This window comes from Streptomyces sp. NPDC001507 (assembly GCF_042894765.1).
In the GTDB taxonomy this organism is placed as follows: domain Bacteria; phylum Actinomycetota; class Actinomycetes; order Streptomycetales; family Streptomycetaceae; genus Streptomyces.
The window spans coordinates 482,305-594,066 of record NZ_JBIAVV010000001.1; the positions used below are offsets into that span (position 1 = coordinate 482,305).

The 111,762-nt window shown below is 72.9% G+C and carries 102 protein-coding genes and 1 pseudogene (2 of these 103 cut by a window edge); 58 read left to right on the forward strand and 45 right to left on the reverse strand.

The features are described 5' to 3' along the window. From sigJ (ACFY0K_RS02270) to ACFY0K_RS02285, 4 genes are all read left to right on the forward strand, one after another. A protein-coding gene (gene sigJ, locus ACFY0K_RS02270) for an RNA polymerase sigma factor SigJ (protein WP_390638194.1) crosses the window boundary here: on the forward strand, nt 1-686 show its 3' portion. The gene continues 211 nt to the left of window position 1, outside the view; the window shows 686 of its 897 coding nt (coding positions 212-897); its start codon lies beyond the left edge, outside the window; its stop codon occupies nt 684-686. A gap of 189 nt (nt 687-875) precedes the next feature. Next, nucleotides 876-1,574, forward strand: coding sequence for an NAD(P)-dependent oxidoreductase (locus ACFY0K_RS02275; protein ID WP_390638195.1), 699 nt, complete (start codon nt 876-878; stop codon nt 1,572-1,574). Between the two features lie 43 nt (nt 1,575-1,617). Beyond that, on the forward strand, nt 1,618-2,592 hold the full coding sequence (sigJ, locus tag ACFY0K_RS02280; protein WP_390638196.1) for an RNA polymerase sigma factor SigJ: 975 nt from the start codon (nt 1,618-1,620) through the stop codon (nt 2,590-2,592). A gap of 9 nt (nt 2,593-2,601) precedes the next feature. After that, on the forward strand, nt 2,602-3,438 hold the full coding sequence (locus ACFY0K_RS02285) for a pentapeptide repeat-containing protein (protein ID WP_390638197.1): 837 nt from the start codon (nt 2,602-2,604) through the stop codon (nt 3,436-3,438). Here ACFY0K_RS02285 and ACFY0K_RS02290 read toward each other — a convergent pair. Then, on the reverse strand, nt 3,394-4,941 hold the full coding sequence (locus ACFY0K_RS02290; RefSeq protein ID WP_390638198.1) for a cytochrome P450: 1,548 nt from the start codon (nt 4,939-4,941) through the stop codon (nt 3,394-3,396). The two genes, ACFY0K_RS02285 and ACFY0K_RS02290, sit on opposite strands and share 45 nt — an antisense overlap. Before the next feature lie 108 nt (nt 4,942-5,049). Between ACFY0K_RS02290 and ACFY0K_RS02295 the strand changes: the two genes are divergently transcribed. Then, nucleotides 5,050-5,655 carry a TetR/AcrR family transcriptional regulator gene (locus ACFY0K_RS02295; protein ID WP_382721599.1) on the forward strand — a complete coding sequence of 202 codons (606 nt, stop codon included), beginning with the start codon at nt 5,050-5,052 and terminating at the stop codon, nt 5,653-5,655. A 112-nt stretch (nt 5,656-5,767) separates the two neighbouring features. Further along, nucleotides 5,768-6,499: a DUF2470 domain-containing protein gene (locus ACFY0K_RS02300; RefSeq protein WP_390638199.1), complete on the forward strand. Its 732-nt coding sequence runs from the start codon at nt 5,768-5,770 to the stop codon at nt 6,497-6,499. Here ACFY0K_RS02300 and ACFY0K_RS02305 read toward each other — a convergent pair. The 3 genes from ACFY0K_RS02305 to ACFY0K_RS02315 form a co-directional block, all read right to left on the reverse strand. Further along, on the reverse strand, nt 6,467-7,669 hold the full coding sequence (locus ACFY0K_RS02305) for a lactonase family protein (protein WP_390638200.1): 1,203 nt from the start codon (nt 7,667-7,669) through the stop codon (nt 6,467-6,469). The two genes, ACFY0K_RS02300 and ACFY0K_RS02305, sit on opposite strands and share 33 nt — an antisense overlap. A 105-nt stretch (nt 7,670-7,774) precedes the next feature. After that, a complete protein-coding gene (locus ACFY0K_RS02310; protein WP_390638201.1) occupies nt 7,775-8,827 on the reverse strand; it encodes a hypothetical protein in 1,053 nt (350 codons plus the stop codon). Beyond that, complete coding sequence (locus ACFY0K_RS02315; protein ID WP_390638202.1) at nt 8,824-10,104, reverse strand: aromatic acid exporter family protein; 1,281 nt, start codon at nt 10,102-10,104, stop codon at nt 8,824-8,826. Before ACFY0K_RS02315 ends, ACFY0K_RS02310 begins: the two co-directional genes overlap by 4 nt. A gap of 198 nt (nt 10,105-10,302) precedes the next feature. Between ACFY0K_RS02315 and ACFY0K_RS02320 the strand changes: the two genes are divergently transcribed. Further along, entirely contained in the window at nt 10,303-10,701 is a 399-nt protein-coding gene (locus ACFY0K_RS02320; RefSeq protein ID WP_390638203.1) for a DUF3592 domain-containing protein, read from the forward strand. A 78-nt stretch (nt 10,702-10,779) separates the two neighbouring features. After that, nucleotides 10,780-11,688: a DUF3626 domain-containing protein gene (locus tag ACFY0K_RS02325; RefSeq protein WP_390638204.1), complete on the forward strand. Its 909-nt coding sequence runs from the start codon at nt 10,780-10,782 to the stop codon at nt 11,686-11,688. Here ACFY0K_RS02325 and ACFY0K_RS02330 read toward each other — a convergent pair. Next, complete coding sequence (locus ACFY0K_RS02330) at nt 11,634-12,263, reverse strand: PAS domain S-box protein (protein ID WP_390638837.1); 630 nt, start codon at nt 12,261-12,263, stop codon at nt 11,634-11,636. The genes ACFY0K_RS02325 and ACFY0K_RS02330 overlap by 55 nt on opposite strands. Before the next feature lie 191 nt (nt 12,264-12,454). On the opposite strand from ACFY0K_RS02330, the gene ACFY0K_RS02335 reads away from it, so the two are divergent. The 6 genes from ACFY0K_RS02335 to nrfD all read left to right on the forward strand — a co-directional run bounded on the left by ACFY0K_RS02335 (nt 12,455) and on the right by nrfD (nt 22,533). Then, nucleotides 12,455-15,604, forward strand: coding sequence for a bifunctional cytochrome P450/NADPH--P450 reductase (locus ACFY0K_RS02335; RefSeq protein WP_390638205.1), 3,150 nt, complete (start codon nt 12,455-12,457; stop codon nt 15,602-15,604). 221 nt (nt 15,605-15,825) lie between these two features. Beyond that, complete coding sequence (locus ACFY0K_RS02340; RefSeq protein ID WP_390638206.1) at nt 15,826-17,115, forward strand: ROK family protein; 1,290 nt, start codon at nt 15,826-15,828, stop codon at nt 17,113-17,115. Between the two features lie 96 nt (nt 17,116-17,211). After that, a complete protein-coding gene (locus ACFY0K_RS02345) occupies nt 17,212-17,442 on the forward strand; it encodes a hypothetical protein (RefSeq protein WP_390638207.1) in 231 nt (76 codons plus the stop codon). A 26-nt stretch (nt 17,443-17,468) separates the two neighbouring features. Beyond that, on the forward strand, nt 17,469-20,714 hold the full coding sequence (fdh, locus tag ACFY0K_RS02350; RefSeq protein ID WP_390638208.1) for a formate dehydrogenase: 3,246 nt from the start codon (nt 17,469-17,471) through the stop codon (nt 20,712-20,714). Beyond that, nucleotides 20,711-21,583, forward strand: coding sequence for a 4Fe-4S dicluster domain-containing protein (locus tag ACFY0K_RS02355; RefSeq protein ID WP_390638209.1), 873 nt, complete (start codon nt 20,711-20,713; stop codon nt 21,581-21,583). Before fdh ends, ACFY0K_RS02355 begins: the two co-directional genes overlap by 4 nt. After that, complete coding sequence (nrfD, locus tag ACFY0K_RS02360; RefSeq protein WP_388599007.1) at nt 21,580-22,533, forward strand: NrfD/PsrC family molybdoenzyme membrane anchor subunit; 954 nt, start codon at nt 21,580-21,582, stop codon at nt 22,531-22,533. Before ACFY0K_RS02355 ends, nrfD begins: the two co-directional genes overlap by 4 nt. Nucleotides 22,534-22,545: 12 nt before the next feature. Here the strand turns inward: nrfD and ACFY0K_RS02365 are convergent, their stop codons facing one another. The 3 genes from ACFY0K_RS02365 to ACFY0K_RS02375 all read right to left on the reverse strand — a co-directional run bounded on the left by ACFY0K_RS02365 (nt 22,546) and on the right by ACFY0K_RS02375 (nt 25,561). After that, nucleotides 22,546-23,508, reverse strand: coding sequence for an SDR family NAD(P)-dependent oxidoreductase (locus tag ACFY0K_RS02365; protein ID WP_390638210.1), 963 nt, complete (start codon nt 23,506-23,508; stop codon nt 22,546-22,548). Between the two features lie 303 nt (nt 23,509-23,811). Next, a complete protein-coding gene (locus ACFY0K_RS02370) occupies nt 23,812-24,474 on the reverse strand; it encodes an HAD family hydrolase (RefSeq protein WP_390638211.1) in 663 nt (220 codons plus the stop codon). Nucleotides 24,475-24,523: 49 nt separating this feature from the next. Then, entirely contained in the window at nt 24,524-25,561 is a 1,038-nt protein-coding gene (locus tag ACFY0K_RS02375; protein WP_390638212.1) for a PHP domain-containing protein, read from the reverse strand. A gap of 67 nt (nt 25,562-25,628) precedes the next feature. Here ACFY0K_RS02375 and ACFY0K_RS02380 point away from each other — a divergent pair, with 67 nt between their 5' ends. Further along, nucleotides 25,629-25,886: a hypothetical protein gene (locus ACFY0K_RS02380; protein WP_351955198.1), complete on the forward strand. Its 258-nt coding sequence runs from the start codon at nt 25,629-25,631 to the stop codon at nt 25,884-25,886. A gap of 16 nt (nt 25,887-25,902) precedes the next feature. Here the strand turns inward: ACFY0K_RS02380 and ACFY0K_RS02385 are convergent, their stop codons facing one another. Beyond that, nucleotides 25,903-27,147: a ricin-type beta-trefoil lectin domain protein gene (locus ACFY0K_RS02385; protein ID WP_390638213.1), complete on the reverse strand. Its 1,245-nt coding sequence runs from the start codon at nt 27,145-27,147 to the stop codon at nt 25,903-25,905. Nucleotides 27,148-27,313: 166 nt separating this feature from the next. Then, the gene (locus ACFY0K_RS02390) at nt 27,314-27,874 is read right to left on the reverse strand and encodes a VanZ family protein (RefSeq protein WP_390638838.1); all 561 of its coding nucleotides are present in this window, start codon (nt 27,872-27,874) and stop codon (nt 27,314-27,316) included. Nucleotides 27,875-28,339: 465 nt separating this feature from the next. On the opposite strand from ACFY0K_RS02390, the gene ACFY0K_RS02395 reads away from it, so the two are divergent. From ACFY0K_RS02395 to ACFY0K_RS02420, 6 genes are read left to right on the forward strand one after another with little or no spacing between them, the layout of a single operon-like run. Then, complete coding sequence (locus tag ACFY0K_RS02395) at nt 28,340-28,522, forward strand: hypothetical protein (protein WP_390638214.1); 183 nt, start codon at nt 28,340-28,342, stop codon at nt 28,520-28,522. Then, the gene (locus ACFY0K_RS02400) at nt 28,519-28,971 is read left to right on the forward strand and encodes an MrpF/PhaF family protein (protein WP_382721567.1); all 453 of its coding nucleotides are present in this window, start codon (nt 28,519-28,521) and stop codon (nt 28,969-28,971) included. The genes ACFY0K_RS02395 and ACFY0K_RS02400 overlap by 4 nt, the downstream gene beginning before the upstream one ends. After that, nucleotides 28,964-29,218 carry a hydrogenase subunit MbhD domain-containing protein gene (locus ACFY0K_RS02405; protein WP_351955194.1) on the forward strand — a complete coding sequence of 85 codons (255 nt, stop codon included), beginning with the start codon at nt 28,964-28,966 and terminating at the stop codon, nt 29,216-29,218. The genes ACFY0K_RS02400 and ACFY0K_RS02405 overlap by 8 nt, the downstream gene beginning before the upstream one ends. Further along, nucleotides 29,215-29,955, forward strand: a complete 741-nt coding sequence (locus tag ACFY0K_RS02410) for an MnhB domain-containing protein (RefSeq protein ID WP_390638215.1) — start codon at nt 29,215-29,217, stop codon at nt 29,953-29,955. The genes ACFY0K_RS02405 and ACFY0K_RS02410 overlap by 4 nt, the downstream gene beginning before the upstream one ends. An 8-nt stretch (nt 29,956-29,963) precedes the next feature. Next, nucleotides 29,964-30,314: a sodium:proton antiporter gene (locus ACFY0K_RS02415; protein ID WP_351955753.1), complete on the forward strand. Its 351-nt coding sequence runs from the start codon at nt 29,964-29,966 to the stop codon at nt 30,312-30,314. Next, on the forward strand, nt 30,314-32,077 hold the full coding sequence (locus tag ACFY0K_RS02420; protein ID WP_390638216.1) for a complex I subunit 5 family protein: 1,764 nt from the start codon (nt 30,314-30,316) through the stop codon (nt 32,075-32,077). The genes ACFY0K_RS02415 and ACFY0K_RS02420 overlap by 1 nt, the downstream gene beginning before the upstream one ends. 62 nt (nt 32,078-32,139) lie before the next feature. Here the strand turns inward: ACFY0K_RS02420 and ACFY0K_RS02425 are convergent, their stop codons facing one another. Both ACFY0K_RS02425 and ACFY0K_RS02430 read right to left on the reverse strand, forming a co-directional pair. Further along, entirely contained in the window at nt 32,140-32,844 is a 705-nt protein-coding gene (locus ACFY0K_RS02425; RefSeq protein ID WP_388599019.1) for a DUF4230 domain-containing protein, read from the reverse strand. Nucleotides 32,845-32,996: 152 nt separating this feature from the next. Beyond that, nucleotides 32,997-33,809 carry a helix-turn-helix transcriptional regulator gene (locus ACFY0K_RS02430; RefSeq protein WP_390638217.1) on the reverse strand — a complete coding sequence of 271 codons (813 nt, stop codon included), beginning with the start codon at nt 33,807-33,809 and terminating at the stop codon, nt 32,997-32,999. Between the two features lie 77 nt (nt 33,810-33,886). Between ACFY0K_RS02430 and ACFY0K_RS02435 the strand changes: the two genes are divergently transcribed. From ACFY0K_RS02435 to tuf, 3 genes are all read left to right on the forward strand, one after another. Continuing rightward, a complete protein-coding gene (locus ACFY0K_RS02435) occupies nt 33,887-34,603 on the forward strand; it encodes an SDR family oxidoreductase (protein WP_390638218.1) in 717 nt (238 codons plus the stop codon). 57 nt (nt 34,604-34,660) lie between these two features. Continuing rightward, complete coding sequence (locus ACFY0K_RS02440; RefSeq protein ID WP_390638219.1) at nt 34,661-35,617, forward strand: ribose-phosphate diphosphokinase; 957 nt, start codon at nt 34,661-34,663, stop codon at nt 35,615-35,617. A 65-nt stretch (nt 35,618-35,682) separates the two neighbouring features. Further along, nucleotides 35,683-36,876 carry an elongation factor Tu gene (tuf, locus tag ACFY0K_RS02445; protein WP_390638220.1) on the forward strand — a complete coding sequence of 398 codons (1,194 nt, stop codon included), beginning with the start codon at nt 35,683-35,685 and terminating at the stop codon, nt 36,874-36,876. Between the two features lie 71 nt (nt 36,877-36,947). On the opposite strand, the gene ACFY0K_RS02450 is transcribed toward tuf, so the two are convergent. Both ACFY0K_RS02450 and ACFY0K_RS02455 read right to left on the reverse strand, forming a co-directional pair. Further along, nucleotides 36,948-37,388: an anti-sigma factor antagonist gene (locus ACFY0K_RS02450; RefSeq protein WP_390638221.1), complete on the reverse strand. Its 441-nt coding sequence runs from the start codon at nt 37,386-37,388 to the stop codon at nt 36,948-36,950. A 126-nt stretch (nt 37,389-37,514) separates the two neighbouring features. Further along, nucleotides 37,515-37,943 carry a MarR family winged helix-turn-helix transcriptional regulator gene (locus ACFY0K_RS02455; RefSeq protein ID WP_390638222.1) on the reverse strand — a complete coding sequence of 143 codons (429 nt, stop codon included), beginning with the start codon at nt 37,941-37,943 and terminating at the stop codon, nt 37,515-37,517. Nucleotides 37,944-38,059: 116 nt separating this feature from the next. Here ACFY0K_RS02455 and ACFY0K_RS02460 point away from each other — a divergent pair, with 116 nt between their 5' ends. Next, nucleotides 38,060-39,517 carry an aldehyde dehydrogenase family protein gene (locus ACFY0K_RS02460; protein ID WP_390638223.1) on the forward strand — a complete coding sequence of 486 codons (1,458 nt, stop codon included), beginning with the start codon at nt 38,060-38,062 and terminating at the stop codon, nt 39,515-39,517. Nucleotides 39,518-39,542: 25 nt separating this feature from the next. Next, nucleotides 39,543-40,649, forward strand: a complete 1,107-nt coding sequence (locus ACFY0K_RS02465) for an NAD(P)-dependent alcohol dehydrogenase (protein WP_390638224.1) — start codon at nt 39,543-39,545, stop codon at nt 40,647-40,649. Nucleotides 40,650-40,658: 9 nt separating this feature from the next. Here the strand turns inward: ACFY0K_RS02465 and ACFY0K_RS02470 are convergent, their stop codons facing one another. From ACFY0K_RS02470 to ACFY0K_RS02480, 3 genes are all read right to left on the reverse strand, one after another. Then, nucleotides 40,659-41,609, reverse strand: coding sequence for an NADP-dependent oxidoreductase (locus ACFY0K_RS02470; RefSeq protein WP_390638225.1), 951 nt, complete (start codon nt 41,607-41,609; stop codon nt 40,659-40,661). 149 nt (nt 41,610-41,758) lie between these two features. Next, the gene (locus ACFY0K_RS02475; RefSeq protein ID WP_390638226.1) at nt 41,759-42,325 is read right to left on the reverse strand and encodes a TetR/AcrR family transcriptional regulator; all 567 of its coding nucleotides are present in this window, start codon (nt 42,323-42,325) and stop codon (nt 41,759-41,761) included. After that, nucleotides 42,322-42,684: a DUF1304 domain-containing protein gene (locus ACFY0K_RS02480; RefSeq protein ID WP_390638227.1), complete on the reverse strand. Its 363-nt coding sequence runs from the start codon at nt 42,682-42,684 to the stop codon at nt 42,322-42,324. Before ACFY0K_RS02480 ends, ACFY0K_RS02475 begins: the two co-directional genes overlap by 4 nt. Before the next feature lie 348 nt (nt 42,685-43,032). Between ACFY0K_RS02480 and ACFY0K_RS02485 the strand changes: the two genes are divergently transcribed. Genes ACFY0K_RS02485 through ACFY0K_RS02505 form a run of 5 tightly spaced genes read left to right on the forward strand, consistent with a single transcriptional unit; the run spans nt 43,033 to nt 47,479 of the window. Beyond that, on the forward strand, nt 43,033-44,862 hold the full coding sequence (locus ACFY0K_RS02485; RefSeq protein ID WP_390638839.1) for an ATP-binding protein: 1,830 nt from the start codon (nt 43,033-43,035) through the stop codon (nt 44,860-44,862). Nucleotides 44,863-44,867: 5 nt separating this feature from the next. Beyond that, nucleotides 44,868-45,278, forward strand: a complete 411-nt coding sequence (locus ACFY0K_RS02490; RefSeq protein WP_046733906.1) for a roadblock/LC7 domain-containing protein — start codon at nt 44,868-44,870, stop codon at nt 45,276-45,278. Continuing rightward, nucleotides 45,275-45,646, forward strand: coding sequence for a DUF742 domain-containing protein (locus ACFY0K_RS02495; protein WP_093506599.1), 372 nt, complete (start codon nt 45,275-45,277; stop codon nt 45,644-45,646). The genes ACFY0K_RS02490 and ACFY0K_RS02495 overlap by 4 nt, the downstream gene beginning before the upstream one ends. Continuing rightward, nucleotides 45,627-46,232, forward strand: coding sequence for an ATP/GTP-binding protein (locus ACFY0K_RS02500; RefSeq protein ID WP_351955181.1), 606 nt, complete (start codon nt 45,627-45,629; stop codon nt 46,230-46,232). Before ACFY0K_RS02495 ends, ACFY0K_RS02500 begins: the two co-directional genes overlap by 20 nt. Next, entirely contained in the window at nt 46,229-47,479 is a 1,251-nt protein-coding gene (locus tag ACFY0K_RS02505; protein WP_390638228.1) for a cytochrome P450, read from the forward strand. Before ACFY0K_RS02500 ends, ACFY0K_RS02505 begins: the two co-directional genes overlap by 4 nt. A gap of 57 nt (nt 47,480-47,536) precedes the next feature. On the opposite strand, the gene ACFY0K_RS02510 is transcribed toward ACFY0K_RS02505, so the two are convergent. The 3 genes from ACFY0K_RS02510 to ACFY0K_RS02520 all read right to left on the reverse strand — a co-directional run bounded on the left by ACFY0K_RS02510 (nt 47,537) and on the right by ACFY0K_RS02520 (nt 53,023). Then, nucleotides 47,537-49,267 (reverse strand): hypothetical protein, encoded by a 1,731-nt coding sequence (locus tag ACFY0K_RS02510; RefSeq protein WP_390638229.1) that lies wholly within the window; start codon nt 49,265-49,267, stop codon nt 47,537-47,539. Nucleotides 49,268-49,882: 615 nt separating this feature from the next. Next, nucleotides 49,883-51,517, reverse strand: a complete 1,635-nt coding sequence (locus tag ACFY0K_RS02515; RefSeq protein ID WP_390638230.1) for an amidohydrolase — start codon at nt 51,515-51,517, stop codon at nt 49,883-49,885. Between the two features lie 12 nt (nt 51,518-51,529). Continuing rightward, nucleotides 51,530-53,023: an APC family permease gene (locus tag ACFY0K_RS02520; protein WP_390638231.1), complete on the reverse strand. Its 1,494-nt coding sequence runs from the start codon at nt 53,021-53,023 to the stop codon at nt 51,530-51,532. A 142-nt stretch (nt 53,024-53,165) separates the two neighbouring features. Between ACFY0K_RS02520 and ACFY0K_RS02525 the strand changes: the two genes are divergently transcribed. Both ACFY0K_RS02525 and ACFY0K_RS02530 read left to right on the forward strand, forming a co-directional pair. Continuing rightward, nucleotides 53,166-53,894 (forward strand): TetR/AcrR family transcriptional regulator, encoded by a 729-nt coding sequence (locus tag ACFY0K_RS02525; protein WP_390638232.1) that lies wholly within the window; start codon nt 53,166-53,168, stop codon nt 53,892-53,894. Between the two features lie 53 nt (nt 53,895-53,947). Next, on the forward strand, nt 53,948-54,340 hold the full coding sequence (locus ACFY0K_RS02530; RefSeq protein ID WP_390638233.1) for a VOC family protein: 393 nt from the start codon (nt 53,948-53,950) through the stop codon (nt 54,338-54,340). A gap of 6 nt (nt 54,341-54,346) precedes the next feature. Here ACFY0K_RS02530 and ACFY0K_RS02535 read toward each other — a convergent pair whose 3' ends face one another. Further along, nucleotides 54,347-54,652 carry a DUF4235 domain-containing protein gene (locus tag ACFY0K_RS02535; RefSeq protein WP_351955174.1) on the reverse strand — a complete coding sequence of 102 codons (306 nt, stop codon included), beginning with the start codon at nt 54,650-54,652 and terminating at the stop codon, nt 54,347-54,349. 16 nt (nt 54,653-54,668) lie between these two features. Beyond that, complete coding sequence (locus ACFY0K_RS02540) at nt 54,669-55,685, reverse strand: glutathione S-transferase family protein (protein WP_390638234.1); 1,017 nt, start codon at nt 55,683-55,685, stop codon at nt 54,669-54,671. Here ACFY0K_RS02540 and ACFY0K_RS02545 point away from each other — a divergent pair. Next, nucleotides 55,684-56,778 carry a cation diffusion facilitator family transporter gene (locus ACFY0K_RS02545; RefSeq protein ID WP_390638235.1) on the forward strand — a complete coding sequence of 365 codons (1,095 nt, stop codon included), beginning with the start codon at nt 55,684-55,686 and terminating at the stop codon, nt 56,776-56,778. The two genes, ACFY0K_RS02540 and ACFY0K_RS02545, sit on opposite strands and share 2 nt — an antisense overlap. 164 nt (nt 56,779-56,942) lie before the next feature. Here ACFY0K_RS02545 and ACFY0K_RS02550 read toward each other — a convergent pair whose 3' ends face one another. After that, nucleotides 56,943-57,383, reverse strand: a complete 441-nt coding sequence (locus ACFY0K_RS02550) for a nitroreductase family deazaflavin-dependent oxidoreductase (protein WP_390638236.1) — start codon at nt 57,381-57,383, stop codon at nt 56,943-56,945. 123 nt (nt 57,384-57,506) lie between these two features. Continuing rightward, complete coding sequence (locus tag ACFY0K_RS02555; RefSeq protein ID WP_390638237.1) at nt 57,507-58,139, reverse strand: LysE family transporter; 633 nt, start codon at nt 58,137-58,139, stop codon at nt 57,507-57,509. Between the two features lie 293 nt (nt 58,140-58,432). On the opposite strand from ACFY0K_RS02555, the gene ACFY0K_RS02560 reads away from it, so the two are divergent. The 3 genes from ACFY0K_RS02560 (at nt 58,433) to ACFY0K_RS02570 (ending at nt 60,324) form a co-directional block, all read left to right on the forward strand. Further along, nucleotides 58,433-59,674, forward strand: a complete 1,242-nt coding sequence (locus tag ACFY0K_RS02560) for a cytochrome P450 (protein ID WP_388599036.1) — start codon at nt 58,433-58,435, stop codon at nt 59,672-59,674. A 12-nt stretch (nt 59,675-59,686) separates the two neighbouring features. Next, nucleotides 59,687-59,887, forward strand: coding sequence for a ferredoxin (locus ACFY0K_RS02565; protein ID WP_390638238.1), 201 nt, complete (start codon nt 59,687-59,689; stop codon nt 59,885-59,887). A 110-nt stretch (nt 59,888-59,997) separates the two neighbouring features. Next, the gene (locus ACFY0K_RS02570) at nt 59,998-60,324 is read left to right on the forward strand and encodes a hypothetical protein (protein WP_390638239.1); all 327 of its coding nucleotides are present in this window, start codon (nt 59,998-60,000) and stop codon (nt 60,322-60,324) included. A 2-nt stretch (nt 60,325-60,326) separates the two neighbouring features. On the opposite strand, the gene ACFY0K_RS02575 is transcribed toward ACFY0K_RS02570, so the two are convergent. Beyond that, on the reverse strand, nt 60,327-60,878 hold the full coding sequence (locus ACFY0K_RS02575; RefSeq protein WP_351955167.1) for a TetR/AcrR family transcriptional regulator: 552 nt from the start codon (nt 60,876-60,878) through the stop codon (nt 60,327-60,329). A gap of 91 nt (nt 60,879-60,969) precedes the next feature. Between ACFY0K_RS02575 and ACFY0K_RS02580 the strand changes: the two genes are divergently transcribed. The 3 genes from ACFY0K_RS02580 to ACFY0K_RS02590 all read left to right on the forward strand — a co-directional run bounded on the left by ACFY0K_RS02580 (nt 60,970) and on the right by ACFY0K_RS02590 (nt 63,056). Beyond that, the gene (locus tag ACFY0K_RS02580) at nt 60,970-61,428 is read left to right on the forward strand and encodes a DUF1348 family protein (RefSeq protein WP_388599042.1); all 459 of its coding nucleotides are present in this window, start codon (nt 60,970-60,972) and stop codon (nt 61,426-61,428) included. Nucleotides 61,429-61,448: 20 nt separating this feature from the next. Further along, nucleotides 61,449-61,982, forward strand: a complete 534-nt coding sequence (locus tag ACFY0K_RS02585; protein WP_390638240.1) for a flavoprotein — start codon at nt 61,449-61,451, stop codon at nt 61,980-61,982. Between the two features lie 105 nt (nt 61,983-62,087). Then, complete coding sequence (locus tag ACFY0K_RS02590) at nt 62,088-63,056, forward strand: aldo/keto reductase (RefSeq protein ID WP_390638241.1); 969 nt, start codon at nt 62,088-62,090, stop codon at nt 63,054-63,056. Between the two features lie 22 nt (nt 63,057-63,078). On the opposite strand, the gene ACFY0K_RS02595 is transcribed toward ACFY0K_RS02590, so the two are convergent. Next, nucleotides 63,079-63,861 (reverse strand): phytanoyl-CoA dioxygenase family protein, encoded by a 783-nt coding sequence (locus ACFY0K_RS02595; RefSeq protein ID WP_390638242.1) that lies wholly within the window; start codon nt 63,859-63,861, stop codon nt 63,079-63,081. Nucleotides 63,862-63,930: 69 nt separating this feature from the next. Here ACFY0K_RS02595 and ACFY0K_RS02600 point away from each other — a divergent pair, with 69 nt between their 5' ends. Both ACFY0K_RS02600 and ACFY0K_RS02605 read left to right on the forward strand, forming a co-directional pair. Further along, nucleotides 63,931-64,827 (forward strand): helix-turn-helix domain-containing protein, encoded by an 897-nt coding sequence (locus tag ACFY0K_RS02600; protein WP_390638243.1) that lies wholly within the window; start codon nt 63,931-63,933, stop codon nt 64,825-64,827. Nucleotides 64,828-65,242: 415 nt separating this feature from the next. Next, nucleotides 65,243-67,114 carry a ricin-type beta-trefoil lectin domain protein gene (locus ACFY0K_RS02605; RefSeq protein ID WP_390638244.1) on the forward strand — a complete coding sequence of 624 codons (1,872 nt, stop codon included), beginning with the start codon at nt 65,243-65,245 and terminating at the stop codon, nt 67,112-67,114. 12 nt (nt 67,115-67,126) lie between these two features. Here the strand turns inward: ACFY0K_RS02605 and ACFY0K_RS02610 are convergent, their stop codons facing one another. The 5 genes from ACFY0K_RS02610 to ACFY0K_RS02630 form a co-directional block, all read right to left on the reverse strand. Next, nucleotides 67,127-67,615: a universal stress protein gene (locus ACFY0K_RS02610; RefSeq protein ID WP_390638840.1), complete on the reverse strand. Its 489-nt coding sequence runs from the start codon at nt 67,613-67,615 to the stop codon at nt 67,127-67,129. Between the two features lie 158 nt (nt 67,616-67,773). Beyond that, nucleotides 67,774-69,033, reverse strand: coding sequence for an arsenic transporter (locus tag ACFY0K_RS02615; protein ID WP_390638841.1), 1,260 nt, complete (start codon nt 69,031-69,033; stop codon nt 67,774-67,776). Between the two features lie 70 nt (nt 69,034-69,103). After that, on the reverse strand, nt 69,104-70,360 hold the full coding sequence (locus tag ACFY0K_RS02620; RefSeq protein WP_390638245.1) for a hypothetical protein: 1,257 nt from the start codon (nt 70,358-70,360) through the stop codon (nt 69,104-69,106). A 191-nt stretch (nt 70,361-70,551) separates the two neighbouring features. Then, on the reverse strand, nt 70,552-71,253 hold the full coding sequence (locus ACFY0K_RS02625) for a DUF4232 domain-containing protein (RefSeq protein ID WP_390638246.1): 702 nt from the start codon (nt 71,251-71,253) through the stop codon (nt 70,552-70,554). Between the two features lie 128 nt (nt 71,254-71,381). Beyond that, nucleotides 71,382-72,788, reverse strand: coding sequence for a serine/threonine-protein kinase (locus ACFY0K_RS02630; RefSeq protein ID WP_390638247.1), 1,407 nt, complete (start codon nt 72,786-72,788; stop codon nt 71,382-71,384). A gap of 46 nt (nt 72,789-72,834) precedes the next feature. Here ACFY0K_RS02630 and ACFY0K_RS02635 point away from each other — a divergent pair, with 46 nt between their 5' ends. From ACFY0K_RS02635 to helR, 3 genes are all read left to right on the forward strand, one after another. Beyond that, complete coding sequence (locus tag ACFY0K_RS02635; RefSeq protein ID WP_390638248.1) at nt 72,835-73,383, forward strand: RNA polymerase sigma factor; 549 nt, start codon at nt 72,835-72,837, stop codon at nt 73,381-73,383. 168 nt (nt 73,384-73,551) lie between these two features. Next, on the forward strand, nt 73,552-74,751 hold the full coding sequence (locus tag ACFY0K_RS02640) for a glycosyltransferase (RefSeq protein WP_390638249.1): 1,200 nt from the start codon (nt 73,552-73,554) through the stop codon (nt 74,749-74,751). A gap of 376 nt (nt 74,752-75,127) precedes the next feature. Next, entirely contained in the window at nt 75,128-77,302 is a 2,175-nt protein-coding gene (gene helR / locus ACFY0K_RS02645) for an RNA polymerase recycling motor ATPase HelR (protein WP_390638250.1), read from the forward strand. Between the two features lie 63 nt (nt 77,303-77,365). On the opposite strand, the gene ACFY0K_RS02650 is transcribed toward helR, so the two are convergent. Both ACFY0K_RS02650 and ACFY0K_RS02655 read right to left on the reverse strand, forming a co-directional pair. Beyond that, complete coding sequence (locus ACFY0K_RS02650; RefSeq protein WP_390638251.1) at nt 77,366-77,818, reverse strand: cupin domain-containing protein; 453 nt, start codon at nt 77,816-77,818, stop codon at nt 77,366-77,368. A gap of 108 nt (nt 77,819-77,926) precedes the next feature. Beyond that, entirely contained in the window at nt 77,927-79,414 is a 1,488-nt protein-coding gene (locus ACFY0K_RS02655) for a PucR family transcriptional regulator (RefSeq protein ID WP_390638252.1), read from the reverse strand. Between the two features lie 153 nt (nt 79,415-79,567). Between ACFY0K_RS02655 and speB the strand changes: the two genes are divergently transcribed. From speB to ACFY0K_RS02675, 4 genes are read left to right on the forward strand one after another with little or no spacing between them, the layout of a single operon-like run. Beyond that, nucleotides 79,568-80,536 carry an agmatinase gene (speB, locus tag ACFY0K_RS02660; protein WP_351955151.1) on the forward strand — a complete coding sequence of 323 codons (969 nt, stop codon included), beginning with the start codon at nt 79,568-79,570 and terminating at the stop codon, nt 80,534-80,536. After that, complete coding sequence (locus tag ACFY0K_RS02665; RefSeq protein ID WP_390638253.1) at nt 80,533-82,101, forward strand: purine-cytosine permease family protein; 1,569 nt, start codon at nt 80,533-80,535, stop codon at nt 82,099-82,101. The genes speB and ACFY0K_RS02665 overlap by 4 nt, the downstream gene beginning before the upstream one ends. 5 nt (nt 82,102-82,106) lie before the next feature. Next, entirely contained in the window at nt 82,107-82,760 is a 654-nt protein-coding gene (locus ACFY0K_RS02670) for a cyclase family protein (RefSeq protein ID WP_390638254.1), read from the forward strand. Next, complete coding sequence (locus ACFY0K_RS02675) at nt 82,757-83,152, forward strand: YybH family protein (RefSeq protein WP_390638255.1); 396 nt, start codon at nt 82,757-82,759, stop codon at nt 83,150-83,152. The genes ACFY0K_RS02670 and ACFY0K_RS02675 overlap by 4 nt, the downstream gene beginning before the upstream one ends. 209 nt (nt 83,153-83,361) lie before the next feature. On the opposite strand, the gene ACFY0K_RS02680 is transcribed toward ACFY0K_RS02675, so the two are convergent. Next, a complete protein-coding gene (locus ACFY0K_RS02680; protein ID WP_390638256.1) occupies nt 83,362-85,746 on the reverse strand; it encodes a SpoIIE family protein phosphatase in 2,385 nt (794 codons plus the stop codon). A gap of 272 nt (nt 85,747-86,018) precedes the next feature. Between ACFY0K_RS02680 and ACFY0K_RS02685 the strand changes: the two genes are divergently transcribed. Next, complete coding sequence (locus ACFY0K_RS02685; RefSeq protein WP_390638258.1) at nt 86,019-89,114, forward strand: glycoside hydrolase family 2 TIM barrel-domain containing protein; 3,096 nt, start codon at nt 86,019-86,021, stop codon at nt 89,112-89,114. A gap of 18 nt (nt 89,115-89,132) precedes the next feature. On the opposite strand, the pseudogene ACFY0K_RS02690 reads toward ACFY0K_RS02685, so the two are convergent. Further along, nucleotides 89,133-89,411 (reverse strand): annotated as a pseudogene (locus tag ACFY0K_RS02690) (methylated-DNA--[protein]-cysteine S-methyltransferase); the annotation flags it as partial. A gap of 265 nt (nt 89,412-89,676) precedes the next feature. Here ACFY0K_RS02690 and ACFY0K_RS02695 point away from each other — a divergent pair. The 3 genes from ACFY0K_RS02695 to ACFY0K_RS02705 all read left to right on the forward strand — a co-directional run bounded on the left by ACFY0K_RS02695 (nt 89,677) and on the right by ACFY0K_RS02705 (nt 92,411). Next, nucleotides 89,677-89,919 (forward strand): hypothetical protein, encoded by a 243-nt coding sequence (locus ACFY0K_RS02695; protein ID WP_351486516.1) that lies wholly within the window; start codon nt 89,677-89,679, stop codon nt 89,917-89,919. 3 nt (nt 89,920-89,922) lie between these two features. Continuing rightward, nucleotides 89,923-90,300: a toxin Doc gene (locus ACFY0K_RS02700; RefSeq protein ID WP_293991433.1), complete on the forward strand. Its 378-nt coding sequence runs from the start codon at nt 89,923-89,925 to the stop codon at nt 90,298-90,300. A gap of 476 nt (nt 90,301-90,776) precedes the next feature. Continuing rightward, the gene (locus ACFY0K_RS02705; protein WP_390638259.1) at nt 90,777-92,411 is read left to right on the forward strand and encodes an RICIN domain-containing protein; all 1,635 of its coding nucleotides are present in this window, start codon (nt 90,777-90,779) and stop codon (nt 92,409-92,411) included. 136 nt (nt 92,412-92,547) lie between these two features. Here the strand turns inward: ACFY0K_RS02705 and ACFY0K_RS02710 are convergent, their stop codons facing one another. Further along, nucleotides 92,548-93,084 carry a hypothetical protein gene (locus tag ACFY0K_RS02710; protein ID WP_390638260.1) on the reverse strand — a complete coding sequence of 179 codons (537 nt, stop codon included), beginning with the start codon at nt 93,082-93,084 and terminating at the stop codon, nt 92,548-92,550. Between the two features lie 323 nt (nt 93,085-93,407). Between ACFY0K_RS02710 and ACFY0K_RS02715 the strand changes: the two genes are divergently transcribed. After that, the gene (locus tag ACFY0K_RS02715) at nt 93,408-93,830 is read left to right on the forward strand and encodes a subtilase-type protease inhibitor (protein WP_382721469.1); all 423 of its coding nucleotides are present in this window, start codon (nt 93,408-93,410) and stop codon (nt 93,828-93,830) included. A gap of 346 nt (nt 93,831-94,176) precedes the next feature. On the opposite strand, the gene ACFY0K_RS02720 is transcribed toward ACFY0K_RS02715, so the two are convergent. Then, nucleotides 94,177-95,679 (reverse strand): MFS transporter, encoded by a 1,503-nt coding sequence (locus tag ACFY0K_RS02720; protein WP_390638261.1) that lies wholly within the window; start codon nt 95,677-95,679, stop codon nt 94,177-94,179. 213 nt (nt 95,680-95,892) lie between these two features. Between ACFY0K_RS02720 and ACFY0K_RS02725 the strand changes: the two genes are divergently transcribed. Together ACFY0K_RS02725 and ACFY0K_RS02730 are read left to right on the forward strand one after the other, a co-directional pair. Beyond that, nucleotides 95,893-96,234 carry an ArsR/SmtB family transcription factor gene (locus ACFY0K_RS02725; RefSeq protein WP_388712829.1) on the forward strand — a complete coding sequence of 114 codons (342 nt, stop codon included), beginning with the start codon at nt 95,893-95,895 and terminating at the stop codon, nt 96,232-96,234. Between the two features lie 5 nt (nt 96,235-96,239). Continuing rightward, nucleotides 96,240-96,770, forward strand: a complete 531-nt coding sequence (locus ACFY0K_RS02730) for an SRPBCC family protein (protein ID WP_390638262.1) — start codon at nt 96,240-96,242, stop codon at nt 96,768-96,770. A 4-nt stretch (nt 96,771-96,774) separates the two neighbouring features. Here ACFY0K_RS02730 and ACFY0K_RS02735 read toward each other — a convergent pair whose 3' ends face one another. The 5 genes from ACFY0K_RS02735 to ACFY0K_RS02755 form a co-directional block, all read right to left on the reverse strand. Continuing rightward, complete coding sequence (locus ACFY0K_RS02735; protein ID WP_390638263.1) at nt 96,775-99,591, reverse strand: NHLP bacteriocin export ABC transporter permease/ATPase subunit; 2,817 nt, start codon at nt 99,589-99,591, stop codon at nt 96,775-96,777. Between the two features lies 1 nt (nt 99,592). Next, nucleotides 99,593-101,815: an NHLP family bacteriocin export ABC transporter peptidase/permease/ATPase subunit gene (locus ACFY0K_RS02740; protein WP_390638264.1), complete on the reverse strand. Its 2,223-nt coding sequence runs from the start codon at nt 101,813-101,815 to the stop codon at nt 99,593-99,595. Then, complete coding sequence (locus tag ACFY0K_RS02745; protein ID WP_390638265.1) at nt 101,812-102,618, reverse strand: HlyD family efflux transporter periplasmic adaptor subunit; 807 nt, start codon at nt 102,616-102,618, stop codon at nt 101,812-101,814. Before ACFY0K_RS02745 ends, ACFY0K_RS02740 begins: the two co-directional genes overlap by 4 nt. A 100-nt stretch (nt 102,619-102,718) precedes the next feature. Continuing rightward, nucleotides 102,719-102,934: a type A2 lantipeptide gene (locus ACFY0K_RS02750; RefSeq protein WP_093506685.1), complete on the reverse strand. Its 216-nt coding sequence runs from the start codon at nt 102,932-102,934 to the stop codon at nt 102,719-102,721. 510 nt (nt 102,935-103,444) lie between these two features. Next, on the reverse strand, nt 103,445-103,858 hold the full coding sequence (locus tag ACFY0K_RS02755; RefSeq protein WP_351955135.1) for a PaaI family thioesterase: 414 nt from the start codon (nt 103,856-103,858) through the stop codon (nt 103,445-103,447). A 207-nt stretch (nt 103,859-104,065) separates the two neighbouring features. Between ACFY0K_RS02755 and ACFY0K_RS02760 the strand changes: the two genes are divergently transcribed. Beyond that, nucleotides 104,066-105,484, forward strand: coding sequence for a S1 family peptidase (locus ACFY0K_RS02760; protein ID WP_390638266.1), 1,419 nt, complete (start codon nt 104,066-104,068; stop codon nt 105,482-105,484). 94 nt (nt 105,485-105,578) lie between these two features. Here the strand turns inward: ACFY0K_RS02760 and ACFY0K_RS02765 are convergent, their stop codons facing one another. Then, nucleotides 105,579-107,735 carry a SpoIIE family protein phosphatase gene (locus tag ACFY0K_RS02765; RefSeq protein ID WP_390638842.1) on the reverse strand — a complete coding sequence of 719 codons (2,157 nt, stop codon included), beginning with the start codon at nt 107,733-107,735 and terminating at the stop codon, nt 105,579-105,581. Between the two features lie 318 nt (nt 107,736-108,053). Here ACFY0K_RS02765 and ACFY0K_RS02770 point away from each other — a divergent pair, with 318 nt between their 5' ends. Beyond that, nucleotides 108,054-108,662 carry a LuxR C-terminal-related transcriptional regulator gene (locus tag ACFY0K_RS02770; protein ID WP_390638267.1) on the forward strand — a complete coding sequence of 203 codons (609 nt, stop codon included), beginning with the start codon at nt 108,054-108,056 and terminating at the stop codon, nt 108,660-108,662. Here ACFY0K_RS02770 and ACFY0K_RS02775 read toward each other — a convergent pair. Then, nucleotides 108,639-110,321, reverse strand: a complete 1,683-nt coding sequence (locus ACFY0K_RS02775; RefSeq protein ID WP_390638268.1) for an ATP-binding cassette domain-containing protein — start codon at nt 110,319-110,321, stop codon at nt 108,639-108,641. The genes ACFY0K_RS02770 and ACFY0K_RS02775 overlap by 24 nt on opposite strands. Further along, a protein-coding gene (locus tag ACFY0K_RS02780; protein ID WP_390638269.1) for an ABC transporter ATP-binding protein crosses the window boundary here: on the reverse strand, nt 110,318-111,762 show its 3' portion. 262 nt of this gene lie beyond the right edge of the window; only the last 1,445 of its 1,707 coding nucleotides appear in the window; its start codon lies off the right edge, out of view; it ends in the stop codon at nt 110,318-110,320. Before ACFY0K_RS02780 ends, ACFY0K_RS02775 begins: the two co-directional genes overlap by 4 nt.

Below are 111,762 nucleotides of genomic sequence, written 5' to 3' on the forward strand. Positions count from 1 at the left end.
TGCGCTCCCGTGCCGCGCGCCGCGAGCAGCCCATCGACGAGACGTTCGTCCCCGACCCGGTGATCAGGCCGCTGCCGGGCATCGACCCGGAACAGGAGGTGCTGGAGGCGGACTCCGTCGGGCTCGCCCTCCTCATCGTCCTGGAGACGCTGGAGCCCGCCGAGCGGCTGGCGTTCGTCCTGCACGACCTGTTCGCGGTGCCCTTCGACGACATCGCGCCGATCGTGGAACGCAGTTCGGCGGCCACCCGCCAGCTGGCCAGCCGGGCCCGCCGCCGGGTCCAGGGGGCCGCACCCTCGGCCGACCCGGACCTCGGCAGGCAGCGCCGGGTTCTCGACGCCTTCCTTGCAGCCTCCCGGGACGGCGACTTCGAGGCGCTGGTCGCGCTGCTCCACCCGGACGTGGTGCTGCGCGTCGACGCGGGCGCCCTGGTGCGCGGCGCCGCCGCGTCCAAGGTGCTGCGCGGGGCGCGGCCGGTGGCCGAACAGGCGCTCACCTTCAGGCAGTTCGCCGAGGCGGCACACCTCGCCCTGGTCAACGGCACCGTCGGCATGGTCACCGCGCCCGAGGGCCGCCCGCTCTCCGTCATGGCGGTCACCGTCGCCGACGGCCGGATCACCGAGATGTACATCCTCGCCGACCCCGGGCGGCTGGACCGCCTGGACTTCACCGCCGGGAACGACTGACGGCCGTTCAGACGGCGCCGGCCGGGGGCGGTCGGCCGCCCGAGCGCCTCCTGGTCCGAGAGCGGGATGCGTGTGCCGCTCGTCGTATCGCACGTCCTGGACGGTCGACCGGCATGTGGCGGCGGGATGCCACATTCCCTGGCGTCGGGCCCCTCCCATAGGGCAGGACCACCTTGAGAGGGGAAACGCGTGAAACTCGTCGTATTCGGGGCGAACGGGCCGACCGGCCGGCAGGTCACCGCGCAGGCGGTCGCCGAAGGACACACGGTCACCGCCGTCACCCGCCGCCCCGCGGAGTTCCCGCTGAGCGACCCACGACTGCGGGTGGCCGGAGCGGACGTGCTCGACCCGGGCGCCGTGGCACGCGCCGTGGCCGGGCAGGATGCGGTGATCTCGACGCTCGGAGTGCCGTACAGCCGGCAGCCCGTCACCGTGTACTCCGAGGGCATCACCCACATCACCCGGGCCATGACGGAGCACGGCGTCCGTCGCCTCGTCTGCGTGTCCTCCACCGTGCTCTTCGGGGTGCCGGCCCCCGGCGAGACCTACTTCTTCCGCAAGGTGCTCGAACCGCTCATCGCGCGCACCATGGGGCGCACCGTGTACGAGGACATGCGGCGCATGGAGGAGATCGTGCGCGACGGCGATCACCGGTGGACCGTCGTCCGCCCCGCCGGTCTCTTCGACGCGGATACCGTCAGCGACTACCAGGTCGCCACCTCGCGCCTGCCCGGCCGCTTCACCTCGCGCGCGGATCTGGGGAACGCGCTGCTGACGGAGGCGGTCGGTGATCTGCATGTGGGCTCCTTCGTCGACGTCCGCACCACGGAAGGCGTCCCGGGCATCCTCGACGTCATCCGGAACGAGGCGTTCGGAGGCAGCAAGTGAGCCCGGAACCGACCGAGCCCTGCTACCAGGATCAGGGGTGACCATGTCCGCGCCCCGCCGACCGGACGCCGGCAGCCCGCAGGACGGCCCGGCACACGCGCCGACACGCGTCTTCGTCGACCACCGCGAACTGCTGTTCTCCGTCGTCTACAACATGCTCGGCAGTGTCGCCGACACCGAGGACGTGCTCCAGGAGACCTGGCTGTCCTGGTCCGGCAAGAACCGCCGGGCGCCGCTGGCGGAGATCGGCAACCCGCGCGCCTATCTCGTCCGCGTCGCCGTGAACCACGCCCTTGCCCGGCAGACCGCCATCGCCTCGCGCCGTGAGACGTACGTCGGTCCCTGGCTGCCCGAACCACTGGTGACCGACGCCACCACCGGCCTCGCCCCGGACACCGCCGACCACACGGTCCGCGGCGACTCGGTCTCCCTGGCGATGCTGGTGGTCCTGGAGACCCTCACCCCGCTGGAACGCGCCGTGTTCGTCCTCCACGAGGTGTTCGGCTATGCCCACACCGAGATCGCCGGCATGCTCGACCGCAGCCCCGCCGCCGTCCGTCAGGTCGCCCACCGGGCCCGCGCCCACGTGCAGGCCCGTCGCCCCCGCTACCGCGCCCGTCCCCGGGTGCGGCGGGAGGCGACCGAGCGGTTCGTCGCGGCCGCCCTCGGCGGCGATCTCCAGGCGCTCCTGGAGATCCTCGCCCCTGACGTGACGGTGTGGATCGACGGCGGCGGCGCCCGGCAGGCGGCAGGGCTGCGCCCCGTCCAGGGCCGGGAGAAGGCCGCCCGCATGCTCGCCGGTTACGCCTCACGGCGCGCCGGGGACCTGGACGTCCACTACCGCAGCGTCAACGGCGACGACGCGGCGGTGCTGTTCTCGGACGACTCCCCGTACGCCGTGATGGTCATGGATCTCACCCCGGACGGCGACCAGGTCTGCGGCGTCTACGTCGTCACCAACCCGGCCAAGCTCACCCATGTACGACCGGACGCGGACGAGGTCGGCACCGATCAGTAGGCTGGCCGGATGTCAGAACACATATCCGAACCGGCTCGGTTGCGTGGGGACTGTGCCCGCTGTTTCGGGCTGTGCTGTGTCGCCCTGCCGTTCGCCGCGTCGGCGGACTTCGCGGTCGGCAAGCCCGCCGGAAAGCCCTGCGCGAACCTGGGCGGCGACCACCGCTGCGGCATCCACGCCGAACTGCGGCAGCGCGGGTTCGCCGGCTGTACGGTCTACGACTGCCTCGGCGCGGGGCAGAAGGTCTCGCAGGTCACCTTCGGCGGCCGGGACTGGCGGCGCGGGTCCGGGGAGGACGCCCGCCGGATGTTCGAGGCGTTCCCGGTCGTACGCCAACTGCACGAACTGCTCTGGTATCTGACGGAGGCCCTGGGGCTGGCCGCGGCCCGGCCCGTCCACGCCGATCTGCGTGCCGCGCTGCGGAAGACCGAGGAGCTGAGTCTCGGTACGCCCGAGGAGCTGGCCGCCCTGGACGCGGCCGCGCACCGGCAGGAGGTCAACGTGCTGCTGCTGCGGACCAGCGAGCTGGCCCGGGCGGGGGTGCGCGGGAAGAGGAAGGACCGGCGGGGTGCCGATCTGATGGGTGCCCGGCTCCGGGGCGCCGACCTGCGCGGGGCGAGCCTGCGTGGGGCTTACCTCATCGCCGCCGACCTCACCGGGGCCGACCTGCGGGACGCGGACCTGATCGGCGCCGACCTGCGCGACGCCGACCTGCGCGACGCGGACCTCACGGGTGCCTTCTTCCTGACCCAGCCCCAGCTCGACGCGGCCCGGGGCAACGCGCGGACGCGTCTGCCGGACTCAGTCACCCGTCCGGTGCACTGGACAGCCGTCGCCGTGCTCTGACGCGGCCGCGTCCGGCACGGTCACCGGCGCCGGGGCGGGGTCGGGGGTGCGCCGCTCAAGGCGCAGCCGCAGGCCCTCCGGCATCAGCGTCAGCCGTTCGGTCACCCGCAGCCGGTAGTCCGGGTCGGCCCCGAGGCCGTAGCGGCGCAGCAGCAGGCCGAGGACCAGGGTGGCCTCGTGCAGGGCGAACTGGCGGCCGATGCAGGCGCGCGCCCCCGTGCCGAAGGGCTTGAAGGTGTGCGGCGCCCGGCCCCGTGCCGCCTTGGCCTCGAACCGGTCCGGGTCGAAGCTCTCGGCGTCCGGACCCCAGACCTCGGGGTCCCGGTGCAGCATCGGCGTCAGCACCAGCGCCCAGGCACCCCGGCGCATGGGGTGCCGGCCCGCCAGCACGGTGTCCTGGCGGGCCTCGCGGGCGAAGGCGGGGGCGGTGGGCCACAGCCGCAGCGACTCGTCCAACACCCGGCGCACGTACCGGAGTTTCGCCACCTGGTCGTAGCCCGGCGCGGGCGTGTCGCCCCACACGCGGTCCACCTCGGCGGCGGCCCTGGCGGCGATCTCCGGGTGCCGGGCGAGGTAATGCAGGGCGAAGGAGAGCGCGCCCGAGGTGGTCTCGTGGCCGGCCACCAGGAAGGTGATCACCTGCCGTCGTACGTTCTCGGCGGACAGCCGCTCACCGGTTTCCGGATGGGCCGTCTCCAGCATCCGGTCGAGCAGGTCGCCCTCGCCGCGGCCGGTCCGGCGCCGCTCGGTGACGAGGTCGTCGACGGTGCGGTTGAGGTACTCGATGTCGGCCGCGTTGCGCCGGGCGGCCTGCCGCAGCATCAGCGGGGCCAGCGGACCGGGCACGCTGTTCAGGCGCTGCGCATAGGTGAGCGTGCCGATCATCGCGGTCACGAAGGGATGCGGCCGGTCCCGCTCGAACGAGCCGAAGTCGTGCCCGAACCCGGTGCGGGCGATCGTCTCCAGGGTCAGCTTGGTCATGTCACCGGGCACGTCCACCCAGCGGCCGGCCGCCAGCTCCCGGTCCCAGTGGCCGGTCAGCCGTCCGGCCACCGCCACCATCATCGCGTGGTAGCCCTCCATGGCCTCCCGGCTGAACCCGGGGGCCAGCACGTCGTGCGCCAGCTGCCAGTTCGGCTCGTGGTTGTACGCCGTGAACAGGCCGTCCCCGGCGACCGGACGGAGATTGGCCACCCCGAGCCCCACGTGCTTGGCGAACCGCGACTCGTCGGCCATGTCGGCGGCCAGCTCGGCGCCCCACACGAACACGAACTCGTTGCCGAACGCCCTGCGCCGGAAGATCGGGCCCAGCTGTCCGCCGATCCGCATGGAGTCCTGCAGCGGGGTGCGCCGGTCGACGCCCAGGACGTCGCCGAGGAGCGGCAGCCGGCGCGGCGGGTGCGGGATGCGGTGCAGCTCGGGCCAGCCCTGCTCGGCGCCCCGGAACCCCTTCGGCAGGGGGCCGTCCGTCCCCGTCCCCGGCTGCGTGGCCGTCTCCGCCATGACGCGATCTCCCTCGATGCTGCGGCAGGTTGAGCTAGTTGTACGTGGGTTCAATAGGCGGATTCAGTCTCGTCCCGTTGTTGAACCCACGTCAAGTAAAGTGCGGGCATGGTCCCGAACCAGGGCGAGCGCAGCCGCCGCAGACTCAGCACCGCGGCCCGTCGTGAGCAGCTCCTCTCGGTCGGGGCCCGGCTCTTCTCGGAGAGCCCGTACGACGACGTGTGGATCGAGCAGGTGGCCGAGATCGCGGGCGTCTCCCGGGGGCTGCTGTACCACTATTTTCCGACGAAACGTGACTTCTTCGCGGCGGTCGTGGAGCGGGAGAGTGAGCGGATGCTGCGGATGACGGCCGCCGAACCCGGCGTGCCCGCCCGCGAGCAGCTCACCGCGGCCCTGGACGTCTACCTCGACTACGTCCACACGCACGCGCACGGCTTCCGCGCCTTCCACCGTGCGGAGGCCTCCGGTGACCAGGCCGTGCGCCGCGTCTACCGGCAGGCCCAGTCCGCCCAGGAGCGCCAGATCCTCGCGGCCCTCGCGGCCGACCCCGAGTTCGGCCCCGCCCTGGAGCAGCGCCCCGACACCCGCCTGGCGGTACGCGGCTGGCTCGCCTTCACCACGCACGTCTGCCTGGAGTGGCTGCGTACCGAGGAGCTGACGCGGGAACAGGTGCGGGACCTGTGCGCGCGAGCCCTGCTGGGCGTCATCTCCTGACCGTCCCGGTTCCTGTCCTCACCCGGTCCTCCATGTGGGTGACGCGCTCCGTGCTTGGCGTACCCCCCGATCTTCGGTAGGTTAGGTGAGGCTTACCTAAGGAGGTTTCGGGATGGGTGACGAACAGGCAGCCTGGGCGGCCGGACCCGGTGCGGCGGAGCAGGCCCGGTCCCTGCTGGCCGTCGCGTGGTCGTGCACGGTGACGGCGGACGGCGGCCGCGAGGAGTACGTCGGCGCGCACGCCGTCGCCGACGACGGCCGGGTGCTGCTGCACGTGCCCGAGGACGGCGCCCTGCTCACGGCCGCGATCTGCGCCCCGCGCGGCGAGCCGTCCGCCGTGCTGGAGTTCGCCGACGTCGCGCCCGTCCCGGTGCGCAGCCGCATCCGGGCCCGGCTCTGGATGGCCGGCTGGTTCACCCCGAGCGGCGAGCACCTCGTCTTCCGGCCCACCCGCGTGGTGCTGCACCGGCCCTCCGGCGCGGTGGTCGTCGACCTCGACGAGTTCGCCGCCGCCCGGCCCGACCCGCTGGCCGGCGCCGAGGCCGAACTGCTCACGCATCTCGCCGACTCCCACCCGGACGCCGTCGAACGGCTCACCCGGCTCGTAGAGTCCGAGAGCCTGCACGCCGCGACCCGCGTCCAGCCCCTGGCCGTGGACCGGCACGGACTGACCCTGCGCATCGAACGCACCCGTGCCCACGGCGACGTGCGGCTCGCCTTCCACACGCCCGCCGACGACGTCTCCCAGCTCACCGAGCGCATGCACGCCCTGCTGGCCCAGGCGAGCGCGGCCGCCTCCTGCCCGCGGACGCTACAGCGGCAGCGCGCAGACGGCGACCGGTGACGCGAACGGCTCGCCCGCGAGCCGGAGTTCACCGCTGCCCCGGTCGACGGTGAAGACGCTCACGGTGCCGGACCGCTGGTTGGCCGCGAACAGCAGCCCGCCGTCGGGGGAGAAGGCGATCTGGCGCGGGAAGTCCCCGTGCACCGGCACCGTGTCCAGCAGCCGCAGCCGGGCCCCGGCGGCCTCGACCGCGTACCTCGCGAGCGTGTTGTCGCCCCGGTTGGCCAGAAAGGCGTAGGCGCCGTCCGCGGTGACCAGGAACTCGGCCGGGTAGTTGGTGGTGCCGGCGGCGCTGCCGGTGGACTGCGGGTCGCCGACCGTCACCCGGCCGGTCGCCGGGTCGTAACCGCAGACCGCGACCGTGTTGCCCACCTCGTCGGCCAGGTACGCGTACCGTCCGCCCGGATGGAAGGTCAGGTGACGCGGGCCCGCGCCCGGCCCGGTGTGCGCCTGGGCGGCCTCGGTGAGCGTGCCCCGCGCGGGATCGAGGCGGTAGCTGTAGACGGTGTCGGTGCCGAGGTCGACGGCGAGGACGTGCCCGCCGTCCGGACTGGTGACGAACTGGTGGGCGTGCGGCCCCTGCTGACCGGGTCCGGGCGCCGGGCTCGAGTGCGTGACCAGGGCCGTGCGCTCGCCCAGGGCGCCCGTGGCGTCGATCGGGTGCACGGCCACACTGCCCGAGGTGTAGTTGGCGCTCAGCAGCCAGCGGCCGGTCGGATGCACCGAGACGTGACACGGGCCCGCCCCGCCCGTGCTCCGGCTGCCCAGGATCCTGCGGTCCGACAGGCGTACGGCGGTCACGCTCCCGGCCGCGCGCTCGTTCACCGCGTACAGCGTCCGGCCGTCCGGGTGGACCGCCATGTACGACGGGTCGGCGACCCCCGTGAGCGTGCCGGTGCCGGTGATCGCGCCGGTCGCCGGATCGTAGGTGGCGAGGCCGATGCCGGTGCCGCCGCCGTCCACGGAGGTGTAGGTGCCGAGGTAGAGCGGGCGGGGTGCCACGGGCGTCCGCGTGGTGGCGGCGGCCGCCGGGCGCGCTGCCCGGCGTGACCGCTCCGCGGGCGGGGCCGCCGGCGCCGGTACCGCGACCACCGCGGCAACGCCCCCCAGTGCGCCGACGAACCGGCGCCTGCTCCAGCCGCCGCGCGTCCCTGCCGTACCACTGCCCATGCCACGCACCTCAGGTCGTGAGTCACCCCGGACGTGACACACCCTGGCGTGGACCACGGGGGCAGCGCAAGAAAGGCAACGTCCGTTGCATCAGGCGCAACGGCCTCACCAGTCGCCGCCCGTCACCGGCTTGCCCTGCGCGTCCTTCAGCGGGACCACCTGCCCCGGGTCCGGCTGCTGCCAGGGCTCCAGGTCGTCGCCGAGCCAGTCGCCGACCGGCTTGACGGCCTCCAGGATGTCAGGGGCGGCGAGGTCCTGGGCGTCCTGGTCGTAGTAGTCGTACCAGGGCAGTCCCGCCCGGGTGTACGCCGCCCGGTCCACCGGCGACGGCGGGGGTGCCTCGCCCGTGATGCGCCGCCACTGCGGCGGCGTGACCAGGTGCACGAAGACGCGCCCGGCCGGGGTCTCGGCCCAGTCGCCCGGCGGCCGGTCGTCCTCGTACACCTCCTGGCGCATCGAGCCGCCGACGCCCAGGCCCATCCCGGCCGGCCCGGCCGCCGGAGCCGCGCCGGGGGCCGGTGCGGGGAGAGCGGACATCATCGGCAGGGCCGCGCCGTAGCCGCCGGCCGCTCCGGGCCCGCGCATGCGCTCCCGCCGCAGCCGCTCCTGCCGCAACCGCTCCGCGCGCCGCCACTCGGCGAGCGGGCCGTCCCGGAGGGTGAAGGACTGCAGCTGCACCCCGCCCCACACCTCCTCGCCGGTGACCTGGCCCTCCACCGTGGCGCCCAGCCCGAGCGGCACCGCCACGAACTGGCGGACCGTGCCCTTCCCGGAGTTGATCCCGTCCAGCCACGGCTGGCGCGGCAGCACCAGGTAGTTCTGCGGATTCCGGGACAGCCGGTCACGCCACGGCTCGCCGGACACCGCGCACACCTTGCCGACGCCGACCTGGAGCGCGGCCGGTTCCGCCGTACCCGCGAAGCTCAGCCACATCGCCTCACGCAGGTACACCGGCAGCATCACCCCGCCCCGGGCCCGCCACTCCTGCGGAACCGTGTCCGGGTAGTCGCTCACCCGCCGCACGGGGAACTCGCCGAGCCCCGGCGGCAGCAGATGCGTGCCCGTCTCCGGCAGCCGCAGCGTGCGCACGAACCGCACCGCCACCCCGCCCGGCAGCCGCAGTGTGTTCCCGTCGATCCGCACCGCCGTGTCCGTCATCGGCGTACCCCCTTCCCCGCCCGTGACGGAGAACGTCCGGGACCACCGCCCTGGTTCCGCCGCAGCCGCTCCGGTACGCCCACCCGCTCCCGCAGCCAGGTCAGCCACGGCCGCTTGGCCCGCTGCTCCCCTGAAACCCGGTCCAGCTCCTCCAGCAGGCGGCGCGTGCGGTGCTCGGTGTCCAGCTCGTCGAGGAGCCGGTTGACCTCGGTCAGCACGGCGCCGAGCAGCTGCCAGTTCCGGTCGTCGTTGCGGACCTCGTCCTGGAGCAGCTCGGCGAGCTTGTCACGGGTGCCGGACGCGGCGTGCAGTTCGGCGGCGAGCCGGGCCTCGGCCGACTCGGCGTTCTCGCTGATACTCGTGGTCACCAGCACCGCGAAGCTGACCACGGCGTCGGCGATCTGGGACAGCAGCTGTTCCACGGCCGCACCCGCGTCCGACGCGAACAGCGGCTCGGGCTCGCGGGCCTTTGCCAGGTCGGTGAAGGTGCGGGCCAGCACACGCAGCACGACCGTGCAGATCTCCAGCGTGTCCAGGCCGGTCCGCAGCACCACCCGGTGCAGCAGGCCCTCCCGGACCCGCGGGTTGAGCCGCAGGCTGTCCTCCGCCTGCCGCAGCGCCGCGTCCACCTCGACGATGGCGTGGTCCAGCCGGCGGGCCTCGTGCAGCCGCGCGGCGGCCTGCTGCCAGGGCATGATCTCCGCCGCCTCCTCACCCATCCGCAGCATCAGCTGCCGCAGCCGGCGCGCCAGGCCCTCGATCGACTCCCCGGCCTCGTCCACCCACACCGGCGGCGGGAGCAGCAGGTTGCAGCCCATGCCGACGACCGCGCCGATCAGGGTCTCCACGATCCGCGCCCACGCGGTACTGCTGATGGTGGTGACCCCCAGCACCAGCATGGCGCTGATCGCCACCTCCGGGATGTACTCGTCGACGCGCACCAGGTGCCCCACCGCGAGCGAGGCCACGATCAGCAGGGCCAGGCTCCACCAGGTCAGCCCCACCAGCTGACTGAAGGCGATGGCGACCAGCACCCCGGCCACCACCGCGTTGACCCGGCGGAAGCCGTTGGTCAGGGTGGCGTACAGGGTCACCTGGACGACCAGCAGCGCGGTCAGCGGGGCGGTGAGCGGTGCCGGCTCAGGGCTCAGGTGGAGGGCGAGGACGTAGGCGATCGTGGCCGCGGTGGCCGACCGCAGCGTCTGCACGACCACCGGGTCCCGGTGCCGCCGCAGGAGTCGCGACAGCCCCTCGGTCCACTTCCGTACGTTTTGCATCCCTTGGCCTGTTCCCACTCGGGCGTCACGGCGAACGTGTTTTCCACAGATCACTCACGCGCCGGTGGCCGCTTGACCAGAGTCGATTACGGAGGGTCCCCGGTGCGCCGCCCGCCCGTCGGCAACCGAACGCCAGACCGACGCGTCTTCTGTATCCGAGGTGCTGAACGGTCTGGTGGGGCGGAAGGGTTGGGGGCGATGAACTTCGGCGCGGTGCTGTGCACGGTGGCCGGCCTGGGGCTGCTCGTGGCCGCGGTGCACGAGGCCTCGGTGGTGCACCGGCTGCGGCGGCACGGGGTGCGCACCTGGGGACTCGTCGTGGACAACGTGCGCACCACGGACCGGAACGGGCCGAAGTGGGTCCCGGTCGTCGCCTTCACGGACCGCCTCGGGTACCGGGTGGAGTTCTCGCCGAGGATCCAGGGGGCCGGCCTGGGGCTGGCCAGGGGACGCCAGGTGGAGGTCGTCTACCTGGCGCAGAATCCGCAGATCGCCCGGGTGCGCATGTGGCGGCACGTCGTGGGGCCGGTGGTGCTCCTGACGTTCGGCGCCGTGGTCTTCCTGGGGTTCGGAGTGCTCATCGCCGTGACGGGCTGAGACCGGAAAACACCGCGACCGGGCCGGCCGTGATCGGCTAGGGTCGGCCGGCATCGGACCGGTCACAGGGGGAACCCGATGGAACTCACGGACCCCGCCACGGCGCGGGGCGCGGCCGCGCTGCGCCATGTCGCCGCGCTGTCCTCGGGACCGCCCCTCGACCCCGGTCTGCGCATCACCCTGAACTTCCACCCCGACCGGCTCTCGTCCGGCCTGCCGGTCCTGGAGGCGCTCGCCCGGGACGGCGCCTACCACTCCCAGTTCGTCACCGGCACCAGCAACGGCGGGCTCACCGCGCACCCCGGCGGCGACCGCCGGCGCTGGGAGAGCCGGATCTTCGGCGGGACCTACGACGACGCACACCCGGCCGAGCGGCCGGTGTACGGGGCGCTGGACTTCCGCCGCCAGGCGGTAGGCGCGGCCCCCCGGTTCGGTTCCTCGTATCTCCGCCTGACCGGACGCGCCCTTCAGCGAGCCACCTTCTGCTACCCCGACAGCGCGGCCGAGCCCACGGACTTCGGCGTGGCCGCCGGCACCCACCTGCTCGCCCTGGCCGAGGCCGGCCGGCGGGACGCCCTCGACGACTACGTCGAGGCCCAGGTGCACGGCGGGGTACGGCTCGACCGGGACGTCGAGGCCCTGGTCCTGGACGCCTGCTACCGCGACACGCCCGTGGCGGCCGCCGCCCGCCGGCTGCCCTTCCCGGTCGAATGGCACCCCGGCTACCGGCTCACCGTGCCCGAACTGCGCCGGCACGCCGGCTACCGGGGCCCCGAGTACGCCGAACTCGGCGCCGCGATCGCGGAGAAGGGCGTGGTCGACCCCCGGATCATCGGCACCGCGGCCCGCACCGGCCGGTACGCCGTCCAGGACCTGAAGATGGTCTGGCACACGCTGGCCCGCTTCGGTGCCCCGCCAGGCGCGGGTACGGCCTACTCGGCCGGGGCGGGCGGCCAGACACCCGGCCTGAGCACGCCCAAGGCGTAGGCGCGGGCGACCAGTTCGGTGCGGTTGGCCGCGTCCCAGCGGGCCGAAACACGGCGCAGGTGGTAGGTGACGCCGTCCCTGGTCAGGCCCAGCTCACGGGCGGCCCGCTCGGTGGTCGCGCCCCCGGCCAGCAGCGCCAGCACCCGCCCCTCGACCGGCGTGACCCGTGGAGGCTCGGCCCGCGCCATCTCGCGCTCACCGTCCACCCGCAACATCACCAGCAGCGACGGCGTCTCGCCCACCGCCTCGCTCACCGGGTCGGCCGTCAGCTCCCCGTACCGCTCGGCCCCGCCGGACGACCGCCACCGTACCGACACCTGGTACCGCGAGCGGTGCCGCAGCCGCAGCGCCTCGGCGATCCGTTCCACCTGGGCCTCCTCCTGCGGACGGAACAGCTCCAGCTCGTCCCGGCCGCGCAGCCGCCCCGGTGTCGTGCCGCACTCGGCGGCCATCGCCGGGTTGGCCAGCACGACCAGCCCGTACACGTCGCACACCGCGACCGGCACCGCCACCCGGTCGAACAGCGTCAGGGCGCGATTGCGCCACACCACGCCGTCGAGCCCGCCCGCCTTCACGCCCACGTCAGCTCCCTTCGGCTTCATCCAAGGCGACCACCGAGGCCAGAGGCAACTTCACCGGTCCCGCGCAAGAGCCGACGGACACGTTCCACTGCACGATCGTGTAGTACGACGGCGCCGGGTCCCACCCGGGCGGGACCACGCTGGATCACAGGACTTTCCGTACCGCGAAAGGCAGTTGTCGCGCCATGCCCCCCACCGCGCCGCACCCCGACCCCGCACCCGCCCTGCCCGGCGTCCCCGTCGTCGACATCACCGCCACCGGCCCCGGCCGCACCCCGATCCAGCAGGTCATGAACCTGATGCGGGAGCACGGACCGGTCCTCGTACGACGGCTGCACGGGCGGGACACCCTGTTCGTCGCCGACGCCGACCTGGTCGCCGAACTCGCCAACGAGCAGCGCTTCGCCAAGCACGTCGGACCCGCCCTGGAGAACGTCCGCGCCTTCGCCGCCGACGGGCTGTTCACCGCGTACAACGACGAGCCCAACTGGGCCAAGGCGCACGACATCCTGATGCCCGCCTTCGCCCTCGGCTCGATGCGCACCTACCACCCGGTGATGGTGAAGGTCGCCCGCCGGCTCATCGAGTCCTGGGACCGGGCCGCCCGCGACGGCCGCCCCGTCGACGTGCCGGACGACATGACCCGGATGACCCTCGACACCATCGGCCTGGCCGGCTTCGGCTACGACTTCGGCTCCTTCGGGCGTGCCGAACCCCACCCGTTCGTCGAGTCCATGGTCCGCTGCCTGGAGTGGAGCATGACCCGGCTGGCCCGCCGGCCCGGCACCGACCACTCGGCGGCCGACGCGGCCTTCCGCGACGACGCCGGCTACCTCGCCCGGGTCGTCGACGACGTCATCGCCGCCCGCACCGGCGCCGACCAGAGCACGGCCGAGGACCTGCTGGGCCTCATGCTCTCCGCCCGGCACCCCGAGGACGGCACCACCCTGGACCGCGCCAACATCCGCAACCAGGTCATCACCTTCCTCATCGCGGGCCACGAGACCACCTCCGGCGCGATGTCCTTCGCCCTGTACTACCTGGCCAAGCACCCCACCGCGCTGCAGCTGGTGCAGCGCGAGGCCGACGCCCTGTGGGGCGACACCGCCGACCCGGAGCCGACCTACGACGAGGTCGGCCGCCTGGCGTACACCCGGCAGGTCCTCAACGAGGCGCTGCGGCTGTGGCCGACCGCCGCCGCGTTCGGCCGGCACGCCCTGGAGGACACCCTCCTCGGCGGCCGGATCCCGCTGCGGGCCGGACAGGCCGTCACCGTGCTGGCCCCGATGCTGCACCGCCAGCCGGTCTGGGGCGACAACCCCGAGCTGTTCGACCCCTCCCGGTTCACCCCGGAGGCCGAGGCGGCCCGCCCGGTGCACGCCTTCAAGCCGTTCGGTACCGGTGAACGTGCCTGCATCGGGCGGCAGTTCGCCCTCCACGAGGCGACCATGCTGCTGGCCATGCTGGTGCACCGCTACCGGCCGCACGATCACGCGGACTACTCGCTCAGCGTCAAGGAGACCCTCACCCTCAAGCCCGAGGGCTTCACCCTGACCCTCACCCCGCGCACCCCCGCCGACCGCGTCCACCAGCCCCTGCCGGGGGCCCGGGCGACGGCCGGGCACGCCCCGCACACGACGGCCGCCCTCCCGCCCCGGGTCCGCTCCGGCACCGGTGCCCTCCTCCTGCACGGCAGCAACTACGGCACCTGCCGCGGATTCGCCGCCCGGCTCGCCGACGAGGCGGGCGAGATCGGCTGCGCCACCGAGGTGGCGCCCCTGGACGCATACGCCACCGGACTCCCCGCCGACCGCCCCGTCGTCATCACCGCCGCCTCCTACAACGGCCGCCCCACCGACGACGCGACCGCCTTCGCCGCCTGGCTCGACGGCGCCCCCGACCTCACCGGAGTGACCTACGCCGTCCTCGGCGTCGGCGACCGCAACTGGGCCGCGACCTACCAGCACTTCCCGACCCGCGTCGACGCCCGGCTCGCCGAACTCGGCGCCACCCGCCTGCTCGACCGCGCCGCCGCCGACGCCTCGGGCGACCTCGGCGGCACGGTCCGCGAGTTCACCGCCCGGCTGCGCACCGCCCTGCTGGAGCACTACGGCGACCCCGATGCCGTTCCCACGCCGGAGCCCACCGCCGCGTACGAGGTCCGCACCCTGACCGGCGGCCCCCTCGACACCCTCGCCGAGCGTCACGGACTGTCCCCCATGACCGTCACCGAGGCGTACGACCTCACCGCTCCGGGCTACAGCCGCACCAAGCGCTTTTTGCGGATCGCCCTGCCCGAGGACGTCACCTACCGCACCGCCGACCACCTCACCGTTCTCCCCGCCAACGATCCGGCGCTGGTCGACCGCGCGCTCACCGCCCTCGGCGCCGACCCCGACACCGTCCTCGACATCCGCGCCACCCGCCCGCGCCGCGACGGCCTCGCCGTCGACCGCCCGCTCACCGCCCGCCAACTCCTCACCCACCACGTCGAGTTGCAGGAGCGGCCGAACTCCCGCCAGCTGTCCCTCCTGGCCGCGGCGAACCCCTGCCCGCCGGAGCGGGCCGCCCTCGCCGCCCTGCGCGACGACCCGCGCACCCTTGTCGAGATCATCGAGGACCACCCCGCCCTGCGCGGTGCCCTCGACTGGGCCGGCCTCCTGGACCTCCTCACCCCCCTGCAGCCCCGGCACTACTCGATCTCCTCGTCCCCGGCCGCCGACCCCCGCCACGCCGACCTGATGATCTCCCTCCTGGAGGGCCCCGCGCGCTCCGGCAAGGGCACCTACCGCGGCACCGGCTCCGGCCACCTGACCACCCTGCGTCCCGGCGACACGGTGTACGCCCGCGTCCAGCCCTGCCGTGAGGCCTTCCGCATCGACGACACCGCGCCGGTCGTCATGATCGCGGCCGGTACCGGCCTGGCCCCCTTCCGCGGCGCCATCGCCGACCGCACCGCGGCCCTCGCGGAGGGCACCCGGCTCCGGCCCGCCCTCTGCTACTTCGGCTGCGACGCGGCCGAGGCCGACTACCTGCACGCCGAGGAGCTGCACGCCGCGCAGGCGGCCGGCGCCGTCTCCCTGCGCCCGGCCTTCAGTACGGCGGGCACCTTCGTCCAGCACCGCATCGCCGCCGAGGCGGACGAGGTGTGGGCGCTGCTGGCGGAGGGCGCCCGGGTGTACGTCTGCGGCGACGGCAGCCGAATGGCCCCGGGGGTCCGGGAGGCGTTCCGCACGATGTTCCGGGACCGCGTCCCCGGGGAAAATCCCGACGAATGGCTCAACTCCCTGGTGGCGGACGGCCGCTTTGTGGAGGATGTATACGCGTCGAGCTGATCGGCGCCGCCGCCCGCAGCGCCCCGTGAGGGGTGCGGGGAACTGCGCGAGCGACCACGACGAACCTCCCGCCCGCGTACGATCTCCCCCAGCACGGTGCGACCCGGCATCAACCCCTCCTTAGCTCACAGCGTGAACTAAGGGTTGGGAAAATATCGCTTCCGGCCCCCCGAAGGAGTATGTTGCAGGTCGGGCAGGGTTCGTGAAGGGAGCGGAGCCACATGGCGGGGCGGAACGGGCGCACGGTACGCGACCTCAGACGGGCCAACCGCACGGCCGTACTGCAGCGGCTCTACTTCGACGGCCCCCTCAGCCGCTTCGAGCTGGGCCCGGCCACGGGCCTGAGCTCCGGCTCGGTGAGCAACGTGGTCGCCGACCTGGTCGCCGACGGCCTGGTCGAGGAGGCCGGCAGCGTCGACTCCGACGGCGGCCGCCCCCGCACCCTGCTGCGCGTCGCCCCGCGCAGCGGTCACATGATCGGCGTGGACGTGGGCGAGACCCGGGTCCGGGTCGAGCTGTTCGACCTCAACCTCACCGAACTGGCCCGTGTCGAGCGCCCCCTGGAGCAGCAGGGCTACGACGTCGGGGTGATCGTCGGCCACATCCGGGACGGTATCGACGAGGTCCTCGCCACCGAGGGCGCCTCGCCCGAACTGCTCCTCGGTGTCGGCGTCGGCGTCCCCGGCATCATCGAGCACACCGAGGACCGGGGCGCCGTCGTGCACGGCCAGACCATCGGCTGGGACGCCGTCCCGCTGGAGGAACTGCTCCGCTCCGGCTGCCGGCTCCCGGACTCCGTGCGGTACTTCATCGACAACGGCGCGAAGACCCTGGGCCAGGCCGAGATGTGGTTCGGCGCCGGGCGCGGCGCGGACAACGCGGTCGTGGTGCTCTTCGGCTCCGGTGTCGGCGCCTGCCTGGTCACCGCCGACGTGGAGAACGGCCGGGCGGTCGAATGGGGACACCTGACCGTACGGGTGCGGGGCCGCCGCTGCCGCTGTGGCGCGCTCGGCTGCCTGGAGGCGTACGCCGGCGCCGAGTCGTTGCTCGCCCGCTGGCGCGAGGAGGGCGGCCGGCCCGACGAGGGCATCGACGAGGAGAGCGCGCTCACCGCGATGCTCGCCGCGGCCTACCCCTCCGAGGGCACCGAGGCCGACCCGGTCGCGCTCGCCGTCCTCGAGGAGACCGCCGAGTACCTGGGCGCCGGTCTCTCCGACCTGATCAACCTCTTCCAGCCCGAGCGCATCCTGATCGGCGGCTGGGCTGGCCTCCAGCTCGGTGCCCGCTTCCTGCCCGCCGTACGCCGGTACGCGACCACATACGCGCTGCGCCACCCCGCCGAGCAGGTCACCATCGACCTCGGCCGGCTGGGCCCGGACGCGGTCACCGTCGGCGCCGCGATCCTCCCCCTCGCCGACTTCTTCAGCCGCGGCGGCCGCCGCGCGGAACCGGCGACCGAGGACCGCCTCCCCGCCTGGCGCGCGGCCCTGGAGGAACGCAGCCCCCGCTGACCTCACGCGCCCCGCCGGTCCCACGTTTCGCCCGGCTCCGCCGCGGTACTCGCCCGTCGCCAGGAAGGTGGCGGAACGACGCGAGGGGAGTACGCCGTGGGCGAGAAGCAGGACGGCAAGCCGGTGCCCCGGGACCTGCCGGACCAGCAGGCCGGTTCCGGCCAGGACCCGTGGGAGGCGGCGGACAGCACACGGCCCGAGGACCGCGGCGACCGTCCCGAGCCCGACCTCCCCGACCCCGACGAGGCCGGCGCCGGCCCCGACGGCACCCCGCGCTCGGGTTCGGTGCACCCCGAGAGCCCGGTCCCCGACGAGCCGTCGGCCTGAGGCCGAGGCAACTGGGAGGAACGCACATGACCCTCGCCGACCGACTCCGCTCCTGGCCCGTCTACCGCCAGCTCACCGGCCCCGACCGCACCGGCCGGGGCGCGGCCGCCAAGTCGCCGCACACCGGGAACCTGCGCCCCCGCACCGAGACCGCCGAACGAGTCGTGCAGTCGGTGTGCCCGTACTGCGCGGTCGGCTGCGGCCAGCAGATCTACGTCCGGGACGAGAAGGTCGTCCAGATCGAGGGTGACCCGGCCTCCCCGGTCAGCCGCGGCCGCCTGTGCCCCAAGGGCTCGGCCACCCTCCAGCTCACCACCGGACCCGCCCGCGAGCACCAGGTCCTGTACCGGCGCCCGCACGGCACCGACTGGGAGCCCCTCGACTTGGACACGGCCATGGACATGGTCGCCGACCGCGTGATCCGCACCCGGCGCGAGACCTGGGAGTGGGAGTACGAGGGCATGCGCACCGCCCGCACCATGGGCATCGCCAGTCTCGGCGGCGCGACCCTCGACAACGAGGAGAACTACCTCATCAAGAAGCTGCTGACCGGCCTCGGCGTGGTCCAGGTGGAGAACCAGGCCCGGGTCTGCCACAGCTCCACCGTCGCCGGGCTCGGCACCTCCTTCGGCCGCGGCGGCGCCACCACCTTCATGCAGGACCTCCAGCACGCCGACTGCATCGTCATCGAGGGCTCCAACTTCGCCGAGTGCCACCCGGTCGGCTTCCAGTGGGTGATGGAGGCCAAGCTGCGCGGCGCCACGATCATCGACGTCGACCCCCGCTTCAACCGCACCAGCGCCCTCGCCGACCTGTACGTCCCGATCCGCGCCGGCACCGACATCGCCTTCCTCGGCGGGATCATCAACCACGTCCTGACCGAGGAGAAGGACTTCCGCGAGTACGTCCTGAAGTACACCAACGCGGCCACCCTGGTCGGCGAGGACTTCCGGGACACCGAGGACCTCGACGGCGTCTTCTCCGGCCTCGACGAGGAGAAGGCCCACTACGACCCGCGCAGCTGGCAGTACGAGGGCGTCGAGGTGCAGCAGCCGACGGGCGAGGCCGACGAGCAGTACGAGGACCGCACCCGCAAGTCCGCGGGCGCCGAGGCACACGGCTCCGGCGGCGCCCGCACCGGTCACCGGGCTCCCACCGACGAGACGCTCCAGCACCCGCGCTGCGTCTACCAGGTCCTCAAGCGCCACTACGCCCGCTACACCCCCGAGATGGTGGAGAACGTCTGCGGGATCCCGCGCGAGACCTTCCGGCAGGTCTGCGACGCCCTGACCGAGAACTCGGGCCCCGACCGCACCAGCGCCTTCTGCTACGCCGTCGGCTGGACCCAGCACTCCACCGGCAGCCAGTTCATCCGCGCCGCGTGCGTCCTGCAGCTGCTGCTCGGCAATATCGGCCGCCCCGGCGGCGGCATCCAGGCGCTGCGCGGCCACGCCTCCATCCAGGGCTCCAGCGACATCCCCACCCTCTTCAACCTGCTGCCCGGCTACATCCCGATGCCGCACGCCCACGAGGACATGAACCTGGACAACTTCATCGAGGCGAGCCGCACGGGGAAGGGCTTCTGGTCGAACATGCGGGCCTACGCCGTGAGTCTCCTCAAGGCGTACTACGGCGACGCGGCCACCCCCGAGAACGACTTCTGCTTCGACCACCTCCCCAGGCTGACCGGCTCGCACTCCACCTACGACACGGTCATGGCCCAGCTCGACGGCGTGTGCAAGGGCTACTTCCTCATGGGCGAGAACCCGGCCGTCGGCTCCGCCAACACCCGCCTCCAGCGGCTCGGCATGGCCAACCTGGAGTGGCTGGTGGTCCGGGACTTCTCCCTCATCGAGTCGGCGACCTGGTGGAAGGACGGCCCGGAGATCGAGACCGGCGAGCTGCGCAGCGAGGACATCGGCACCGAGGTGTTCTTCTTCCCGGCGGCCGCCCACACCGAGAAGTCCGGCTCCTTCACCAACACCAACCGGTGGGTGCAGTGGCACCACACGGCGGTCGAACCCGAGGGCGACGCCCGCAGCGACCTGTGGTTCATGTACCACCTGGGCCGCCGCATCCGGGAGAAGCTGGCCGGCTCCACCGACCCCATGGACCGGCCGATCCTCGACCTGGCCTGGGACTACCCGGTCAGCGGCGAGCTGGACGAGCCGGTCGCCGACGCCGTGCTCGCCGAGATCAACGGCCACGGTCCGGACGGTGCGCCGCTGAGCGCCTACACCCAGCTGAAGGACGACGGCTCCACCCGCTGCGGCTGCTGGATCTACTGCGGTGTCTACGCGGACGGCGTCAACCAGGCCGCCCGCAGGAAGCCCGAGTGGGAGCAGGACTGGGTGGCCGCCGAATGGGCCTGGGCCTGGCCGGCCAACCGTCGCATCCTCTACAACCGCGCCTCCGCCGCCCCCGACGGCACCCCGTGGAGCGAACGCAAGAAGTACCTCTGGTGGGACCCGGAGGAGGGGAAGTGGACCGGCCGGGACGTCCCGGACTTCGTCCCCGACCGGCCGCCCGGCTACGAGCCCGGCGAGGACGCCGAGGGCGTGGCCGCACTGCGCGGCGACGACCCGTTCATCATGCAGGCCGACGGCAAGGGGTGGCTCTACACGCCGGCCGGTCTGGAGGACGGCCCGCTGCCCACCCACTACGAACCCCAGGACTCCCCGTTCCCCAACGCCCTCTACCCCTCCACCCCGCGCAGCCCGGTGCGTCAGCTGCTGCCCCGCGAGGGCAACCGCTACCACCCGAGCGGGGACGAGAAGGGCGCCGAGGTCTTCCCGTACGTCGTGACCACGCACCGGCTCACCGAGCACTTCACGGCGGGCGGCATGAGCCGCTGGTCGGAGTACCTCTCCGAACTGCAGCCGGAGTTCTTCTGCGAGGTCTCGCCCGCCCTGGCCCGCGAACGCGGCCTGGAGAACGGCGGCTGGGCCACGATCGTCACCGCCCGCAACGCCGTCGAGGCCCGGGTCCTGGTCACGGACCGCATCCGGCCGCTGCGCGTCCAGGGCCGCACCGTCCACCAGATCGGCCTGCCCTTCCACTGGGGGCCGAACGGCGTCGCGCGGGGCGACGCGGCCAACGAGCTGGTGTCCATCGCCCTCGACCCCAACGCCCACATCCAGGAGGACAAGGCGCTCTCCGCCGACATCATGGCCGGCCGCCGCCCTCGCGGGCCCGACCTGCCGAAGCTGGTCGCCGAGTACCGCAGGCGGGCCGGCATCACCGCGGCCACCGGAACGGAGGTGCGCAAGTGACCGAGGACCGCGTCGGGTTCTTCACCGACACCTCCGTCTGCATCGGCTGCAAGGCCTGCGAGGTCGCCTGCAAGGAGTGGAACGCCATCCCCGAGGACGGCCTCTCCCTGACGGGCATGTCGTACGACAACACCGGGGCGCTCGGCGCCTCCACCTGGCGGCACGTGGCCTTCATCGAACAGCCACGCCCGGACGGCCGTACCCAACTCCCGCTGGTGGACGGCGGACCGGACAACGGTGGCGGTGACGGCGGCGGCGGTGACGGCGGCGGCGACCTGCGCTGGCTGATGTCCTCCGACGTGTGCAAGCACTGCACCCACGCCGCCTGCCTCGACGTGTGCCCCACCGGTGCGCTGTTCCGCACCGAGTTCGGCACGGTCGTCGTCCAGGAGGACATCTGCAACGGCTGCGGCTACTGCGTGTCCGCCTGCCCCTACGGCGTCATCGAGCAACGCCCCTCCGACGGGCGGGTGTTCAAGTGCACCCTGTGCTACGACCGGCTCGGCGCGGGACAGGAACCGGCCTGCGCCAAAGCCTGCCCGACCGAGTCCATCCAGTTCGGCCCCCTCGACGAACTCCGCGAGCGGGCCGCCCTGCGCGTCGACCAGCTGCACGAACAGGGCGTCACCGACGCCCGGCTGTACGGCCACGACCCGGACGACGGGGTCGGCGGCGACGGCGCGTTCTTCCTGCTGCTGGACGAACCCGAGGTGTACGGACTGCCCCCGGCCCCCGTGGTCACCACCCGTGACCTGCCCGCCATGTGGAAGCACGCGGGCGTCGCCGCCCTGTCCCTGCTGGGCGGTGCGGCCGCCTGCTTCGCGGCCGTGGCCGCGGCAGGAAAGTCGGCAGGAAGGGGCGGGCGATGAGCGAGCCGGAGCGCGGCGGCCGCAGGCGGCGTGGCCGGGGCGGCCGGGGTGAGCAACCGGTCGTGCCACGGGCCGAGTTCGGCTCCTACTACGGCCGCCCCATCATCAAGCCGCCGTCCTGGGCCGCCCCCGACATCGCCGGGTACTTCTTCCTCGGCGGGCTGGCCGGCGCCGGGTCGGTCCTCGCGGCCGGCGCGCACCTGACCGGCCGTACCACGACCGCCAGGGCGCTGAAGGTGTCGTCGCTCGCCGCCGTGTCGCTGTCGGCCGCCGCGCTCATCCATGACCTGGGCAGGCCGGGCCGGTTCGCGAACATGCTGCGGGTGTTCAAGCCCACCTCGCCGATGAGCATGGGTTCCTGGCTGCTCGGGGCCTACGGGCCCGCGGCGGGTGCGGCCGCCGCCAGCGCCGTCAGCGGCCGGCTGCCGCGGCTCGGGGGCGCGGCGACCGGCGCGGCGGGGCTGCTGGGACCGGCGGTCGCCACGTACACCGCGGTGCTGGCCGCCGACACCGCCGTACCCGCCTGGCACGGTGCCCACCGTGAACTGCCGTACCTGTTCGCCGCGTCGGCCACGGCCGCGGCGGCCGGCATGGCCCTGGTGACGGGGCCCGCCCGGGAGAACGCGCCGGCGCGCTGTGCCGCCGGGCTGGCGGCGCTGGCCGACGCGGCGGTGGAGCGGGCGGCCGAGCGGCGGCTGGGCCTGGTCGCCGAGACCTGGCAGGAAGGGCGCGCCGGGACCCTGCTGCGGGCCGCGCGGTACCTCACCGTGGGCGGTGCGCTCGGAGCCGTCCTGCTCGGCGGCCGGCGGGTGCCCGCGGCCGCCTCGGGGCTCGCGCTGCTGGCCGGTTCTGCATGCACGCGGTTCGGCGTGTTCGCGGCGGGCGTGGCGTCGGCGGAGGACCCGAAGTACACGGTGGTCCCGCAGCGGGAGCGCGCCGGAGCCGCCTGACCCGGCAGGTGCTCAGGCGAACGCGTTCACGCCCGTCAGCTCGGCCGACAGGTCCCACAGCCGGGCGGCCTGCTCCGGGTCGACGGCCCAGGCCTTCACGCCGGTCGGCTCGCCCTCGACGGCGGGTTCGGCGACGTCGCAGTCCTCCAGGTACACCCCGCCCAGGTCCGCCAGCTGCGCGGAGGTGGCCGCCCAGGTCTGGGTGGCCGCACCCTGCTCGGGTGTCTTCAGGCCCGCGACCTCCAGCACGTTGCCCTGCTCGTCCGTCCAGCCGCGCTCGATCTTCTCCGCGAGGGGGATGTGCCGCTGGAGCGGGGTCATGATGCCGCCCGGGTGCAGGGCGAAGGCGCGTACGCCCGAGTCCCGGCCCAGCCGGTCGAGGTGCACGGCGAACAGCACGTTCGCGGTCTTGGCCTGGCCGTACGCCTCCCACTTGTCGTAGCCGCGGCGCCACTGGACGTCGTCCCAGCGCATCCCGGAGAAGTGGTGGGCGCGCGAGGAGACCGACACGACCCGGGCGCCGCCGGGCGCGAGGGCCGGCCAGAGCCGGTTGACGAGGGCGAAGTGCCCGAGGTGGTTGGTGGCGAACTGGGCCTCCCAGCCGGGTCCGACCCGGGTCTCCGGGCAGGCCATGATCCCGGCGCTGCCGATCATGAAGTCGACGGTCCGCCCGGAGGCCAGGAACCGCTCCGCGAAGCCGCGCACGCTCTCCAGGTCACCGAGGTCGAGTTCGTCCACCTCGACCCCGTCGAGCCCGGTCAGCGCCTCCCGCGCGGTCTCGGCGCGCCGTGCGGGGACGACGACGTGGGCGCCGGCCCTGGTGAGGGCCCGGGTGGTCTCCAGCCCGATCCCGGAGTAGCCGCCGGTGACGATCGCGAGCCGGCCGCCGAGGTCGAGCCCGGCCAGGACCTCGTCGGCCGTGCTGTCCGCGCCGAAGCCGGAACCGATCTTGTGCTGAGGTGTCGTAGCGCTCATGACCCGAACGCTACGAATTGGAGTGCGCTCGAAGTCAAGCGCGTGTTCCCGGGGCGGCCGGAGCGGTCCCGAGCGGTCCCGAACAGGGGAAAGCCCCGGTCGCGACGGGGGATTCGCGGCCGGGGCGGTCAGGTGGTGGGCACGGATGGCGGTCGCCTCTCGGCGAAACGCTCCACAGGGCTTCAGCCGAACGATCGTCCCTGTGGGCAAAAGGTGAGGCCCGGGGACACTGTCCCATCCGCACCCACGGCTGGTTCAACGGACAACCACCCCTGGGTGTTCCGGAGCCGCACGTGACGCGTGTCACTCCGTGGCCAGCGGGCTGTCCGCCAGCGAACCGAGCAGGTCGGCGGGGTCGGCGTAGATCTCCTCCGCCCCGGCGGCCACCAGGTCCGAGCGCGGTATCCCGCCGCACAGCACCCCCACACAGCGCACCCCGGCCTTGGTGCCCGCCCGCATGTCCCACACCGTGTCCCCGACGAACACCGCCCGGTCCGCCGGCACCCCGGCCAGCTCCAGGGCGTGCTCCACCGGCTCCGGCGCCGGTTTGCCGCGGGCCACGTCGTCGGCGCTCGCGGTGGCGTCGATCGCGTCGTCGGCGTCCATCGCGCGGCGCAGCGCGGCCAGCTCGGGGCCGCTCGCCGAGGTGGCCAGCACCACCCGCCAGCCGTCCCGGTGCAGGCGCCGCAGCAGCTCGCCGGCGCCCGGCAGCGGGGCGAGCCGGTCGAAGAACTGCCCGTACAGCGCGGTGTGCGCGGCGCTGAGACCGTCGTCCTGGCTCTTGTCGCGGTCCTCGCCCAGGAGATGGGCGATCAGGTCGCCCGAGCCGAGCCCGACGGAGTGGTGCACGGCGTTCATGGTGACCTCGTGGCCGGCCTGTCTGAAGGCCTCCCACCAGGTCGTGACGTGCAGGTGGTTGGTGTCGACGAGGGTCCCGTCGACGTCGAACACGGCAGCCCGCTGCATCGCTCGGCGCCCCTTCCTGTCGTACGGCCCTTGGGTACCGGGTACCGCGTCAGGCGCCGGTCACGCGTGCCGGGACCCGTCCCTCGCGGGTCCAGGCCAGCAGCTCCTCCGCGGACCAGGTGGTCACCACCCGGTCGGCGGGCACCGCGCACTCCTCGGCCCGGGCGCAGCCGAGGATCTGCCAGTCGAGCTGGCCGGGGGCGTGGGCGTCGGTGTCGACCGCGAGGAGCACCCCGGCGCCGACGGCACGGCGCAGCAGCCGGCGGGGCGGGTCGAGCCGCTCGGGGCGGCTGTTGATCTCCACGGCCGTACCGGACTCGGCGCAGGCGGCGAACACCTCGTCCGCGTCGAACTCGGACTCCGGCCGCCCCCGCCCGGTGACCAGGCGGCCCGTGCAGTGGCCGAGGACGTCGGCGTGCGGGTCGCGGACGGCGGCCACCATGCGCCGGGTCATCGAGCGGGCGTCCATCCGCAGCTTGGAGTGGACCGAGACGACGACCACGTCGAGCCGCTCCAGCAGCTCCGGCTCCTGGTCCAGCGAGCCGTCCTCCAGGATGTCGCACTCGATGCCGGTGAGCAGCCGGAACGGCGCCCAGGAGGCGTTGAGCCGGGCCACCACGGCCAGCTGCTCGCGCAGCCGCTCCGGGGACAGCCCGCGCGCCACGGTGAGCCTGGGGGAGTGGTCGGTGAGGACCGCCCAGTCGTGCCCGAGGGCCGCCGCGGTGCGGCCCATCTCCTCGATCGGGCTGCCGCCGTCGGACCAGTCCGAGTGCAGGTGGCAGTCCCCGCGCAGCAGCTCCCGCAGCCCGGACCCGGGGCCGACCGCGGGTTTGCCCGTTTCTTCCTCAAGTCTGCGCAAATATCCGGGCAAATCTCCGGCCAGCGCCTCCTGGACCACCTGGGCGGTCTTCGGGCCCACGCCGCGCAGCGACTCCAGGGTGCCGGCCCGCGCCCGCGCGGCGACCTCGCCGGCGGGCAGAGCGGCCAGAACCCTTGCGGCGGTGCGGAACGCGCGGACCCGGTAGGTGGGCGCCAGTGACCGTTCCAGCAGGAAGGCGATGCGTTCCAGCGCCTCGACGGGATCCATGGCCACCTCCACCGTCAGGGTGACTCAGGCCGGTCACTTCCGCCCCAGGAGATCTACCCTCGATTGCATGACCGAGATAGCGAGCCCGTACATCTCCCAGCCGCGGATCCTGGTGCTCGGGGTCATGACCGGCCGGCCCGGCACCCCGCCCTTCCGCATCGTGGAGATCGACGGGGAGGTGGTCTGCCAGGCGCGCACCGTCACGGACGTACTGGAGGTGGCCGCGTCCTTCGGGATCCAGGTCCACGACCTGGACGACCCGGACGTGGTCCGCTGGGTGGGCGGGGACAAGTTCACCTGGACGCCCCGCCCGGCACGCCGCTAGCCGGCGCGCGCCGCGCTCAGCCGACCGTCCACTTCTGGTTGGCGCCGCCCGAGCAGGTCCAGATCTGCAGCCGGGTGCCGTTGGCCGAGTTGTTGCCGGTGACGTCCAGGCACTTGTTCGCCTGTGGGTTCACGATGTCGTGCGCCGAGGACACGGCCCACTTCTGGGCGGCCGTGCCGTTGCAGTCGTAGAGCTGGACGGTCGTGCCGTCCGCCGTGCCGCCGCCGGTGACGTCCAGGCACTTGCCGAGCGCGCGGATGGTGCCGTCGCTGCCGACGGTCCACTGCTGCGCGGCGGTGCCGTTGCAGTCGTAGAGGTCGACGGGCGTGCCGTTGGCGGTGTTCGCCCCGGCCACGTCCACGCACTTGCCGGCCAGGCCCTTGATCGCGACCCCGGTGGCGCTGTCACTGGTCGTCACCGACACCGAGTCCACGACCAGCTGCGCCGGGAAGGCGGTCGAGCTGTCCGGGTCGCCCGGCCAGTAGCCGCCCACGGCCAGGTTCAGGATCAGGAAGAACGGCTTGTTGAACGCCCAGGTGTTGCCGCCCACGTCGGCGGGGGTCCGGGTCTCGTAGACGGTGCCGTCGACCGACCACTTGATCGAGTTGGGTGCCCAGTCGACCGCGAAGGTGTGGAAGCCGTCCGCGAAGGCCTGGCCGTTCGGCAGCGAGTAGGCCGCGCCTATCCCGTTCGAGCCGGAGTAGCCGGGACCGTGGATGGTGCCGTGCACGGTCGACGGCTCGTAACCGACGTTCTCCATCACGTCGATCTCACCGGAGTTCGGCCAACCGACCGACCCGATGTCGGTGCCGAGCATCCAGAAGGCCGGCCACATGCCCTGCCCGCGCGGGATCTTCATCCGCGCCTCGACGTGCCCGTACTGTGCGCTGAACTTCCCGGAGGTGTTCATCCGGGCCGAGGTGTACTGGCAGGTGCCGTACCAGCACTGGTAGTTGGCGGGGTTCTCCTTCTTGGCCGTGATGACCAGGTGCCCCTGGCCGTCGAGGGCCGCGTTGTTGGTGCCCGAGGTGTAGTACTCGCGCTCGTGGTTGTTGACGTTGTCGCCGGTCTCCAGCGTCCACTTGGAGGAGTCGACCGGCGAACCGGCGGCCCCGTCGAAGTTGTCGGAGAAGGTCGTGGCGGCCGCGCTCGCGTCGGCGGCCTCGGCCCGGTGCGCGGGACCGACCGCGACGGACCCGACCAGGGCGGCGGCGGACAGGGCAGCGAAGAGACATCTGCGGAGCAGTCGTGGCGAGGCCATGGCGCTCCCTTCCGTACGGCGGCCGGGCGCGGGTAGGCGTCCGGCCGGGGTGGGGGGTAGGGGTTACGCCTGTTGATTTAAGGAGTGAGATAAGTGGTGCGTCAATACCTTGGTACGGACCAGTACAGGACGACCTGATGGCTGGAACAGGACGCCCGCACCGCCGTCACGCCTTGCGCCTGCGGGCGTGCACCGCGCGACCGAGCCGGCGGCCCAGCAGCACCCAACCCACCAGCGCCCCCGTGGTGTTGAGGATGACATCGTCCACGTCGAAGGCCCGGCCGGTGACCAGCGCGCCCTGCGCCATCTCCACCAGCAGCATCACGATCGCAGTGAGCAGCAGCACCCGGAACACGCCCCGGGCGCCGGGCGCGAGGACCGGCACGAGGACCCCGAACGGGACGCCGAGCAGGATGTTGCCGCCGATCTGCTTCACCGCGTCACGGAACGCGGGCTGGTCCAGATAGATCCTGAGCGTGGCGCCGGGGTGCAGATTGGTGTGCGCGATCGACACCGACGCGGGGGACGGATCGAGCGTCAGCTTGGCCAGGACGACCGCGAACGCCACCATCACGACGAAGGCGCACATCATGGCCAGCAGGCGCAGGGGGAGGGGGAGCGGACGGCGCTCGTCGGCGCCGGACTTGGCGGAGGCTTTGGCGGACGACTTGCCGGGTGCCTTTCCCGGGGCGGCGCTCCTCCTGCCGAAGCCGCGGGCCCAGCCGATGGCGCCCCTGCTCCCCGTGGTGCCCTTCTTGGCCGTGCCGCTCCGCTTGCCGGTGGCCGCCGGCTTCGCAGTGCCGCCCTTGTCCGTGGTGGCCCCCGCCGCGGGGCGACGGGCCTTCACCAGGCCCGCGGCCCGTTCGAACAGCCCGGCGCTCCTGCCGGGGCTTCTGCCCTTCTCCGACCCCTTGATCGGGTCGCCCTTGGCGGTACGCAGGCGCGAGGCGGCGCTGGCCATCCGGTCCTCCACTCGTGAACTTGGCGGCGTGGTAGCGCTGTTACCCGCGAAGCGCCCCAAGATGCCCGCCTCCCGGCGGCGCCCGGGGCACACCGCCGGTTTCCGTCCACGCTCCCCGGGTACTCCGGCAGCGTTCCCGCGTGCCGCCGCTCCGGCCGCCCGGAGCGGTGCTTGGATAGCAGAAGCGGCGAAGCGGACATCTCGCCGCACGACGGCTCGAGGAGGCGGCGTATGACCGGGCGTACGGCGCTTGTCGCCGCCGCCGAGCTGCTGGCGTGGTGGGTCGTACTGGCCCTGCTCTGGCTGGTTTTCATCAGCACCGTCGACACCCTGGAGCGGGTCGTCGGCGCGAGCGCGGCGGCCGTCGGCGCCCTGCTGGCCCGCGCCGGGCGGCGGGCGGTGAGCTGGCGGTGAACGGCTGGATCCTCGCGGCGACCGTACTGCTGGCCGCGGGCGGGGGCGCGGCCCTGTGGGGCGTGGCCACCGGACCGCTGAGCCGCCGCGTGATCGCCCAGAACCTCTCCACCACGGCGGTCTGCCCCAGCCTGCTGCTCCTCGCCCAGGGCTACGGCCGCACCTCCTACGTCGATCTCGCGCTGCTGCTGGCCCTGCTGGGCCCGGTCGGCACCCTGGTCTTCGCCCGGCTGCTCGCCGACGACCTGGCGGGCGACCGGCCCGCCGCCTGGGGGCTGACCTGGACGGCGGCCGGGGTCGGCGCGGTCGTCGTGCTCGTGCTGTGCGCGGTCGCCGGACCCGGCCGGGCGATGGTGAAGCTCCTGGTGATCGGGGCGCTGCTGATCGGTGGGAACGTGGTCGCCTCCCGCGCGCTGTCGGGCGGCTTCCGGGGGGTGCGCGGTGGCTGACGCGGTGATCGTCGTCGCGCTGCTGCTGACCGCGGCCTCGGCGACCGCGGCCGTGGCGACCCGCGACCCGGCCCGCCAGGCCCTGGTCCTCGCCGTTCTCGGACTGCTGCTCGGCGTGGTGTTCACCGTGCTCCAGGCCCCCGACGTCGGCCTGTCGCAACTCGCCGTCGGCTCGGCGCTCACCCCGCTGCTGATCATGCTGTCGGTCCGCAAGGTGAAGCGGCGCGGAAAGCAGGACGACACATGAGCCGGCGGCTGAGGCTCTGGCTCCTGGCCGTCGGCGGCGTGGGACTCGGCACGCTGCTGGTCGCCGCCTGTCTCGACCTGCCCGCGTTCGGCCGGCGCGGCCACCCGTACGGCGAACGCGCGGTGCGCGCCTCCCTCGTCCGGCACACCGCCAACGTCATCTCCTCCGTCAACTTCGACCAGCGGGCCTACGACACCCTCGGCGAGATGAGCATCCTGTTCGCCGCCGTCCTCGGCTGCGTGGTCCTGCTGCGCCAGGCCCAGGACGAGCACCGCGCCGCCCCGCTCCCCGCCGAAGTCGCCCGGCCGGTACGCCGCTACGCCCTCCTGGTGGCGCCCGTCGCCCTGGTCACCGGCCTGTACGTGATCGCGCACGGCCAGCTCAGCCCCGGCGGCGGCTTCCAGGGCGGGGTCGTCGCCGCGACCGCACTGCACCTGCTGTACCTCGGCGCCGACTACCGCGCCCTGGAACGCGTCCGCCCGATCGGCGTCTTCGAGGTCACCGACTCCCTCGCCGCCTGCTCCTTCGTGGTGCTGGGCCTCGCCGGGGTGCTGGCCGGCACCGCCTTCCTCGCCAACACCCTCCTGCCGTACGGCACGTTCAACACGCTGTCCTCCGGCGGACTGGTCCCCCTGCTGAACGCGGCCATCGGCATGGAGGTGGCGAGCGCGGTCGTCGTCCTGCTCGCCCGCTTCCTCGACCAGGCCGTCGAGATCGAGGAGGAGAACGGGAGTTGAGCCCCGCCGTGCTGCACGTCTTCCCCTATCTGGTGGCCGTCTGGATCTTCCTGACGGGCTGCTACGGCCTCGCCACCAGCCGGAACCTGATCCACGCCGTCGGCTGCCTCGCCGTCTGCCAGTCGTCGACGTACGTCCTGCTGCTCGCGGTCGGCTACCGCGACGGCGGTACCGCACCCGTCTTCTCCGACCTCAGGCCCGGCACCCGGCCGCTCGTCGACCCCGTCGTGCAGGCCCTCGCCCTCACCGACGTGGTGGTCGGCGCGACCGTCACCGCGCTGCTGCTGGCGCTGGTCCTGCAGATCGCCAAGCGGCACGGCACCGTCGATCCCGACGAACTGACGGAGCTGCGCGGCTGATGCACCACCTGCTGCCCTTGCTCGTGGCCGTCCCGGTGCTCGGCGCCACCCTGCTGGTCGCCGGCGGCCGCCGGCTGCCCCGGCTCGCGGCCGAGAGCTTCGCCTGCGCGGTCTGCGCGGCGACCTGCGCCCTCGCCCTGGTCCTGCTGCTGAACTCCGCCCCGCCGCTGACCGAGTGGGTGGGCGGCTGGCGGCCGGTCGGCGGCGAGAGCGTCGGGATCGTGCTGACCGGCGACGGACCGGCCCTCGGCATGGCCGCCCTGGTCTCCCTGCTGACGCTGGCCGCCCTGGCGTACTCCTGGCGCTACTTCGCGGAGCCGCCGACCCGGCACGCGGGTTCGTACCCGGCGCTGATGCTGGTCTTCCAGGCCGGGATGTGCGGGTTCGCGATCGCGGGCGACCTGTTCAACGCCTTCGTGTTCTTCGAGCTGATGAGCGTCGTCGCCTACGCGCTGACCGGCTACCGCATCGACGAGCCGAAGGCCGTCCAGGGCGCGCTCACCTTCGGCGTGGTCAACTCCCTGGGCGCGTACGCCATGCTGACGGGCATCGGCCTGCTCTACGCCCGCACCGGCGAACTGTCCATGACGAAGATCGGCCGCGGCCTGGACGCGCACGGCCGCCCGGACGCCCTGGTCCTCGCCGCCTTCGTCCTGGTGCTCACCGCGCTGCTGGTCAAGGCGGCCGCCGCCCCCTTCCACTTCTGGCTCCCCGACGCCCACGCGGTGGCCCCCACCCCGGTGTGCATGCTGCTGTCCGGGGTCATGGTCGAACTCGGCGCCTACGGCGTCTGGCGGGTGTACGGCACGGTCTTCGCCGGGCCCGGCGGCATCCCGGCGGCCGACCTGGAGCGGGCGCTGGTCGTCCTCGGGGTGGGCACGGCCGCGCTCGGCGCGTTCATGTGCTGGCACCAGCGGCACATCAAGCGGCTGCTCGCCTTCTCCACGATCGCGCACACCGGCCTGTTCCTCGTCGGCCTGGGTGTCCTCACCCCCGAGGGCGACGCCGGCATCGCCCTGTACCTCCTCGGGCACGCCGGGGTGAAGGCGGCGCTGTTCGCCTGCGCGGGCGTCCTCCTGGACCGCTACGGCAACGTCGACGAACGCGCGCTGCACGGCCGGGCCCGGGAACTGCGCACGGTGGGCCTGCTGTTCGGGCTCGGCGGGCTGGCGCTCGCGGGGCTGCCGCCGTTCGGCACCGGGCTCGGCAAGTCGGTCGCCGAGGAGGCGGTGGGTGCCCCGCTGACCGTGCTCTACGTCGTCGTGTCGGCGGTGACGGCGGGCGCGGTGCTGCGCGTCGCGGCCCGGGTATTCCTCGGCCTCGGGGACAGGCCGCCGCGGGGTGACGCCTACGAGACCACCGGGTCCGGGGAGGAGCCGGAGACCGAGGGCCGGCTCGGCCGGATCCCGGACACGATGACCGTCGTCCCCGCGGTGCTGCTGGCCGGGGCCCTCGCCGTCGGTCTCGCCCCGGGCTTCACCGGGGTGGTGGCGCGCGCCGTGGCCCGGGCCGGTTCCGGCGGTGCTCCGGCCGCCGCCGTGCACTGGACGGCGGCCGGGGTCCTGCTGGGCTGCCTCTCCACCCTGCTGGCCCTCGGCCTGGCCGCCCTCGCGGTCGCCCGGCCCGGCCTGCTCGTGGCGCAGGGCCGGGCGCTTCCGGTGCGCCGCCTGCAGTCCGGGCACGTCGGGGACTACGTGGCCTGGCTGCTGGTCGGCGCCGCCGCGCTCGGTGCGCTGGCGGCGCCTGGGGTGCTGGGCGGATGAACAGCCCGGCCGGTCGCCGGGCTGTTCATCCGGCGCCGAGCGGCGTTTTCGCGCGGTGCCGGTCAGACCGTCCCGTAGGACACGTGCACCTCCGTGAAGCCGAGGGAGTGCAGCAGGCCCTCCAGCATGCCGGTGGTGTTGGTCTCGGCGCGGGTGGTCAGCCCGCTGTCCTTGGCCGCGTCCGAGATGTGCTTCACCGCGAGCTTCTGCACCGCCTGTTCGCTGTTCGGGTTGTCCGAGAACAGGTCGCCGAGCCGGTCCAGCAGACCGCGCTGCTTGGAGACGGCGTAGGAGTGGTCGGCGTCCAGGGTGGCCTTGCCCAGCTGCGCGTGCGGCAGCCGGATGGTGGCCTCGGTCCGGTCGGCGTTGACCGTCACGTCCTTCTGGGCGATCTTGCCGAGGTCGACGTAGGAGTCGACGGTGCCCGCGCCGACGTACAGGGTGCGGGTGCCGCGGATCGCGCTGGGCAGGTACTTGGCGTCCTTCTCCAGGTCCACGACGACCTGGAAGTTGCCGGAGGCCGCGTCGTAACGGCTCATGTCCTGGATGGACTTGAGCAGCGCCGGGCCGGTGTTGTCGCGGGTCTCCGTGCCGAACAGGTCCTTGATCCCGGGCAGCACCGCCAGTTTGATCCCGGCGAACAGCACCACGAGCACCAGCACCAGCGCGGTGACCAGTTTCGCCCAGCCGGGCATGCGCCGGGGCCGGGTGGTGACGGGAGCCTCCTGAGTGGAGCTCGCCTTGCTCTCCTTGGTGGAACTCGCCATGTGACGGTCCTCCTTTCCAACGAGACGAATGCCCGCCAACAGCCTTGCCAGACCGCGTTGTCGGCTGATTGAGACAGCTGGGTCAGGACTGATACACGCGGTGCCGAAACGTGTCCGACGGACACCGGCCGCCATCGCGTCCGGAAGGCCGGTCAGACGCGCCCGGCCAGCTCCGCGATGCGGCGGGCGGAGGCCGAGCCCGGGTCCGCGGTGACCAGGACGACCTCCTGGTCGTCCTCAGGCACCAGCAGGACGTCGCAGTTCAGGCGCAGCCGCCCCAGCTCCGGATGGTCGAGGACCTTGGTGCGGTGGCCGGGGGCGTGTACCGGATGGGCCGCCCAGATCCGCCGGAAGTCCTCGCTGCCGGTGCGCAGGTCGTCCAGCAGGGCGGCGAGTTGCACGTCGTGCGGATAGCGCTCGGCGGCCCGCCGCAGCCGGGCCACCACGATGTGCCCGGACTCCTCGGCACTGGAGCTCTCGTACATGCGCCCCTGGCCGAGGAAGCGCCGCCGCGCCAGGTTGGTCGTGCCGTGTCCGAGGTCGCCGCCGAACAGCAGCTGGGCGAGGGGGTTCCAGGCCACCAGGCCGTAGGCCGCGTCGGTGACGATCGCGGCGGTGTCCGGAAGCCGTTCCAGCAGGTGGGCCACGTGCGGCCGCACCCGCCGTACCGCCGCGCTGCCGGGCGGCGGTGCGCCGGAGCCGGCCAGCCGGAAGAGGTGGCTGCGCTCGGCGGGGGCCAGCCGCAGCGCGCCGGCCAGGGCATCCAGGACGCGCGGGGAGGGGCGGGGGCCGCGGGCCTGCTCCAGGCGGATGTAGTAGTCGACCGACATGTGCGCCAGCTCGGCGACCTCCTCGCGGCGCAGCCCGGGGGTGCGGCGGTCGGTGCCCGGCGGCAGCCCCACCGTCTGCGGGCGCAGCCCCGCCCGGCGCTGGCGCAGGAAACGGGCCAGTTCCTGCCTCGGCATGCCGTCACCGCCTCCTCGGTCCGCCTGGTACAGACGGTCCCTGGCAGGGCGGACGCGGCCGGGGGACCGTGGCTGTCATGAACGATCGCACAGCACTCGTCACCGGTGCCAACACGGGCATCGGGTTCCATGTCGCCAGACTGCTGGCCGAGGAGGGCCTTCAGGTCCATGTCGGTTCCCGGGTCGCCGAACGCGGTGAGCGGGCCGTGGCGAAGATCGGCGCGAACGCGCGGCTCCTCGTGCTGGACGTCACGGACCCCGGCAGCGTGGCACGGGCCGCCGCCTCCGTCGGCCGCCTCGACGTCCTGGTCAACAACGCGGGGATCCAGCCGGTGACGGGCATCCCCTCGGAAACCGGCATCGAGGACTTCCGGCAGACGTACGAGACGAACGTCTTCGGCGTCGTGGCGGTCACCAACGCCTTCCTGCCCGCCCTGCGCCGCTCCGCCCACCCGCGCGTCGTGAACGTCTCCAGCGGTACCGCGTCCCTCGCCTGGAGTACCGGGCCCAATCCACAGTTCGCCCACGGCAGCCCCCGGTCCGCCGCGTACCGCTCCGCCAAGACCGCGCTGAACGCGCTGACCGTCCTGTACGCCCAGGAGCTGGCCGAGGCCGGGATCAAGGTGAACGCCCTGGCCCCCGGACGGCGGGCCACCGGCCTCGTGCCCGGTGCGGCCGTCGGGGGCGGCGATCCGGCCGAGGGCGCGCGGGGGGCCGTAAGGCTGGCGCTGCTGCCCGACGACGGTCCCACCGGCGGGTTCTTCTCCTGGGACGGCACACCCGTGCCGTGGTGAGAGCGGCAGTCCGTAGCATGAGCCCGTAGCCCGTATTGATCATGCGAGGAGCGGATCGTGCGAGACATCGCCGTCTTCAGCGGCAGCGCCCACCCCGGGCTGGCCGAGGAGGTCTGCGCGCACCTCGGGGTGCCGCTCAGCCCGACGCGGGTCAGCCGGTTCGCCAACGACTGCCTGGAGGTGCAGCTCCAGGCCAACTGCCGGGAGCGGGACGTCTTCCTGATCCAGCCCCTGGTGCGTCCGGTACAGGAGCACCTGGTGGAGCTGCTGCTGATGTGCGACGCGGCCCGCGGTGCCTCCGCGGGCCGGATCACCGTCGTCATGCCGCACTACTCCTACGCCCGCTCCGACAAGAAGGACGCCCCGCGCATCTCGCTCGGCGGCCGCCTGGTCGCCGACCTCCTGGTGGCCGCCGGCGCGAGCCGGGTCCTCGCCATGACCCTGCACGCCCCCCAGGTGCACGGCTTCTTCTCGGTGCCGGTCGACCACCTGCACGCGCTGCGCGAGCTGGCGGCGCACTTCCGGCGGTACGACCTGTCGCGCACCACCGTCGTCTCACCCGACCTCGGCAACGCCAAGGAGGCCGCCGCCTTCGCCAGGCTGATCGGCGCCCAGGTGGCGGCCGGTGCCAAGCAGCGCTACCCGGACGACCGGGTCACCATCAGCTCGGTGATCGGCGAGGTGGCCGGCCGGGACGTCATCGTGCTCGACGACGAGATCGCCAAGGGCAGCACGGTCGTCGAACTCCTGGAGAGGATCAGGGAGCTGGGTCCGCCGCGGTCGATCCGGATCGCCTGCACCCACGGGCTGTTCGCGGCCGGGGCGCTCAAGAGGCTCAGCGAGCAGCCCGACGTGCTGGAGATCGTCTGCACCAACACCGTGCCGGTACCGGCCGAGGAGCACACCGACAAGCTGCGGATCCTGTCCATCGCCCCGGCGCTGGCGGAGGCCGTACGCCGTATTCACAACGGTGAGTCCGTGAGCGCCCTGTTCGACGAGCCGCGCAACCTCTAGACAGGAAGGAGGAGTTGTAGCGCTGCACCGCGCTCGGCGGCACCGAGGCGAACGGGAGGCCCCCAGTGGCGAAGGCCAGGTTCGAGCGGACGAAACCCCATGTGAACATCGGCACCATCGGGCACATCGACCACGGCAAGACGACCCTCACCGCGGCCGTCACCAAGGTGCTGCACGACAAGTTCCCCCAGCTCAACCCGTTCACCCCGTTCGACCAGATCGACAAGGCGCCCGAGGAGCGGCAGCGCGGCATCACCATCTCCATCGCGCACGTCGAGTACCAGACCGAACGCCGGCACTACGCGCACGTGGACTGTCCCGGCCACGCCGACTACATCAAGAACATGATCACCGGGGCCGCCCAGATGGACGGGGCGATCCTGGTGGTCGCGGCCACCGACGGACCGATGCCGCAGACCAAGGAACACGTGCTGCTGGCCCGCCAGGTGGGGGTGCCGTACATCGTCGTCGCGCTCAACAAGACCGACATGGTCGACGACGAGGAGATCCTGGAACTGGTGGAGCTGGAGGTGCGCGAACTGCTCACCGAGTACGAGTTCCCCGGCGACGACGTCCCGGTGGTCAGGGTCTCCGCGCTCCGGGCCCTGGAGGGCGACCCGCAGTGGACCGCGGCCCTGCTCGAACTCCTCGACGCCGTGGACGAGTTCGTGCCCGAGCCGGTGCGGGACGTGGACCGGCCGTTCCTGATGCCGATCGAGGACGTCTTCACCATCACCGGCCGCGGGACCGTCGTCACCGGCCGGATCGAACGCGGTGTGCTGCGGGTCAACAGCGAGGTCGAGATCATCGGCATCCACCCGCAGAAGACGCGGACCACGGTCACCGGCGTCGAGATGTTCAGGAAACTGCTCGACGAGGGCCGGGCCGGGGAGAACGTCGGGCTGCTGCTGCGCGGGATCAAGCGGGACGACGTCGAGCGCGGCCAGGTCGTCATCAGGCCCGGATCGGTCACCCCGCACACGGAGTTCGAGGCGCGCGCGTACATCCTCTCCAAGGACGAGGGCGGCCGGCACACCCCGTTCTTCGAGAACTACCGCCCCCAGTTCTACTTCCGCACCACCGACGTGACCGGCGTCGTCACCCTGCCCCCGGGCACCGAGATGGTGATGCCGGGCGACAACACCACCGTGCACGTCCAGCTGATCCAGCCGATCGCGATGGAGGAGGGCCTGAAGTTCGCGATCCGCGAGGGCGGGCGGACCGTCGGTGCCGGTCAGGTGACCAGGATCCTCAAGTGACGACGGTGACGACGGTGACGAGGGGGACGACGGCGGCCGCGGACTCGCGGGTGAGCACGGTGGCAACGGTGTCATAAGGTGCCGGACGTGGCCTCGGGCCGGCCCAGGGCCGCGTCCAGCGTCGGCCTGGGCGGCAGCAGCCGCGACAGACCGGTCACCTTCAGCACCCGCAGGGTCAGCGGGTGCGTGCAGACCAGCTGGAGCTGTCCGCCGCGCTCCAGTACCCGGCTGCGCGCCCGGTACAGCAGGCGCAGCCCCGAGCAGTCGAAGAACTCGACGGGCAGCAGGTCGATCACCACTTGGGCGTTCTCCTGGGCCGTCACCCGGTCCAGGTGGGGCGCGATCTCCGTGGCCGCCGCGATGTCGATCTCGCCCCGCAGCTCCAGCACCGTGTGGCCGCGGTCCTGGTGGATGCGCAGGTGCCGGGAGAGCGGCGCGGCATCCTGCCGGGGTTCCTGGCGCACGACGACATCCCCTCCCACCCCTGCCGGTTCAATTCCGTTCCCCGCCATGCAAGTTACCCTCGATGGAGGGAATTTGAGCATGTTCGATTGACATATGTCTGCCGCTTCGGCTCGCCATTTCCTGTGGCGTGCGCGACAGTCGGGGAACGGGCACGTGAGAGCCCTGGTGCCCGGTCAGGACAGCGCGTGCCACGCCTTGCTCAGTGCCAAGCGGAACTGCTCCTCCTGGTGTGCGGTGAGCTCGCGGACCATCCGCTCCTCCAGCTCCCGCACCGGCCCGGCGACCTGGGCGAGCAGCTCGCGTGCGGCGTCGGTCAGCAGGATCAGCAGCTCGCGCCGGTTGCGCGGATTGCGCTCCCGGCGGATCAGCCCGCGCGTCTCGAGTGACCGCACGAGGTCGGCCATCGACTGGGCGGTGACGAACGAGTCCCGGGCCAGCTGGGCCGCCGACAGGCCGTCGTGGCGTTCCAGGACGGTCAGGGCCGTGTACTGCAGCGCGGTGATCCCGGCGGGCTTCACCAGCTCGTCGAGGTGTGAACGGACCACCAGCTCCACCTGCTTGACCATGTAGAGCAGCGAGGGGCGTGTCTTTGTACCGACCATGCGTCCACCCTAGAGCATTGACAGGAATCCTGTCTGTAATCAGACTGCGGTCCAGGGACGCAACTAACAGGAATCCTGTTTGTTGAAGGCTTGGCGATCGATGCTGGGAGTGGGCCATGACGACCACCTTCGAGACCGGACCGGGGCAGCTGTTCATCGGCGGACGGTGGCGGGAGGCCGCCGACGGAGCCCGGACGGAGGTGACCGACCCGGCCACCGGCCAGGTGATCACCACCGTCGCGGAGGCCGGCGCCGCCGATGTCGACGCCGCTGTCCGCGCGGCCCGCGAGACCTTCGACGCGGGGGAGTGGCCGGGACTCGGCGGCCGGGAGCGCGGCCGCGTACTGCACCGCGTCGCCGAGCTGATCCGGGCGAACGCCGAGGAGCTGGCCGCCCTGGAGAGCCTCGACGTCGGCAAGCCGATCACGCTCGCCCGGTCCGTCGACGTCACCAACGCGGCCAACGACTACGAGCACTTCGCGGCCCTCGCCCACTCGCTCGACGGCGCGGTGCGCGACGTACCGATGAACGCCCTGGCCTACACCCGGCGCGAGCCGGTCGGCGTGGCCGCCGCCATCACCCCCTTCAACTTCCCGCTCATCCTTGCCGGTTCGAAGATCGGCCCGGCCCTCGCCGCCGGGAACACGGTCGTCCACAAGCCCGCCGACGAGACCCCGCTCAGCGCCCTGTACATGGCCCGCCTGTTCCAGGAGGCGGGCCTGCCCGACGGTGTGCTGAACGTGGTCACCGGTGCCGGACCGGTCGCGGGCGAGGCCCTGCTGCGCCACCCCGGCGTCGACAAGGTCGCCTTCACCGGGTCCACCGCCGTCGGACGGCACGTCGCGAGCACGGCCGGGGCGGCGCTCAAGCCGGTCACCGTGGAACTCGGCGGCAACGCGGCCCACCTGGTCTTCGAGGACGCCGACCTGGAGAAAGCCGTCGGCGCGGTCATCAAGGCCTTCGTCTTCAACACCGGCCAGTTCTGCATGGGCGGCCCCCGCCTCCTGGTCGCCCGTCCGGTCTATGCCACCCTGCTCGGCATCCTCGCCGAGGCCGTCCCCGGCGTCCCGGTCGGTGATCCGCGCGACCCCGCCACCGTGGTCGGGCCGATGGCCGGGGAGAAGCACCTGCGCAAGGTCGAGGAGTACGTCGAACTCGCCCGCAAGGAGGGCGGCCGCATCGTCTGCGGCGGCGAACGCCTCGATCTGAACGGCGGTTTCTACTACCGGCCGACCGTCGTCGCCGACCTGCCGAACGACTCCCGGGTGATCCAGGACGAGATCTTCGGCCCGGTCCTCACCGTGCAGCCCTTCGACACCGAGGACGAGGCCGTCGCCCTCGCCAACTCCACGCCGTACGGCCTCGCCTCGGGCGTCCAGACCGGCAGCCTGGCCCGCGCGCACCGGGTCGCGGCCCGCCTCCAGGCCGGGATCGTCTGGGTCAACGACTGGGCGCTGCTCGACCCCGCCGTCCCCTTCGGCGGCGTCAAGGCCTCCGGCTTCGGCCGCGAGTACGGTCCCGAGTCCCTCGCCGCCTACACCAAGGCCAAGTCCGTCGTCGTCTCGCTCGACTGAGCCCCGCAGACCAGGAGTCCGTACGATGTCCCTCACCACCCGAGCCGCCGTGGTCGAGTCCGGCGGCGCCCCCTTCACCCTCCGCGACGTCCAGCTCGACGCGCCGGGGCCATACGAGGCGCTCGTCCGCATGGTCGCCGCCGGCCTGTGTCACACCGACCTCAGCGTGGCGAGCGGCGGACTGCCCTTCCCGCTGCCCGGAGTCCTGGGCCACGAGGGCGCCGGCGTCGTCGAGGCCGTCGGCTCCGCAGTCACGGGCGTGGTCCCCGGCGACCACGTCGTGCTGTCCTTCACCTCCTGCGGGACCTGCGGCAACTGCCACGGCGGGCACCCCGCCTACTGCACCACCTGGCTGCCGCTCAACCTGATCGGCGGCCGGCGCGCCGACGGCACCGCCACCGTCAGCCGGGACGGCGAGCCGCTCGGCGGCCACTTCTTCGGCCAGTCCTCCTTCGCCGAACGGGCGGTGGTGGACGAGCGCAGTCTGGTCAAGGTCGACCCGGACGTGCCGCTGGAGTCGATCGCCCCGCTCGGCTGCGGGGTGCAGACCGGGGCCGGCGCCGTGTGGAACGTCCTGGAACCTGCCCCCGGCAGCACGGTCGCCGTGCTCGGCGCCGGAGCGGTCGGCCTCTCGGCCGTCATGGCCGCCGCCCTCACCCCCGCCACCACGATCGTCGCCGTCGACCGGGTGCCCGAACGCCTGGACCTGGCACGGGAGGTGGGCGCCACCCACACCGTCGACGCGACCCGCAAGGACGTGCCCGAGGCCCTGCGCCGCATCACGGACGGCGCGGGGGCCGACGGCATCGTGGAGACGACCGGCAGCGTCGGCGTCCTGCGCCAGGGCGTCGACGCGCTGGCCGCCCGCGGCACCCTGGTCGTCGTCGGCGCCCCGCCCTTCGGCGCCGAAGTCCCGCTGGACGTCAACGGGTTGCTGTCCGGCAAGCGGATCGTCGGACTCACCCTCGGCGACAGCGAGACCCAGGCGTTCATCCCGGCCCTGGTCCGGCTGGTCCGCGAGGGGCGGCTGCCGCTGCACCGGCTGATCAGCACCTACCCGTTCGCCGACATCGACCGGGCCGTGCGGGACATGAGCACGGGCAAGGCGATCAAGCCCGTGCTCACCTTCTGACCGCGCCGGTCAGTCCACGACCAGGACCAGCTTCCCGGTGGTCCGGCCGGTGCCGCCCAGTTCGTGGGCCTTGGCGGCATCGGCCAGCGGGAAGGTCCCCGCGACGGTCGCCCGCAGCTTCCCCGACTCCACCAGCTCCGCGACCGCCCGCATCCCGGCCCGGTCGGCGTCCACCAGCATCCGCACCGCCCGCACACCCAGCCGCTCGGCCTCCTCGTACAGCGCGGGCGAGCCCACCGGCAGGATCGACACCACGATCCCGCCCGGCCGCAGCACCCGCAGCGAGGCCGTCGAGGTGTCCCCGCCGACCGTGTCGAGGACCACGTCGACGTCCCGGACCACCTCCGTGACGTCCACCGACCGGTAGTCCACCGGCTCGTCCACGCCGATCTCCCGAAGGAAGCCGTGCTTGCCGGCGCTGGCCGTGCCGATCACGTACGCGCCACGCGCCTTGGCGATCTGCACCGCCACATGCCCGACCCCGCCGGCCGCCGCGTGGATCAGCACCCGCTGCCCAGGCTGGACGTCGGCGTTCTCCACCAGCGCCTGCCAGGCGGTCAGGGACACCAGCGGGAGCGCGCCCGCCTGGACGTGGTCGACCACGGCGGGCTTCGGCACCAGGGCCCGGGCCGGGACGATCACGTACTCGGCGTGCGTGCCGTGGCCGAACGGGTAGGGCACCATCCCGAAGACCTCGTCACCGGCCTTGAAGGCGGCGACCCCGATCCCGGTCTCCTCGACGGTCCCGGAGACGTCCCAGCCGAGGACGAACGGCGGCTTGCCCAGGAAGCCGCCGTTCTCCCGGTGCTTCCAGTCGGTCGGGTTGAGGCCGGCGGCCCGCACCCGGACCAGCACCTCGTTGGGGCGCGGCTTCGGCCGCGCCGTCTCGATCACCTTCAGCACCTCGGGGCCGCCGAGGACGTCCTGGCTGATCGCGCGCATCGTGTTCACATCGTTCATGGTCACCCAGCCTGCCGGGACGCGCCCGGCGGGGAAATGGCACGATGGCCAACCTTCGATGGAATCGTGCCAGGCCGTGCGGCCTGGCGGCCGTGACGTCCCGGCCCGAGAGGCCACGAAGGAGCGGCGCGGCTTCGCCTGCCTGCCACTCAGCGGCTCATGTGCAGGGCGACCAGCAACTGCCAGACCTGGTCCGCCACGTCGTCAGGGCCCGCGTCGAGCAGGCCGTGCAGCCAGTCGGCCAGCACCCCGGCGAAGGTGGCGGCCACCGCCGAGGCCACCAGCGGGGCGTCGGCCGCGCCCACCAGCTCCCGCTCGGCCAGGCTGCGTGCCCGCAGGTCGCGGTGCAGCACCCGGCCCAGCGGGCCCCCGCCGCCCGGCGCGAGCAGCTCCCGGTACAGCCTCGCGTGCGGGACAAGGCCGGCGAAGAACTCCCGTAGCGCCGGCGGCGCGTGCACCGGGTCCGGCCGGCCGCGCCAGGCGTGCAGCGCGTCGACGGCCTCCCGCACGACGTCCGCGCAGGCGTCCACCGCCAGCGCCTCCAGGCCGTCGTAGTGGACGTAGAAGGTGGCCCGGCCCACGCCGGCCCGGCGCACCACCGCGGCCACGGCGGCCTCGGCGAGAGGTCGTTCGGCGCACTCCGCCAGGAGGGCCGCCCGCAGCCGCGCCCGGGTGCGTGCGGCCCGCGGGTCCTGCACGGCCGGGCGGCCGGTCATCGGGCGGCCAGGACGACGGCCAGGGCGAGCGCGCCGGGCAGCGCCTGCGCGAACAGGATCCGCCGGTTGGCGGTGACCGCGCCGTACACCCCCGCCACCACCACGCACGACAGGAAGAACACCTGGGCCCGGAAGCCGGTCGGGCCGGCCGCGACCAGCCCCCAGACCAGGCCGGCCGCCAGGAATCCGTTGTAGAGGCCCTGGTTGGCGGCGAGCGGCGCGGTCCGCCCGGCCAGCTCCGCGTCGAAGCCGTGGAAACGCATCCCGGGGCCCTTCTGCCACAGGAACATCTCCATCACCAGGATGTACGCGTGCAGCGCGGCCACCAGCCCGACCAGCACGTTCGCCAGGATTTCCATGATCGCGGATCCTCCCCATATTATGGACGTCTGTCCACTATAACTGGACAGCTGTCCAGGAAACTGCTCGGTGGCGCTCCGTCCAGGGGTGGCGGTCGCATGTCGGGACGTCGCGGTCAGGAATGGGTATTTGTTGATTTGCCGCTAACTGGCGGAGCGTGACGGAACCCTCACTTCCTCTGTTCGCCAGGTTGATCCTTTCGGGTTCAAACCCGATAAGCTCCCTTCCGTCACAGCGAGTTGACGCACCCAAGGGTGGGTCCGTCCCGCCGTGTGTACTCGTGAGTGCGGCCTTCGCACACCGCCCCTGTTCGCTGTTGTTCGATCGTGTTGCTTCGAGGGATGCAGATGGAACTCGCCACTCCGCCGCCGGCGGCGCGGGCCCCTGTCGCCTGGTACAGCTGGTGGCTGATGCCGCTGGCCTTAGGAGGAGGGACGGTCGCCGCCACGTTCATGAGCTCGGAGCGAATAACCGCGGCCGTCGCCGGCGCCGCGGCCACCGTCGCGAGCTCGGTGTGCGTGCGCCTGCTGATCCGCTCGCAGCGCCAACTGCGCAGCGCGGAAGGGACGTTCCGCAGCTCGCAGGCCGAGCACTCCCAGCAGTGGCAGCAGCACGTCTCGGGTCTGGAGCGCAAGTTCTCCGCCGAGCGCGCCACGCTGGAGAGCCGGATCAACGAGCAGTCCGCCGCGTTCGACGCCCAGCTCACCGAGCAGAACTCCGCCTTCGAGGCCCGGCTCGCCGACCGGACCGCCCACTACGACGCCCAACTGGCCGAGCAGGCCCGGGCGTACGAGGAGCGGCTCGCCGACCAGCTGAAGTCCTCCGAGGCGCAGCTCGCCGACCAGGCCGAGGTCTGGCAGGAGCAGGTCACGCACCAGCGGGCCGCGATCTCCCGGCTCGCCGACGAGCAGCTGCCCGACGCGCTGAACCGGCTGCGGGCGGGCGACGCCATCGACGACCTGCTGCCCGTCACCGAGCAGTGCGCCAAGGTCGACAAGGACCTCCAGGCCGACCTGCGGCGCATCCTGCGCACCTCGCTGATCGGCGTGGAGGAGGAGTTCAACCGCTCCACCTCCGCCGAGCAGGCCGTGATCAGCATCGGCAACCGCATCCACGTCCTGACCAGCAAGCTGCGCGGCCGGCTGCACGAGATGCAGGGCGAGCACGGCCGGCTGCCCGCCGTGGCCCGCGGCCTGATGGAGCTCGACCAGGAACTCGGCCCCGCCGACTCGCTCGCCGCCAGTATCGGTGTGCTCGGCGGCTCGGACCGCCCGGGCCGCCAGTGGCAGGAGCCCCAGCGCCTGCTCAGCGTGGTGCGCGGCGGCATCGGCCGGATCAAGGACTTCCACCGCGTCGAGGTCCGGCACCTGCCCGAACTCGGCGTCGACGGCGGTCTGGTGGACCACCTCACGCTGATCTTCTCCCACCTGCTGGACAACGCGGCCCGCTACTCGCCGCCCACCGAACCGGTCGTCGTCTCCGGCAAGGAGGTGCCCAACGGCGTCGGCATCGAGATCCAGGACTCCGGCAAGGGCCTGAGCGAGGAGAAGAAGCGCGAGGCCGAGCACTCCCTGGCCGGCACCGAGGCCGGACCCGGTATCGGAGGCATCTCCGAGGACGCCAACATCGGCCTGCGGGTGGTCGGCATCCTCGCCCGCCGCTACGGCATCCGGGTCACCTTCGCGGACTCGCCCTGGCTCGGCACCTCGGTGGTCGTCGTGGTCCCGCACAAGTTCTTCAGCCCGCTGCCCGCGGCCCCCGCCGCTCCGGCCCCCGTGACGGCCGCCCCCGCCGCCGCGTCCCCGGTGCAGGCGCACGGTCCGGTCACCGTCGAAACCGTCACCCAGCCGGAGTCCGGCGAGTCCCAGGACACCACCCCGGGCGGCCTGCCCCGGCGGCGCAGCCGGCGCCGCGAGGAGGAGCAGCCCGAGGAGCGCACCGCCCGCACGGCGCGCACCGAGGGCACCGCGTTCCCCGCGGTCCCGCCCGAGGAGTCCTTCGCCGGTCTGGCCGCCTTCGCCACCGCGGGCCGCGTGCCCGCCGCAGGCGAGGGAGCGGCCCGTGAGGCCGAGTTGACCGGAGACGTAGACGACGCGGCACCCGCGACCCCGGCCGGCGCCGATGACGCCGCCGCCGGACGCGAGTCCGCCGAGCACCGCACTGAAGAGAGCGACTAGTCCACATGACGCAACAGGGAACCGACGTGAGCTGGGCGCTCCGTGATCTGGTGGAGAGCATCCCGGAGATCCGTTTCGCCCTCGTGGCCTCCAGCGACGGCAAGGCCATCACCTCCTTTGGCGCCGAGGACCCCGACGACGTGGACCGCTTCGCGGCCGTGGTGGCCGGGCTGCAGGCCCTGGCCCAGCCGGTAGCCGAGCAGTTCCCCAAGTACGCGGGGCAGCTGCGGCTGGCGATGATCGAGGTCGACGGCGGTCACCTCTTCGTCGTACGGGCCGGTGTGGAGACGTATCTCGGGGTCCTCGCCCGCGAGGGACTCGACCAGGGGCTGCTCGGCCATCAGATGCGGGATCTGTCCCGGCGGATGGGCGAGCTGCTCGGCACCTCTCCGCGCCTGGAGGAGCACTCTGGATGAGTGCTCCCCGCCGACCGTCGGATCCGTCCGGTCTCGAACGCTATTACGTCCTCACCGGGGGGCGCAGCGGACCGGGCGGGTCGGCGTCGAGCCTCGACGTGGCGACCCTCGTCGTCTCCCGGACCGCCCCCGTCCAGGGGATGCAGCACGAGTACGAGGAGATAGTCCGGCGCTGCCGTGATCCGCTGTCGGTGGCCGAACTCACCGCCCATCTCGGATTGCCCTTCAACATTCTCGCGGTGCTGTTGGCGGATCTGCTGGACGCAGGCCGTATTGAAGCCCGTGATCCCATTCCGGCGCACCACGCCGGACGCGGGCCTGACCTCGCGCTCCTCCAGGAGGTACTCAGTGGACTTGAAAGGCTTTGACCATCCCGGCGACCCCGGTGCCGGGGGGACCCGCTCGGTCAAGGTGATGATCGCCGGGGGGTTCGGCACCGGGAAGACCACCATGGTCCGCTCCGTCAGCGACATCAAGCCGCTCACCACCGAGGAGACCCTCACCCAGGCGACCGTCGGCGTCGACAACCTCATCGGCGTCGCGGACAAGGCCGAGACCACGGTCAGCCTCGACTTCGGCAAGATCAGCATCAACGAGAACCTGATGCTGTACCTGTTCGGCACCCCCGGACAGGAACGGTTCTGGTTCCTGTGGAACGGCCTGTTCAAGGGCGCGCTCGGTGCCATCGTCCTGGTGGACACGAGACGGCTCGCCTCCAGCTTCCGGGCGATCGAGGAGATGGAGCGGCAGAACGTGCCCTTCGTCATCGCCCTGAACGTCTTCCCGGACTGCAAGGAACACCCCGTCGAGGAGATCCGGGACGCCCTCGACATCTCCCCGCACACTCCGATCGTGGCCTGCGACGCCCGTGACCGGGCCTCCAGCCGTGACGTACTGATCGCCCTGATACGTCATTTGAAGGAACGCTCCGCCCTCGCACTGGAGCCCCGATGAACGACCAGAGCCCCGACAGCCCCGACGCCCCGCGCGGCTGCCCGGTCGCGCACGGTTCGGCCGAACTGACCCGGCTGTACGGGCCCGAGGCGGCGACCGACCCGTTCGGTATCTACGAACGGCTGCGCAAGGAGCACGGCTCCGTCGCGCCCGTGCTGCTGGAGGGCGACGTCAACGCCTGGCTGGTGCTGGGCTACCGGGACGGTCGCCGGGTGCTCGACAACCCGCGCCAGTTCGCCCGGGACGCGCGGATCTGGCGGGACTGGCGGGAGGGCCGGGTCGCGGAGAACCATCCGCTGGTGCCGATGGTCGCCTGGCGCCCCGACTGCGTGTCCCAGGACGGCGAGGCACACCGCCGGCTGCGCGGTGCCGTCAACGACGGGCTCCAGGCCGCCGTGGCCCGCGGCATCCGGCGCCATGCCACGTACTTCGCCAACAAGCAGATCGACGCGTTCGCCGACAAGGGCCGCGCCGACCTGGTGGCGGACTACGCCGGCTATCTGCCGATGCTGATCCTCGCCCGCGTCCTGGGCCTCAGCGAGACGGAGGGCCGCCGGCTCGTCGAGTCCAACGCCATGGTGTTCCAGGGCGGCGAGGAGGCGATCCGGCACGACGGCATCATCCGGGAGATCCTCGGTGACCTCACCGAGCGCAAGCGGGCCGAGCCCGGCTCCGACTTCACCACCGGCCTGCTGGAGCACCACGCGGGCCTCGACCACGACGAGGTCGTGAGCCATCTGCGCCTGGTGCTGATGGCCGGGCACAGCACGACCAGCAATCTGCTGGCCCGCGTGCTGCAGCTGATCCTCACGGACGCCTCGCGGCTCTCCGGCCTGACCAGCGGTCAGCTGACCATCACCGCGCTGGTGGAGGAGGTCATGTGGAACTCCCCGCCGCTGTCCGTCCTGCCGGGCCGCTTCGCCGTCAGCGACGTCGAACTGGGCGGGCACCGCATCGAGGAGGGCGACCTGCTCGTCCTCGGTCTCGCACCGGGCAACCTCGACCCCGAGATCCGGCCCGACCCTGACGTCTCGGTGCAGGGCAACGAGTCGCACCTGGCCTTCAGCGCCGGCCCGCACGAGTGCCCCGGCCAGAGCATCGGGATGTCCATCATCCAGATCGCGGTGGACGTCCTGCTGCACCGGCTGCCGGGCCTGCGGCTGGCCGTGCCGGCGGAGGAGCTCACCTCGACCGCGTCCACCTGGATGTCCGTGCTGGACGGCCTGCCGGTCGAGTTCGCGGTATAGGCGCGGAGACGCTGCTGCCCGGTCGGGTCACCCGACCGGGCAGCAGGCGTTGAGGCGTCAGCCGTCGAGCCAGTCGCCCGCGACGTCCGTGGGACGGTAGCCCGTGGCGTTCCAGAGGAAATGCGGGTGCGCGCAGCCGAACATGTAGGCGAGCAGTGCGGTGTCCTCCCGTCCGGTCAGCGGGTCGTGCAGGGCGTGAAACCTTTCGGAACCCACCACACCGGCGTCCTGCTGGACCTGACGAGCGCGGTCCGGGGACGGCGCGGCGCCGGATGCCTCCACGGCGGCGACGTAGGTGCGGCGCAGGATCTCCCAGGCGTTGTCGGCGTCGCCGCGCCACGGGCCGTGCACCGCCTCGAAGGCATGGAGCTCGGCGTCGAAGAGGGGCCATGCCCCGGGGTGCTGGGCCCGGCAGCGAGCGGACAGCTCGGCGGACCGGGGGCTCAGTGCCGGTACGGCGGGCCGCGGGGCGATGGTGAGGGCCGTGCCGTGGGTGAGGATGCCGGTGCACGGGTTGGGCTGCAGGTCGCACAGCGGGCACCCCTCGCTCGGGGGGAGGCCCTCGGTGATGCCGTCGAACCACAGGGCGTGCCGTCCCGTGAGCCCCATCCAGACGACGGTGGTGGTCAGCAGCCAGGTGTTCCACATCGGGCGATGCGCCTCGGGTGTGCAGCCGTACTTGACGAGGGCTATCGCGCAGGCGGCGTAGAAGGCCTTGGTGTGGGCGGGCATCTCGGCGAGCCAGAAGTTGCTGATCTCGCCGGTGAGGGCGTCGGCCCGGACGTCGGCCATGTCGTCGATGACGCGGCACAGCAGCAGGGAGGCGAGGTTCTCCTCCTGCCACAGTTCGGTGTCGGGTGCGACGTGCCAGAACAGGCAGTCCAGCATCTGCAGAAGCGAGTAGGAGCCGTGGCCCAGCGGGTTGGTCTGGGGGAGCGTGATCCTGCCCGCGTCGTGCTGCCGGAGCCAGTACTCGTCGACGGATCGCTTGTGGGCCGCGAAGAGTCCCGAGACCAGGGCACGTGCGCTGTTGGTGCTGAAGTTCTCGGCCAGGCGGTCTTCGACGTGCTGGGTGAGGCGCGTGGTGTCGATGGTGTCGATCACGCGCTTGTACTCGTGGAAGACGAGGATGTCGTCCTCGAAGCGGTTGCGGTGGCCGAGATCGTGCTCCAGGTCGTTCAACTGGCGGGTCCAGGACCAGCCACCGGTCAGCACGCTGTCGAGCTCCCGGCGGTACGGCCAGGTCTTGACGGCGAGGGGACGGCCGGCGCTCTGCCGCCAGCGGTAGTCGTCCAGCGTGCGCGCGGGGGGCGTGGGCAGCCGGCGGCACAGCGGGCAGTCGCAGGCGGTGGCCGGCTCCTCCGCACGCGGCGGGGCCAGCGCCCGGCTCCGCCAGGCCCCTTCCAGCATCGCGCAGGTCAGCCGGCAGATCTCGGCGTCGGTGCCGACTTCGGGGAAGGCCGCCTCGATCATGCGCAGGCTGGTGTCGAGGTGCCTCAACCTCGCACGGCCCTCCTCGTCGGGCGGGAGGAACTCGCGCGGCGCCTCCTGGAGGGCTCCCGCCAGATGCAGCGTGGTGCCGAAGTGGCGGGTTCCCAGCGCGTCCAGCCGCTGCTGAGCGGCGTTCTGGAAGTCCCGGTACTGATCCGTGCTCCCGTTCGTGCGGTTCACGAAGAGGCCGGCCAGGGCGTTCCCCGCCTCCGTGGGCCGGAACTGGGCGCTTGACCGCGCCGGGAGCAGGCTGTCGGCGGACGCCTTCGGAACAGCACCTGCGCCTCGGGAATTCACGGCGATCTCCTTCGAGTTGTGGTCATGACAACGGAATCGGTCGACGGCGGTCGTCGGCAGTCGGGTCCGAGAAGGGGGCGGTGGCCCCTCCCGTGACGGCCTCGCCGGGCGGCCGGACTCACGCGACCGGCACCGGCTGCTGCCGCGAACGGCCGTGACGTGAGGGGAACGACTGCTGCGTCGGGCCCGGGAAGGCGGAGCGGGGCGCACGTACGCGGCGGATGCGTCCTCGGCGCCGCCGGCCTTCCGTGGACGGCCCGCTCTCGTCGGACCGTGCCGGCCGCACGACGAGGACCTGGGGCGCGGCCTCAGCTGCGTCGCTGTGGCCGCGCCCCACGTCCGTGTGCCGGAGCCGGCGCGGCTGACGGGGGCGCGGACTCCGGATGCTCACCGGCGGGGGACTCGAAGGGCAGGTCGGAGGTGACGTCCTGAGGCATGTGTTTCCTTTCGGGCGACAGTGCGCAGAGTCCCCCCGTCCCTGCGAACGGGTGGCCTGTCAGCCACCCGGGCACTCGAACTGGCCTTCGTGGCTCGAAAGTTGAGCCGTGAAGCGCTACGAGGCTGCCCAGAGCGTAAATGATCTACGCGTGACCTGGCCGTGACGTGTGTTACTGCTCATGCCTCCTGAGCCGAGTACACTCGCGCGCCCCCGACGTATGTGTGCGCGACGCGTGTCTCCGCGATCCGCTCCGGGGGCCCGGCGAACGGGTCGCGGTCCAGGACCACCAGATCCGCGAGCATGCCGACCGCCACCCGCCCGGTGTCGTCGAGGTGGTTCACGTACGCCGAACCCTCCGTGTACGCCCTGATCGCCGCCGCGAGTTCCAGCCGTTCCGCCGGCAGGAACACCGGCGCGTCGCCGCCCGGTTCGACCCGGTTCACCGCGACATGGATGCCCTGGAGCGGGTCGGGACTGCTCACCGGCCAGTCGCTGCCGCCCGCGAGCCGCGCCCCGGAGCGCAGCAGCGACCCGAACGGGTACTGCCGTCCGGCCCGTTCCGGGCCGAGGAAGGGGATCGTCAGCTCGTCCATCTGCGGCTCGTGCGCGGCCCACAGCGCCTGGATGTTGGCGGTGGCGCCGAGCCGGGCGAACCGCGGCACGTCGGCGGGGTGCACGACCTGCAGATGCGCCAGGTGGGGCCGCGTGTCGCTCATCCCGTTGGCCGCCCGCGCCGCCTCGACCGCGTCCAGCGCGTCCCGTACGGCCCGGTCGCCGAGCGCGTGGAAGTGGCACTGGAAGCCGAGGGCGTCCAACTCGGTCACGTAATACGGCAGTCGCGCCGGGTCGATGAAGCTCTTGCCCCGGTTGCGCGTCGCGCAGCCGCACTTGTCCAGGTAGGGGTCGAGCAGCGCCGCCGTGCCGTTCTCGGCGACCCCGTCCAGCATCAGCTTCACCGTGCCCGCCCGGAACCGCCCGTGGCTCAACGCCGCCCGCTTCTCGACGAGTTCGGGAATCTGTTCGGAGCCGCGCTCCCGGTCCCACCACAGCGCCCCGGCCACCCGCGCGGTCAGTGAACCGTCCCGGGCCGCCGCCAGATACGCCGACGCAGGGTCGTCCATGCCGAGGAAGTCCCCGATCAGGGCGTCCTGCCAGGCGGTGATGCCCAGCGCGTGCAGATGGCGCTGCGCGTGCAGCAGCGCGGCCAGCCGGTCCGCCGGGCCGGCCGGCGGGGCGAGCCGGCCGACCAGCTGCATCGCGCCCTCCTGGAGCGTGCCGCCCGGCGCGCCGGAGGCGTCCCGCTCGATCCGCCCGTCGGCCGGGTCGGGTGTGTCGCGGCCGATCCCGGCCAGCTCCAGCGCCCGGCTGTTGACCCACGCCCCGTGATGGTCCCGGTTGGGCAGGTACACCGGCCGGTCCGGTACGACGGCGTCCAGCAGCTCCTTCGTCGGTGTGCCGCCCTCGAACGCCTCCATGGACCAGCCGCCGCCCAGGATCCACGCCCGCTCCGGATGCGCGTCGGCGTAGGCGCGTACGGCGGCCACGGTCTCCGCCGCGGTCCGCAGCCCGGACAGGTCGCACTGGGTCAGTTCCAGGCCCGCCGGGACCGGATGGACGTGCGCGTCCTGGAACCCGGGCAGCAGCAGCCGCCCGGCGAGGTCGACCACCTCGGTGCGCGGCCCCGCGAGCTCCCGCAGCTCCCCGGCGGAGCCGACGGCGGTGATGCGCTCACCGGTGACGGCGACGGCGGTGGCCGTGGGGTCCTCGTCGGTGAGGACGCGGCCGCCGGTGAAGAGCAGATCTGCGTGCATGTTTCCTGTTCCTCAGTTGGGGGTCGTGAGCAGCTGGGGCGCGTCGGCATCGGTGCCCCGGCCGGTGCGGAAGTACGGCGACCTGCGCACGTACTTCGCCCAGCCGGCCGCGACGAACCCGGACCCGATCATCGCCAGCGGGGTGGCCAGCAGGAACCACCCGTTGTCCGCGCTGACCTCGAAGTGGTCGGCGGAAGTGTAGAAGGACCAGCCGAGGTAGCCGCCGAGGCCCAGCAGGGCGACGGCGCTCAGCGCCGGGAGCACCACGGCCCGTACCCCCTGCCGCCAGTCCTCGCGCAGCAGGGAGCGGAAGCGCGCGGCGGCGGCGAGCGCGGTGAGCGCGTACGACAGGGCGACGACGATGCCGACCGCGTTCACCGTCGCCATGATCATGTCGGCGAGCCGCGGGATCACCAGGGCGAGCCCGGCGACCGCCGTGGCCAGCGCGCCGATCAGCAGCGTGCCGGCCGCCGGGGTCCCGTACCGCGCGCTCACCCTGGACCACACCGGCCCGAGGGTGCGGTCCCGGCTCATCGCGAACATGCCCCGGGCCGTCGGGATCACCCCGGCCTGCAGCGAGGCCACCGCCGAGAACATCAGCGCCACCAGCGGCAGCGCGGGCCACGGCTGGGCGGCCAGCCGGTCGCCGAAGAACGCCAGCCCCTCGGCCCCGTGACCGGCCAGCTCCTGCTCGGACAGCACCCGCTGGAAGGCCACCGAGCCGAGCAGGAACAGGCCCAGCATCGTCACCAGGGTGATCAGCCCGGCCCGGGAGGCGTCCCGCGGGTCGCGGACCTCCTCGTTGACGCTGAACGCGGCCTCGAAACCCCAGTAGCAGAACACCGAGAGCAGCAGGCCCTGGGCGAGCGCGGTGGCCGACGGGATCGCGAACGGGTCGAACCAGCTCAGGCTGAAGGGGTGCGGTCCCTCGACGATGCCGTAGCCGCAGAACCCGAGCAGGACCGTGTACTCGAAGACCAGCAGCCCGGTCTGCAGGCGGGCGGCGGTGCGGATGCCGGTCACGGCGGTGAGGGTGACGGCGACCAGGACCACGATCCCGAGGGCCGTGGTCTGTGCCGTCGAACCCGGGTCGAGGGCCAGTGAGCCGATCCGGTGCACCCCGGCCTCTCCCGCCAGCTGCAGCAGCGCCGATCCGGTGACCGCCGTGGTGTACGCCAGGAAGGCCACCGTCGCCACGATGTTCACCCAGCCGACCAGGAAGCCGAGCCACGGATTGAGCGAACGGCCCACCCACACGTAGCCGTTGCCCGCGTTCGGCTCCACCCGGTTCAACCGGGAGTAGGCGCCCGCGATGCCGAGGACCGGCACGAACGCCAGCAGCATGATGGCCGGCAGATGCAGCCCGACCACCCCGGCCGTCACCCCCAGCCCGATGCCGATGCTGGTGGTGGCGGCCGTACTGGACGCGGCGACCGCCACGCCGTCCAGGACGCCGAGGGATCTGCGCAACTCAGGGGGGTCCGCTGTGTAGGGCTGGTCGGTCATGGCCGGCACACTCCGCTCGCACCTGGGGGCCGGACTGGTCGGCCCCGGTGACGGGACATGAAACTGCCGGTGCCCTTCACAGGTCAACGGTGTTGTCATAAGGTGCCCGCACGTCATGAGGAGGTCCGTCGGAGGAGGTCCGTTGAGCGAACGTGTCGTCCCGGCCGCCGCCCGGCAGCGCCGGCGCCCCACCAAACAGGGCGTGGTCCTCTCCGAGGAGCTGATCGTCGAGACCGCGATGCGGCTGATCGAGGAGCACGGCGCCGACGCCCTGTCGGTGCGCCGCCTCGGGCGTGCCCTGGGCGCCGACCCCAGCTCCCTCTACCGCTACTTCCGGCACACCGACGACCTGATGCTCGCCGTCGCCGACGAGCTGATCGGCCGTACCCTGCGCGCCTGGCGGCCCACCGGGGACTGGCGCGCCGACCTGCGCGACCTCGGCCTGCGGATGCACGCCGGCGCCCTCGCCCACCCGCGGGCCGCGGTGCTCAGCGCCCACCGGGTGACGGGACGGACGAACGAGATCCAGGCCGTCGAGACCATCCTCGGCGTCCTCCGCGGCGCCGGATTCCCGGACGCCGAGGCGGTCCGCGTCTACCACGCCTTCGTCGACCAGGCCCTCGCGTACGGCGCCCTCGACTCCGCCAACACCGCCCTGCCCAGGGCCGCCCGGGACGCCGAGGCGGACGTGTGGCGGGCGACCTACGCCCGGCTGCCCGCCACCAGTCACCCGCACATCGCGGCCACCGCACGCCATCTCGTCGCCTCGATGCGGGGCAGCTCCTATCCGGCCGCCCTCGACCTGCTGCTGACGGCGGCCGAGGCCCGGCTCGCCCAACAGGGTGCCGGGACGCGGCCGGTGGGCGACTGAACCGGCCGATCGGGGACAGACGTGTGCCGGGAGAACCTGCCGAGGGAGGAAACATGGCACTGGTGACCGCGGCCGTCGTGGTGCTCGACTGCGCAGAACCCGAGAAACTCGCCCAGTTCTACCGGGAGTTCCTGGACGGCGAGGACGGCGAGGCCTCGGCCAACCTGGTCGGGATCCGGACCGCCGACGGCTTCCGGATCGCCTTCCGGCGCGACGTCAACGCGACCCCGCCCAGCTGGCCGCGGCCCGAGAACTCGCTCCAGGCCCATCTCGACTTCCTGGTCGAGGACCTCGACGAGGCAGAGCGCCGGGTGGTCGCCCTGGGCGGACGCCCCATCGAGACGAAGGACCCGGCCGGGCCGTACGAGGAACGCGGGTACGCCGACCCGGCCGGACACTCCTTCACGCTGCGCCTGGTGCCGTCCTCGGCGCCCAAGCAGGGCTGAGACCGCTCAGTCCCGGCCACCCTGGCCCGCCGTCGGCCACACCCCGGTGGAACGCTCTATGGCCGTCGCGCCCGTACGGTCCACGGCGCTGCGCACCACCGCGAAGACCGCGCCCTGGACCGCCGCGGCCAGCAGCACCTCGCCCCAGCCGCGGTCCCGGTCCAGGGCGTCCGGCGCGTCGTCCTCGCCGCGCAGCGCCTTCCAGGTGCGGCGGAAGGCCAGCGCACCCAGCGCCCCGCCGGCCCAGCTCAGCACGAAACCGACGGGTGCGTACACGAGGGGGAGCTTCAGCTTCTTCCTGCTCTTGGCCATGCCTGCCTCCGCGTTCTCAGGGCCGCCCGGCGGCCGCGACCTCCTCGGCCGCCCGCACCGGGCCGGGCGGCGTCCCGTCCCCGAAGGGCCGGCCGCCGAGCTCCTCCCGGTGATGGGGCGTCAGCCACCCGGCGAGATCCGGACCGAGGGGCACGACACGGGTCGGGTTGATTCCGGTGTGGACCTGGTAGTAGTGCCGCTTGATGTGGTCGAAGTCGACGGTGTCACCGAATCCCGGCGTCTGGTAGAGGTCCCTGGCGTACGCCCACAGCACCGGGCTCTCCGCGAGCTTGTAGCGGTTGCACTTGAAGTGGCCGTGGTAGACGGCGTCGAACCGCACCAGCGTGGTGAACAGCCGGATGTCGGCCTCCGTGATCGTGTCCCCGACCAGGTAGCGCTGCCCGGCCAGCCGCTCGGCGAGCAGCTCCAGCCGCCGGAACACGCCGGCGCACGCCTCCTCGTACGTCTGCTGCTCGTGCGCGAACCCGGCCCGGTAGACCCCGTTGTTGACGTCCTCGTACACCTCCGCCGCCACCGCGTCGATCTCGTCCCGGTGCCGTGCCGGGTACAGGTCCGGTGCCCCGTCCCGGTGCAGCGCCGTCCACTCGGTGGCCAGGTCGAGGGTGAGTTGCTGGTAGTCGTTGGTGACCAGCTTCCCGCTCGGCACGTCCACCACCGCCGGCACGCTCACCCCGCCGGGGTAGCCGGTCTCCCGGCGGTCGTACGCCTCGCTGAGGTACCGGATGCCGAGCACCGGATCACGGCCGCCGGGGTCGAGGGTGAAACGCCAGCTGCGGTCGTCCTGGAGCGGGTCGGTGACGGCGAGCGACAGGGCGTCCTCCAGGCCGAGCAGCCGCCGGGAGATCACCGCCCGGCTCGCCCACGGGCACGCACGGCTGACCACCAGCCGGTAGCGTCCGGCCGCCACCGGCCAGCCGTCGCGTCCGTCCGCGGTGATCCGGTCCGCGAAGTGACTGGGGGACCGTTTGAATGCCCTGTGCCCCAGCGCGCTGTTGCCGTCGCCGCCGCTCATGCGTCCTCCTAGCCCGGGGGGCCGCCCACGGTCGAACGGCGGCCCTGAGGGATGCGTTCCCCCATTTCCGCCTCTCGCACGGAGTGATCAGCGCGCGTCGGGGCAGTCGGCGGTCGTGAGCAGGACACCGTCGCAGAACCAATCGGAACAGCCGCATGCCGACCGCCGGACCCGCGTGACCGTGTTCGTGGCACTCGCCGCCAACCTGGTCATCGCGGCCGCCAAGGCCGTCGGCGGAGTCGTCGCGGGCTCGCCGGCCCTGCTGTCCGAGGCCGCGCACTCCGTCGCCGACAGCCTGAACGAGGTGTTCCTGCTGGCCGCCCTGAGCCGCAGCCGACGCCCGCCCGACGCCCGGCACCCGTTCGGCTACGGCAAGGAGCGCTTCTTCTGGGCCCTGCTCGCGGCCGTCGGGATCTTCGTCATGGGCGGCTGCTTCTCCTTCTTCCAGGGGATCGAGGCACTGCGCGACGGCGCGGACGAAAAGCTCAGCGGCTATGTGGCCGGCCTGATCGTGCTGGGCGTCGCCCTGCTCGCCGAGAGCGCGTCCCTGTTCCGGGCGCTGCACCAGGCCCGCGGGGAGGCGCGGGGGCTGCGGGATCCGGCGCTGCGCACGGTGATCGCCGAGGACGGCACCGCCGTGCTCGGCGTCTGCCTCGCGATCGTCGGCATGGTGCTGCACATGGTGACCGGCCAGGTGGCCTGGGAGGCGTCGGCCTCACTGGCGATCGGCGTCCTGCTGGTGTTCGTCGCCTACCGGCTGGGCGCCGACGCCCGCGACCAGCTGATCGGGGAGGCCGCGGATCCGGAGCTCAGCGACCGGATCCGGGAGCAGCTGGAGGCGGAGCCCGAGATCGACAGCGTGGAGGCGCTCTTCACGATGCAGATGGGCCTCGAGTCGACCCTGGTCGCGGCTCGCGTCGACCTGGTGCCCGGCCTCGACAGCGAGGAGGTGGAGGAGGTCCTGGTGCGCATCAAGGGGGCGCTCGCCGAGACGTTCCACGAGGCCGACCAGGTCTTCCTGGACGTGACGGACCGCTCCGCGCAGGAGGCACATGAAAGCCCCGCCGCGACGGGGGAACGCGGCGGGGCCTGATATTCGGCTGCCCGGCCCGAAGCCGGTTCATGCCTGCCGGAAACAGATTTTTCTAAATTCCGTCGGTCCCCGGCCGGAATGAATTCCCGGAACCGCCAGTTCCCCGTGCGGCGGTTCCGGCCGCCCCGGTCCGGCTGCTCCGAATCCGGTTACCGCGGTTCCGGCTACTTCGGTTCCAGCACGAACACCGGGATCTCCCGGCTGGTCTTCTTCTGGTAGTCGGCGTACGGCGGATAGGCCGCGACCGCGCGGTCCCACCACTCGGCCTTCTCCGCGCCGGTGACCTCGCGGGCGGTCATGTCCTGCTTGACCGGCCCGTCCTGAAGCTCGACGGCCGGGTGGGACTTGACGTTGAAGTACCACACCGGGTGCTTGGGCGCGCCGCCCTGCGAGGCGACGATGGCGTACTTCCCGTCGTGCTCCACCCGCATCAGCGGCGTCTTGCGGATCTTCCCGCTCTTCGCCCCCAGGGTGGTGAGCAGGATGACGGGCAACCCGGTGTCCATCAGGGTGTTGCCCTCTTTCCCGCCCGAGTTCTCGTACAACTCGACCTGCTCGCGCACCCAGGCGGCCGGGCTGGGCTCGTACTCGCCCTCAAGAGGCATGAGGTCCGTCCCCTCGTCGGTTCCAAGACTGACAGCATGATTCAACACGCGAAGTGCCCCGGATCATCCATACGACACCGCTCCCGTGACCGGATCGCGCCGCCGCGTCGCGTACGCCGGACGTCAGCCCGGCGACAGCACCATCCGGGCCGCCAGCCCCAGCATCACGCAGCTCGACAGCAACGCGGTGACCAGGCGCCCCCGGTGGCCGGTCAGGCCGCGGCCGAGGAGCGCCCCGCCGCCCGCCAGCAGGAGCTGCCAGCTCGCGGACGCGGCGAAGGCCGCGAGGACGAAGCCCCCCTGCTCCAGCGGCCGTACCGCCTCGGCGGAACGCGTGCCGACCACCAGGGCGGCGAAGTAGATCACCGTCGTGGGGTTGAGCAGCGTGATCCCGAGGAGGCCGAGATACGCCCGTCCGGGGCCGGGTACCGGCCGCTCGGCCCGGGTCGCCGGCCGCCGCTCCCGGTACTGGCGCAGCGCCACCGCCGCACCGCGCACGGCGAGCCCCACCAGCACCAGTGCCGACACCAGCCGCAGCGGTCCGAGCACCGGCACCAGCGCCGCCGCGAGGGCGGCACCGCCGACGGTCGCCAGCAGGGCGTACAGGCCGTCGGCGCTGGCCACGCCGAGCGCGGCGCAGGCGCCGGTCCGCAGTGACGTGCGAGCCGTGAGGGACACTAGATACGTGCCGACCGCGCCGACCGGGACGGCGATCCCGTACCCGGCGAGCAGGCCGGCGACGAGCGCGGCCGTCACGCGCGTGCGGGCTCGGGCCTCCGGGGACGCCCCGGCTGCTGCTGGACCCGCACCCGACCGAAGGTCGCGGTGGTCAGCGGCACGATGGCGTCAGGAGAGTTCATGCGCAGATCCTGGGGCCCGCGTCGCCGCACCGGCAAGCGAATTTCGGCGCGGAATCGTCCCCCGACCGAACGAGGTTCGGCCAGATCATCAGATGCGGCGATCTGGCCGAACTTCCGGTCGCCACATAGGTGCCCCGAGCATCTAATGAAGATCGGCACGACGTACGACACTCGTCTGCGAGGTCTTCCATGAAAGAACTGACGGACCTGACGGAACCCACTTCTCCCGCCGGCCAGGCCGACCCCGTGGCCTGGCCGCAGGACCGCACGTGCCCCTACCACCCGCCCACCGGATACGACCCGCTGCGCGACGGCGCCCCGCTGTCCCGCGTCACCCTCTACGACGGCCGCACCGTCTGGGCGGTCACCGGCCTCGGCGCGGCCCGGGCGCTGCTCGCCGACCCCCGGCTCTCCAGCGACCGCCGGCGGGAGGACTTCCCGATGCCGAACGCCCGGTTCGCGGCCGCCAGGGAGCGCCGCCAGGTCGCACTGCTCGGCCTCGACGACCCCGAGCACCAGATCCAGCGCCGGATGCTGATCCCGGACTTCACCCTCAAACGCGCGACCGGGATGCGGCCCGCCATCCAGCGGATCGTCGACGAGCTGCTCGACAGGATGATGGCCGCGGGACCGCCCGCCGACCTCGTGAGCTCCTTCGCGCTGCCCGTGCCGTCCATGGTCATCTGCGACCTGCTCGGTGTGCCCTACGCCGATCACGAGTTCTTCGAGGCGCAGTCCCGGCGGCTGCTGCGCGGTCCGGCGCCCGCCGACTCCCTGGACGCGCGCGATCAGCTGGAGGCCTATCTGGGTGATCTGGCCGACCGCAAGAGCCGGGACGAGGCACCCGGCGACGGGGTCCTCGACGACCTCGTGCACGAGCGGCTGCGCGAGGGCGCCCTGGACCGCGCCGAGGTCGTCGCGCTGGCCCTCATCCTGCTGGTCGCCGGGCACGAGACCACCGCCAACATGATCTCGCTCGGCACCTTCACCCTGCTCCAGCAGCCCGAGCGGCTCGCCGAACTGCGCGCCGACCCCGCCCTGGTGCCCGCCGCCGTCGAGGAACTGATGCGGATGCTGTCCATCGCCGACGGGCTGCTGCGCGTCGCCCTGGAGGACATCCAGATGGACGGCACCACCATCCGCAAGGGTGACGGCGTGCTCTTCGCGACCTCGGTCATCAACCGCGACGAGGCCGTGTACGACGACCCCGACACCCTCGACTGGCACCGCCCGGCCCGCCACCACGTGGCCTTCGGCTTCGGCATCCACCAGTGCCTGGGCCAGAACCTGGCCCGGACCGAGCTGGAGATCGCCCTGCGCACCCTGTGGGAGCGGCTCCCGGACCTGCGGCTCGCCGCACCGCCGGAGGAGATCCCCTTCAAACCCGGCGACACGATCCAGGGGATGCTGGAACTCCCCGTGACCTGGTAAGAGGCTCCTGCCATGCACATCGAGATCGACAGAGACGTCTGCATCGGCGCGGGGCAGTGCGCCCTGACCGCCCCGAACGTGTTCACCCAGGACGACGACGGCTTCAGCGCCCTGCTCCCCGGCAAGGAGGACGGGGGCGGCGACCCGCTCGTCAAGGAGGCTGCCCGGGCCTGCCCGGTGGGCGCCATCACCGTCAAGGAACCGACGGGTTAGGCAGCCGTCGGCACGTCGAGCACCGCCGGCTCCAGCCCGCGCAGCCGCACCGGGTCGGCGACCACCTCGTACGCCGCCACCCGGTCGCCCTGCACGGTGACCCGCAGGACGTGGAGCAGCCGTCCGCGCGGGGCGTCCCCGGCGCCTTCGCGCACCCGGACACGGGGGAGAGGTGCTGGCCGGCACCCGGGTGGTGGCCGTCCTGGCGCGCGGCGGCGCCTGCGGGCCGGACATGGGCCGGGCGCCTGGATTTCCAGCTGCCCTACCTGAGGGCCTGGACGGCCCGGCTCGGTGTCCGGCCCGAGCACCTCCATCCGGCGGCCGCCGAGCTGACCCGCGTCGACGTGCCGCCCTTCCTGGCCGGCCAGGAGGAAGCGGCCGCCCCCTCCCTCGCCGAGGCCCGCGCCGCCCTTGCCCGGCTCGCCGCCGCGGACTGACCTCACCCCGCGCGCAGCAGTACCCGGGCCGCCGCGCGGGCCTCCGCCGCGGGCTCCGCGCTCCCGGTGACGCCCGCGGTGACCATCGCCCCCTCGGCGAGCAGGAACAGCGGCCCGGTGAGCGCGGCGTCCAGCCCGGCGTCGGCCACCAGCTCCGCCAGGTAGTCCCGGAACGCCCGCTTGTGGCCGCGCACCTGGGCCACCACGCGCGCGGAGGTGGCACCGAGCTCGCCGTAGGCGTTGATCCAGGCGCACCCCCGGAAGTCCGCCTCCCCGAACCACCCCTCCAGCCAGTCGAAGACCGCGAGCAGCCGCTCCCGGGGCTCCTCGTGCCGCCGGACGTGCTCGGCGAGCCGCTGCCGCCAACGCACGTCCCGCCGCTCCAGATAGGCCTCCACCAGCTGCTCCTTCGCGGGGAAGAGCTGGTAGAGCCGTTTGAGGGAGACGCCGGAGGCGCCGCGTATGTCGTCCATGCCGACGGACTGCACCCCACGCCCGTAGAACAGCCGCTCGGCGGCGTCCAGCGCCTGCTCACGCGCGACCGCGCTGTCCATGGGTTCCTCCTTGACGTGAGAACGTGCGTTCTCCTACGGTAGCAGCGACTCGGAGAACGCACGTTCTCACTTCGTCGTCGAGGAGGAGACCATGGCCGACCGCCCGCCGCTGCCGCCCTTCACCCGGGAGACCGCCGTCCAGAAGGTCCAGGCCGCCGAGGACGCCTGGAACACCCGCGACCCCGAGCGGGTCGCCCTCGCCTACTCCGAGGAGTCGGTCTGGCGCAACCGCGACACCTTCGTCACCGGCCGGGCCGCGATCGTCGAGTTCCTCACCGCGAAATGGGCCCGGGAACTCGACTACGCGCTCCGCAAGGACCTGTGGGCCTTCGACGGCGACCGCATCGCGGTCCGCTTCCAGTACGAGTGCCACGACGCGGACGGCCGGTGGTGGCGCTCGTACGGGAACGAGCTGTGGGAGTTCGACGGGCACGGGCTCATGACCCGGCGCGAGGCCAGCATCAACGACGTGCCGATCGAGGAGCACGAGCGCCGGATCCACGGTCCGCGCCCGGAGTCCGAGCGGGGCCTGTCCTTCCCGCTCCGGTAGCCCCCGCATAGGGTTCCCGGATGACCGACGAGCCCCGCAAGCCCTTCCTCTACCTGGTCGTCTGCGCCGCCGGTGTCGCCGCGGGCGTCGGCAGGCTCATCACCGCGGCCCAGGAACGCGGCTGGGAGGTCGGGGTCATCGCCACCCCCGTGGCCGTGAACGGCTTCTTCGACACCGCGGAGGCGCAGGCGCGCACCGGCCGCCCGATCCGGTCGGCCTGGCGCCGTCCCTCCGATCCGCGGCCCTTCCCCGCGCCGGACGCCGTGGTCGTCGCGCCCGCCACCTTCAACACCGTCAACAAGTGGGCCGCCGGGCTCGCCGACACCCTCGCCGTGGGCACCCTGTGCGAGGCCCTGGGCCTGGACGTGCCGATCGCGGTCCTGCCCTGCGTCGCCGGCGCGCTCGCCGCCCACCCCGCCTACCAGGAGAGCCTGGCCCGGCTGCGCGCGCTCGGCGTCCGCTTCGGCGACCCCTACGCCGGCGAGGCCGACGCCGACGGCGGCCGCCCCGAGTTCGCCTGGGAACGCGCGCTGGACCTGCTGGACCGGACCTGACGGCGGCCCCCGGCGTCCGATAACCACCGCCACGACAGGAGCCCGGAGGGCCGTCCGACGTACGCTCGCCTCTGTACGACGTGATCTCGACGGTGGGAGACAACGATGGAGTACGTGAAGCTCGGCCACACCGGTTTGGACGTGTCCCGGATCTGCCTCGGCTGCATGACCTACGGCCTGCCCGACCGCGGCACCCACGAGTGGACCCTCGGCGAGGCGGCGGCCCGCCCGCTGATCCGGCAGGCGCTGGAGGCTGGCATCAACTTCTTCGACACCGCCAACGTCTACTCCGACGGCACCAGCGAGGAGATCGTCGGCAAGGCGCTGCGCGACTTCGCCCAGCGCGACGAGATCGTCCTCGCCACCAAGGTGCACGGCCGGATGCGTCCCGGCCCCAACGGCGGTGGCCTCTCCCGCAAGGCGATCCTCACCGAGATCGACCACAGCCTCGGCCGCCTCGGTACCGACTACGTCGACCTCTACCAGATCCACCGCTACGATCACGCCACGCCGATCGAGGAGACGATGGAGGCGCTGCACGACGTCGTCAAGGCCGGCAAGGCGCGCTACATCGGGGCCAGTTCGATGTACGCCTGGGAGTTCTCCAAGGCCCAGTACACGGCCGAGCGGCACGGCTGGACAAAGTTCGTGTCCATGCAGAACCACTACAACCTCCTCTACCGCGAGGAGGAACGCGAGATGCTGCCGCTCTGCGCCGACCAGGGCGTGGGCGTACTGCCGTGGAGCCCGCTGGCCCGGGGCCGCCTCACCCGCGACTGGGGGACGGTCACCGAGCGCAGCGCGAACGACAACTTCGGCAGCCGCCTCTACCAGGAGGGCGACCGCGCGATCGTCGAGGCGGTCACCCGCATCGCCGACGACCGGGGCGTCCCGCGCGCCCAGGTGGCCCTGTCCTGGCTCCTCCACCAGAACACGGTGACGGCCCCGATCATCGGCGCCTCGAAGCCGAACCACATCGAAGATGCGGTGGCGGCCGTCGAACTGAAGCTCAGCGACAAGGAGTTGGAGGAGCTCCAGCAGCCCTACGGCCCCCACCCGATCTCCGGCCACTGAAACGCGCCTCACCGCACCCGAATCACAACCGCTCGGTCCCGCACGGCCCGCCCCCGTCGCTCTTGAGCAGCGGTACCGGCTCCCCACTCATGGACAACGTCCGGTAGTACGCACCGATCCGCTCCGCCGACCGCCCCACGTAGTGCCCGATGAACGACCGCCGGTACCGGCCGGCGGAGCGATTGGGCTGCGACCCGTGCACCAGGCTCCCGTTGAAGAACAGCACGTCCCCCGGCCCCATGTCGACCGGCACCGTCGCGAGCCCCTGCGGCGGTGCCACGTACTCCCGCGCGAACGACAGCTCCGCATCCGACTCCTCGGGGCAGAACAGGTCCATCCGGTGCGTCCCCGGCACCACCTCGAGGCCGCCGTTCTCCCGGTCGATCGCCTCACAGGCGACCCACGCGGCGACGCACGTCCCCGGCTCAACCCGCAGATAGAAGTTGTCCTGATGCAGCGCCTGCCCCCGTGCTCCCGGCGGCTTGAAGTAGAACATGCTCTGCGCGGCCAGCACCTCCTCCCCGAACAGCGCCTCGAGGACCACCCGCAGCCGCGCGTCCAGCAGGAACCGCCGCGCGAGCGCACTGATCTCGTGCGGCTGCATCACCCGCGGACACCGTTGCAGCGGATCCCCCGCCGGCCGCGGCTCGAAGTGGCCTGGTACGACCCGCCCCGCCGCGTGCAGCGCCGCGAACTCCGCGCACAGCCGATCGATCTCGTCGTACCCGAACAACCCCCGTACGACGGTGAACCCGTCCTCCTCGAACTGCCGCGCGACGGTGGTGTCGATGCCCGTGGCTGTCATGCCCGCCCTCCTCGGTCCGGTGCCCTGGACCTGTCACGCTAGGGCGACGCCACCGCGGAGAGGATGCCCATGAGCGCTGCGGAGCTGCCCGGCACTGCCGTCCCGGCCCCTCCGCCGGGGATGGTCGTCACCGGCCGATACGACGAAGGGCCCGGCTACCGGATCAACCGCCCTGCGGGAGCGAGCAGTTGGCTGCTCACCTGGACGACGGACGGCAGCGGCCTGCTCCGGCAGGGAACCGTGGTGACCACTGCGCGCACCGGCGACCTCGTCGTCCTCGCCCCCGGCGTGCAGCACAGCTATGCGGTCGGACCCGGCGCACGCCGCTGGCGGTTCTGGTGGACGCACTGCCAGGTCCGCCCCCACTGGATCCCGTGGCTAACCCCCCGTGCCCTCGGTGACGGCGTGTACGCCGTCGGCACCCCGGACGGCACCCGCGCCCGGATCGAGGCGGCCTTCCACCGCGTGCTCGCCGACTCCCGCTGGACCGGCACCGGCGCGCCGCCCGCCCCGGCAGCCGGCGACGACCCCGTCGCCGTCGCGCACGGCAGCGCGGCCCGCGAACTCGCCCTGTGCGCGCTGGAGGAGGTCGTGCTGCTCGCGACCGCCGGCGCGCACCCGGCGGCGCCCGGCGGAGACGCCGGGGACGAACGGGTGCGCCGCGCCGAGGAACTGATCGCCGCCGACCCGGCCGCCCCGCACACGGTCCGCTCGCTCGCCGCGCGTGTCGCACTGTCGCCGTCCCGGTTCGCCCACCTCTTCACCGCCCGGACCGGCGTGCCGCCGATGCGCGCACTGCGCGAGGCGCGGCTGCGGCACGCCGCCCGGCTGCTGGAGAGCAGCGACCTGACCGTCGAGCGGGTCGCCGCCGCGTCCGGATTTCCCAGCCCGTTCCACTTCAACCGGGTTTTCCGAGAACGATACGGTGTCCCGCCCGGCGCCTACCGCTCCGGTGAACGTCTGTAATGCGCCCGGTTATTGGTTTCCGGGTGCCGGGCCGCCCGGCGGCCTGTGCAGGTCGGGGCGTGGTTCAATGGTTGGTGTCGATACCGGGGCGGTCGGCCCTTTATCCCCGCGCCAATTGCGATGTCGATACGGCGACAAAGCGCGGACTCTGTCCTTGACGAATCGTCAAATTAGGGCAGCCTCGGGGCGATGCGCAAAACCCCGAGATCCCTTGTTCTGCCGTGCTGGCCTGTGCAAAGGTGTGGCGTGTCGGCATGCGGACAATTGTTTTCGACCGCCGTGTGTGCGAGGCCGCTCTCCGTGCGCCGAACCCCCCAACAAGCCCATCCGGCCTTGGCGTCGGCGGGGCCGCATACCGGTCGCATACCATGCGGTATGGGCCGAATCCCGCGTTGCGTCTGGAAGGAATGCAGCCGTGAATGACGCAGGCCTGGGGAATTCCCCTACCCCCGCCCGGCCGTTCGACGTCACCGACGAGCAGCTCAGCGCCGAGCTCAAGCAGTGGACGGGCACGGCACCCGCCCTGCATCCCGTCGGTGAACTGCTCGACCGGCACTGGGAAGCGGCCTTCGCCTACGCCCGTCTGTGCGCCGACGGGACGCGCGGCGCGGGAATGCTCACCACCGCCGCATTCACCCGGCTCTTCGGTGAATCACTCCGCCAAGCAGGCCCGACCGCCGCCTGGCGCCCCCAGCTCCTCGTCACCGTCCGGCGAATCGCCGCCGAATGGGACAACGACGGCCGCGGCGAACTGCTCCACCCCCGGCTGCGCGCCGGCAAGGGCGAGCGGGCCGCCTCCCGGCTGCTCCCGCCCGCGAACCGGCGGCTGCTCTCCCGCGCCTTCCAGCGGCTCACCCCGTCCTCGCGGACCGTGCTGTGGCACACCGAGGTCGAGTCGGAGCCCCTGGCCTCACCGGCCGCACTGCTGGGCCTGGACGAGCAGGACGCGCACGTCGAACTGGGCCGGGCCCGCGAGCGGATGCGCGAGGAGTGCCTCCAGGTGCACCGCGAACTCGCCCACGAGGACGAGTGCCAGCGCTACGTCCGGATGATCGACGTGACCTTCCGGCGCGGTGGGATCGACGTCGACCGCGACCTCCAGCAGCACCTGAACGGCTGCAAGCACTGCCGGTACACCGCCGACCAGCTCCACCAGTTCAACGGCGGGCTCGGTATCGCCCTCGCCGAGGCCGTGCTCGGCTGGGGCGCCCGCGCCTACATGGAGTCCCGGGCCGGAGCGGCCGAACAGCCCGCCGAAACCCCGGCCGCACCCGCCGACGGGTTCGCGGGCGGGTTCGCGGGCGGCGAGGCCTTCGCGCCGCCCCCCGCCCCGGGCAAGGACCTGGTCGTGCACCCGGCCGCCTCCCGCCGCGCCCAGCAGCGGGCCGCCCGCCGGATCCGCCGCCGCAACCTCGCCGTGGCCGTGGGCACCGTGAGCGGTCTGGTCGTGCTGCCCCTCGTGCTGTGGTCGGTGCTCGGCTCCGGCGACGACTCCACCTCGGCCACCGCCAAGCCCTCCGCCACACCGGCCGGCTCCGCGACCTCAGGACCGTCCTGGATCGGCACCAGCCGGACCACTCAGGGCACCCTGCGCGGCCGCCTGCACAACATCGCCTCCGGCCTGTGCATCGGCGTGGTCGGCAAGAAAGCCGTCAAGGGCGCCGAGACCGAACTCGCCGAGTGCTCCTCGGTGGCCAGCCAGCAGTGGACGTACGACGGCGACGGACTGCTGCGCAACGCGGCCGCCCCCGAGCTGTGCCTGGACTCGCACCTCGGCTACTCCGTCCAGCTCGCCCCGTGCACCGCGGCGGCCGGGACCAAGGCGAAGAGCGTCCACTACGACTTCACCCTCCAGGGCGCGCTGGTGCCCCGCTGGGACCAGGACCTGGCGCTCGCCCCGGCCGCCACCGACGGCGGTGGTGCCCTGGTGGTCAAGAACCGGACGAACGCCAATGCCCAGCGGTGGGTGATGGACACCTCCCAGCCCGACCTGCAGATGCAGATCGTCAACTGGGACGCCGACACCACACCGACGCCGACCCAGGCCCCGACCGCGTCCGCCGCCCCGACCACCAAGGCCGCGAGGCCCGCCACGCCGACACCCACCCCGTCGGCGTCCAGGACGACCGCGCAGCCGACGCCGTCGAGCACCGCCGGCTACGACCCGTGCGCCGAGTACCCGGGCTACTGCTACGGCTCCGGGGGCGGCCAGTACGGCGGCGGCGGTTACGGCGGCGGTTACGGCGGTGGCTACGGGGGCGGTGGCGGGGGCCGCCACGGGCACTGAGCCCGCGAGGGCTCAGGGGTGCGGCGGCGAGGGCGGGATCGTCGTCAGGTCCGGCGCCCCCTCCGGCCACACCAGCAGCACCGGGCAGGGCGCGTGGTCGACCACGAACCGCGCCGCCTTGCCCAGGCTGTGCGGCCCGAGCCGGGACCGGTCGCCGTCCCGGGCCAGGACCAGCAGACCGGCCTCCTCGGCGGCCGCCACCACCTCCCGCTCGGCCCGGCCGACCCGCTCCAGCCGGGTGCACGGCCGCCCCAGCCGGGCCTCGGCCGCGGCCAGCAACTCCGCCGCAGACGTGCCGCCGAGCTCCACCAGACGCCCCTGAGGGTCCGGTTCCGAGCCGGCCCGGCCCAGCAGCCCCGCGAAGGCGCCGTGCGCGAGCCCGGCCACCCCTGGCTCGGCCACGTGCAGCAGCACCACCTCGGACGCGTCCGGCGCGTAGCCGCGCGCCGCGTCGACACAGGCGGGCCAGGTGCCCTCGACCAGCCAGACGATCACCCGCATGTCCATCGCCTCCCAGCTAGATGCCAACTGGATTCCCGACTACGTGCTTCGCACCAAGTGCCGCGATCTGCCGTGGGTGGCTGCGGCGCCGTCGTGGCTGGTCGCGCAGTTCCTCCCCCAGCCTTCGGCCGGGGATACCCCCAGCGCCCCTTCGGGGCTCAGACCCCGACCATCTGGAGCGCCCCCCACAGTGCCACCACCGCCCCGCACAGTGCGGTCGGCACGGCGAGCAGGCCCAGGCGGGTGAACTCGCCCAGGTCCACGCCGTGGTCGTGCTGGTGCACGATCCTGCGCCACAGCAGTGTCGCCAGGGAACCGGCGTAGGTGAGGTTCGGGCCGATGTTCACCCCGAGCAGCACCGCCAGCACCGCGCCAGGACCGGCCGGCGCGGCCAGCGGCAGCAGCACCAGCACCGCCGGCAGGTTGTTGACGATGTTCGCGAGGACGGCCGCCAGCGCCGCGACGCCGAGCAGCGCCGGCAGCCCGGTCCCGCCCGGCAGCACATGGCCGAGCGCGTCCGCCAGCCCGTTGTCGACGACCGCCCGCACCACGATCCCGAGCGCCAGCACGAACGCCAGGAACGCGGGCGCGGCCGCCTTCACCACCGTCAGCGGGGTCGCCTTCCGCCGTACCAGTGCCCGCCCGGCCAGCACCAGCGCACCCGCGCACGCCGCCCACGCCGGGTCGATGCCGACCGCCGAGGTGAGCACGAACCCGGCGAGCGTGCAGGCCACCGTCACCAGCGCGAACACCGGCAGCCGGGGCGGCTCGCCGGCGTCCTGGGCGCCCGGGGCCGCCGAGGACAGGTCACGGGCGAAGAACCGCCGGAACACCACGTACTCGGCGCCGATCGCCACCAGCCAGGGCAGCACCATCAGCGCCGCGAACCGGGTGAAGCTCAGCCCGCTCGCCGCGAACGCCAGCAGGTTCGTCAGATTGGACACGGGCAGCAGCAGCGAGGCGGTGTTCGACAGGTGCGTACAGGCGTAGACGTGCGGTTTCGCCCGCACCCCGGACCGGGCCGCCGTCGCGAACACCACGGGCGTCAGCAGCACCACCGTCGCGTCCAGGCTCAGTACGGCGGTGATCACCGAGGCCAGTGCGAACACCGCGGTCAGCAGCCGCACCGGCCGCCCGCCCGACCAGCGGGCCATCCACGCCCCGCAGGCCTGGAACAGACCCTCCACGTCGCAGAAGTGGGCCAGCACCAGGACCGCGGCGAGGAACCCGACGACCGGCCCCAGCTGCTCGGCCTCCGCCCGCGCGTGGTCGAGGGAGATCGCCCCGGTGGCGACGACGATGCCCGCCGCCGGCACGGCGAGCACCGCCTCAGGCCAGCCTCGCGGCCGGATCACGGCCCAGGCCAGCACGGCGGCGAGCAGCAGGACGGACAGGGTCTCGGCGAGCGGGGTGTTCAGGGCGCGTTCCTCGGAGGCGTGATCAAGTGCGGCCCGCCCATGAAAGCAGATGAAGGTGGACGGACCCCGTTTACGCGGACGGGGTACCCGCCGCGCCCAGGAACTCGCCCCAGCCGCCGGTCGGCTCCTGCCCCGGATTCAGCGTGCGCAGCGTCCGCAGCACCGCCGGGTCCTGCGCCTCCAGCCACGCCACGAGCTGCTTGAAGGACACGAAGCGCACGTCGTCGTACTGGGCCATCTTGCCGATGGCCTCCTCGACGGCGTCCATGTAGATGCCGCCGTTCCAGCGCTCGAAGTGGTTGCCGATGAAGAACGGCGCCCGGTTGGTGCTGTAGGCCCGCTCGAAGCCCGCCACGTAGCTGTCGCGGGCCTGGGTGCGCCAGGCGTCGTACTGGGTCTTGTCGCCCAGCGGATTTCCGGCCGACTGGTTGTACATCATGTTGTAGTCCATCGACAGGACCTGGAAGGAGTGCCCGGGAAACGGTATGGACTGCAGCGGGAAGTCCCAGATGCGGTTGCCCTGCACCTTGCCCGGCCAGATCTGCAGGCCGCCGGGGGAGGAGGCGTCGTACTTCCAGCCGAGCGCGGCCGCGGTGGGCAGCAGGTTGGCCTGGCCCTCCAGGCACGGGGTACGGCCGCCGATCAGCTCCTTGCCGTAGTCGAAGGGCAGCGGCTCCAGGTCGGTGAAGCCGGTGTTCGTCTTCCACTTGGTGACGAAGTCCATGGCCTGGTCGATCTCGCTGCGCCACTCGGCGGGGGACCAGTTGCGCACGCCGTCGGAGCCGCAGAAGTGCCCGTTGAAGTGGGTGCCGATCTCGTGGCCCTCCAGCCAGGCCGCGCGCACCTGCTGGAGCGTGTTGTGGATGTGCCGGTCGGAGAGGTAGCCGATCGCCGAGGCGCCGACCGGGTGCTGCGGGGGACGGTAGAGGTCCTTCTTGGACTCGGGCAGGGTGTAGATGCCGGAGAGGAAGAACGTCATCTTCGCGCCGTGGTCCGCGGCCACCTTGCGGAAGCGGGAGAACAGCCTGTTGCTGAGCTCGCCCGCGCCGTCCCAGGAGAACACCACGAACTGCGGCGGCTTGGTGCCGGGCGCCATCCGGGTCGCCTTCGGCTGGTGCGGCTGCGCGCCGGTGTCGGCGGTGGAGCCGTCGCCGATGAGCTTGAGCGGCTTGGCCGGCGCGCCGCCGCCGGCGCCGCCGTCCTTGACGCCGTCGCCCGAACTGCTGCCGCCCAGCGTCCAGCTGCCGTTCGAGCACGCGGAGAGGGCGCCGAGCGCCCCCGCCGTCGCGCCCGCCGTCAGCACCCGCCTGCGAGAGATGCCGCTCATGTCCGTCCCCGATTCCGTCGTCCCGGCCCCTCGCGGAGCCCCGTCGCTGTGTGGTCGACGGGTTCGATGGGCGGTCGGGCGAAAAAGATCGGAGCCGGCTGTGCGTGTTGCACGCCTGTGACAGTCGTGGCGCGGACATGACGAACCCCGCTGCCCGGGGGAGTGGGCAGCGGGGTCCGGTCAGGGGGTGGTCAGGCGCCGGTACCGGCGCTGAAGACGCCCAGGCGCACCGAGGAGGCGTTCCCGGAGACCGGGACCGCGCCGTTCTTCCAGGTGACCTTCAACGAGTCCTTCTCGTCCGGCGGGGTGACCAGGAGCGCGGCCGGGGTCGCCGTCTTGGCGCCGCTGATCTCCGGGTTGGAGAAGGTCAGCCCCGCCCAGGCGCTCTGACCGGGCTTGAGGGTGACCGTCGTGGCGGTGGTGCCGGACTCGCGCTGCGGGTCGGGGCCGAGCTGGGTGCCGGAAGAGTTCACGAAGGCGGCGCCCGGGTAGCCGCGCACGGTGCAGGTGCGGCCCGACTTGTTGGTGAGCACGACCGGGAAGTTCTCCTGGCCGGCCCCCGGGTTGTTGCCGCCCACCGAGGCGGACAGCTCCGAGGTGTGGCAGCGCGTCGCGGCGGCGCTGCTCGTCGTGGTGCCGCCGGTCGAGCTGCCGCCCGTCGACGAGCCGCCGCCCTGTGACGCCGAGGAGGATCCGCTGCCGGACGGGACGGGGGAGGTACCCGAGCTGTCCGTGCCCGACGCGTTGCCGGTCGCGGGCGCGGCCGTGCCCGACACCGACTCGGGGGACTTGCCCTGACCGCCGTTGCCGCAGGCGGTCAGCAGGCCCAGGGCGGCGGCCGTGCTCGCGAGCAGGGCCGCCCCGCGCCGCAAGGACTGGGACGTGTGCGCCATGTGTCTCACCACTCCTGGATGTGTCGTGGCACGCCCGCGAGGCGTGCCCGAGGCGCTCCGTGCGCCGTCACTCCCATCCGATGCGAGAAACGGCGGAAAAGTTCGGGGGCACGCCGGGATTCCCCGACTCAGGTGACCCGAAGGGACCGGAGTATGCCGTCCGTGACGGTCCTGTCGACGGCGCCCTTCTGCCGCACCTGCACGTACACCTGCGGCCGGCTCCCGCCGCCGGCCGGGCGCAGGGCCGCCTCCTGGATCGATCCGCCCGCGCCGGAACAGCCGCTCCAGCTGCGGACACTGCCCTTCCAGTCGGTGCCGGTGAAGGCGCGGCTGCCGTCGTAGTGGCAGCCGGAGTGGGAGAGGGCGTCCACCTTTGCTGTGACGTCCCCCTTCTCGCTCACGCCGATGAAGACGCCGTTCACCGCGGTCGTCAGGTCCTGCCACGCCGACACGTCGTCCGCGACCTCCAGACCCGGCTCGTGCCCGGAGGCCAGCCCCAGGGCCTGCGGGTTCCAGCCGGAGTTCCGCAGCTCGCCCGCCCACCCGGACGGCACCTGGGCCACCACCCGCCCGGTGGAGTCGGCGACCCGCGTCTCGTCGCCCGCCGACCCGTTCCGGTCGACCAGCGTGACCGCGAGGGCGGTGCCCCCGGCCGCGAGGACCGCGGCGACGGTCAGCGTGACCGCGTTGAGCCGCCTGCGGACACCGTCCAGACGCCGGGGACGGCGCGCCCTGCGGCCCGCCGTGGCCGCCGCCAGCCGGTCCAGCTCGTCGGCGAAGGCCTGCGCGGACGGCCAGCGCCGCTCCCGGTCCGGCTCCAGGGCCCGCAGCAGCGCCCGCTGCACGTCCTCGCCGACGTCGGGCCGCAGCCGCTCCGGCCGGATCACCCGCCCGGGCGCCGCCGGCACCGTCCCAGTGACCAGCTCGTAGCCGACGGCGCCCAGCGCGTAGACGTCGGCGCGGGCGTCGATGCCCTCGCCGGGCTCGGCCTGCTCCGGCGGCTGGTACCCCGCCGAACCGGCGGCCAGGGTCAGCCCCGACGCCTGCGCCAGGCTCTTGGCCAGCCCCAGGTCGGCAAGGAGCACCCGCCGGGTGCCGTCCTGCGCGGTGCGCAGCAGCACGTTGGTCGGCTTGATGTCCCGGTGCACGATCCCCGCCCCGTGCAGGTCCTGCGCGCCGCGCGCCGCCAGCGCGGTCAGCCGCAGCGCGTCGGGGATCGGGAGCGGGCCGCCGCCGAGCAGGTCGGCGAGGGTGCCCGCGTCGGCGTACTCCATGACGAAGTACGGCCGCCCGTCCGGGAGTTCGCCGATGTCGTAGACCTGCACCACGCGCTTCGAGTCGGCCCGTCGCAGCAGCCGTGCCTCGGACAGGAAGCGGTCGTGGATGTCGAGGCGGTGGGACCAGTTGTCGGCGAGCACCTTCACCGCGACCGGGGCGTCCAGCTGGTCGTCGTGGGCGAGCCAGACCGTCCCGAAGGCACCGGTGCCCAGGCGCTGTTCGAGGCGATAGCGGCCGATCCGCTCCAGGGGTTGCATACGACTATCATGCCTGTCCTGAGATCGACTTCGAGGGGGACCTCCCGTGCCGGACGCCGCGCTGACCGAAGACCTCGCCCGGCGGGCCGCCGGCGGAGACCAGGTGGCTCTGAACCAGCTGCTGTCCGAGGTCTGGCCGGACGTCGTACGGCGCTGCGGGCGGTTCCTGCCGTGCCGGGAGGACGCCGAGGAGGCGGCCCAGGACGTGCTGCTGCAGATCTCCCGGAAGATCTCCACCTTCGAGGGCCGCAGCCGCTTCAGCACCTGGCTGTACACGGTCGTCGCCAACTGCTCCCGGCAGAAGTACCGGGACCTGAAGCGGCGGGCGGCGGAGCAGCCGGCGGCCATCGAGCCGACCGAGCACGTCGACCCCCGGACCACAAGTGTGATCGCCGGGTCCCGCATCGATCTGCTGGAGGCGCTGGACCGCCTGGAGCGGGAGCACCCGCAGCTGGTGGCGCCGCTCGTCTACCGGGACATCTGCCAGCTGGACTACGCCGAGGTCGCCGAGCGGGTCGGGATCCCGCTGGGCACCCTGAAGTCCCGGCTGCACGAGGCCCGCAAGCAGGTCCGGCCCTGGCTCAGCGCGCCGTGACAGCAGAAAGGGCCGCGCGTCGGCGGCCCTGAACACACACAGGGCGAGGAGTTCTTCTCCTTGCCCTTCTTAACGTATAGCGCACTGGGGGGCTTGCGGCAAGGCCCCCCTCGTCCCGCAGAATCGCAGGCCGAAGCCAGGAACCGCGGTATTTGGGGGATGCGCGACATGCGTGTGCTGTTGATGGGATATGGGTCGCGCGGCGACGTCGAACCGCTGGCGGGGCTCGCGGTGGCGCTGCGCGAGCTCGGCGCCGAGGCCCGGGTGTGCGCACCGCCGGACGAGGAGTTCGCGGAGCTGCTGGCCCGTGCGGGTGTGCCGCACGTGCCGTTCGGGCCGTCGGTGCGCTCGCTGGTGACCCGGCCGAACCCGGCGCCGGAGGACGCGTTCAAGCTGGCGCCGGAGCTGGTGGCCGCGCACTTCGACACGGTCGGCCCGGCGGCCGAGGGCTGCGACGTGCTGGTGGCGAGCGGACTGATGCCGGCCGGCGCGCGGTCGGTGGCCGAGAACCTGGGCATCCGCTACGTGCTGGCCTGCTACCACACCGCCGGACTGCCGTCCTCGCGGTTCCCGCCGGCGCACCGGCCGGGTCGGCCGGCCCCGGCCGGCGCCGACCTGCCGACGCTGTGGAAGGTGGACGCCGAACGGGTCAACGCCCTGTACGGCGAGGCGCTCAACACCCACCGGGCCGCCCTCGGCCTGCCCCCGGTGGACAACGTCCGCGACCACGTCCTCACCGACCGGCCGTGGCTGGCGGCCGACCCGGGGTTCGCCCCGTGGCAGGAGATGACGGACCTCGGTCTCGTCCAGACCGGCGCGTGGCTGCTGCCGGACACCCGCGCGCTGCCGGCCGACCTGCTGGCGTTCCTGGCGGACGGCGCACCGCCGGTCTACGTCGGCTTCGGCAGCATGGCCATGCGCGGCGCGCCGGACGCCGCCCGGGTGGCCGTCGAGGCGGTACGCGCCCAGGGGCGGCGCGTGCTGATCGGCCGCGGCTGGGCGGACCTGGCCCCGGACGACGGCGCCGACTGCTTCGCCGTCGGCGAGATCAACCACCAGGCGCTGTTCCGCCGGGTCGCCGCCGTCGTCCACCACGGGGGCGCCGGCACCACGACGACGGCCGCCGTGGCGGGGGTGCCCCAGGTGGTCGTCCCCCAGTTCGTGGACCAGCCGTTCTGGGCCGCCCGGGTCGCCGCGCTCGGTATCGGCGCGGCCCACGACGGCCCGGTACCGACCGTCGACTCGCTCTCGGCCGCGCTCGCGACCGCCCTCACCCCCGACACCCGCGCCCGTGCGGCCGCCGTGGCCGGCACGATGCGCACCGACGGAGCCACCGTGGCCGCGCGGCTGCTCCTCGACGGCGCCTGAGCCGCCGCACACGACCACCGCGGGCGTTGCCCGATGGTGCGGTCTCGCCGTGCTGGTGCGACCGGCCGTGACGGAGCCGCCGTGCGCGACCAGCGTGGGCGTTGCCCGATGGTGCGGTCTCGCCGTGCTGGTGCGACCGGCCGTGACGGAGCCGCCGCGCGCGACCAGCGCGGGCGCTGCCCGATGGTGCGGCCCCGCCGTGCTGGTGTGGCCAGCCACGACGGCCTCGCGACCTGCCTGCCACCCACCACACCCGCGATCAATTCCGGACGGCGGTAGCCGTCCCCGCCCCCGTGTCCGCCTGTTTCGTCCCGTCCTCCCGGACGCCCTGCCGTACGTGCCTGCGGCCGCACGGCCACCCCACGGAGCTGATTCTTTGAACCCCCTGACCACCAGCCCCTTCGACCTGCCCGAGCGGCTCTCCGCCAAGGCCGACCCGGCCCTGATCGCCGACGACGAGCGGCAGCTGGCCGCCGTCGCCGAGTGCCTCGCCCGGACGATCGCCGAACTGTCCGACCGCCTCGCCGCCGAGCTCAGGGCGCCCGGCGGCACCGGCCGGGCCGCGATGGACCGGGACGCCGAGGTCCACCGGCTGACCGGACGCCTGCGCACCCTGCGCCGCTTCGGCCTGGACCTGTGCCTGGGACGTATGGTCGGCATCGACGACCCCGAGCCCGTGTACATCGGCCGCCTCGGCCTCACCGACAGCACCGGGCGCCGGCTGCTGATCGACTGGCGGTCGCCCGCGGCCGAGCCGTTCTTCGCGGCGACCCATGCCGACCCGGCGGGGCTGCGCAGCAGGCGCAGGTACCGCTGGACGGACGGCCGGATCAGCGACTACTGGGACGAGGTGTTCACCGCGGACGGGCTCGACGGGCACGCCGCGCTCGACGACCAGTCCGCGTTCATCGCCAGCCTCGGCGCCGACCGCTCGGAGCGGATGCGGGACGTCCTCGCCACCATCCAGGCCGACCAGGACGCGATCATCCGCGCCGGATCCCGCGGCGCCCTCGTCGTCGACGGCGGCCCGGGCACCGGCAAGACGGTCGTCGCCCTGCACCGCACCGCCCACCTCCTGTACTCCGACCCGCGGCTCGGCCACCGCAGGGGCCGGGTGCTGTTCGTCGGCCCGCACCGGCCCTACCTGAACTACGTCTCCGACGTCCTGCCGAGCCTCGGCGAGGAGGGCGTGCAGACCTGCGTCCTGCGGGACCTCGTCGACGAGGGTGCCACCGCCGCCGTCGAGACCGACGCGGAGGCGGCCCGGCTGAAGTCGTCCGCGGACATGGTGCGGGCGGTCGAGACCGCCGTCCGGTTCTACGAGGAGCCCCCGGCCCGGGGAATGACGGTGACCACCGACTGGGGCGACCTCCGGCTGACCGCCGACGACTGGGCCGACGCGTTCCGGGCACCGGCTCCCGGCACCCCGCACAACGAGGCCCGCGACCAGATCTGGGAGGAGCTGGCCACCATCCTGCTGGAGAAGTACCGCGGTGCCGACGTGGCGGCCGAGGAGTTCCGCAGGTCACTGCAGCGGGACCGGGACCTGGTCGACACCCTCGACCGCGCCTGGCCGCTGCTGGAGCCGACCGACCTGGTCGGGGACCTCTGGTCGGTGCCCGCCTACCTGCGGCTGTGCGCCCCCTGGCTCGGCCCGGACGACGTACGCAGGCTCCAGCGCGCCGACGCCCAGGCCTGGACGGTGTCCGACCTGCCGCTCCTGGACGCGGCCCGGCAGCGGCTCGGCGACCCGGAGACCTCCCGGCGCAAACGCCGGCAGGAGGCCGTGCTCGCCGCCCAGCGCGAGCGCATGACCCAGGTCGTCGACAACCTGATCGGGGCCGTCCGGGACTCCGGCGCCGACGGCGACGACGGCGAAGGCCTGGTGATCATGCTCCGCGGGGAGGACGCCAAGGTCAGCCTGGTCGACGAGTCCGAACTGGCCGTCCCCGCTCCCGACCTGCTGGCCGGCCCGTTCGCCCACATCGTCGTCGACGAGGCCCAGGAGCTCACCGACGCGGAGTGGCAGATGCTGCTGCTGCGCTGCCCCTCCCGGAGCTTCACCATCGTCGGGGACCGCGCCCAGGCACGGCACGGGTTCACGGAGACATGGCAGGAACGCCTGGCACGGGTCGGGTTCGACCGGATCGAGCTGGCCTCGCTCAACATCAACTACCGCACCCCGGAAGAGGTCATGGCGGAGGCCGAGCCGGTCATCCGGGCCGTGCTCCCGGACGCCAACGTGCCGACCTCGATCCGCGGCGGCGGCCTGCCCGTGGTCCACGGATCCGTGTCCGAGCGGGACGAGATCCTCGGCACCTGGCTCGCGGGCCACACCGAGGGCGTCGCCTGCGTGATCGGCGACCCCGGGTTCACACCGACGCCCCGGATCAGCGCGCTCACCCCGGAACTGTCGAAGGGACTCGAATTCGACCTCGTCGTCCTCGTCGACCCGGAAAGGTTCGGCACGGGCGTGACAGGCGGCGTCGACCGCTACGTCGCGATGACCCGGGCGACCCGGCAGCTGGTGGTCCTGACCAGCGCCCCGTAAGGGCGCGGGGAACTGCGCGACCAGCCACGACGGCGCCGCGGACGACACACACGCTCGGCCGGGTCAGCCCGCAGGCCGGGGAGCACGCAGACGGGCGCGCCGCCTCAGCTCCTCGGCCTCGACCAGCTCCAGCATCGGCTTGCCCGGCGCGCACATCATGGTGACCACGAACTCGGTCCTGGTGTCGGCGAGCGCGTTGCCGTCCTGGTAGTGGATGACATCACCGCCCGGCTCCCAGAACGTGCCCCCGGCCTCGACGATCCGCTCCGGCTCGCCTTCCAGTTCGAAGCGGACCGCGCCCTTGAGGACGTACCCGAACGCGGGGCCGCTGTGGCGGTGCGGTGGGGTTCCGGGATCGCCGGGTTCCCACTCGACGCGGATGGTCATCGCCGACGCGCCCTCGGGGATGGTGAGGGGAGCGGCGTCCTGGAGCACCTGCACCGCCCGGGTCCAGCTCGGGCCGTCCGGGTCGTCCGGGTCGTCGCCGGGATGGGCGTGCGGTGGGTTCTCCGACACTGAGCCGTCCCTTCCGTGTCCGGTGCCGACCGTGACCGACTGTACGCCGGGCGGGCAGGTGACCGTTGCTTTCGCAATCGGCGGGCGGTGACGTGTCGCGGGCGCCCGCTACGGCCCGGCGACCGCCACGCCCAGCTCGGTCGCCGCGCGCACGGCGAACCAGACCTCGGTGAAGGCGGCCGTCGTCGACAGGTCCCGGCCGGTCACCTCGCCGAAGCGGCGCAGCCGGTAGGCGAGTGTGTTGGGGTGGATGTGCAGGGCCGCGGCGGCGTCCTCGGTGCGCCGGTCGCGTTCCATCCAGGTGCGGACGGAGACCAGCAGCTGTGACCCGTGCGTCCGGTCGTAGCGCAGGGCCGCGCCGAGGACCTGCTCGACGAGGGCGGCCAGCAGCCGGCGGTCCTCCGGCAGCCAGCGTCCGGTGGCGTCCTCGCCGTAGTGGAGGAGCGGCTTGCCCGCCTCCTCCGCGCGGCCTGCCGCCCACTCCGCCTCCTGCAGGGCGACCCGCAGCGGCTCGCCGACGGTGACGGGCCGGCTCACCCCGCACACCGCGCCCGGCAGGTCGGCCAGGGCCTCCGTGAAGCCGGGTTCGGCCAGCACCAGCCGGTCCTCGCCGCGGCGCAGGGTCAGGTGCGGGTGGCCGGACAGGGCGCCGTCCAGCTGCTCGTCCTGGGCGCGCCGGAGCACCGCGAGGACGACCGGCCGCTGGGCGTCCAGACGGTGATGGGCCAGCCGGCGCTGGGCGCCGGCCGCGTCGAGGGTGTCCTGGAGCAGTTCCGCGAGGGTCTCCGCACCCTCCCGCCGCAGCACCTCGCGCTCCTGGCGCACCATCGCGAGCCGCAGCGCGGCGACGGTGGCCAGGTGCTGGACGACGGCCAGCCCGGCCGGGCGCGCACCGGCCTGCTCCAGCGCGACCAGGTAGCCGGCCGCGCCGCCCGGGCCGAGGACGGGGAGCACGAAGCCGCCGGGCACGGTCGGCGGGGCGTCCGGGTGCGCCGGGAGCACCGACAGGTCCTCCGGTGCCGGGACGCCGGGCAGCAGCGGGCGCCCCTGGGGGGTGCACAGGAAGATGCGGTAGCCGCTGAGCTGCTCCAGCCGGTCGAAGAGCGCGGGGATGTCGAGGTTCTCCTCGGCCATCCAGCGCAGCGCGCCGAACACCTGGAGCTGGGCGCCGAGCCGCTCGGCGGACTTCTCGCTGACCGCGGCGGCGACCTCCTGGGCGATGGTCACGAAGGGAACGGTGAGCGGCACCTCGATGACCGGGAAGCCGCGCTCCTCGGCCGCCGCGAGGAAGGCCTGCCGCAGCGGCGGGGTGCGCAGCTGGGTGCTGAGGACCAGCGCCGCGACGCCCGCGTCGTCGAGGCGCTCCAGATAGCGCCGCTGTGCGTCGCCGCCGCGCGGTACCGCGAGGCCCACGGTCATGAGGACCTCCGAGCCCTGCAGCCACGGGGTGGGGTCCTCCAGCTCGCTGACGTGTGCCCAGGAGACCGTACGGCCCAGGCCGCCGCCGCCCGCGAGCAGACGCATCTGCAACGCGGGGAAGGACAGCAGGTCGCCCACGGTGAGAACGGAACGCGGCGTCGCTTTGTGGTCGGGCACAAGACCACTGTAGTTCTTCGTGCCGTCAACAATTGACCCTGTCGGCCGGCCGTCCGCACACTGAGGCATCCCCCCGCCACCGGAACCACCAGCTCCGGTCCAGGGTCCGCCCACCCGGCGGTGTACGCCCAAGGCTCGACAGGAAGGTTCCCCATGACGACCGAGCCCCGTGGACCCGTGGACTCCTCCCGGATCCCCCGCTACGCGGGACCCGCGACCTTCGCCCGGCTGCCGCGCCTCGACGAGGTGCCCCGCGCGGACATCGCCGTCGTCGGCGTGCCCTTCGACACCGGCGTCTCCTACCGGCCCGGCGCCCGGTTCGCCCCGGCCGCCGTCCGCGAGGCGTCCCGGCTGCTGCGCCCCTACCACCCGGCGCTCGACGTGTCCCCGTTCGCGACGGCGCAGGTCGCCGACGCCGGGGACATCCCGGTGAACCCCTTCGACATCAACGAGGCGATCGAGACCGTCGAGCACGAGGCCTCCCGCCTCCAGTCCGACGGCACGAAACTCGTCACCATCGGCGGCGACCACACCATCGCACTGCCCCTGCTGCGCGCGGTCGCCAAGCGGCACGGGCCGGTCGCCGTGCTCCACTTCGACGCCCACCTCGACACCTGGGACACCTACTTCGGTGCCGAGTACACCCACGGCACCCCGTTCCGCCGCGCCGTCGAGGAGGGCATCGTCGACACCGAGGCGCTCAGCCACGTCGGCACCCGCGGCCCCCTGTACGGCAAGCGGGACCTGGAGGAGGACCGCCGGCTCGGCTTCGGCATCGTCACCTCCTCCGACGTACTGCGCCGGGGCGTCGACGAGACCGTGGACGCGCTGCGGCAGCGCATCGGCGACCGGCCGCTGTACGTCTCCGTCGACATCGACGTCCTCGACCCCGCACACGCCCCCGGCACCGGCACCCCGGAAGCCGGCGGCATGACCTCGCGTGAGCTGCTGGAGATCCTGCGCGGCCTCGCCGGGCTCAACCTCGTCGGCGGCGACGTCGTCGAGGTCGCCCCCGCCTACGACCACGCCGACATCACCTCCGTCGCCGCGTCGCACGTCGCCTACGACCTGATCAGCCTGTTCACCCTGGACTCCGCCGGCCCTCGCGAGGAGCAGACATGACCACCAGCCCCCAAGCGGAGCAGCACGACGCCCCGTCGCTGACCGAGATCGAGACGTACGGGGTGGAGCGCATCCCGGACGCCGACCGCACCGCCCGGCCGCTCGACCTGTTCCGGGTCGCCTTCGGCGGCGCGAACACCTTCGCCACCTGCGTCCTCGGCGCCTTCCCGATCCTGTTCGGGCTCTCCTTCTGGCAGGGCCTGGCGGCCACCGGCCTCGGGCTGGCCGTCGGCGCGCTGATCCTCGCGCCGCTGGCCGTGTTCGGGCCGCTGAACGGCACCAACAACTCGGTCTCCTCCTCCGCCCACCTGGGCGTGCACGGCCGGGTCGTCGGCTCCTTCCTCTCCCTGCTGACCGCGGTCGCCTTCTTCTCCATCTCCGTGTGGTCCTCCGGCGACGCCCTCGTCGGCGGCGCGCACCGGATGTTCCACCTGCCGACCAACGACGGCGTCTACGCGCTGGCGTACGGCCTGTTCGCCGCGCTGGTGCTGACGGTGTGCATCTACGGCTTCCGGTTCATGCTCTTCGTGAACAAGATCGCGGTGGCCGCCGCCTCGTTGCTCTTCGTCCTCGGCCTCTTCGCCTTCGGCGGCGACTTCGACCCCGGCTACCAGGGCAGCTTCCACTCGCTGAGCACCCCGGGCTTCTGGCCGGCGTTCATCGGCTCCGCGCTGATCGTGCTCTCCAACCCCGTCTCGTTCGGGGCGTTCCTCGGCGACTGGGCCCGCTACATCCCCGCCGACACCCCGCGCCGCCGGGTCATGGGCGCGGCCTTCCTCTCCCAGATCGCGACGATCCTGCCGTTCTTCTTCGGTCTGGCGACCGCCTCGATCATCGCCGCGAAGGCCGGGAACTTCCTCGACCCGAGCGCCCCGGACTACGTCGGCGGCCTGCTGGCCGTCTCGCCGTCCTGGTACTTCCTGCCGGTCTGCCTGCTCGCGCTGATCGGCGGCATGTCCACCGGCACCACCTCGCTCTACGGCACCGGCCTCGACTTCGCGAGCGTCTTCCCCCGGTTCAGCCGGGTGCAGGCCACCGTGTTCATCGGCATCCTGTCGATCGCCTTCATCTTCGTCGGCCGGTTCGCCGCCAACCTGACCCAGTCCATCTCCACCTTCGCGACGCTGATCATCGTCTGCACCGCCCCGTGGATGGTCATCATGACCCTGGGCTTCCTCACCCGCCGCGGCTGGTACGACCCCGACTCACTGCAGGTCTTCAACCGCCGTCAGCGGGGCGGGCGTTACTGGTTCACGCACGGCTGGAACTGGCGCGGCATGGCCGCCTGGCTGGCCGCCGCCCTGCTCGCGGTCCAGTTCGTCAACCTCCCCGGCCAGTTCGTCGGCGCCCTCGGCGACCTCGCGGGCGGCGTGGACATCTCGCTGCCCGTCGGCCTGGGCCTCGCCGCGGTCCTCTACCTGGCCCTGCTGTGGCTCTTCCCCGAGCCCCGCGCCGTCTTCGGTCCCGAGGGCCCGCGGCTGGTGCGCGCCGTCGACACCCCGGTGCCGCCGATCACCGCCGCCGACGGCGCCCCCGTCGCGGCCCCCGAGCCCGCGGAGGTGTGAGCGGGATGCGCCTGATCGACCTGTCCGTGCCGCTGCGCACCGGCATGCCGGTCTACCCCGGCGACCCGCAGGTGGACATCCGGCCCGCGCTCACCGCCGCCCACGACGGGGTCAACGTCCTCCAGCTGCACATGGGGTCGCAGTCCGGCACCCACGTGGACGCCCCGTCCCACATCGAGGACGGCCTGCCCACACTGGACCAGCTGCCGCTGAACCGGTTCGACGGCCCGGCCCACGTCGTCGACGCCCGGGGCCTTCCGCCCCGGGCGGCCATCGGGACCGACCTGCTCGCCCGCGTCCGGGCGGACCGGATCGTACTGATCGCCACCGGCTGGTCCGCGCACTGGGGCACCGACGCCTACCACGACCACCCCTACCTGACCGAGGCGGCGGCCGCCCTCCTCGTCGCCCGCGGCATCCACACCGTCGGCATCGACGCCCTCAGCGTCGACCCGACCCCCGGCGACACCCTCCCCGCCCACCGCATCCTGTGCGGCGCCGACGCCGTCATCGCCGAGAACCTCACCAACCTCGCCGAGGTCCTCGACGCCCAGCAGAGCGGCCACGACGTCCACGTCAGCCTCTTCCCCCTGCACCTGCCCGGCGCGGACGGCGCACCCGTCCGCGCCGTGGCCCGGATCTCGGAGCCGAAGCCTTGAGCAACGACCACGACACCGTCCTCGCCGCGGCGGACGCCCTGATCGCCGCCTTCGCCGAGGGCCGCACCGACGCCTACTTCGCCGCCTTCGCGCCCGACGCCACCTTCGTCTTCCACACCACCGGCCGGCGCCTGGACTCCACCGAGGAGTACCGCGCCCTCTGGCAGCAGTGGACCGACGAGGACGCCTTCCGGGTCCTCGCCTGCGACTCGGCCGACCGCCACCTCCAGCTCCTCGGCGACACCGCCGTCTTCACCCACTCGGTGACGACCCGCGTCTCGACCACAGCGGGCGAGGAAACCCTCCACGAACGCGAGACCATCGTCTTCCACCGCACCACCGACGAGACCTGGCAAGCGGTCCACGAGCACCTGTCTCCCACGACCGTCTGACTGCGGACGGTTGAGGAGCGCCCCGTAAGGGGCGCGGGGAACTGCGCGACCAGCCACGACGGCGCCGCAGCCGACCGAGGCTGGCGCACGGTCCACGGCCACCTGTCTCCCACGCCCGCTGACAGCGCCCCGCAAGGGGCGCGGGGAACTGCGCGACCAGCCATGACGGCGCCGCACCCGGCCGACGACCCGACACGGCACCCCACCGCTCAAGGGCCCTCGTCCTCGAAGAGGGAAAGTTCGGCCCAGATCGTCTTGCCCTCCGTGGTGTGCCGGGTGCCCCACCGCTGGGTCAGCTGGGCCACCAGCAGCAGGCCCCGGCCGCCCTCGTCCCAGGTCTTGGCCCGGCGCAGGTGCGGAGCGGTGTGGCTGGCGTCGGAGACCTCGCAGATCAGGGTGGCCGCGTCGTGGATCAGCCGCAGCCCGATGGGATGGGCGCCGTACCGGATGGCGTTGGTGACCAGCTCGCTGACCACCAGCTCCGTCGTGAAGGCGGCCATGCTCAGGTCCCACACGTCGAGCTGCTCGACGACCTGCTTGCGGATCGGCGCGACCAGGGCCGGGTCCGCGGGGATGTCCCAGGACGCCACCCGGCTCGGCGGCAGCCCCTGCGTGCGGGCCAGCAGCAGGGCCACGTCGTCGGCCGCGCCACCGGACGGCAGCAGGGCGTGCAGGATCCGGTCGCAGGTCTCGTCCAGCGAGTCGCTGTACGCCGCGAGCGCCTCGTGGAGGAGCCGTCGGCCGGTGTCCGGGTCCCGGTGCCGGGAGGTGATCAGCCCGTCCGTGAACATCGCCAGGACCGTGCCCTCGTCCAGCGTCACCTCGGCCGACTCGAACGGCAGCCCGCCCAGACCCAGCGGGGGACCGGCGGGCAGGTCGAGCAGGTGCGGGAGGTGGCCCGGGCGCAGCAGGACGGGCGGCGGGTGCCCGGCGCGGGCCAGCGTGCAGCGCCGCGACACCGGGTCGTAGACGGCGTACAGGCACGTCGCGCCGACCTCGCCCGGGTTGCCCTCGCCGCCCTGCTCCTCGGAGAGCCGCAGCACCAGGTCGTCGAGGTGGGTGAGCAGCTCGTCCGGTGCCAGGTCGATGTCGGCGAGGGTGCGCACGGCGGTCCGCAGCCGCCCCATCGTCGCCGAGGCCTGCACACCGTGGCCGACGACGTCCCCGACGACCATGGCGACCCGCAGCCCGGACAACTGGATCACGTCGAACCAGTCGCCGCCCACCCCGGCCCGCGCCGCCGGCAGGTAGCGGGAGGCGGCCTGCAGGGCGGCGCTGCGCGGCAGTGTCCGGGGCAGCAGACTGCGCTGCAGGGCCAGCGCGGTCTCCCGCTCGCGCGAGTACCGGCGGGCGTTGTCGATGCAGACGGCGGCCCGGGCGGTGATCTCCTCGGCGAGCAGCACGTCGTCCGGCCCGAACGGGTCGAGCCGCCGGTGCCGCCGGAACACCGCGACCCCCAGGGTGGTGCCGCGGGCCAGGATCGGCACCGACATCGAGGAGTGCACGCCGAACTCGCGCACCCGCTCCCCGCGGACCTTGTTCCAGCTCAGCCACTCGTCCAGCTCGCCGGACGACACCGAGGCCACGATCGTGTGCCCCGCGGTCAGCGAGTCGGCCTGCGGTGAGGTGGCCGGGTAGACCTCGGTCTGCCCGGGCTTGAGGACCGCCTCGGGGACGCCGGGGAGCACGGACTGGTGTGCGATGCGGCGCAGGGTGACCGGCGCGCTCAGCCGGGCCGGGAGGTCGCCGCCGTCCTCCGGCGGGTCCAGCAGGTCGACGGTGACGAGGTCGGCGAGGGCAGGGACGCACACGTCCGCCAGCTCCTGGGCCGTCCGGATGACGTCGAGGGTGCTGCCGATCCGCACACTCGCCGCGTTGACCAGCTGGAGCCGCTCCCTCGCCAGGTAGTTCTCGGTGAAGTCGTGGGCGGCCAGGCTCACGCCCCGCACCCGCCCCGCGGCGTCGGTGACCGGCGCCACCCGGGCCAGCCAGGCGTGCGCCCGGTCCTCGCCGCCGCTCCGCGTGTACGTCTGTACGTCCAGCGGCCGGCCGGAGGCCAGCACCCGGAGCATGCTCCGCTCCAGGTCCCCGCTCTCCGGCTTGCCGCCGATCTCGGTGACCCTGAGCCCCTGGACCCGCTCTTCGGGCAGCCCGATGACCCGGGCCATCGCCTCGTTCATCCGGCGCAGCCTGAGCTGGTCGTCGTAGACCGCGATGGCGCACGGCGACTGCGTCAGCGTGGCCGTGGCCAGCGGATCGTCCGGGGTGCGCGGCCCGCCGCCGGCCAGCGGGGAGACCACCATCCAGTGGCCGGGCCGTTCGTCGTGGGCCGGGGTGTGGTGGGCGAGCAGCCAGACCGGGACCGTACGGCCGTCCCGGTGGCGGAGTCCGAGGGTGCCGTCCCAGCGGGTGCCGACGGGCGCGCGCGGTGCGACGTCCCCGGCGAGCAGCAGCGCCGCGGGCCGGCCCACGACGTCCTCGGCCGGGTGGCCGAGGAGCCGCCGCGCGCCCTCGCTCCACTCGGTCAGTGTGCCGTCCTCGCCGATGACCGCCCGGGCCGTCGCCGCATCGTCGAAGGGATAGACCCGGCTCATCTCGCCACTCCCAAGCGCACACTCACAGTCAACAGGTGCACCACTCGTGTTCAGGGTAGTGCTTCGGACCCTCCCGTGACCGGCAGGCGGCGGCGGGCGGCCGGTCGGTGCCGGGCCCTGTCCGGGGTACCGAACGGGGACCGGCCGCCGGGACGAAAGGGGAGGGCGGAGGCTTCCGGACCCTTGACGGACACAAGTGCCGCTCCGTCAGAATCTGTTTGTTCGCGATCAGTTGTGAGTAGATCTGGGCCCTGATGAGGGAGAGCCGCACCATGACGGTCACACGCAGATCGGTTCTGGCAGCCGCCACGGCAGCCCCGACGGCCGGCGTCCTGCTGGGCGCCCCGGGCGCCTGGGCGGCCCCGGACGCGGATACGTTCTCGCAGGTCAGGGGGCGCCGCACGGTCGCCCTGCGGGACGGCTGGCGGTTCGCGCTGGTCAATCCGGGCGGGATCACCGACCCGACCGGCGGCTACGCGGACGCCGCCGACCCCGGGTACGACGACTCGGCCTGGCGGCAGGTCGCCGTACCGCACGACTGGAGCATCGAGCAGACCCCCACCACCGACCACGGCACCACCGGCGGCACCGGCTTCTTCCCGGGCGGCCTCGGCTGGTACCGGCTCGCCTTCACCCTGCCGCCGGACTGCGCGGGCAAGCGGATCTCGGTGGAGTTCGACGGCGTCTACATGGACTCCTACGTCTACTGCAACGGCACCGAGGCAGGCCGCCACCCCTACGGCTACACCGGCTTCGCCTTCGACCTCACCGGCCTGCTGCACACCGACGGCAGCACCGAGAACGTCCTCGCGGTCAAGGTGCGGAACCAACTGCCCAGCAGCCGCTGGTACTCGGGCAGTGGCATCTACCGCGAGGCCCGCCTGGTGGTGACCGATCCCGTGCACGTGGCGCGGTGGGGGACGTACGTCACCACCCCGGACATCACCGCGGAGCGGGCCGTGGTGCGGGTGCGGACCGCAGTCGTGGACGAGTCCGGCGAGGGCGCGGACGTCACGGTGGTCTCCCGGATCGCCGACCCCGACGGCCGTACGGTCGCCCGCACCACCTCCACGGTCACGGTCACCGGTGCTGCCACCGAGACCCATGAACTGACCGTCGCGAGACCGAGGTTGTGGTCCGTCGAGGCCCCGCACCGCTACACCCTGCTCACCGAACTCCGGGTCGGCGGCATCGTCACCGACATATACCGCACGGTCTTCGGCATCCGCAGCTACCGCTTCGACCCCGACGAGGGCTTCTCCCTCAACGGCGTCCCCACCAAGATCAAGGGCGTCGACCTCCACCACGACCAGGGCGCCCTCGGCGCGGCGATCAGCGCCGACGCGGTGCGCAGACAGATGACCATCATGAAGTCGATGGGCGTCAACGCCTTCCGCACCTCGCACAACCCGCCCTCGCCGCAGATGATCGAGGTCTGCGAGGAACTGGGCATCGTGATGATGGTGGAGGCCTTCGACTGCTGGCGGACCGGCAAGACCACGTACGACTACGGCCGCTTCTTCGACGAGTGGTGCGAGGCGGACGCCACCGAGATGGTCCTCGCCGCCCGCAACTCGCCCGCCGTCGTCCTGTGGTCCATCGGCAACGAGATCCCCGACTCCACCTCCACCGCCGGCCTCGCCATGGCCGACCGGATCATCGCCGCGATCCGGGCCGCCGACGACACCCGCCCCCTGGTCATCGGCTCCGACAAGTACCGCAGCGTGCCCAAGCAGGGCTCCGCCGCCGACCTGATGCTGGCCAAGCTCGACGGACTCGGCCTCAACTACAACACCGCCAGGTCCGTCGACGCACTGCACGCGGCCTACCCGCACCTGTTCCTCTTCGAGTCCGAGTCCTCCTCGGAGACGTCCACCCGCGGCACGTACCAGGAGCCGGAACACCTCAACACCGGCGAGAACCACACCCCCGGCCGCCGCGCGACCTCGTCCTACGACAACAACCTCGCCTCCTGGACGATGAGCGGCGAGTACGGCCACAAGAAGGACCGGGACCGGAAGTGGTTCGCGGGCCAGTTCCTGTGGTCGGGCATCGACTACATCGGCGAGCCGACGCCGTACGACGTGTTCCCGGTGAAGTCGTCCTTCTTCGGCGCGGTCGACACGGCCGGCTTCCCGAAGGACATGTACCACCTCTTCCGCAGCCAGTGGGTGACAGAGCCGATGGTGCACCTGCTGCCGATGAGCTGGAACCACGAGGAGGGGGACACGGTCGAGGTGTGGGCCTACGCCAACGTGCCCTCCGTCGAGCTGTTCCTGAACGGAACGTCCCTGGGAGTACGGGAGTTCGACACCAAGGAGACCACCGACGGCCGCGCCTACCTGGAAACCACCGAGCCCACCGGCGACGACAAGACCTTCACCACCGGCCCCTACCCGGGCAGCTACACCAGCCCCAACGGCAGCGCGGGCAAACTGCACCTGGCCTGGAAAGTGCCCTACCGGCCGGGCGAGTTGAAGGCGGTGGCCCGGCGCGACGGCAAGGCGGTCGCGACCGACGTCCTGCGCACCGCCGGTGCCCCGCACGCCGTCCGCCTCACACCCGACCGCAAGTCCCTTGCCGCCGACGGGCGTTCGCTGGTCTTCGTGACGGCCGAGATCGTCGACGCGCACGGCGTGGTGGTGCCCGACGCCGAGCACCTCATCTCCTTCGCGGTGACCGGCGGTTCGCTCGCCGGGCTCGACAACGGCCGTGAGGAGAGCGCCGAGCGCTACCAGGCGAGCACCCGGTCCGCCTTCCACGGCAAGGCTCTCGCCGTCGTCCGCTCCGGTACGAAGCCCGGACCCCTCAAGCTGACCGCGCGGGTGGCCGGCCTGCGTACGGGCACCACGACCGTGCGCACCGCCCCGGCCCGCACCGCGGCGAGCACCCCCGCCCCGGACTTCGGCCCGGACCACCCGTCCCCGCCGGACTTCCCCTGTGCGGACGCCAGTTACTCCGGCCGGCCGGACACCCTCCCGGCCGCCATGCTCGACGGCGACCCCGCCACCGGCTGGTCCAACGCCTTCGCCAAGTCGGCCACCGCCCTGCTGCCCGCCTTCGGCGGTGCCCGGACCACCGACTGGGTGTCCGTCGACCACGGGCGCACCCGCACCTACGACCGGGTGGACGTCTCCTTCACCGTGGACGCCACCCACGCCCTCCCCGCCTCGGTCGAGGTGGCCGTCTGGGACGGCACGGCGTACCGGGCGGTGCGGGACACGGCCGTGGACTGGGCGACCGCCTCGGACACCCCGACCGCCATCACCTTCACCGCGGCACGCGGCTCCCGGATCCGGCTGACCCTGACCAGCGCCCACCCGGGGGCGGCCACGGGCGCGGTGCGGATCACCCGCCTCGACGTCTGAGGCGGCCGAGGAGACGGCTCAGCCGAGCATCGGCTGCAGCGCGCCCTCGTGCGTGAGCAGCCGTACCTTGTTCTCCACCCCGCCCGCGTACCCGCGCATCGAGCCGTCGGCGCCGATCACGCGGTGGCAGGGCCGGACAACGAGCAGGGGGTTGGCGCCGACCGCGGCGCCCACCGCCCGGATCTCGGACCGGGGCACGCCCAGCCGTGCCGCCAGTTCGCCGTACGTCGTCGTGGTGCCGTACGGGATGTCGTCGAGCGCCCGCCACACCTGCTGCTGGAACTCCGTCGAAGCCGTCGGCCGGCTCCGCGCCGGTCAGACACAGCTCGCCCACCGGGCTGTCGTACACGGTGTACACATCCATCTGATCCACCTGATCCACCTGATCCATCTGATGCCTCACATTCGTCGTCCCTCTCGCCTTGACAGCGAGTCTGGCGCGGCGCCACGCCGCCGACCGGCGGAAAACGGACATGGTTCTCGGGCCCCGCTGGTACCGTGGTGAGTCGGTCTTGACCTGCGGGTATTTACGGTGGAGTACCCTCGCGGTACCGTGAAGGGCATGCCAGCTCTCAACGTGGAGTTCAGCGACCGCGAACTCGAGGACCTGAGGCAGATAGCCAAGGAGCGCGGTACGTCGATGAAGGCCCTTGTCCGTGAGGCGGCCGCCGCCGACATCGCCCGCCACCGGGCGCTGCAGGAAGGGGCGGAGGAATTCCGCCGTTTCTTCGCGGCGCACGCCGCCGAGTTCGCCGCGGCGTTCCCGGACGACGAGCAGCCGCCCGCGAAGGGCGAGGCCGCCTGAGCCATGCCGCCGGTCATCCACATCGACGTGCCCTGGCTGCTCCAGCGCCATGAGGAAGTCATGCCGGAGCAGCCCACCATCAACGACTTCTCCGCGCTGGTCGCCGCCGTCGCCCGGCACCGGGTCGACCCGCCGCGCCTCGGTGTGGACTCCGACGCCGCCTGGCGGGCCGCGGCCCTGCTGCACACCCTCGCTCTGCTCAAGCCGCTGCCCTCGGCCAACGCCCGGTTCGCCTGCGCGACCGCCGTGGCCTACATGTACGTCAGCGATGTCGGCATCGACCCGCCCTACGGCGCCCTCGTCGACCTCGCCCGTGACCTGATGAGCGGCAAGGCCGACGTCTATGCCGCGGCGGACCGGCTCCGTTCCTGGCAGCTCTGACGCCTGCCCGGACGTGCAGGGAGAGCTGCCCCGAGAACCTCGGGGCCGCCGGCCGAGGGCGGGAGGAACGGGGCCGGCGGCCTGTTTCGCGCGGAAGAGCCGCCGTTTCGCGCGGGGCCTCGTGAGGAGGGCCGGTCATCAGTGGACCACCCGTGCGGGCGGGCCGGGAGCGTGCGCGCGGGACCGGTGCGGGCGCACGGTTCACACGGGGTGCGCGGAATGGTGAATGCGGCCATGAAGGGGCAATAGCCACCGCCGTCTTTCTGACTTTCTGTCAATGCTGTCGATGTTGTTCAGGCGCCTTGTTGCTTGTGTGAGACTTGTGCGAAGGTGAATACCCGCGCGGGGTAAAGGCCTGGTCCAATTCGGCAGTTGAGGAACGCGACCGACACCGTACCGACACCGTGCCGGCGAATTCCCGCCCTCCGCAGGCGCACCGAAGAGGTACGCACCACCGCACCAAAGGAATCCGCTCCGTGTCCACCCCCCACCCGCCTCGCCCTTCCTATCCGCCGCCGGGTGGTGGTGCGGGGGAGTCCGACGAGTCCCTCGCCGCGCCGCTGCGAGCCGGTTCGGACATCGAGGCCTCCCGGTCCGCCGCGTTGCTCATGGCCCGGCACTGGCGGCCCGTCCAGGAGTACGCGGTCATCTGCCTGGCTGCCTCGGGACCCGTCGCGCACATGGTCGCGGCCGCCGCCTTCCACCAGGTCCTCGACCGGGTGGCCCTCGGCGAGACGGCCGACGCGATCCGGCCGCGGCTGCTCGTCTCCGTCCGCGACACGGTCGCCAACTGGGCCGTGGAGGACCGAATAGCGGAAGTTCTCCCGGACCTCGGGAAACCGGCCGGCGGGCGCGGTATGCGCGCCACGAAGTCCATGACCCCGGAAAACCGCACCCTCGCGGAGCGTTCATTCCTGGGCCTTCCGGCGCTCGCCCAGAGCCTGCTCTGGCACGCCGAGGTGGAGGCGGAACCGATAACCGTACCGGCCGGTCTGTTGGGCATGGACACGGCAAGCGCGTCCGCGGCTCTCGAGGACGCCCGGGAGAAATTCCGCGAGGGCTGTGTCCGCGCCCACCGGGAACTCGCGCCGTCCCAGGAGTGCCGCTACTACAACCGGCTCCTCGACGTGCCGATCCGCCGCGGCGGTGGCCTGCTGCCGGACGTCCGGGCGCATCTCGCGGAGTGCCCGTACTGCAGGGCCGCCGCCGAGCAACTCGGCCATGTCGAGGGCGGACTGGGCGTGCTGCTGGTCGAGGCGGTGCTCGGCTGGGGGGCCCGCCGCTACCTCGACACGCGCCCGGGGCGCAAGGGCGGTGCGGAGGCTCCCCTCACCCGCGCCGCCGCCCGGCGCGCCGGAGGCGGCGGTCGGCGGCGCGCGGCCGACCGGACGACCCGGATCCTCGCCCGCATCCCCGTGGCGGTACGCCGTCCGCCCGGCTCCTGGTCGTCGAAGACGCTGCTGACCAGTGTCGGGGTGGCCGGCGCGGGACTGCTCGCCTCCGTGCTCGCGGTCAGCACGCTGTCCGGCGGCGGCGACGGCAGCGACGCCGTCGCCACCGCGGGTCTGGTGCCCGGTGACTCCGAGCCCGAGGCGACGCCCACCTCCGGCACGGCCGGGCTGCCCGCCGCCGACCACACGACCCGGCTGCGCAACGCCGCCGCCCAGCTCTGCCTGGACGTCAACGGCGAGCCGAAGACGGGGGCGAGCGTCGTGCTCGCGGTGTGCTCCTCGGCCTCGACCCAGCAGTGGACGTACGAGAGCGACGGCGAACTGCGCAGCGCGGCCGGCCAGGACCTGTGCCTGGACTCGCACGCGGACGCCGGGGTGGTCATCCTCGGCACCTGTGCCCACGAGGGCGCCGAGCGCGGTGGGGACGTGCGCTACGGCCTCACCGCCCAGGGCGAGTTGCTGCCGCGCTGGGACGAGACCCTCGCCCTCGGGACGGGCGGGGTGGACCCCGGCTCGGACATCGTGGTCAAGGTCCGCGACCACACCAGCGGCCAGCACTGGCTGACCGACGCGCCGGTGCCGTCGCAGAGCCGCGGCTCGCTCTCCATCGCCGGGAGCGGGGGGCCTTCGGCGCAGCCGGCGGGACTGGCCGGCCACTAGGCGCTGCGCGGGGAGGCCGGGGGGGGTGTGGTGCGTCGTCCGCGGCGCCGTCGTGGCTGGTCGCGCAGTTCCTCCCCCGGGCCTTCGGGCCGGGGGTACCCCCAGCGCCCCCGACAGGGCGCTGTTGTCGGGCCCGTTACGGGGCGCTGTCCTCCGCGTCCGGCCCCTGGGACCGGACGCGCTCCACGTGCTCCAGGGAATCGCGGAGTTCCGTCAGCCAGTCGTCGGTGTGGCGCTGGACCAGGCGTACGCACCAGGCCAGTGCCTCGCTGCGGCTGCGCGCCACGCCGCCGGCGATCAGCGTGTCCAGGACCTCCCGCTCGGGCTGGCGCAGCCGGGTCATCACCGGTGCGGCCACGTGCGTGAACAGCGCCCGCTGACCCGAACACTTCACGCCCCAGGAGACCTTGCGCCGGAACCGGTGCTCCGCCTCCCGTGCGACGGCCATCCGGTCCTCCCGGGTGCGCTCCCGGAACTCCTGGATCCGGCCCTGTACGGCTGCCTCCCGCTCTGCGTCCGACGCGTCGTCGGCGAGCTTGGGGCCGGGAATGCGCCCGATGACGGTGACCTCCTCGCGGTCGACCGTCACCTCGACCAGTTCCTCGAAGAGATCGTCGGGCAGGCGGCCGGCGAACCAGCCGCGGATCTTGTCTCGCTGCTCTTGGGTAATCATGTAATGACGATTACTCCGTTGCAGGACAAGGGCAAGGGCTTGCCCGGAAGTCCGCCGACAGCGGAAGCGGAATGTTTCAGGACGATTAACGAGGCGATGGGATCAGGCCATCTGGCTGCTTCGGGCGATCAAGAACCGCTCCGTTGAGCGGTTGACGCGTTCGAATTCCGTGACTTCACGCCACTGATTCAATACGCAAGGTTACTGAAACCTGTGGGTTCGATGTGTGTTTCGGCGGCGGACTCGGCAGAGTGGCGCCCGCCGCCCCGGCACCCACCGGGCCGAGGGCGGCACCCGTCGAATCGAGCGGAAGGATGCACACAATGCGAACCACCGCGCGCTGGGCAGCGACCATCGGCCTTACGGCCGCCGCCGTCTGCGGACCCCTGACGGGGGCCGCCGTCGCCGCCCCGAGCTCGCTCTACGCCCCCTCGGCCCTGGTGCTCACCACCGGCCACGGCACAGCGGCGGCGACCGCCACGCCCGAGCGCGCCGTCACCCTGAACTGCGCCCCCAGCCCCTCCGGGACCCACCCGGCGGCCGCCGAGGCCTGCGCCGAACTACGCGGCGCCGGCGGCGACCTGAACGCCCTCGTACCCAAAGCCGACGTGTGGTGTACCAAGCTCTACGACCCCGTCGTGGTCACGGTGGAAGGCGTCTGGCAGGGCAAGCGCGTCTCCTACGAGCACACCTTCGGCAACCAGTGCATGCGGGACGCCTACGGGACGCACGTCTTCGCTTTCTGAGCCCGGGATCGCACGGTCCTCGTGACTGCCGGACAGGTCCGCAACTGGGGAGTGCGGCCCCTGGAGCGGGGAACCTGCGATCTCGCACCGGGGGGCGGACGGGTGGTGTGGGGCTGCCCGTCCGACCCCCCGGCACCACCGCCGCTCCCCGGCGTTCCCGTCACGGGAATGCCGGGGAGCGGTGGAGAACGTCCCGGCGCCCCTTCGGGGGCGCCGCGGGTGCCCCCGGCCGAAGGCTGGGGGAGGAACTGCGCGACCAGCCGTGTCACACCCGCGGACGACAACGGCGAGGGGCCACCGTCTCCCTGCTGACGGCGGCCCCTCAGTTACTGCGGCTCTGCGGAAGTCACATGTGGACGACCGGCGCCGCGTCCGGGTCCTGCTGCGGCACCCCCTTGCGGAACAGGACGAACGCGATGACCGCGCCGACCGCGAACATCCCGGCCGACCACCAGAACGCGGTCGTGTAGCTCTCGATCGTCGCCTGCGCCTGCACCAGCTTGCTGGTCGCGTCCTTGCCGGCCAGGTAGTCCGTCGCCGCACTCGCCGCGAGCGTGTTCAGCAGCGCCGTGCCGATCGAACCGCCCACCTGCTGCATGGCGTTGACCGTCGCCGAGGCGACACCCGCCTCGTCGGCCGTCACCCCGCCGGTGCCCAGCTGCATGGCCGCCGGCATGACCAGGCCCAGGCCGAGGCCGGTGATGATCAGCTGCGGCAGCACCGCGCTGACGTAGCTGGAGCCGACACCGATCCCGGTCAGCCAGGCCATGCCGGCCGCGGAGACCGCGAACCCCAGCGGGACGACCACCTTGGGGCCGAGCCGCGGCACGAGAACCTGGGTACCGATCTGTGCGGTCACCATCAGGCCGCCGATCATCGGCAGGAACGCCGCGCCGGTCTTCGTCGGGCTGAAACCGAGGTTCAGCTGCAGGTAGTAGGTGAGGAAGAGGAACACGCCGAACATGCCGCCGGCGGAGATCAGCACGGCGAGGAGCGAGGCCCCCCGGTTGCGGTCCATCAGAATGCCCAGCGGCAGCAGCGGGTGCGCGGACTTGGTCTGCCACCACGCGAAGGCCGCAAGGAACGCGACGCCGGCGATCAGGAAGCCCCAGGTCAGCGGCGAACCCCAGTCGTGCGACTCGGCGTTGGAGAAGCCGTAGACCAGCGAGAACAGACCGGCCGCGACCAGGACCGTACCGGGGACGTCCAGCTTGGCGTTCCCGGCGTCGCGGTGGTTGTGCAGCAGCGCCATGCCGCCCGCGAAGGCGACGACCGCGATCGCGACGTTCACGTACAGGGTCGAGCGCCAGTCGAACGTGTCGGTGAGGACACCGCCGAGCAGCAGGCCCACCGCACCGCCGGCACCGGCGATGGCACCGTAGACACTGAACGCCCGGGCCCGCTCACGGGCGTCGGTGAACGTGGTGTTGAGGAGCGAGAGCGCGGTCGGGGCGAGCAGCGCGCCGAAGGCGCCCTGGAGGGCCCGCGCGGTGACCAGCATCCCGAAGCCGTTCGCGGCACCGCCCAGCGCCGACACGGCGGCGAAGCCGACGACTCCTATGAGGAAGGCGGTCTTGCGTCCGAACAGGTCGGCGATCCGGCCGCCGAGCAGCAGCAGGGACGCGAAGCTGAGGGCGTACGCGGTGACGATCCACTGCCGGTTGCCGTCGGAGAACCCGAGGTCGGCCTGGGCGGACGGGAGAGCGATGTTCACGATGGTGGCGTCGAGCACCACCATCAGCTGGGCGACGGCGATGACCGCGAGGATCCACCACCGCTTGGAGGAGGCGACCGGCGGTGCCTCCTCGGTACCGACGCGGACGTCGTCGGCCAAAGTCTTCTCAGACATGCGGGAACCACTCCAGGGAAGTCGTTCGGGATTTACCAGGAAGCCGTTTCGTCGACACGGCATCTACAGCACCGCGAACGAAACGGTTTCGTACACATCGAACCCTAGACCACTTTCAGCGAAACGGCAACGTTTCGCTGGGAAGGGGTGAGTCGTTCGCCGCAGCGTGCATATTCCTTGACAGGAATATAACTGTCCGGGCATATTGCAACCATGTCCGCCGACACCCTCTGGACCGCCCTGGCCGACCCCCATCGACGTGCCATAGTCGGCCTCCTCCTCACCCGCCCGCGCCCCGTCGGCGAGATCGTGGACGCGTGCGGCCTCAGTCAGCCCAGCACGTCCAAGCACCTCAAGGTGCTGAGGGAGGCGGGCCTGGTCCGGGTCCGGCAGGACGCGCAGCGCCGCGTCTACGCCCTGGACCCGACACCCATCGCCGAACTCGACGCCTGGCTGGCCCCCTATCGCCGGCTGTGGAACAGCAGCCTGGACACCCTGGGCCGCCGCCTGGACGAGACGGCGGACGACCCGGAAGCCCCCACCTCGAAGGACTGATCCCCATGCCCGCCGAACTCACCGGCACCTACGTCACCCTCGACGACGGCCGCCCCGCAGTCCGCTTCAGCCGCCTGTACGGCCACCCCGTCGACCGCGTCTGGCACTTCGTCACCGACCCCGACGAACTCGCCGGGTGGTTCCCGTCCCGCGCCGAGTTCGACCTGCGCCCCGGCGGTGCCGTCAAGTTCACCGGCGACCCGAACATGCCCGAGTCGCACGGCACCGTGCTCGCCGTCGACCCGCCCCGGAACCTGACCTTCGACTGGGGCGGCGACGAGATCCGCTTCGAGCTGGAGGACGCCGGTCCCGACGGGACCCGCTTCACCCTCACGCACGTCCTGGGCGAGGAGAACACCGCCGCCCGCAACAGCGCCGGCTGGGAGGTCTGCCTCGCCGCCCTCGACGCCAAGGCCCGCGGCGAGCGCTTCCCGGGCCCGCACGCCGGCGTCACCGCGCCCTGGAAGGAGTACTACCAGGGCTATCTCGACGCCGGCCTGCCCTCCGGCGCCCCCGTCCCCGGCATCGACGCCTGACCGGTCACGCCAGCTGCCGTCGCACCAGTTCGTGCAGGCGCCCGCCGGTGTCGGCGAGCAACTGGGCGGGCGGGCCCTGCTGGGCGACCTTGCCGTCCTCCATCACGATCACCCGGTCGGCGTCCAGGACCGTGGACAGCCGGTGGGCGATCACGATCCGGGTGGCGTTCAGCTTGCGGGTGCTCTCGATGACCGTGCGCTGGGTGTCGTTGTCGAGCGCACTCGTCGCCTCGTCGAAGAAGAGGATGCGCGGACGCCGGATCAGCGCCTGGGCGATCATCAGCCGCTGCCGCTGGCCGCCGGAGATCGCGCCGCTCCCGGCGACGATGGTGTGCAGTCCCATCGGCATCCGCTTGATGTCCTCCGCGAGCCCGGCCATCTCGGCCGCCGCCATCGCCTCCTCGGGGGTGTAGGGCTCGGTGCCGCAGATGACGTCCAGGATCGAGCCGGTGAACGGCTGTGCGTGCTGGAGCACCACCCCGCACTGGCGGCGGACCGCCGACTGGTCGAGGGCGCCCAGGTCCTGGCCGTCGTAGAGCACGCTTCCCGAGACCGGTCTGTCGAAGCCGATCAGCAGCCGCAGCAGGGTCGACTTGCCGCAGCCGCTGGGGCCGACGACCGCCACGAACTCGCCCGGGCGGACGGTGAAGGAGACGTCGTCCAGGACCAGGGGACCGTCGTCCGAGTACCGGAAGGACAGGCGGCGGGCCTCCACGGCCCCGGACAGCGGGCCGGGGCGGGTGCTGGCGGTGCGGACCTCGGGGGCGGCCTCCAGGACCGGCTTGATCTCCTCGAAGAGGGGGAGCGCGGCCACCGCCGACACGAAGGAGCCGGTCAGCTGGGTGACCGAGGTGAGCAGCATCGTCACCGACGTGTTGAAGGTGAGGAAGGCCGCCGCGTCCATGGCGCCCCGCGCCGGTCCCGCGAGCAGCATGAACATCAGCAGGGTGCAGACCGGGAGGTAGACCGAGCCCAGCACCGTGGTGAGGTTCTTGATCCGGCCCACCTTCTGCTGGAGCTCCCGGCTGCGCGCGAACTCGCCCGCCCAGGCCGCGTAGGCGTAGTTCTCGGCGGCCGCCACCCGCAGCTTGGGCAGGCCCCGCAGGGTCTGGAAGGCCTGGTTGTTCAGCTTGTTGCCGAGCACCACGAGCTTGCGCTGCCAGCGCACCTGCCACAGCCCGAGCCCCAGGAACAGCGCGGCGATGACGACCAGCATGGCAAGGGCCGCCAGTGCCATCGGCACGCTGTACCAGAACAGCAGGCCCAGGTTCATCGCCCCGACGGTCACCGACTGGGCGACCACCGGGCCGACCCCCGCCAGCAGCCGGCGCATCGCGCTGACGCCCATCGCCGCGCTGGCCAGCTCGCCGGTCGAGCGCTGGGTGAAGAACTTCGTCGGCAGCCTCAGCAGCCGGTCCCAGACGGCCGGTTGCAGGGTCGCCTCGATCCGGCCCTCCAGGCGGAGGATCGTCAGGTTCTCCAGGAGCGTGAACGCGGCCGACACCACGGCGCTGATCATCACCGCCAGGCAGACCTGCACGATCAGGTCCGTCTGGGCCTTGGGCACGTAGTCGCCGAGCACCCTGCCGGTGGCGATCGGCACCAGGGCGCCGATCGCCACGGTCACCAGTCCGGCCAGCAGCAGGTTGCCCATGTCGCCGCGCGTACCGCGCAGGCTGAACCGGAGCAGGCCGAACGGGCTGAGCGCCCTGTCGGGCAGCGGCCGGTAGAACATCACCGCGCGCGGCTCGAACTCCGCCGCGTTCGCCTTCTCGATCGGGGTCTCGCGGCCGGTCGCCGGATGGACGGCCACATAGCCGCCGCGCCGCCACAGCAGCGCCACGGGAGCGCCGGACAGGGCGCGGTGTCCGACCAGCGGGCCGACGTTGTCGTGCCACCAGCGGCCGTCGAGCCGTACCGCCCGGGTGCGGACCCGGGAGGCGAGGGCCACCCGTTCGACCGGGTCGATGCGGTCGCTCTCGGTGCCGCTCTGCGCGGGTTCGGCGAGGGTGATGCCCGCGGCCTCGGCGACCAGCCTGCACGCCGCGTAGGAGGCGTCCGCGTCCGCGGCCGTGGTGCGCTTGCCCGCCTTGCCGATGGAGGCGAGCAGCGTGCGGTCGGCCTGGGCCCGGACCGCCTCACCGGCCCTGATGCCGGCCGCCGTACGCGTCTCGTGGGTGCGCTCCAGCTGCTCGATCCACCGGTCCAGGGTGGTCAGCAGCCGGTACTGCTGGTCGACCATGCTCTGCCACAGCGCCGGGTCCATCAGCAGGTCGGCGGCCGCCTCCGCGCCGTACAGCGAGCCGTACTGCACGCTGCCCGGCGGCACCTGCATCCAGAAGACGTCGTCGTCGGTGGGGGCCGTGGCCCGCTCGCCGTCGGTCATCGGGGCCTGGAAGAGAACGGACAGGCCGCGGCCCACGCCGAGCGCGAGCGCGTATTCCAGGGGGCTCGTGGTCGGCGGTACGTACTGGGGGTTGCCGTACTCGTCGTAGGACCAGGTCTGGGTGTTGGACGGCTGGTACAGCTCGCGCAGACCGATGCGGTGCACGACGCAGTCCCGCAACGGGCGTGCCACCAGGGTGTGCTGCGGTCCCGCGACCGGGCCGAGCAGCAGCGCGCCGGCCTCCAGGCGGCCCAGGTGGTGCCAGTGGCCCTGCTGTTCGGCGTCCACCGCGAACAGGTCGAGGGCGCCGGACGCCACCAGCCACAGCACCTGCGGGCCTTCGAGGTCGAGGCGGGTGAAGCCGGTGCAGTCGATCCGGTTGCCCAGTGCCCCGAACGCGCCGATCACGACGTCGCCTTGGTCCACGGTCGTCATCTCATCGCTCCCTGACCAGCGCGGCGTACGCCCCGCCGTGTGCCACCAGCTCGTCGTGCCGCCCGCGCTCCACGACCGTGCCGTGCTGGAGCACGACGATCTCGTCGCTGTCGCGGACCGTGCTCAGCCGGTGCGCGATGACGACACAGGCGCAGCCGCGGCGCCGCAGGTTGTCCATGACGGTCAGCTCGGTCTCGGCGTCCAGCGCGCTGGTCACCTCGTCGAGGACGAGGATGCTCGGCCGGCGCACCAGCGCCCGTGCGATCTCGAGGCGTTGACGCTGGCCGCCGGAGAAGTTGCGGCCGTCCTGCTCGACCCTGCTGTGGATCCCGCCGGGCCGGCGCGCCACCACGTCGTACAGGGCCGCGTCGCGCAGCGCCTCCACCACGGCCTCGTCCGGGATCGACGGGTCCCACAGCGCCACGTTGTCGCGGACCGACCCCTCGAAGAGGAAGACGTCCTGGTCGACGAAGGAGACGGAGGCGGCCAGCGCGCCGCGCGGGATGTCCTCAAGGCGCTGTCCGTCGATGCGGATCACGCCCTCCCAGGGGGCGTACAGGCCCGAGATCAGCCGGGAGACGGTGGACTTGCCGCTGCCCGAGCCGCCCACCAGGGCGACCTGGCGGCCGGGGCCGACGGTCAGGTCGAAGCCGGTGAGCAGGGGCTTGTCCAGCGGGCTGTAGCCGAAGCTGATGTTCTCCAGTTCCACATGCCCCTGCAGCCGCCGGGTGGAGTCGCCCGCGCCGGGCCGGGCGTAGATCGGGTCCGCCTCGAAGTTCTCCACGTCCTTGAGGCGGGCCACGTCGGCCGCGAAGTCCTGGATGCGGCCCGCCACGCCGTTGAGCCGGGTCAGCGGGGCGGTGAAGCGGGTGACCAGGGACTGGAAGGCGACCAGGAGGCCGACCGAGATGCCCCCTTCGACCGCCCGCATGCCGCCGATCCACAGGATCAGGGCGCTGTTGACGGTGGCGAGCGTCGGGGCCACCACCCCGAGCCAGGCGCTCGGCACCCCGAGCCGCTGCTGTTCCTCCAGCGTGCTCGCGTGCTGCCCGGCCCACCTGCGGAAGTAGCCGTCCTCGCCGCCGGTCGCCTTCATCGTCTCGATCAGCTGAAGGCCGGTGTAGGAGGTGTTGGTGAGCCGGGCGGTGTCCGCGCGCAGCTTCGCGGTCCGGGTCGCGCGCAGCCGTACGACGAGCCGCATGGCCACGATGTTCAGCAGGGCCACGCCGATGCCCAGGAAGGTGAGCTGGACGTCGTAGGTGTAGAGGAGCACGGCGTACAGGACGACGACCACGGCGTCCACGCCGGCCGCCGCGAGGTCGCGGGCCAGGGTCTCGGCGACCTGGTCGTTGGACTGCAGGCGCTGCACCAGGTCGGCCGGGCTGCGCTGGGCGAAGAAGGTCACCGGCAGGCGCAGCAGGTGGCGCAGGAAGCGGGCGCTGGAGAGCGTGGAGGAGACGATGCGGCCGTGCAGCAGGTTCGCCTGCTGCAGCCAGGTCAGCACCAGGGTGAGCAGGACGCAGGTGCCCATCGCGGCGAACAGCACGGTGAGCAGGGAGGTCTGGCCGCCAATGAGGAACAGGTCGATGTACTGGCGGCTGAGCGCGGGCACCGCCGCGCCGACGACCACGAGGAGGAGGCTGGCCAGGACGGCGGCCGGCATGGTGCCGGCGGTGCCGCGCAGCCGGGCGGGCATGGCGCCGAGGATGCCGGGCCGGCGGCCGCCCTTCTCGAAGCCGTCGCCCGGTTCCAGGACCAGGACGACACCGGTGAAGCTGCCGTCGAACTCCTCCATCGGCACGAACCGGCGGCCCTTGGCGGGGTCGTTGATGTAGACGCCCCGGCGGCCGAAGCGGCGGCCCATGCCGTCGTAGACGACGTAGTGGTTGAACTCCCAGAACAGGATCGCGGGACCCTGCACGTCGGCGAGGGCGGCCAGGTCCATCTGCATGCCCTTGGCGGTGAGACCGTAACTGCGGGCCGCCTTCAGCAGGTTGCTGGCGCGTGAGCCGTCGCGGGAGACACCGCACGCGATGCGCAGCTCCTCCAGCGGGACATGGCGGCCGTAGTGGCCGAGGACCATGGAGAGGGAGGCGGCGCCGCACTCGACGGCCTCCATCTGGAGCACGGTGGGCGTACGGACCGTCCGGCCGCGGCCCTTGGGGACCGGACGCTTGGGCGGCGCGGCGCGCCGGCGGCCGCGGGTCTCCTGGGCGGTGGTCACGGGAGCAGCCAATCGACGGGACGCTGGTCGGCCAGCCGGATCGAACCCGAGGCCAGGGTCATGGAGTCGAGCTTGAACGGCGGCCCGTCCGCCGAGGACCACCGGTAGCCGCTCTTCGTCTTCTTCGAGGTGTCCAGCCGGACCAGTACGGCCACCGGGCGGCCCTTCTTGGTGAACTGGTCGCCGAGCTGGCTGTCGCCGAGGAAAGCCGAGATCGACTGGGCCGACTGGGCGGCGCGGTCCACCGACCGCACATGGCCGCGCAGCACGCCGTACTCCTGCGTCGACACCGACGACACGGTCAGGTCGACCGGGGCGTCCGCGGGGATGGACGAGGCGTTCTCGGCGGGGACGTAGACCGTCGCGTACAGCGGGTCCGTGGCGTGGGCGACCTTCTCCACGGCGGCGACGTTCGTACCGGTCTGGATGATCTGCCCGATGGTCGCGGCGAGCGCGCTGATCCGGCCGGCGGCGACCGTGCGCACGACGGAGTCGCCCTGGCTCGTGTGCACCTTCAGGACGGGGGAGTTTGCCGGCAGCCGCTCGCCCTGCTCGGCGAGGACCGCCGTGACCTGCCCGGCGACCGGGCTCTGCAGGATGTAGCTGCCCTGCCCGTGGGTGAGGATGGCCTGCGCGCTCACCGTGGAGGCGACCGAACCGGTCACCGCCCACACCGAGGCCGCCGCCATCACGACGACGGAGACGGACAGCGCGAGCCAGCCCTGCGGACGGGCGAACCGGACCGGGAGATCCAGCTCCTCCGGTGACTGGAGCTTGGCGAGGGCCTGTTGGCGGAACTGCACGGAACTTCCCTCACCTAGCGGAGAGACTGGGGTGTTTCAGAACGCCCGAGAGCCCCGGGGCCGGGATCCGGCTCCGGGACTCAGCGGCAACGAGGTGCGATCAGAGACCGGCGACCAGGTTGGTGACCGGCTGGGTGTTCAGGCCGGTGACACCCTCGACGGTGCCGACGACCGTGTTGACCAGGCCGGAAACCGGGGCAACGCCGTCCACCAGGCCGGTGACGGTGCCGACGGCGTTCAGGGACAGACCGCCGGAGACGTTGTCGAGCTCGGCGTCGGAGATCTCGACGGTCTCAACCTGGGGGGTGGAGTTCATGATGGAACTTCCCTTCATATGGATATTCACAAGGGGGAGAGCGGCCCCCCGACGCCCTTCAGGGACGAACACGGCCCTTGGGGGGACGAGCGGACGGCCGCGACCGCGAGCGCCGGACGCCCGTTTCCGGAAGCCCTTCGCGGCCCGCGGTGCGATGGATCAAAGCACGCCCACGGGCCGCGCCTCCAATCAACCATGCGTCTCACCTGGGAACTTGAGTCCCGCAAGGGCGCAACCGTGCAGGCGCGCGCACCGCTTGTCGGCGACTCCTTCACAAGGCGCACGACTTCACCCCTGCCGCACCGCTTGCCCACCCGGCGGCGAATCCGGCACTCCGGGCCAAGGGCACGGTGAGGGGCGCGCGATTGTGCAGATCCGCCGCTTCCCGTGACCCGCTTGGGTATTGGATGTGCAGATTCCCTGAAGCAATGATTCCAGTCCGTGATCGCGACGGACCGTCAATGATCGGTTGCTGACCGTGTCCTTCTGTTCGGCCGACGGTGGGCGGGGTCAGCCCAGGAGTGCGTACACCGTGCTCGCCCGTGCCGCGACCGCCCCCGACCGCTGATCGCTCATCGTGATGTCGGCGAACGCCATCCGGCGGCCCAGTTTGGTCAGCACCGCTTCGATCAGGACATCCGAACCGGTCACCGCGCGCTGGAACGAGGTCGACTGCTGCACCGTAGTCATCGGTACGAAGCCGCCCCTGGCCGCCGAGACCGCGATCACCGTCGCCGTGTCGGCCGCCGCCATCAGCGCCTGCCCCGACAGCCCGCCGCCCTCCCGGGACAGCCGGTCCGACCAGGGCAGACGCAGCACCGCCCGGTCCTCGCCCAATGCCTCGACGGCCAGCCCGAGATCGAGCACCCAGGGGGCGAAGTTGGCGGAGAGGATCTTGTCGGCTTCGGCGGTGGTCATCGTCATATGGGGGATTGTTCCCGGGCCGGCCGCCCGGCACGCGCACCTCCTCCCCCACGGGCGCGCCATGGCCGATTCATCACCAGGTCAAGGAAGTTGGCAAACGGAATTGAACGCACCACGTGACCCGCCCGTACCTATGGCCATCCAGGCGCCGCTCACGAACGACTGCCCCGCAACGGCAGACACTCCGTCCCTTGGAGGTCGAGAAGTTTGAGTCACAAGCGAATTCCGAAGCGCAAGGCCGCTATCGCGGTGGGCGGTGTCGCCGCGCTCGGAGCTGCGGCGTTCCTGCTCCCGATGGCCAACGCGTCCCAGGACAACGCCTCCGGCGCCACCGCTGCCCCCAAGACCCTGAAGGCCACGGGCGCCTCGAACCTCGCCGCGCAGCTCCAGACGCTCCTCGGCCAGGCCTTCGCCGGGTCCTACTACGACAGCGCCAAGCAGCAGCTCGTCGTCAACGTCGTCAAAGGCGACAACAACGTGATCGCCCAGGCGGAGCAGGCCGGCGCGGTCGTGCGCCAGGTGCAGAACAGCACCTCGGCACTCGAGGCCGTCGCCAAGACACTGAAGACCAAGGCGACCATCCCGGGCACCGCCTGGGCCGTCGACCCCAAGACCAACAAGGTCGTGGTCAGCGCCGACAGCACCGTCACCGGCGCCAAGTGGGACACCCTGCAGTCGACGGTCCAGGGCCTCGGCTCGAACATGGCGACCCTCAAGAAGTCGTCGGGCACCTTCAAGACCCTCGTCTCCGGCGGCGACGCGATCTTCTCCCAGGTGCAGAACGGCACCGTCCGCTGCTCCCTCGGCTTCAACGTCACCGCCTCGGACGGCAGCCCCGCCTTCCTGACGGCCGGTCACTGCGGTGTCGCGGCCAAGGACTGGTCCGACTCCGAGACCGGCCAGCCCATCGCCACCGTGGACCAGGCCCAGTTCCCCGGCAACGGCGACTTCTCGCTCGTCAAGTACAACGACGCCACCACCCAGACGACCAGTGACGTCAACATAGGCAACGGCCAGACCGTGGCCATCAACCAGGCCGTCGACGCCACCGTCGGCGAGACCGTGTTCCGGATGGGATCCACCACCGGGCTGCACGACGGCCAGGTCACCGGCCTCGACGCCACCGTCAACTTCCAGAGCGAGACCGACCCCAACGGCGTCGACACCGTCACCGGCCTCATCCAGACCAACGTCTGCGCCGAGGCCGGCGACAGCGGCGGCTCGCTGTTCACGCAGGACGGCGGCGCGGTCGGCATGACCTCCGGCGGCAGCGGCGACTGCACCTCCGGCGGTGAGACCTTCTTCCAGCCGGTGACCGCCGCCCTGCAGGCGACCGGCGCGACCCTCGGTGACGCGGGTGCGGGTGCGGGCGCGGGTGCCGGTGCCGGTGACGCCAGCGCCACGGCCGACCCGTCCGCCACCGCCGGGGACGGGACCGGAGCCGGCGACCAGGCCGGCGGTGACCAGATCGGCGGCACCGCCGACCCGTCCGCCACGGCGGGCGACCAGAGCGGCACCGGGGACGGGACCGGCACCGGTACCGGCGACCAGTCCGGCACGGGTGTCGGGACGGGCACCGGCGACCAGTCCGGGACCGGCGCGGACAACACCTCGTCGTCCCACTGACCGACCCCGCGCACGGCCTGCCGGCGGTTCCCCGCCGACGGTGCCCGGTCCGGCCCTCCCGCCGGAGGGACGGACCGGGCACCGTCGGCGCCGGTCAGCCGCCGGCCTCGGCCCGCAGCAACAGCACCGCGACGTCGTCGACACGCTCCTGCGCCGCCGCACTGTGCCGCACGAGCGTGTCGGCGAGCCGGTCCAGGGGCTGGTCGCCGTTCTCCGAGAGCAGTTCCCCGAGTCCGACCAGGGCGTCCTCGATGTCCACGCCGGGGGATTCCACCAGCCCGTCGGTGTACAGGGCGAGCACCGAGCCCGGTGCGAGCGACACCTCGGTCGTCGGGTACGTCGCCTCCGAGTCGATGCCCAGCAACGGGCCCCCGGCCAGGTCGAGGACCCGCACCCGCCCGTCCGGACGTCTCAGCAGCGGCGGCGGATGCCCCGCCCGCGCCATCACCGCGCGTCCGCGCTCCGGGTCCAGCCGCAGGTACAGACAGCTCGCGAACAGCTCGGCGCCGGAGTCGATCAGCAGCCGGTTGGTGCTGCGCATCACCTCCTCCGGCGCCTGCCCGACGCTCGTGAAGGCCCGTACGCCGGTACGGATCTGGCCCATCAGCCCGGCCGCCGTCACGTTGTGCCCCTGCACGTCCCCGATCACCGCCGCGGCCAGCGGCCGGGTGGGCACCAGGTCGTAGAAGTCGCCGCCGATCTCCATGCCGTGCATGGCCGGCAGATAGCGGGCGGCCGCCTCGATACCGGCCGGCGGGGCCAGCGAGCGCGGCAGCAGGGCCGCCTGCAGACCGTGCGCGAGCTGGTTCTTCGCGTCGTAGAGCACGGCCCGCTCCAGCGCCTGCGCGATCAGCCCGCCGAGGCTGGTGAGCACGGCACGCTCGTCGGCCGGGAAGGCGTGCGGCTCGGCGTAGGCGAGGACACAGGTGCCCACCGGGCGGCCCGACGCGATCAGCGGCAGGTACGCCCAGGCAGCGAACCCGTCCGGGGTGTCGTGCCGGTCCGGATACAGCCGCACCAGCTGCTGCCTCGACTCGAAGAACGCCGGCACGCCGGTGTTCAGGACATGGGTACCGGGCGTGCGTTCGGCCAGCGGGAGGCCGTCGAAGCGCTCCACGGTCCGCGGCTCCTCGTACCCGCGGTGCCCCAGCACGTGCAGCCGCCCGCCCCGCGCGCCGAGCACCACCACGGCCTGACTGCCGACGGACGGGGCGACCTCGTCCGCCACCAGCTGCACGACGTCCTGCACCCCGACGGCCTCGGTCAGCGCCCCGGCCAGACTCAGCACCTGTGAGATGGTGACCAGCCGGTGCGCCGGCGCGGAGTCCGCGCGCGGTGTCGTCCCCACCACCTCGGCGACCGCCCGTGCCCGGCTGATCCGGGTGGTCAGCCCGGTCGTGCTCGGATACATCCGGAACGACAGCCAGTCGCCCGGCGGCCGCAGCGCCACGAACGACGTCACATGCTGGCTGAGCAGCGCCGCCCGGTAGCGGTCCTCGTACATCGGGTCGTTCAGCCACGGCACCGACACCCACGGCTGGGTGCCCAGCAGATCGTCGACGCGCACACCGAGCAGTTCGGCAGCCGCCCCGTTGGCGAAGGCGACCCGGCCGTGCAGATCGAGCGAGACGAGCCCGTACGGCAGCCGCCCCACCATCCGCGCCGCCTCCACCGTGCCGAACGTACCCGCCACCCCCGACGGGGGTGCCGCCAGCAGATCGGGTTCGGTGCGCAGCGGACGGTTCTCCCGGGCGACCCGCTCCAGCCGCACCGCCAGCCGGTCGCACGCCGAGGTCAGCGACTCCCGCTCCCGGTCGGACAGCACCGTCGGATGGGCACCGGGCCAGGTCACGTACACCGCCCCGTACAGGGTGTCCGCCGTCGCCACGGGGAGCGCGGCCAGCGCGAACGCGTACGGCAGCACCACCGCGATGCGCGGGTACCGGCGGGCCATGTCCTCCTCGCCGCCCACCCACACCAGCCGCCGGTCGCGCGCCGCGTCCGCGACCGGGATCGGCGCGCTCAGCCCGACCCGCTCCCACGGCGCGGCCAAGGCCCGGGGCAGCCCCGCCGTCACCGACATCTCCAGGACCGGCTCGTCGGCCGCGAGCAGGTAGACCGCGCCGGAGTGCGCCTGGACCTCCTCCATCATGGCGGCCAGCGCCAGCGACAGCAGCGGCTTGCCGGAGCGGCTGCCGGCGGCCGCAGGCACCCCGGCGTCGGGCTCCGTTCCGGCCGGAGGCGCCCCCATCCCGTCGGACACGCCCGACCACCTCCTCGTCCGGCCGCGCGTCGCGTCCTCGGGATCAAGGCTCCCTCGTGGCGGCGACCGGCGCACGGCGAGAGCCGCGCGGGCCCCCGCACCGGGCCGGCCCGGGCTACCCCGTTCGCCCCGGCACATTCCCCGGCAGCCGAAGCGCGGGGCGGGGTACGAGCGCCGGGCGTGCGCCCCCGCGCACCCTGATGGCCGGATCTTCGCGCCCACGCAAGGTGGACGGCGCCAACAATGGGGCACGCGTTCCACACCTTGAACGGAAGAACCGACGGATGTCTGGTTGAGGGGGCGGCGGTGATCCGGGTACTTCTGGTGCACGACGTGTGTCTGGTGAGATCGGTCCTGGCGGAGTGGTTACGCCGGGAACCAGGGCTGAGCGTGGACGACACGCCGTGGCACGGCGCGTGGGGGCGGGTCCGGGCGGTGCGGCCCGACGTGTGCGCGGCGGACCTCGACAGTTCCGGCACCCACGGCGTGCCGTCGCTGGCCGACCTGCGCCCGGCCGAGCCCGGTGCGCCCGCGCCGCGGCTCGTGGTGCTTGCCGGCGCGAACAGGCCGGGACTGCTGAAGCGGGCGGCCGAGGCGGGGGCGCTCGGCTACGTCGACAAGGCGGGCGCGCCGGAACGGCTGGTGCAGGCGATCCGGCGCGCCGCCGAGGGGGAACGTTTCGTCGACGACTCGCTGGGCTTCGGCTTCCTGCGGGCGGCCGAGATCCCGCTCACCAGACGGGAACTGAGCGTGCTGGAACTGGCGGCCGGCGGGGCGTCCATCGCGGAGATCGCCGGCAGCCTGCACCTGTCGCACGGGACCGTACGCAACTACATGGCGGCGATCACCCGCAAGACCGGGGCCCGCAACCGCGTCGACGCGATCCGGATCTCACAGGGCGAGGGGTGGCTGTGACCCGGCGGTCTCGCCGGGCGCCACCAGTTCCCGGTAGAGGGCGCAGGTCCGCAGCAGGTCCTCGTGGGTGCCGTAGGCCGTGCGGGGGCCGTCCATCACCAGGATCCGCCGGGCCCGGCGGGCCGAGTCGATGCGGTGCGCGACGACCACCAGCGTGCCGCCGGGCCGGGTGGCGAACGCCGTCTCGGCGCGGGCCTCGGCCTCCGCGTCGAGGTGGCAGGTCGCCTCGTCGAGAAGGGCGAGCGGGGCGGGGGAGAGGTAGGCACGGGTGAGCGCGATCAGCTGCCGCTCACCCGCGGACAGCGCCGCCGGCCGCACCGGGGCGTCCGGACCGCCCAGCCGGTCCAGGAGCGGCGTGAGCCCGACCGTCTCGGCCGCGGCCAGCAGTTCAGGACCCGGGACGGGGTCCGGGCGCAGCAGCCCCAGGTTCTCGGCGAGGGTGCCCGTGCAGACGTACGCCTCCTGCGGGATCAGCACCCGCAGGGCGGCCGCCCGCACCCCCGGCACGGGATGGCCGCACACCCGGACCGCGCCGTGCGCCGGGTGCAGCAGCCCGGCGGCCACCGCGGTCAGCGTCGACTTGCCGATCCCGCTCGGGCCCACGACGGCGAGGTGACCGCCGCACGGGACGACGAGGTCGAGCCCGTCGAGGACGGGGGTGCTCGCCGGGCCGTAGGCGAAGGTGACGGCGGAGAACGAGAGAGCGGGGGCGCCGGGGGTCACCTCCGCGGCCGGCGTCGGGGACGGGCCGGGATCCGGGGGCGGGCGGAGCCTGCGCAGGACGACCGTGAAGCGGGTCCCGCCGGTGCCCAGGCCGTGCACCAGGTTCTGCAGGGCGGGCAGCAGGGACTGCGTGACGTAGGCGAGCGCGCCGACCAGGGCGCCCGCGGTCACGCCGTGGGCGAGCAGCCAGGGCGCGGCGGCGAGCAGCAGCACCGGGGGCAGCTGGCCGCCGACCGCGAGCGCCGCCACCCGCACGACGCTCCAGCGGGCCAGCGCCCGGGCGGCCCGGAACTCGGCGTCCACCCGCCGCCCGGTCTGCGCGGCGACCTGTTCCTCGGCTCCCGCCGCGGTGACGTCCCGCAACCCCGGGCCCACTTCGCCCAGTTCCGCCGCGAGCGCCTCGTCGGCGGTCAGGAAGGCCTCCTGACGGCGGGCCAGCGGGCGCAGCGTCGCCGCGAACAGGGCCAGCCCGGCGACCAGCGGGGGCAGCACCACGAGCAGCAGCGGCGGTGCCAGGGCGCACAGCCCGGTGAGCGCGCCGGCGGCCGTGAACACGAACGACCGGGACACCAGCACCAGCCCGGCGAGGGTGTCCCGGGCGATCTCCGCCTGCTGGGTCAGCCCGGACAGCGCCCCCGGGTCGGCCTCCCGCACCCCGCGCGCGACCACCCCCGCCACCAGCCGGTCCCGCACCGGCTCCACGAGGTCGGCTACCACTTCGTACACCCGCCGGGTCCCGTACGCCCCCGCCACCACCGCGCCCGCGGCCGCGGCCAGCCACCACAGCCCGGTCCGCGGGTCCCCGGCCAGGAACCCGGCGTCGAGCGCGCGGGCCAGGGCGTAGCCGAGCAGAAAGGTCTGCCCGGCCTCCAGCAGCGACCAGCACACCAGGCGCACCGGCACGGCCCGGCCCGCCCGGAGCAGCGGGGCGGTCACCGGGCCGCGCCCTCCGCCGCGCGTGCCCCGAACACCGCCCGGTACTCCGGGTCCCGCCACAGCCGCGCATGGGTTCCCACCGCCCGCACCCGGCCGCCGTCCAGCCAGGCCACCGCGTCGGCCCGGGCCGCGGTCGACGGGCGGTGCGCGACGATCAGCCGGGTCGGTCCCGGGCCGGGCGCCAGCAGGGCCGCGGCGACGCGGTGTTCGGTGACGGTGTCGAGACTGGAGAGGGCGTCGTCGAGTATCAGCAGCCGGCCGGGGTGTGCGAACGCGCGGGCCAGACCGAGGCGCTGGGACTCGCCGCCGGAGCGGGGGGCGTCGGTGAGCCGGGTCGCGAAGCCGGCGGGGAGGCGGCGGATGTACGTGTCCGCCTGTGCCTTGGCCGCGGCGGCGCGGATCTCGGCGGGGGAGGGGGTGGTGAGGCCGAGGGCGATGGTGTCCGCGACGGTCCCGCCGAGGAGGGCCGGGCGGGCGAAGGCGCAGGTGACGGCCCGGCGCAGCTCGTCGTGGCGGAGCGCGGGCAGCGGGACGCCGTCCAGCAGGACCTCCCCGGCGTCCGGATCGGCCAGCCGGCCCGCGAGTTCGGCCAGCAGGGACTTGCCGGTGCCCGAACGGCCGACGACGGCGAGGGCGGTGCCGCCGGGGACGTCCAGGTCGACGCCGTCCAGTACCGTGCGGCCGCCCCGGCGGGCGGTGACCGCGCGCAGCTGAAGGCGGCCGGGGCCCGGCGGGAGCGGGCGGGTGCCGTGGGGCGGTGCGGGAAGGGCCAGCACCTCGGCGAGGCGGCTCGCGGAGGAGCGCGCCCGGGCGGTGGCGGCGAGCTGTCCGACCAGCACGCCGACGCCCGTCGCGAGGACGGCGTAGCGGGAGGCGGCGAGAACCTCGCCGACCGAGATCCGGTGCCTGGCGAGCAGCAGTCCGGCCATGGCCACGACCGCGAGCTGGAGCAGCGGGCCCACGGTGACCGCCTGGGCGGCGGCCCGGCCCTGCACCCGCCACATGCGGTGCCCGGCGCGGGCGAGACCGGGCAGCGGGCGCAGCACGCGCTCCGCCTCCCGGGCCTGGAGACCGGCGGCCACGATCGTCCGGTGGCCGTCGACCGCCTCCGCCAGCGCCGTCGCGATCCTTCCCTGCGCGCGCTGGTACTCGGCCACGCACGCCGAGGTGTCCCGGGTGAACGCCCGCAACAGCAGGGCGAGTACGGGAGCCCCGGCCAGGAACACGGCCGCGAGCCACGGGTCGACGAGACCGAGCGCGACCACCCCGCCGACCGGACCGGCGAGGGCCGCGAGGAGCGCGGCGAGGGCGGCGGGCCCGGTCCCGGCCTGCGCGGCGTTCCCGACCAGCCGGGCGGCCAGGTCCCCGGCGCCGAACCGGGCCGCCGCGCGCGGGCCCAGCGCCAGCACGTGCCCGGTGACCCGCTTGCGCAGCCCGGCCG

Excerpts from the sequence above, each read along its gene's own strand:
- ACFY0K_RS02310 (WP_390638201.1), bottom strand. The coding sequence starts at position 8,827 with ATGACGGACACGGCGGTGCGGATCGACGGGAACACACTGCGGCTGCCG.
- ACFY0K_RS02290 (WP_390638198.1), bottom strand. The coding sequence starts at position 4,941 with ATGGCGGAGACGGCCACGCAGCCGGGGACGGGGACGGACGGCCCCCTG.
- ACFY0K_RS02425 (WP_388599019.1), bottom strand. The coding sequence starts at position 32,844 with ATGGCGAGTTCCACCAAGGAGAGCAAGGCGAGCTCCACTCAGGAGGCT.
- speB (WP_351955151.1), top strand. The coding sequence starts at position 79,568 with ATGACGACCGAGCCCCGTGGACCCGTGGACTCCTCCCGGATCCCCCGC.
- ACFY0K_RS02420 (WP_390638216.1), top strand. The coding sequence starts at position 30,314 with ATGCACCACCTGCTGCCCTTGCTCGTGGCCGTCCCGGTGCTCGGCGCC.
- ACFY0K_RS02515 (WP_390638230.1), bottom strand. The coding sequence starts at position 51,517 with ATGCACGCAGATCTGCTCTTCACCGGCGGCCGCGTCCTCACCGACGAG.
- sigJ (WP_390638196.1), top strand. The coding sequence starts at position 1,618 with ATGTCCGCGCCCCGCCGACCGGACGCCGGCAGCCCGCAGGACGGCCCG.
- ACFY0K_RS02295 (WP_382721599.1), top strand. The coding sequence starts at position 5,050 with ATGGTCCCGAACCAGGGCGAGCGCAGCCGCCGCAGACTCAGCACCGCG.
- ACFY0K_RS02665 (WP_390638253.1), top strand. The coding sequence starts at position 80,533 with ATGACCACCAGCCCCCAAGCGGAGCAGCACGACGCCCCGTCGCTGACC.
- ACFY0K_RS02630 (WP_390638247.1), bottom strand. The coding sequence starts at position 72,788 with ATGCAACCCCTGGAGCGGATCGGCCGCTATCGCCTCGAACAGCGCCTG.
- ACFY0K_RS02315 (WP_390638202.1), bottom strand. The coding sequence starts at position 10,104 with ATGCAAAACGTACGGAAGTGGACCGAGGGGCTGTCGCGACTCCTGCGG.
- ACFY0K_RS02595 (WP_390638242.1), bottom strand. The coding sequence starts at position 63,861 with ATGACAGCCACGGGCATCGACACCACCGTCGCGCGGCAGTTCGAGGAG.
- ACFY0K_RS02490 (WP_046733906.1), top strand. The coding sequence starts at position 44,868 with ATGACGCAACAGGGAACCGACGTGAGCTGGGCGCTCCGTGATCTGGTG.
- ACFY0K_RS02375 (WP_390638212.1), bottom strand. The coding sequence starts at position 25,561 with ATGGATCCCGTCGAGGCGCTGGAACGCATCGCCTTCCTGCTGGAACGG.
- ACFY0K_RS02720 (WP_390638261.1), bottom strand. The coding sequence starts at position 95,679 with ATGTCTGAGAAGACTTTGGCCGACGACGTCCGCGTCGGTACCGAGGAG.
- ACFY0K_RS02680 (WP_390638256.1), bottom strand. The coding sequence starts at position 85,746 with ATGAGCCGGGTCTATCCCTTCGACGATGCGGCGACGGCCCGGGCGGTC.
- ACFY0K_RS02560 (WP_388599036.1), top strand. The coding sequence starts at position 58,433 with ATGAAAGAACTGACGGACCTGACGGAACCCACTTCTCCCGCCGGCCAG.
- ACFY0K_RS02730 (WP_390638262.1), top strand. The coding sequence starts at position 96,240 with ATGCCCGCCGAACTCACCGGCACCTACGTCACCCTCGACGACGGCCGC.
- ACFY0K_RS02470 (WP_390638225.1), bottom strand. The coding sequence starts at position 41,609 with ATGAACGATGTGAACACGATGCGCGCGATCAGCCAGGACGTCCTCGGC.
- ACFY0K_RS02325 (WP_390638204.1), top strand. The coding sequence starts at position 10,780 with ATGGAACTCACGGACCCCGCCACGGCGCGGGGCGCGGCCGCGCTGCGC.
- ACFY0K_RS02485 (WP_390638839.1), top strand. The coding sequence starts at position 43,033 with ATGGAACTCGCCACTCCGCCGCCGGCGGCGCGGGCCCCTGTCGCCTGG.
- ACFY0K_RS02620 (WP_390638245.1), bottom strand. The coding sequence starts at position 70,360 with ATGAGCGGCATCTCTCGCAGGCGGGTGCTGACGGCGGGCGCGACGGCG.
- ACFY0K_RS02580 (WP_388599042.1), top strand. The coding sequence starts at position 60,970 with ATGGCCGACCGCCCGCCGCTGCCGCCCTTCACCCGGGAGACCGCCGTC.
- ACFY0K_RS02685 (WP_390638258.1), top strand. The coding sequence starts at position 86,019 with ATGACGGTCACACGCAGATCGGTTCTGGCAGCCGCCACGGCAGCCCCG.
- ACFY0K_RS02755 (WP_351955135.1), bottom strand. The coding sequence starts at position 103,858 with ATGACGATGACCACCGCCGAAGCCGACAAGATCCTCTCCGCCAACTTC.
- ACFY0K_RS02695 (WP_351486516.1), top strand. The coding sequence starts at position 89,677 with ATGCCAGCTCTCAACGTGGAGTTCAGCGACCGCGAACTCGAGGACCTG.
- ACFY0K_RS02530 (WP_390638233.1), top strand. The coding sequence starts at position 53,948 with ATGGCACTGGTGACCGCGGCCGTCGTGGTGCTCGACTGCGCAGAACCC.
- ACFY0K_RS02670 (WP_390638254.1), top strand. The coding sequence starts at position 82,107 with ATGCGCCTGATCGACCTGTCCGTGCCGCTGCGCACCGGCATGCCGGTC.
- ACFY0K_RS02735 (WP_390638263.1), bottom strand. The coding sequence starts at position 99,591 with ATGACGACCGTGGACCAAGGCGACGTCGTGATCGGCGCGTTCGGGGCA.
- ACFY0K_RS02365 (WP_390638210.1), bottom strand. The coding sequence starts at position 23,508 with ATGAGCGCTACGACACCTCAGCACAAGATCGGTTCCGGCTTCGGCGCG.
- ACFY0K_RS02465 (WP_390638224.1), top strand. The coding sequence starts at position 39,543 with ATGTCCCTCACCACCCGAGCCGCCGTGGTCGAGTCCGGCGGCGCCCCC.
- ACFY0K_RS02575 (WP_351955167.1), bottom strand. The coding sequence starts at position 60,878 with ATGGACAGCGCGGTCGCGCGTGAGCAGGCGCTGGACGCCGCCGAGCGG.
- ACFY0K_RS02340 (WP_390638206.1), top strand. The coding sequence starts at position 15,826 with ATGGCGGGGCGGAACGGGCGCACGGTACGCGACCTCAGACGGGCCAAC.
- ACFY0K_RS02430 (WP_390638217.1), bottom strand. The coding sequence starts at position 33,809 with ATGCCGAGGCAGGAACTGGCCCGTTTCCTGCGCCAGCGCCGGGCGGGG.
- ACFY0K_RS02480 (WP_390638227.1), bottom strand. The coding sequence starts at position 42,684 with ATGGAAATCCTGGCGAACGTGCTGGTCGGGCTGGTGGCCGCGCTGCAC.
- fdh (WP_390638208.1), top strand. The coding sequence starts at position 17,469 with ATGACCCTCGCCGACCGACTCCGCTCCTGGCCCGTCTACCGCCAGCTC.
- ACFY0K_RS02395 (WP_390638214.1), top strand. The coding sequence starts at position 28,340 with ATGACCGGGCGTACGGCGCTTGTCGCCGCCGCCGAGCTGCTGGCGTGG.
- ACFY0K_RS02475 (WP_390638226.1), bottom strand. The coding sequence starts at position 42,325 with ATGACCGGCCGCCCGGCCGTGCAGGACCCGCGGGCCGCACGCACCCGG.
- ACFY0K_RS02380 (WP_351955198.1), top strand. The coding sequence starts at position 25,629 with ATGACCGAGATAGCGAGCCCGTACATCTCCCAGCCGCGGATCCTGGTG.
- ACFY0K_RS02505 (WP_390638228.1), top strand. The coding sequence starts at position 46,229 with ATGAACGACCAGAGCCCCGACAGCCCCGACGCCCCGCGCGGCTGCCCG.
- ACFY0K_RS02700 (WP_293991433.1), top strand. The coding sequence starts at position 89,923 with ATGCCGCCGGTCATCCACATCGACGTGCCCTGGCTGCTCCAGCGCCAT.
- ACFY0K_RS02540 (WP_390638234.1), bottom strand. The coding sequence starts at position 55,685 with ATGAGCGGCGGCGACGGCAACAGCGCGCTGGGGCACAGGGCATTCAAA.
- ACFY0K_RS02305 (WP_390638200.1), bottom strand. The coding sequence starts at position 7,669 with ATGGGCAGTGGTACGGCAGGGACGCGCGGCGGCTGGAGCAGGCGCCGG.
- ACFY0K_RS02535 (WP_351955174.1), bottom strand. The coding sequence starts at position 54,652 with ATGGCCAAGAGCAGGAAGAAGCTGAAGCTCCCCCTCGTGTACGCACCC.
- ACFY0K_RS02520 (WP_390638231.1), bottom strand. The coding sequence starts at position 53,023 with ATGACCGACCAGCCCTACACAGCGGACCCCCCTGAGTTGCGCAGATCC.
- ACFY0K_RS02435 (WP_390638218.1), top strand. The coding sequence starts at position 33,887 with ATGAACGATCGCACAGCACTCGTCACCGGTGCCAACACGGGCATCGGG.
- ACFY0K_RS02495 (WP_093506599.1), top strand. The coding sequence starts at position 45,275 with ATGAGTGCTCCCCGCCGACCGTCGGATCCGTCCGGTCTCGAACGCTAT.
- ACFY0K_RS02765 (WP_390638842.1), bottom strand. The coding sequence starts at position 107,735 with ATGGGGGCGCCTCCGGCCGGAACGGAGCCCGACGCCGGGGTGCCTGCG.
- ACFY0K_RS02450 (WP_390638221.1), bottom strand. The coding sequence starts at position 37,388 with ATGGCGGGGAACGGAATTGAACCGGCAGGGGTGGGAGGGGATGTCGTC.
- ACFY0K_RS02300 (WP_390638199.1), top strand. The coding sequence starts at position 5,768 with ATGGGTGACGAACAGGCAGCCTGGGCGGCCGGACCCGGTGCGGCGGAG.
- ACFY0K_RS02710 (WP_390638260.1), bottom strand. The coding sequence starts at position 93,084 with ATGATTACCCAAGAGCAGCGAGACAAGATCCGCGGCTGGTTCGCCGGC.
- ACFY0K_RS02640 (WP_390638249.1), top strand. The coding sequence starts at position 73,552 with ATGCGTGTGCTGTTGATGGGATATGGGTCGCGCGGCGACGTCGAACCG.
- ACFY0K_RS02565 (WP_390638238.1), top strand. The coding sequence starts at position 59,687 with ATGCACATCGAGATCGACAGAGACGTCTGCATCGGCGCGGGGCAGTGC.
- ACFY0K_RS02455 (WP_390638222.1), bottom strand. The coding sequence starts at position 37,943 with ATGGTCGGTACAAAGACACGCCCCTCGCTGCTCTACATGGTCAAGCAG.
- ACFY0K_RS02725 (WP_388712829.1), top strand. The coding sequence starts at position 95,893 with ATGTCCGCCGACACCCTCTGGACCGCCCTGGCCGACCCCCATCGACGT.
- ACFY0K_RS02335 (WP_390638205.1), top strand. The coding sequence starts at position 12,455 with ATGCCCCCCACCGCGCCGCACCCCGACCCCGCACCCGCCCTGCCCGGC.
- ACFY0K_RS02370 (WP_390638211.1), bottom strand. The coding sequence starts at position 24,474 with ATGCAGCGGGCTGCCGTGTTCGACGTCGACGGGACCCTCGTCGACACC.
- ACFY0K_RS02585 (WP_390638240.1), top strand. The coding sequence starts at position 61,449 with ATGACCGACGAGCCCCGCAAGCCCTTCCTCTACCTGGTCGTCTGCGCC.
- ACFY0K_RS02550 (WP_390638236.1), bottom strand. The coding sequence starts at position 57,383 with ATGCCTCTTGAGGGCGAGTACGAGCCCAGCCCGGCCGCCTGGGTGCGC.
- ACFY0K_RS02410 (WP_390638215.1), top strand. The coding sequence starts at position 29,215 with ATGAGCCGGCGGCTGAGGCTCTGGCTCCTGGCCGTCGGCGGCGTGGGA.
- ACFY0K_RS02610 (WP_390638840.1), bottom strand. The coding sequence starts at position 67,615 with ATGCGGGTGATCGTCTGGCTGGTCGAGGGCACCTGGCCCGCCTGTGTC.
- ACFY0K_RS02545 (WP_390638235.1), top strand. The coding sequence starts at position 55,684 with ATGCGTCCTCCTAGCCCGGGGGGCCGCCCACGGTCGAACGGCGGCCCT.
- ACFY0K_RS02590 (WP_390638241.1), top strand. The coding sequence starts at position 62,088 with ATGGAGTACGTGAAGCTCGGCCACACCGGTTTGGACGTGTCCCGGATC.
- ACFY0K_RS02600 (WP_390638243.1), top strand. The coding sequence starts at position 63,931 with ATGAGCGCTGCGGAGCTGCCCGGCACTGCCGTCCCGGCCCCTCCGCCG.
- nrfD (WP_388599007.1), top strand. The coding sequence starts at position 21,580 with ATGAGCGAGCCGGAGCGCGGCGGCCGCAGGCGGCGTGGCCGGGGCGGC.
- ACFY0K_RS02285 (WP_390638197.1), top strand. The coding sequence starts at position 2,602 with ATGTCAGAACACATATCCGAACCGGCTCGGTTGCGTGGGGACTGTGCC.
- ACFY0K_RS02715 (WP_382721469.1), top strand. The coding sequence starts at position 93,408 with ATGCGAACCACCGCGCGCTGGGCAGCGACCATCGGCCTTACGGCCGCC.
- ACFY0K_RS02625 (WP_390638246.1), bottom strand. The coding sequence starts at position 71,253 with ATGGCGCACACGTCCCAGTCCTTGCGGCGCGGGGCGGCCCTGCTCGCG.
- ACFY0K_RS02460 (WP_390638223.1), top strand. The coding sequence starts at position 38,060 with ATGACGACCACCTTCGAGACCGGACCGGGGCAGCTGTTCATCGGCGGA.
- ACFY0K_RS02320 (WP_390638203.1), top strand. The coding sequence starts at position 10,303 with ATGAACTTCGGCGCGGTGCTGTGCACGGTGGCCGGCCTGGGGCTGCTC.
- ACFY0K_RS02750 (WP_093506685.1), bottom strand. The coding sequence starts at position 102,934 with ATGAACTCCACCCCCCAGGTTGAGACCGTCGAGATCTCCGACGCCGAG.
- ACFY0K_RS02385 (WP_390638213.1), bottom strand. The coding sequence starts at position 27,147 with ATGGCCTCGCCACGACTGCTCCGCAGATGTCTCTTCGCTGCCCTGTCC.